Origin of the sequence: Pontibacter anaerobius (assembly GCF_026241195.1) — a bacterium.
GTDB lineage: Bacteria > Bacteroidota > Bacteroidia > Cytophagales > Hymenobacteraceae > Pontibacter > Pontibacter anaerobius.
The window spans coordinates 1-115,343 of sequence record NZ_JAPFQO010000008.1 but is presented as its reverse complement, the minus strand read 5'-3'; the positions used below and the strand labels follow the sequence as shown (position 1 = coordinate 115,343).

Genomic DNA, 115,343 nt, shown 5'->3' with positions numbered 1-115,343 from the left:
ACATTTTCCGCTTTGAGGACGGTAAAATTGTGGAACACTGGGACAACCTGCAGGAAACGCAGCCTTCCAACCCAAGCGGCCATACCATGATAGACGGCCCGATCCAGGTGAAAGACCTTGATAAAACAAAGGAGAATAAAGCGCTGGTAAGTAGCTTCGTGGATGATATTCTGGTGAACGGCAGAATGGAGAAACTCACCGGTTACTTTGAAGGTGATCACTATGTCCAGCATAACCCATACATAGGAGATGGTCTGTTTAATTTAGGAAAAGCGCTAGAGGAGTGGGCAAAGCAAGGCATTACGATGAAGTATGACAAAGTACATATGGTGCTTGGGGAAGGCAACTTCGTCCTTGTAGTGAGTGAAGGCCAGCTGGGTGGTCAGCATACCGCTTTCTATGATCTCTTCAGAGTGAAAAATGGCAAAATTGCAGAACATTGGGATACACTGGAAACGATACCTTCAAAAGACCAGTGGAAGAACAACAACGGTAAGTTCTGAATAGGGGCACAGTATCTGAATAAAACAAGAGCAAAGATGCAAGCAAAAATGAAAATAGAGATTTGGTCAGACATAGTTTGCCCATTCTGCTACATCGGCAAGCGTAAGTTTGAGACTGCATTGGAACAATTCAGCTATAGAGACGATGTGGAGGTTGTTTGGCATAGCTATCAAATGTTTCCGGATTATAAGCAGCAAACAGGCGCTGATTTTTATGAGACTGTGGGCAGACTGAAAGGTATTAGCAGAACACGGAGTGAGCAAATGCATAACCAGATAGCGCAATATGCAGAAGAGGTAGGATTAGATTACAACTTTGAAAAGATCCTACTCCCCAACACATTTGATGCGCACCGTTTCTCTCTTTATGCCAAAACCAAAGGGCTTCAAAACGAGGCAGAAGAAAAGCTGTTCTACGCATATTTCACAGAAGGTCGTAACATAGGCGACATAGAAGTGCTTGTTCAATTAGGCAAGGAGTTAGGGCTGAATGGCGATGAAGTGAATGAAGCCCTGAGCAGTAAACAGTTTGCCACTGAGGTTAGGGATGACATTGCTGAAGCTCAAAGAATAGGGGTGTCTGGCGTTCCATTCTTCCTGATAAATGGCAAGCTGGCTGTTGCTGGAGCGCAAGACCCGCAGGCTTTTCTAGATATTATAGTTCGTGCATGGCAGGAGTGGAGTAAGGAAAACACAAGGCCGGCAATCGAGATTCTGAAAGGTGATTCTTGTGATATGCAAGGAAGTTGTAGCTAACAATTGTACATGCAAAAGGGGATTGCTGAAAAGTAGTCCTCTTTTGCAGTTCATCTCAAAGGCTGGTTTACAAGAAAGTTCGATAAGTCTAACCAAAGAGGAAATTTATCGAACAAAAAAACCCGCTCCATGTAATGTGGAGCGGGTTTTTTAATGTAGTAGCCCGTAGGGGAATCGAACCCCTGTTACCAGAATGAAAATCTGGCGTCCTAACCCCTAGACGAACGGGCCGTTCTGTCTAATTGTGGTGCAAATATAGCGGGTGTTTTAAATTTTGCAAAAACTTAGGGAGAATATTTTTTAACTTTATGCGTAAAACATTAGAGATCAGTAGAGAAAAAAATATTGGTTTTACACTATACGAAGTCGTAACTTCGCATCATTATCAAACTCTCAATAACTAGATACCATGTCTAAAATTAAAGTTGCAATCAACGGCTTCGGCCGAATCGGCAGACTTACTTTTAAGGCTCTGCTTCAGAAAGAGAATGTGGAGGTGGTTGCCATCAACGACCTGACAGATACTAAAACACTGGCACACCTGCTGAAGTATGACTCTGTACACGGCAGATTTAACGGAACGGTTGAGGCCTCTGAAGGCGGAATAATCGTGAACGGCAAAGAAATTAAGATTACGGCTGAGCGTGAGCCGAAAAACCTGCCTTGGGGCAAACTGGGCGTAGATGTGGTGCTGGAGTCTACTGGCCGCTTCGTGGATGACGTAAGCGCTGGTGGCCACCTGGAGGCTGGTGCCAGAAAGGTAGTTATCTCTGCTCCTGCCAAAGGCGACGTGAAAACTGTTGTACTTGGCGTGAACGAGGAAGTACTGACAGGCGAGGAGAAGATCGTTTCTAACGCTTCTTGCACTACCAACTGCCTCGCGCCAATGGCGAAAGTTCTGGACGATACTTTCGGTATTGAGAAAGGATATATCACTACGGTACACGCTTACACTGCTGACCAGAACCTGCAGGATGCGCCGCACAAAGACTTGCGCCGTGCCCGTGCAGCTGCTTACTCTATTGTGCCTACCTCTACAGGTGCCGCTAAGGCCGTAGGTCTGGTACTTCCTCACCTGAAAGGCAAACTGGATGGTGTAGCAATGCGCGTTCCAATTCCGGATGGCTCTCTGACTGACTTAACTGTTATCCTGAAGAAGCCTGCTACGAAGGAGGAGATCAACGCTGCCATGAAGAAGGCTGCTGAGAACGAGCTGAAAGGTATTCTGGAGTACACAGAAGATCCGATCGTTTCTATCGACATCGTAGGTAACACACACTCTTGCATCTTCGACGCTGAGATGACTTCTGCTAACGAGACGTTAGTGAAAGTGGTAGGCTGGTACGACAACGAGGCTGGTTATTCTAACCGCGCCGCCGACCTGATCACACGCATCGGCTAAGCAAGCAGTTCGATCTAAAGTATAAAAGAAGGTCCACCCTACAGCAGGGTGGACCTTCTTTTTTGCCCCTCCCGAACAACATTTACGGCAACAGAGTATAAAATGACGAAGATCATAGTTTATATTAGCCAAACGCTATACTTTTATGCCTGAAGTATGGTTCTGCGCTTATCTTCAGTTCTTTAGGGCTGATGCAACAGTACAGAAGCATAGTTTAAATGTTGTATATAAGAACTTCCACTTAAACCGCACAAAACATGAGAAGGATTCTAGTTCCCACTGATTTTTCGGATGAGGCCCGTAACGCCTATGAGGTAGCCATTTCCATCGCGCGCCGCACGGGTGCCGCCATAAAGCTGCTGCACGTGGTCGAAACACCATACTATACCTCAAACTTTAGTGCCACCGGCGATGTAATGGTTGGCTCTGACGGCATGGAGCAGGTCTACATGTTGCGCCTGCTCGAGAACACAAAAATGCAGATGAGCGAACTGCTGCGGACAGTGCCGCACGAGGGGGTGGAAGTAGTGCACGAGGTGGATGTGGACCGGCCGATCAACAAGATCAAAAGAACGATAAAAGAGGATGAAGTAGACCTGGTGGTGATGGGCTCCAAGGGATCAAGCGGGTTGGATGAGTTCCTGATCGGCTCCAACACCGAGAAGGTTGTACGCGCTGCCGATTGCCCCGTGCTTACAGTTAAGCACCGTATCCCTGACTTTGATGTGCGTGAGATTGTGCTGGCATCTGACTTTAAGCGAGAGATACGTGGTGCCATGGATCGCTTCAAGGAGTTTCAGCAGCTGTTTGGGGCACGTATTCACCTGGTGTACATTAACACGCCGGGGGCATTCGAGTCTAGCAACAATGTGCGGCAGAAGCTGCAGTATACCGCTGAAAAGTATGGTCTGCGGAACTATACTATAAATGTGTATAACGATGTGATGGAGGAGGACGGCATCCTGCACTTCGCCAACGATATACGTGCTGACATGATCATGATGGCCACGCATGGCAGAACCGGTTTTGCGCATCTGCTCAGCGGAAGTATAGCCGAAGACCTGGTAAACCATACCAGCATCCCGGTTCTTACCGTTCACCTGAAGTAGAAGTATAAAAATGTACCTGAAGCCTGATGCCCTCCAGCGTCAGGCTTTTTTTATCCCACCTGAAAAAGGTAATTTTGTTCTCCGGTAACCGCCTAACCTATGAGCAAACGTACCAGAATCCGCTTTATCATCAACCCTACCTCCGGCACCAACAGTCGTGTAGATGTGGCTGCCCGTATTCGGGAGCACCTTGACGAACGTAAGTATGTGCATGACATTATGTATACCACACATGCCGGTCACGCTCCTGAGCTGGCGCATCAAGCAGCCAACGAGGGCATTGAAGTGGTGGTGGCTGTGGGGGGCGATGGCACGGTAAACGAGGTAGCCCGCGGGTTGCTTAAGACCGAAACGGCACTGGCTATACTTCCGAAAGGCTCCGGCAATGGGTTGGCGCGTCACCTGAAGATCCCGATGGCGTTGGAGGGAGCCATGCGCGTAATCAACCAACGTAACGTTATCACCATAGATAGCGGAGAGATAAACCAGCACCCTTTCTTTACCACAGCAGGCATTGGCTTTGATGCCTACATCAGTTCTGTGTTTGCCGGCAATAAAAAGCGTGGCCTGCAGACGTATGTGGAGCTTGTGATGAAGGAGGTGCTTAGCTACAAGCATTTGCCCGTAAAAGCAAGTATAAATGGCAAAAGCTTGGAAACCGATTGCTACGTGATGGCCTTTGCCAATGCCGCGCAGTATGGCAACAACGCCTACATAGCCCCCACAGCCGATATTCAGGATGGCCTGCTGGATGTGTGCCTGGTGCGTAGGCTGGATTTGGTGAAAGCCCTGAACCTGAGCTACTGCATGTTAACCAAGCAACTGGCTAACCCCGACAGCGCCGAGTATTTTAAAACGGAGCGCGTAACGGTGCAGACGGAGGAGGACATTATGTATCATGCCGACGGGGAATACCTGGGCAAGGCAAGGGAGTTTGAAGTAAAGATGGTGCCGCTGTCGCTGAAGGTGCTGGTGCCTTAGTATAAGTACGAATGAATAGAGAGTAATTAGTAATGAGTTATGAATGTGCTGTTTAACGGCATAAAATCCAATTAACCATTGTTCATTACTGATCATTAATTAAAATAACGATGAGCGATAAAAATAAAAAAGGCCGCCAAGGCGTGGTTTACTCTACCAACCAGGACTTTAATTACGAGTATGAGCAGGAGCACGCGCAGGAGACGCTTCCGCCGCAGCAGCAGAACCTGAAGGTGATGCTGGATAAAAAAGCACGTGGCGGCAAGCAGGTAACACTGATTACCGGTTTTGTTGGCACTGAAGATGACCTGAAGGATTTGGGCAAGCTGCTGAAGAGCAAGTGTGGCGTGGGCGGCTCAGCTAAAGATGGTGAGATCCTCATCCAGGGCGACTTCCGCGATAAAGCAGTGCAAGTACTGCAGGCTACCGGCTACAAAGCTAAGAAGGCGGGAGGTTGATTTAAAAGATAGAAAGTCGGGAAGTTCGTGAGCCTTGAGGACCCTTTACTGCCGCAAGTTCTCAACTCGTGGCTCAGCATGAGTTGGAACTTAACTGGGCTCGAAGAGGCCAAGCTCTCTACTGCAGAACATCCCTGCAAAAACAACCAATGCATCATTTTCCTGCTCCGCAGAAAGCAAGTTGAAAACTTGCCTGATGAGTAGCCACAAGTTATGCTTCGCTAAACTTGCGGCGGTAAGTCGTTTATTCTGCTCTCTAAGCTTCTAACTTCCCGATAAACTTCTTCGGCCCCTCCAGGAGCCAGAAGTTGGCGGTTTGCTGCACAAATACGTTGCCGGCAAGGGCGGAGGCTTTGGGAGGGGTCGGTTTGTATACTTGCCGCGGCTGCTTTTTGCTATCTGCTTTCACAAACCCAACATCCTCCAGGCGCTGCTGCAGCTGCTTGGGGCTATACTTCTTTACAGGTACACGCACTTCGGTTCGGCGGTACAGCACCAGCATCGTAATTATGAAAAGCACCGAAAACACAGCCGCATTAAAGCCAATCTCCTGGATAAGTATCATGCTTTCTCCCTCAGAAAACTTCCCACTCAGGCCATACCAGATCGCCGTTAGCACGCTATACATGGCGAAGAAGTATGAATTCAGCCTTACGAAACGCATCAACGTATAATTCCGCATTTTAAAGTATACTTATAGGTGCTGAATAGCTCGCTCCAGGTCCTCCGGTGTGTCGATGCCGATGGTTTCGTGGTGGGTGAGGGCAGTAGTGATGCGGAAGCCATTCTCCAGCCAGCGCAGCTGCTCCAGCGACTCGGCTAGTTCCAGTGCAGAAGGTGGCAGCTGCGTGATCTGCTCCAGAATATCGGCACGGTAGCCGTAGATGCCAATGTGCTTGTAATACGTATGCTGCTTGTGCCAGATATCGTTGGGTACGTTGCGGCAGTAGGGTATGGGTTGGCGGCTAAAGTATAAAGCTTCCTTTGCCTGGTTTAGCACCACCTTTGGAGAATTCACATTGAACAGCTCCTCCGCCGTCTCCACTTTTTTCACGAGCGTTGCCAGCTGCGTTTGGGGTCTGTCAAAGCAACGGGCGACCAGGTCTATCTGCTCCGGGTGGATAAAAGGTTCATCGCCCTGTATGTTGATGATATACTCGTACGGCTGGTTGTTGAGCTTGTAGGCCTCAAAGCAGCGGTCGGTGCCGCTCTGGTGCTGGCTGCCCGTCATCACGGCCCTGCCTCCGAAGCCTTGCACGTGCTCGAGAATGCGCTGGTCGTCCGTCGCCACAACTACCTCCGCCAGGCTCGATTTCTTTGCCTGCTCGTACACGCGCTGGATCATACTTTTGCCTTTGATGTCGGTGAGGGGTTTGCCGGGGAAACGGGTGCTGGCGTATCGTGCCGGGATAATGCCGAGTACTTCCATAAATTTAAAGTATTGGGATGAGATTCAAAGGTACGCAAGAGCCGCCACTAATCCAGCGGCAAAAGCTTAGCAGCGGGCTGTTTTCTTTTTGCGCCGGGGCCGTTGCGCCGCTTTCTCGATGTAAGCGAGTGCCTCAGGTACTTTGCAGGCTGTTCCGCCCATATCCACCTGCACTTTCCCTACTTGCCTGGCTACGGCTTTTGCCTGCTCTGCCAACTGTGGTACAAAGGTGGCAGAGGCGATCACAAAACCGTTCATGGTGTAACGCACCCGGTTAGGCTGCTGCTGCAATGTGTCAGCCACGCGGCTTAATAGCAGCTGCAGGTGGGGCATGTCCAGTTCCTCATCTGGTTTTATACTTAGCAAGTGGATGATCGTGGCCCATCCGGCACTGGCTATACGTTCCTCCTGGGATTCGATCCACTGCAGGGCCAGCTCCCATCCGTAAGCCGACTCTGCGGCCACCTGTGCCACGGTGTACTCGCTCAGGTAGTACCAGTAGGCCTGCTGCACCCATTCCTGCAGGTCTTCTTTGGTGATGGCTTTCTCATCGGCGATGAGGCCGGCCAGGTACATGGCATCGGAGTTACCGGTGCTGTAGAGCGCTTTGCTGAGGTCGTAGTTCTTCTTTATCTTCTTTTGCAGCGGCTTCAGGTCGCCAACCTTTACCCCAAAGAAGGGCTCGCGGGCGCCGTGTTTCAGGAGCGTATTTTTGGTGGTGCTGTTTCCGAGGGCTTCCAGCTGCTGCATTACTTCTGCCAGTATCATGGGCTTACGTTATCTAGATTCCTTTTCAAGATAGCACATCCTGGCAGTTTGAGCAATAAGGTAGCTATTATTCCTTTTGCTGGTTGCGTGAGGTGATCAGTAAAAGGTTAGAAAGTATGGAAAGGCTGAGGTGGAAGTACTTTTTCATAGTTTGGATGTAAGGGCTATACCTTACAGATCCTGTTGTGCCTTAAATGGTTGCAAGGCTTTTAAAATTTATAATGCCTCCACCTGCAGCACCTGTATGGCTGGCATTATGCGTGGCTGTGGCAGCATGCCGCAGCGGCGGTCTATCGGCTCGGGCAGCGCTTTATAGGTTAGTTGTACATGGCTGCTGTCTCTCTCTTTATACCTATCAGGTATGGCAGCCTCGTTCTCGGGCAGGTAGCGTTCCCCGTCTATCTCTATTTCAAAGCCACAGCCGTCGGCGGCAATCTCGCCGGTCCAGTGTAGGGTGGCTGTGGTCGTTTGGTTCCCCTCTTCTTGTGGCGTGGTGGAGTTCTGGCAGGAGGCAAAGACAAAAATCAGTAGGACTAGGAGTGCTCTCATAAGTATGTTACCTGGCGTTACAAGCTGATGTCGTTACCGTTCTCTCAACTCCACGATTTTAATGGTATTGATCTCTACGTCGGCCTGGCAGTACCGCTGCGTTTTGTGGTAGTTGATGATCTTGGCCTCTACCTCCGTTGGAGAGTTTTCTTTGTAGGAGCTGCTGATATCATTTTCATTTGTGGGCTTATGATAGGTGTCGCCGATCTGCAGCATAAATCCACAGCCATCTACTGCGTAACTTCCCGTCCAGACAAGGGTGGCGTCCACGGTTTCTACAGAAGTATTGGTGTCTTCATCCGGATTACAGCATGAGCCGAGGATAACCATACTTGCCAGCAGGGAAAGGGGCAGGAGTGTGCGTATCATACGTTGTCTCTTTTATAGGAAGAGTCAAATTTGGTTGCTAGGGTTGCAGAGGAGCACATAATATGTAAAGAAACTTTGGGAGAAGCACTAAGCTCAATCCTCAACAACCGGTGGTGTATATCTAACCGTAGCCCTAACTGGTGGCGGTGGAGGAGGAAGCCCGGGGGCGGGAGATATATTATCCGGGAGATAAAGCTTATCATGAATAATTTTTAGAAAGTGTTTCCCTTGAGTTGTTGAGGCATCAGTTACAGGTTGGCCATCAGACAATTCCCACAAACGATAATCCATAGAACTGTATAGACCCTCAAGTTCCTCTTGAAGCTTAGAAGGTGTGAAACCAATTGTATATTCGGTCTCATTCTCCTTTAGTATTTGGAAGAACAGGCTGGGGCCACAGTATAAGGGGCCCATTTCGTTTGAGTTTTCCCAATCATGATAATAAAACTGATCTGCCTCCACCTCTGAAAGAAAAGGTAAAGCTGTAGCTAAAGCAGTTTTGGTAGCATCCCCATACGGATGAAAGGAAATAGAATCATAATGGAAGCCGTACCATACTTCCATTCGCCCGCTGTTCGGCTCCAAGGCAGTATAGTCTACCATTTTCGGCTTAGGCTCCAATAAGTCGCTTTCTATGTTGCTGTAATCATCTATGGAATCCTCTGGAAAGTAGTATCTGAACTGCACCAGGTGGACCTACCTGATGCCGTGACTTTTGATCACCTCCTCCTGCGGCTGGCATCCGGCAAATATGGCTACGGCTATGAGTACAAAGTATAGCTGCTTCATACTATTGGCTCGACTTTCTTCACCCGCAGGGCGAAGGTGCTCTGGTCTATTACCTGCACGGTGTCGCCTTTCTCTATAAATCCGTCTCGGGCCTGGGCGTCGTAAAGGGTGTCGTCGATCATCACGCGGCCGGAGGGAGCCATGCGGGTGTGGGCAATGCCGGTTTTACCTACCAGGTGCTCGGCGGTGTTGGCCGAGCGGTAACCCTCCTTGCTGTGGAAGGTGCTGTTCAGTACCACATGCTGCATAGAGCGGCTATTGAGCAGGCGGTTCCAGGTGAGGGCAATGACGACTGCCGCACCCACCATTCCCGCCACCACCGAAATCATACTTTTCATCAGGTTCTCAGAAGGCACAAAGGTAAAGTCGAACATCTGGTTGTTCACCATCACCAGCACCAGCGATACCACCGTGAGCGCAATACCGCTAATGCCCGCTATCCCAAAGCCCGGAATCACAAACACCTCCAGCAGTATAAGTATAATACCGGCCACAAACATCAGTATCTCCCAGTTCTCGGCCAACCCGTTGAGGTAGTAAGGCACCAGGTACAGCACACCTGCCACTACAGCAGCCATCAGCGGAAATCCCACGCCCGGCGTCTGTAACTCAAAGTATAAACCGCCTACTATTATAAGCAAAAGTATACCGCTGATAAACGGGTTAAGAAAGAAAGAGATGATGCGGTTAGTGGAGCTTAGCTCATAGCGTATAACCTCGGCATCCTGCAGGTTCAGTTCATCCAGCACTCCCTCCACATTGGTGGCCACGCCTTCGCAAAAGCCGTACTTTATAGCCTCCGAGGTCGTGAGCGTAAGCACTTGCCCGGCCGAGAGGGTGCTGTCTACGCTAGCCTCTACCATTGCCTCTGCAAGATGCGGATTCCTGCCGTTGGCCTCGGCCGTGGAGCGCATGATAGAGCGCATGTAGCTCTGGTATTTGCCTGGGGCTGCCTGTCCGTCGGCACCCACTACGGTAGCGGCCCCGATGTTGGCACCGGGGGCCATATAAATGCTGTCGCAGGCCAGCGAGATAAGGGCACCTGCCGAGGCGGCGTTTTTGTTGATGAACACATACACCGGCTTTGGGTACTCCAGCAGGCGTGTCCGGATCTCGTCTGCATCGTTCAGGGCACCTCCAAAAGTATCCAGCACAAGCAGCACATGGTCTGCCTCTACAGCGGTGGCCTCCTCCAGCGCTAGCTCTATGTAGCGGTTGGTGCGCGGGTCTATCTCTGACTTTACCTCCATCAGCAGCACCTTGGGCTTGCCTTGTTGGGCAGTGTCTTCTTGCTGTGCCTTTACAAAAGAGGGCAGGAGCAGGCAAAGCAACAGGACGAGTAGGTGCAGATGCCGGAGTTTTGGGTATATTTCCATAAATTTGTACCAGAATAAGAATCGGATTCAGCAGATAATATACTAAAATCCCTACGCATATCATACCTCTTCTCTATTCATACGATTTTAAGGCTCCTGTGTGGCGCATCCGGCTCGACAGCCGCACTGCTTGCCTTGCCCTGGAGGTACGCGACCCGGATCTGCTGCTCACCCGGTTTTATGTGTTGGATACTGACGGCCATACATTACAGCAGCTAGATATGCCGCAGGCAAAGGCGTGGTGGCAGGGGTTGGAGGAGGCGGAGCATGGGCTGCTCTACCTGCACGGCTACGGCAACAGGCAACTGGGGCAGCACAAGGGGATTATGGCTTACAGCGAGGCAAACGGATCTAACGTGTGGGAGGTTAAGGAGTTAGCCTTTTATGGTATAGCTAAAGCAGGCGTTGTAGCCTATGATCCACAGCAGCCAGAGGCACCGCTACAGGTGCTCTCACCGCAAACCGGGCAGCCTTCGGGCGTAACTTTAAGCCAGCAACAGGCTGCGGAAGAGGTGGCACGCTACGACCAGGCCCGCTTTCGGGACTGCTTGTACCCGGCTCTTTACCGGGAGGGAGAGCCATACTTTGAGCAGGTGCAAGCCTTTCTGTGGGAGCAGTTGGAGGTACAGGCTGTGCAGGCAGTGGAGTATGCCGAAACTGAAACTTGCCTGGTGGTGAGTTTCTACCAGGCCGATACGGCCGGTAAACTGCAGAATGAGCTGGCTGTTTTTGACCTGGAAGGAAAATTGTACCAAAAGGTGAAAATTGGGGGCGACTTAAGTGGTATTGGTTCGGATACTTTTTTTATCTTTAAGCACAATTTATATTTCATCCTGAATAAAGACATTCTACAGGTTTTTCGACTTTTAGCCTAGCCAATTATGTTACGATCTTTATTACTTTCCCTTGTAGCAGTACCTGTACTTTCTTTTTCGGCTAATGCCCTGGACCTCACGGCTGTCCGTGATTCGGTGGGGGTGGAGCGTAAGAGTGGTAAACTCTTTGTACAGCACAAAGTAGAACCTAAAGAGACGTTGTATGCGCTCTCCCGGAAATATGGAGTACCGGTCACACAGATCGTGGAGGCCAACCCAAGCGTGCAAACGACTATAAAAATTGGCGAGATCGTGCTGATTCCGCGCGGCTTTGTATCGATGGCGGCTACACCTGCCAAGAGCAATACTGCACCAGCAGCCAGTAACCGCACCTATACGGTAAACAGCATCGGTAATAAACTGCATACGGTAGAGCCAAAGCAGACGCTTTATTCCGTGTCCCGCCTGTATAACGTGTCTGTAGAAAACCTGAGGTTCTGGAACAGGCTACCGGGCAACACCATCGAGATTGGCCAGGAACTGATTGTGGGAATAGGGGAGCCGACACCAACCCAGAAGCCTGTGTACATGCCAGAGCCGGATGATGAGATGACAAAGGCGGCAGACTCAAATGCTGTAGCCTCTGCCGGGCCAGCCACACCTACACCTGTTACCCCCACGCCAGTTGCCGTGGCCACTAAAGCGCATGCAGAGGAAGAAGAGCCGGAGGCAGATGCTTCAACTGCGGGTGTGAATAAAATGATCGAGTCGGGGATGGCTGAAATGATCGACCCGAAAACGAATGATACGAATAAATACCTGGCACTGCACAAAACGGCCCCTGTGGGTACTATCATGCAGGTTAAAAACGCCATGAACGGACAGGTGGTATATGTGCGCGTAATCGGTAAACTGCCGGCAACCGGCGAGAACGATAGAGTGGTAGTTCGTCTGTCTAAAAAAGCGTACCAAAAACTTGGCGCCGTGGACCCACGCTTCAGAGTTGAATTGTCTTACATGCCATAAACTAGAGATTTTCAGAAGCAAAGAAAGGGAGTTGGTTAAAGCCAGCTTCCTTTTTTTGTTTTAGATGGGCTACACTTAAGCTATTGCAGCATATAAACACATTTTACAGTAGGGTTCTGTACCAGTGAGGCAGAAGTTAAAGCGTTTGAGCTATTCAGAAATATCTCCCTTGCTGAGTGCCTTTTCGCTTTTGCCTTCCGGGGTATAGGTTTTATAGCTGTCGGTATTGCGCGGCCTGTCTCTACAGGTGTAACCCACCCCTTTAGAGCTTCGCTCGCTATTTTCTAACTCGCGTTCTTGGTAGTCTAAGGAGAGGAGTTCTCAGTTGGCGATTAACCCACCCCTAACCCCTCCCGAGAGGGGAATTCGGTAACGATTACATCCCCCTGCCCCTTTTTTGTTGAGGGCCTCTACCCACGAGGACTTGGTATAAGTGCATTAGCAGGATCATCCAACCACCCCTAGCCCCTCCTTATCCAAGGAGGGGAGTTCTGCTCAAACTCCGTCAGCTTTGGCTATCGAACCAATCCCAGTCTTCCCGTTGAACGCCTTGTGAGATCCGGTGCCGCGAGAGCGGCAGCGCCCTGGCGCAGGAGGGAACACCGCGCGATACGGGAAGACGAGCCCTCCCGGGCTGGAGGGAGCCAAGGCTGGAGGTGAAACGGTAGGTGTGTAGGACTGAGGATGAGCAGTAGCTAGTAAGGATAGCTTAGTTCAGGCTGAGGGAAGCCGAGGCAATGGAAGAATAAAGTACGGATTGCGCGGATTTGGAAATCCGCGGCAGAAAGGTTCCGGACAGGGATGTCCGGAACAGCAACAGTAAGAAAGTATAGCCCAAGTATAAAGTATGGCTACAGTTGCGTTACAAACGCAACACCATTAAAGGACACAGGTCTGAAAAGACTTGAGCCAGAAGAACCTTTGAGGGTACTGAGCCGGATTACGTATAAAGTATAAACAGCAAAGGCGGCTCTTTACCAGGGCCGCCTTTGCTGTTTATACTTTGGAAATCTACTTCGGATCGTAAGCCCACTTCAGGTAGATGGCACCCCAGGTAAAGCCACCTCCAAAGGCAGCTAGAATCAGGTTATCACCTTTCTTCAATTGTTTCTCATACTCCCACAGGCAAAGCGGAATGGTGCCGCTGGTAGTGTTGCCATACTTGTGGATGTTCAGCATCACCTTGTCGTTGCTGAGGCCCATACGGTTGGCTGTAGCCTCAATTATACGCTTGTTGGCCTGGTGCGGTACCAGCCAGGCTACGTCATCACCTGTCAGGTGGTTACGCTCCATGATCTCAGCAGACACGTCTGCCATACCTTTCACAGCGAATTTAAACACCTGCTGCCCCTCCTGAAAGGCATAGTGCTCCCGGTTCTGCACTGTCTCGATGGTAGCAGGTCTGCGGCTGCCACCGGCCTTCATGAACAGGAATTGCGCACCCGTGCCATCCGACTTCAGGATCGAATCCTGGATACCCAGACCCTCGGTATTTGGCTCCAGCATAATGGCACCGCCGCCGTCACCGAAGATAATGCAGGTGGCCCGGTCGGTGTAGTCTACAATGGAAGACATTTTATCGGCACCCACCACAATCACTTTCTTGTACTGGCCAGACTCTATAAACTTAGAGGCAGTTGCCAGCGCGAAAAGGAAGCCGGAGCAGGCTGCCTGCAGGTCGTAACCAAAGGCATTTACCGCACCCACCTCAGCCGTAATCAGGTTAGCCGTGGCCGGGAAAACCATATCCGGGGTGGTGGTGGCGCAGATAAGCAGGTCTACTTCCTCTGGCTTTGTATTCGTTTTTTTGAGCAGATCCTTAACCGCTGGCACTGCAATGTGCGACGTACCTTTGTTTTCACCCTTCAGGATGCGCCTCTCTTTGATACCCGTTCGTGAAGTGATCCACTCATCATTGGTATCAACCATCGTCTCAAGCTCCTTGTTGGTGAGCACGTATTCTGGTACATAGCCACTTACACCGGTAATGGCGGCAGTAATCTTACTCATTTGTTAATTCTGTTAAGGTGATAAAGATTAAGAGAGGCAATTTAATAAAAAAAACTTGGCATAACCTGTCAGTTTCTTTAAAAAGAATCTTTTAACAGGCTATGCCAAGTATAAAGTGCGTTTGTAGGCTTGCGCCCCGCAGCTATCTATTCGCTGTAGTGCTTCTTAATGCGCTCCCAAACTTTAGAAGAGACCATTTTCTGGGCCTGCAGCACCATGTTCTTCACGGCTGTAGGGCTAGATACACCATGGCCGATCACTACGTTGCCGTTTACGCCTAAGATAGGACTTCCGCCTTCCGCCTCGTAGTTAAACTTATCGAAGAAGGGGTCGCTGATGCCTTTCTCATGCATAACATCGTAGAGAGACTCTGCCATTTTCAGGATAATGTTGCCGGTATAACCGTCGCACACAATCACATCGGCTTTATCGTTGAAGAGGTCGCGGCCTTCTATGTTACCGATAAAGTTAATGTTAGGGTTGGCCTTCAGGCGCTGGTGCGCAGCCTGAACAACCACGGTGCCCTTGCCTTCTTCCTCGCCCAGGTTCATTAAACCAACCTTGGGTTTCTGGATGTCCAGCACGTATTTGGCGTAAATGGAGCCAAGCTCGCCGAACTGCTCCAGCACTTCAGGCTTGCATTCGGCATTTGCGCCTACGTCCAGTATTACACCGTATCCGCCGCGCAGCTTAGGAACAAAGTTCGCGATGGATGGCCTCAGGATTCCCTCAATAGCTTTTACGCTGAACATGGCTCCCACCAACATAGCGCCGGTATTGCCGGCGCTGCAGAAGGCATCCGCTTTCTGCATTTTAAGTAAGCCGAAGCCTATAGCTATGCTGGAGTCGGTTTTCTGGGTCAGGGCCTTGGTAGGGTGTTCGCCCATTTCAATTACCTGGCTGGCATTTACAACGGCTATGTTGTTACCCGTATAACCATATTCCTTGAGCAGACCTGTAACCACATCCTCTTTGCCTATCAGCATTATGGATGTGCCTTCGTCTATCTCCTGAGCAGCCATAATAGCACCCTTCACAATTGCTTCGGGTGCAAAATCACCGCCCATGGCGTCTAAAGCGATTCTCATTTAAAGGGGGTGTTAAAATTATACAGTACTAAAACTAGAGCAGGCTATAATGCTTACTGGGCGTTAGTTGTATAATTTTTGATAGCCAGTTTGCCTTTGTGGTACAGGTCGCCGTCAACCACGTAAGCATGGTGGAACAGGTGTGGCGTATCTGTAGTTGGGCAAATTGCAATGGCTTTTTCAGAGAGACCCTGATGTGTTCTTCTCTTATCTCTTCTGGTCTTCGAAATCTTACGTTTTGGATGTGCCATTTTTAGTTAATGATTTACTTACGTTTATACTTTATACTTCTGAAATTCTTTTAGTTCAGGTTTCGGAGGGCGTCCCAGCGCGGGTCCGTATCATCCTCGTCGTCCTCATCCTCGTCTGTGTCAGCGTCGGAGCGGGAACTGTAGATCAGGATATCCCGATCGTCCTCATCCTCCTCTTCTTCCTCCACAAAACGTGGGTGCAGTTTCTTCATCGGCAGCGCCAACCCGATATAATCGTAGAGGTGCTGCGCAATGTTGATCGACTGCGTGTTCGGCGTTATCTGCCACAGGTCGTCGTCCAGCTCCAAGTTCTCGTCACCATACTTGATGCGGAACGCGGCCTGAATGTCCAACGGATAGTCAAACTCTTCCAGGCTTCTGTCGCAGGTAAGGCGCACATGGCCCTTTATATCGAAGTGGAAGGTAAGCAGCGACTCTGTCTTATCCAGTTCCACATCGGCCTTCAGGTTGCCGCCAAGTATGATATCCTTCCCGAACTCCTCAAAAAAGTCGTTGTCCAGCAGAAACTCATACTTGTGTTTCCTGTTACTAAGCTTGGCAATGCCGATTTCGTAATCTCTTAGCTTCTTCACACCAATCGACTCTTTATTGCAAGGTTGCAAAATTAGAATATAATTCTGATAAATAAAATACTCTGCACTAATTATACTGCAGGATTTGCCTCCAGCTGGCGTTTGCGGATGATGTCGCAGGCAAGGAACAGTGCTTCGCGGAAAGAGGTTTCATTGGCAATGTGCTTTGCTGCAATATCATAGGCGGTGCCGTGGTCGGGCGAGGTACGCACGATTGGGAGCCCTGCCGTGTAGTTCACGCCACTTTCGAAGGCCAGCGTTTTAAACGGAATCAGCCCTTGATCGTGGTACATGGCCAGAACGGCGTCCACCTGGCGGTACTGCTGCATGCCAAAAAAGCCATCGGCAGGGTAGGGGCCAAATACCAAATGCCCGCGCTCCTTCATCTGCATGATGGTCGGGCGGATGATCTCCACGTCCTCGGTGCCCAGCAGTCCCTGCTCGCCGGCATGTGGGTTCAGGCCCAGCACGGCCACGCGCGGCTTCAGTATCCCGAAGTCGTTGCGAAGCGAGTTTAAAAGTATGGTCAGCTTGCGGATCAGTAGTTGCTCGGTAATCTTACCCGATACATCTTTCAGTGGCAAATGGCCGGTTACAGTAGCCACGCGCAGGTCGCCGCTCACGAGCAGCATCAGGCTCTCAGGTGCATCAAAGTACGAGGTTAGAAACTCGGTGTGGCCGGGAAATTTAAACTCCTCGGCCTGTATGTTATCCTTATTAATAGGGGCCGTTACCAGGCCATCCAAAAAACCGGCTTTCAGGTCTCTGGAGGCTGCCAGCAGCGAGTCCAGTGATGCTTTGCCAGATTCCGGGGTTGGCGTGCCTGGGTTCATCTCCAGATCGTTGTCCCAGCAGGTGATCAGGTTTACTTTGCGTGGCGCCAGGGCCTGAGCAGAGTCTGCCTGCTGGTAGTTAAAGTGCTCCGAGTGCAACGCCTTGCGCACCTTGTTAAGAATGGCCGCCGAGCCGTATATCACCGGCGTGCAGTAGTTGAGAATGCGGTTATCAGAAAGCGTTTTTACGATCACCTCCGGGCCAATGCCGTTGGTGTCGCCTATGCTGATGCCTAGTTTTATTTTATACTTGTTGTCCATGTCTGGTTATCGTGCCAAAGCGCTAAGGTAGTTGTAAATAAGGCGCACGCAGGTGCCGGTGCCCATTTTGCCGCGGTAAGAGTCCTCGCCCTGCAGGTAAGCCGTACCGGCGATGTCGAAATGCACCCACGGGTAGCTGGTGAACACCTCCAGGAACTTGCCCGCCGTGATGGCGCCGGCATCGGCTCCTCCTAAATTTTTAATGTCCGCCACGTCCGATTCGATCTGCTTTTTATACTCGTCCCAAAGCGGAAACTCCACCAGGCGCTCGTGCACCTCTTCGCCAGCTTTTTTCAGGTCACCCATGATTTCGTCGCCTGCCGTGCCCATGGCCACGGAGGCCTCTTTCCCGATGGCGCGCATGGCGGATCCGGTCAGGGTCGCGAAATCCAGCACCAGCTCCGGGTTATACTTCTTAGCGAAGCTAAGCGCATCGGCAAGTATAAGGCGGCCTTCTGCGTCGGTGTTCATTACCTCCACGGTCATGCCGTTAAACATCGTGATCACGTCGCCGGGGGCTACAGCCTGTCCACCAGGGCGGTTGTCGGTGGCGGGTATCAGGCCGATCACGTGCAGGGGCAGCTTGTTTTTGGCAGCGGCATAAAGTATACCAGCCACTGCCGCAGCACCTGCCATGTCAGACTTCATGAAATCCATGGAGTTCGGCGTTGGCTTCAGGCTTAATCCGCCCGTGTCGTACACCACGCCTTTGCCTACCAGCACGTATGGCTTGCTGTTTTTGGCGTTCTCCGGCTTCCACTCCATAATGGTAAAGGTGGCCGGTTCCTCACTGCCCTGGTTCACGGCCAGCAGACCGCCCATCTTCAGCGACTGTATCTGCAGCTCGTCAAGCACTTCGGTTTTAAAGCCTGCTTTATCTCCCAGTTCCTCCAGTTGCATGCTAAACTGCGTGGCCGATTGGTGGCTGTGCGGCTCGTTCACCAAATCACGTGTCTCTAGCACAGCCTCCAGCACGTTAGCCAGTTCCTGCACCTGCTGCTCTGCCACCTGCTCATCGGCCAGGGTTATACTTTGCAGCGGGCTGGGTTTGGCGTCCTTGGTTTTGTGCTTGCTATACGTATAGTTGCTCAGGTAAATGCCCTCGGCCAGGTATAAACCCGCTCCGGTTCCTGTTTTATCAAGTATAGAGATGTTCTCTACCTTATCCGGCTTCAGTTGCTTCAGCAAAGTATGGCCGGCCTGTCGGATGGCTTCTTTGCGGGCGTTCTCGTTTTTGGCGTCCGGGGCTACCACCACATATACGCGGTGCGTAAAGCGGTTCAGGGAGATGAGTTTGGACTCCTGCTCCACCTGGCGCTGCACATACTGTTGCTCCTCGGGCTGCAGTTCGGAGAGCTGCGCCACCTGATCGGCTGCTACTATAAGGGCCAGATCGGTATTTTTCGTTAAGCTTGTATCGTATTTAAGTTGTGTTGGCATCTGTCGTTCGTATCTTTGAGTGCGCAATATAGTAAGTATAATACGTAATGTGAAAACCGGCGCCGCCGCGGCTTTTGCTGGAAATCGCGTACAATTAAAGTATAACGGGTTTGGGCGGAAAAGTATACTTTGCGCCTGCAAAACCATAAGCAACACAACGTGAGCAACGTAAGACCCAAGAAGCACCTGGGCCAGCATTTCCTGGTAGACCAGAACATTGCGATTAAGATAGTGGAGCAACTCACGCTGCCCGGCGGCGTTCAGGACGTGCTGGAGATTGGCCCCGGAATGGGTGTGCTCACGCAGTATCTGTTGCAGCATAAAGAATACCGTACCACGGTGGTGGACATAGACCGTGAGTCTATTGCCTACCTACAGCAGCACTTCCCGCAGCTCGGCGAACGCATCATTTCCGCCGATTTCCTGAAAACGGACCTAAGTACGCTGTTTCCGGGCAGGTTCGCCATCATCGGTAACTTCCCTTACAACATCTCAAGCCAGATATTTTTTAAAGTGCTGGAGCACCGCGATGTGGTGCCGGAGGTGGTGTGCATGATTCAGAAGGAGGTGGCCGAGCGGCTGGCATCGCCTCCGGGATCCAAGGCGTATGGTATTCTGAGCGTGCTGCTGCAGGCGTTTTATACTATAGACTACAAGTTTACGGTGAGCGAGCATGTGTTCAACCCGCCGCCCAAGGTGAAGTCGGCGGTTATTAGTTTGGTGCGCAACAACGTGGAGAAGCTGGACTGCGACGAGAAGCTTTTCCATAAAGTGGTGAAATTAAGTTTCGGAACCCGGCGCAAGACGCTGCGTAACTCCCTCCGAAGTTATAACTTGCCACCCGAAGTGCAGGCATTGCCTGTTTTCGACAAGCGCGCCGAGCAGCTTTCGGTGCAGGATTTCGTAGAACTGACACAACTTGTAGAGCAGAATTTAAAGGAATAGTATGCAGGTAGAGATCACACGTGAGTATATTGAGCAGGTAGAGGAAGCCATTGAACGCCAGGACCGGGATTTTCTCCTGAGTACCATGGCCGAGATGCACCCCGCCGACATTACCACGGTGCTCTATGAGCTCGACCCGAACGAGTCGCGCTATGTGCTGGACCAATTGCCGCCGGAAGTGGGTGCCGAGATCCTGAGCGACCTGGACGACGACATCCGCAATGAGTTTCTAGACAAGTTCACAAGCGAGGAGATTGCCCGCTATGTAAACCTGATGCACTCCGACGACGCCGTGGATATCCTGAACGAGCAGTCGGTGCAGACGCGGGAGGAAGTCATCGCACATATAGATAATGACGAGAAAGCTGCTGCCATTCTGGACCTCCTGCACTACGAGGAGGATTGCGCCGGCGGTCTGATGGCAAAGGAGCTCATAAAAGTAAATCTGAACTGGCGTGTAAGGCAGTGTATTGAAGAGGTGCGGCGACAGGCCGAGCGGGTGGCCCGCATCTACACCGTGTATGTGGTAGACGACCGCGATAAGCTGCTGGGCCGCGTCAGTGTAAAGCGCCTGCTGCTTTCTAAAGATGATACCCAGGTAAAGGATATCTACAGCGAGGACGTGATCTCGATAGAGTCTTACAAAGACGAGAGCGAGGTAGTGAGCGTAATGCAGCGTTACGACCTGGAGGCCATTCCCGTGGTGAATATTCAGGGCCGCCTGCTGGGGCGTATCACCATCGACGACGTAGTGGACGTGATGCAGGAGCAGGCCGAGCTCAGCCGCCAGCTCATGACAGGTATCTCCGAGAATGTAGAAGAGGACGACAGCGTGCTGCGCATCTCCCGCGCCCGACTGCCCTGGCTCATCATTGGTATGGTGGGCGGATTGCTGGCGGCGCACTTCATGGGCTTCTACGAAGATGACATTGCGCTGCTGCCGGCCATTGCGCTTTTCGTACCGCTGATCACGGCAACGGGCGGTAACGTGGGCATACAGTCCTCTTCCATCATCATCCAAACACTTTCCTCCAACGAGGTGATGTTTGATAATATTACGCAGCGTTTGATTAAGGTGATACTGGTGGCGCTACTTAACGCGCTGATTATTTCCATACTTGTTTTCTCGGCTACATACCTTTTCAAGCAGGACTTTACGCTGGCCATGGTAGTATCGGTGGCGCTGTTCTCGGTGGTCATGCTGGCCTCGCTGATGGGCACTATCACCCCCATGATACTTGATAAAGTAGGCATTAACCCTGCCGTGGCTGCCGGCCCGTTCATTACCACCGCTAACGATCTGTTGGGCCTGACCATCTACTTTGGTATAGCGCATGTGCTGTATAACCTGTAGCGGTAGCTTGCCTGGCAAAGCTGTTTTTTCGTAGTTTAGGGTTTCGAAGGCCGCAATGGCTCATCGGGGCAGTGGTTGCCAAGGCAAAAGTATATCCCGGCAGAATTTTGTAAAGTATAAAATCCCTTTAAGCGGTTGTTTATACTTTTAATTTTTCCTCACCTTATACTTTCCCTTTGCCTGCCGCCCCACCAAGGCTGGTTTATACTTGCTGCCACTACAAATGAACAGAAAAACCGAACCGCAACACTACCTCAACCACCATCAACCCGTGTCTACACAAAAAAACACCTCCACAGTTCTTATCATCGATGAAATTCACCCAAGCATCTTCCCGATGTTGAAAAGTATAGGCGTGGAGGCAGATTACCGGCCTGACATAAAGCCAGAAGATGTACAAGAGGCGCTGCAAAGCTACGAGGGGCTGGTGGTACGAAGCAAAATGCGTATCACGGCAGAAACGCTGGAACTGGCTGATAACCTTAAGTATGTGGCCCGTGCCGGCGCAGGCGTGGATAATATAGACCAACAGGCCTTGCAGGAGCGAGGTATACAACTGTTGGCCGCCAACGAGGGGAACAGTCAGGCGGTTGGGGAGTTTTCTGTGGGTGTACTGCTGTCGCTGCTCCGTAACATTTCGCGCAGCCACAGCCAGGTGCAGCAAAAAGTATGGCTGCGCGAGGAGAACAGGGGAGAGGAGATCAGCGGCAAAACGGTAGGAATCATCGGCTTCGGCAATATGGGGCAGAGCTTTGCCCGCCTGCTCACCGGTTTTGGCTGCCGCATGCTGGCCTACGACCGATTCGCGCCTGAGAAAATCAACTTGCCAGTGGCCCGCGTGCCGTTGGAGCAGATTCAGGCCGAGGCAGACATTGTGAGCCTGCACATACCCTTTATACAGGAGAACCTGTTCTTTGCCAATGATGCCTTCTTTAGCGGCTTTAGCAAGCCGTTCTGGTTCCTGAACACCTCGCGCGGCGATGTGGTGGATCAGCAGGCACTGGTGCGGCACCTGAGGGTAGGAAGTATAAAAGGCGCCGCCCTGGATGTGCTGGAGAACGAGAAACTACATACCCTGACCGAGCAACAGCAGCAGGACTTCGAATTTCTAGCCTCAGCACCAAACGTTATTTTAACTCCCCACATCGCCGGCTGGACGCATGAGTCTTACGTAAAGATAAATGAGGTGCTGGTGCGCAAAATTCAGCAGCTGCTGGTAAGGTAATGCATCCTTTTTTATACTTCCTGCGTTGCTGAGATTAGCGCCGGAGTCGTTTTTTGGAAGGAAAAATTTTAAGCGCGATATCATAAATATTTTTATCTTTGCTTTATACATACGCTGCGGGGGAGGAGCTCTCTGGCGATCAGAAATGCAAAAAGTCAGGCTTATGCTAAACTTGGCGGCAGTTGTTATTTTACCTGCCTCCGCACTGGAAAAGAATTAAATTATTTTACATATTTGGCAAAAAGAACGGTTATGCAGGCCATAACCGTTCTTTTTGTTTTTGTGTTTAAAACGTGAAAACCTAATTATGAGCAAGATCAATTATTACACTGCTGAGGGGCTGCAAAAGCTGAAAGACGAGTTAGCAGAGCTCAAAACGAAAGGCCGTGCCGAAGTGGCGCGCCAACTGGCTGAGGCACGCGACAAAGGAGACCTTAGTGAGAACGCTGAGTATGATGCAGCCAAAGATGCACAGGGGCACCTGGAGCTGAAAATAGCCAAGATGGAAGAGGTTATGGGCAACGCCCGCCTGATCGACGAGTCGAACCTGGATTCGAGCAAGGCGCTGATCTTATCGAAGGTGAAGCTCAAAAACCTGAAGAACAACATGGTCGTTGATTATACTTTGGTTGCCGAGGAGGAAGCAGACCTGGCCTCCGGCAAAATCTCTGTAAAGTCGCCGATCGGAAAGGGCCTGCTGGGCAAGTCGGTGGGCGATGTGGCCGAGATTACCATACCGGCCGGTAAAATTGAGTTCGAGATACTGGAAATAAGCCGATAAACTATGGAAGCTTCGATTTTCACTAAGATTGTAAACGGAGAAATACCTGCCTACAAAATAGCAGAGGATGACCGCTACCTTGCCTTTCTGGATGTGTTCCCAACTGCCAAAGGCCACACCTTAGTAATACCGAAGCAGCAGATAGACTACCTCTTCGACCTGGACGATGAGCTGTACCTGGGCCTGATGGCTTTCGCCAAAAAAGTGGCTGCAGCCATAGAGAAAGCTGTGCCCTGCAAGCGCATCGGTGTGGCAGTGGTGGGCATAGAGGTGCCACACGCGCACGTGCACCTCATTCCGCTCAACAGCATGCAGGATATGAACTTTGCCAACAAAAAGCAGTTCAGCAAAGAGGAGTTCGAAGAGGTTGCCGCTAAGATCAAAGAAGCCTACAACGCTTCGTAAATAACATCTGGAGAAAGAAATATCAGGGAGCCGGTACTGCAGAAGTACCGGCTCTTTTGGTTTTTGCAGCAGGTGAGGAACAAGTGCAATTGCCCTTGTTCATTACTAAAAAAGGATTTGAGTTTAGTAAAAGGAGGGGAGTGTGTTTCCTGTTGGGTCTGCAGCAGTATCCAACCACCCCTGCCCCTCCTTGACTAAGGAGGGGAGCCTGTAACTGCTTTGGCTGAAGTATAAATTTCATAGCTGCGGGTATAGCACGGACAGGGCATGACTTGTCCCTACAAGTGTAAACCCACCCCTGCCCCTCCCGAGAGGGGAATTTACCTCACCCCAGCCCTCTCCTAAAAAAGGGAGTCCGGTCCCAGTGGTATAGCGATGGCTATCGAAAACTGATCCCAGTCTTTCCGTTGAGCGCCTTGTGAGATCCGGTGCCGCGAGAGCGGCAGCGCCCTGGCGCAGGAGGGAACACCGCTCGATGCGGGAAGACGAGCCCTCCCGGGCCTGAGGGAGCCAAAGCAGGAGGTGCAACTTTAGGTTCGTAAGACTGAGGATGAACGGCAGCTAGTAAGGATAGCTTGCTTCAAGCTAAAGGAAGCAGCGGCTATGGAAGTATAAGTATGCGGACTAGGAAGTCCGCGGGAGAAAGGTTCCGGACTAGGATATCCGGAACAGCGGGAAAGGCAAGTATAAAAGTATAGGTAAAGTATAAGGTATGGCTCTCCGAGCCAGTTGAGTTACAAACTCAACACCATTGTAGGACACAAGTCTGAAGACTTGCGCCAGGAGGAGTAAGTATAAACTGGCAAGTATAAGTTGGCGAATTAGGAAATCTGTGCCAGGTGGGGGAAATGCCCCTCTTTAAGTTCGGGATCGAGACGTCCGGAATAACGGGAAATGAGCGGGAAAGGCAAGTATAAAAGTATAAACCATTACTTACTCGCCAGTCTATCTGGATTATCCGTGAGAAAACTCTTCCAGGACTTGCCGCCCTGCTTGGCATTATTGCCTTTCTGGTAATGGTGGCAGAGCGCCACGCCGAGTGCATCGGTGGCGTCAAGCAGTTTCGGAACCTCCTGTATCTTCAGGATTTGCATCAGCATGCTGGCCACCTGCTCTTTTGAGGCGTTTCCATTGCCGGTGATGGACTGCTTTATCTTCTTGGGGGCATACTCCACGTAAGGTATGTCGCGGGAGAGGGCAGCGGCGATGGCTACACCCTGCGCACGGCCCAACTTTAGCATACTTTGCACGTTGGTGCCGTAAAAAGGAGACTCAATGGCCAGCTCGTCGGGCAGGTACTCGTCGATGAGCTGTATCATCCGGTCAAAAATTTTCTTTAACTTGATGGCGTGGTTACTGTAGCTTTTCAGGTGGATAACGCCGAACTGCAGCACCTGCACCTTAGAACCAGTCACTTCGATCAAGCCATAGCCCATAACTTGTGTGCCGGGGTCGATACCAAGGATGAGTTTATTGGGTGGTAGTGCAGTAGAGTAAGCCATAGGGTGCAAAAATAAGACATTATCTTGAACATCAAGCTTCATAAAAAATTCCTTTTGGTGCTGGTTAAGGCGCTGGTGGTGGTGCTAACACTGTTCCTGCTCTACCAGGCCATCTTTACGGCGCCGGATACTTTTCTGAGCTGGGGCGACATCCTGAGGAAAGCGTTGCAGAGCCCGCTAAGAGCACTGTTTATACTTACAGCCGTACTTATACCTGTAAACTGGGGCTTTGAGGCACGCAAGTGGCAGCTGCTGGGTCAAAAGCTGGAGCCTATTTCGTATTGGCGGGCATACCGTGCCGTTATGGTAGGGCTCACGCTGGGCTTTATTACCCCGAACCGCCTCGGCGACTATGCCGGCCGTGTGCTGGAACTGAAAAGCCGGCAGCGCCTGGAGGCCATCGGAGCCATTTTTATTGGCCGGTTCTGCCAACTGGTGGCTACGGTGCTGGCTGGCTCTGTAGGCTTGTTATACTTTATACTTGCCTTTGGGTGGCAGGCTTACCCGGGCGTTTCGCTGAGTGTGTTTATACTGCTGCTGGCGCTCTGTATTGCCATGCTCCTGTTGCTCTATAACGCAAAAGCGATGGTGGCGGTAGTGGCTGCCATTAAACCACTACGTGCGTTTGTGCCTTACCTGTCTAGTATGGGAGCCTATACTTCTGTGGAGATGACGCGACTACTGTGGCTTTCGCTGGGACGCTATGCAGTGTTTCTCGGGCAGTTTATACTTCTGCTCATACTTTTTGAGGTGCGCCTGAGCCCGCTGCAGTACCTAAGCGGCGTATCGGGTGCTTTCTTCCTGAAATCAGTGGTGCCGTCGGTGAGTCTTCTGTCAGACCTTGGCGTGCGGGAGTTGTCGGCCATGTACCTGTTTGGCCTGCTTGGGCAGGAGCGACTGCAGGTGCTCAGTGCCAGCCTTAGCCTGTGGCTGCTCAATATAGCGGTGCCTAGCGTGGTAGGGCTGGCCTTTGTGCTGCGCCTTCGGTTGAAGAAGAAAGGGGTGGCGGCATGATGTGGTTACTCCTGCTGTCGATGGTTTGGTATAGTTGGATTATTCTGAGCAGGTGGCGGGCCTGGAAAGTCATGCCTGCAGTTGCTGCGCCTGCCGCCTTTCATCCTGCTACGCGCATCACGGTCATCGTGCCCGCCCGCAACGAGGCCGAAAACATACTGCACCTGCTACAGGATGTAGCACAACAAAACTACCCCCTCGAGCTGCTGGAGGTACTGGTGGTGGACGACCATTCCGAGGATATGACACCCGCCCTGGTGGAGAAGTTTATACTTGCAACCGACCTTCCGGTTAAATGTCTTCAGTTAGAGAGTTATGTTAAGTATGGAGGAAAAAAGGCAGCCGTGCAGGTGGGGGTGGAGCAGGCGCAGGGAGAACTGCTGGTGTTCACTGATGGTGACTGCCGGGTGGGGCCGGAGTGGCTGCGCAGCTATGCCTACCTTTACGAAACAGAGCAGCCATACTTCATCAGCGGGCCGGTGAGTTTTCACCATACCCATTCTCATTTTGAGCGAATGCAACTCGTGGAGTTTGCCAGCCTGATCGGGATTGGGGGAGCCTCCATCGGGATGGGCCAACCGAACATGTGCAACGGCGCTAACCTGGCTTACAGCAAATATATCTTCGAGAGAGTGGGGGGCTTTGCCGGAAACGAAAATGTGGCCAGTGGCGACGATGAGTTCCTGCTCCACAAAGTGGATAAAGCCTTTCCGGGACGGGTTAAATTCCTGAAAAACCATGAAGCTATAGTTTATACTTCGGCACGTAAAACACTGAATTCTTTTATGCAACAGCGTGTGAGGTGGGCCAGCAAGTGGAAAGCCTATCAGAACCTGCAGGTGCAGCTGGTGGCGCTAAGCGTTTTCCTGATAAACCTGCTGCTTTTTCTGGCAATACCGCTGGTGTTGTGGGGTAAGCTTGCCGGGTGGGTCTTTTTATCCGGCTACCTTACCAAATTTGCCGTCGATTTCTTATTTTTAAGATTGATAACGGGTTTTCTGCAGGTGCGTAGCTACCTTTGGTACATGCTGCCTCTGCAGTTCGTTTACATCCCATACGTGCTGATTACAGCTGTTCTGGGCCTTTTAGGGCGCTACAGCTGGAAAGGACGAACCATCAGAACTTATGAGCAACAACGAGTTTGACATACTGGACGAGCTATACTTTGTTACCTCGTACCCCAATCTTAAAAGCACCCTTTCTTTAACTGATCAGGAGCTTTGCGCTGCTTTACAGTCACTTATACGGCAAGGGTATGTGAAAATTTTCTACCCTGACCCGGATACGGAGCATGAGTACGACGAAAAAGCCTTTGGAAAGCACTGCCATGAGTACTCTTTTCTGGCAACCAAGGCCGGACTTGTGGTGCACAACTCCATCTGATTCTCAAAACATCCAAAGCCATAATATGTTGTGGGTCTACATGCCTATAATGGCAAAGCAGCTTTAGGTAAAAGCCTCACCGCCTTTAAGGAATTTTAAGGTTTAAGTAATTTTTTTTAATCGACTCTAAAGTATCTAATAAATAGTATATTAAGGCTGTGTTTCTGGTGATTTTGGTTGGAGAGGTATACTTTCAGGGGGTGAAAAGCAGTTACATAGCAGGGGCATATTCTGGTAATTCCTCTTTCAGAAGATTAAAATTTAGCAGAGGCTAATTAGGTGCTGGAGGTGTTATACTTAACCTTTTTTTTCGACTACTGCACCCCAACACGTGGGGCATGCGCTGCGTTATTGCCACATGCCCACGGGGTACCCGGTATATTTTGCCAATTACTTTTTTCAAGCTTTGCGATGTTGTAACTCGGAAGGTTTTTTATAGAGACAGGGCAGAGGTTTTAAGTGAGTAGCTGCCAAAGCTGGGCTTTTTTTTATATTTTTACCATGCACAAGCGTCCGCCACGCATGAAAGTTTGGTGAATGCTTACGAGTTAAAATTCCGATTTCGAATGTCCAATACATCTGTACAGAAACCACAGCAGGAGCTTAACCTGAAAAAGCTGGAGTTATCGGCGCTGCTTGAAATCACGCAGTCGATTAACGCTAACCTGCCCGAGGCTGCGCTGTACAAGATATACCGTTTTACCCTGCTGGCCCAGCTGAATATTGCCCGCCTCTCACTGTTTGTGCACGACGAGCAATGGCGTTGTAAGATCTGCGCCGGCACCGAGCAGGACTTTACCAAACTGCCCCTGCCGGAGGAGATACAGAAGGTGAAGGAGATCACCAAGATGTCTAAACTGCAGGTGGAGAAGAAGTGGCGCTGCTTTGATATCCTGATTCCGATTTTGCACAATGGCAAGGTGCTTGCCTTCGTGATGATCGGCAAGATTGAGAAATACTCCAGCAGCCTGGATGCCCTTAACTTCATCCAGACCATCAGTAATATCATGCTGGTAGCCATCGAAAATCACCGCATGGCCCGCCAGCGTCTGGCGCAGGAGTCGATCCGACGTGAGATTGAGATTGCGCGGGAAGTGCAGTCGATGCTGTTCCCGAAGAGCCTTCCCAACGACAAAGACGTAGCCATACATGCCAGCTACATTCCGCACTCCTCCATTGGCGGCGACTACTACGACTTTATTGAAATTGATGCGGATCAGTTCCTGTTCTGTGTGGCCGATGTATCCGGGAAAGGTGTGCCGGCTTCGTTGCTGATGTCTAACTTCCAGGCAGGGTTGCGTACCATTCTGCGCCAGACCTCAGACCTGAACAAGGTGGTGTCGGAGCTGAATCACCTGATCTACCGCAATGCGATCGCCGAGAAGTTCATTACCACTTTTGTGGCCATTTACAACCGCAGCACCCGTGAGCTAAGCTATGTGAACGCAGGCCACAACGCGCCTATACTTCTGTACGAGGACAACACGCATACACTCTTGAATGATGGTTGCACCATGCTGGGTGTTTTCGATGTGTTGCCTTTTATGAACGTGGGTAAAGTGCACGTGCCGGAGAAGTCTATCGTGCTGGCCTACACGGATGGCCTGACCGAGGTTTTTGATGAAGAGGAGGCAGAGTTCGGCGTGGAAGGCACGATCGATTTCCTGATCGGGCACCGCTTTCTGAGCTCCAAGATGCTGCACCTGCAACTCTTAAGCGAGATAAACCTCTACAACGAAGACGCCAACTTTAACGATGACATCACCCTGCTCTCGTGCCGTTTTAAGTAGAATCTGAATGTGTGAGTTGTTGATTTACGAGTATAAGATTAAGGGTTTACGCTAATCCTGACTAAGAATTAACAGCAAATAAGATATAGCCCTCTCTTGTTCCGCCTCTACAAAACGCCCTGGTTGCTGAAAAAGCTGATGCCCGCCTATACCTGGCACCGCGACGTGCAGGGCAAGGTGCTATACCTGACTTTTGACGACGGTCCGATTCCGGAGGTGACGCCCTGGGTACTGGAGCAGCTGGCAAAGTATGGGGCAAAGGCTACCTTTTTCTGTGTGGGAGAGAACGTGGCAAAGCACCCGGAGGTGGCGCGGCAAGTGCTGGCCGAGGGGCACCGGCTGGCAAACCACACCCATAACCACCTGAAAGGCTGGCAAACACCATTGCCGGAGTATGTACAGAATACCGAAGAATGCCAGCAGGAGTTGGAGCGGCTGCAGCCCGTCTCCGTCAAACTTTTCCGTCCGCCTTATGGGCGCATCACCGGAAAGCAGGCCCGTAAGCTCCTCGGAAAGTATGAACTGGTGATGTGGGACGTGCTCACCAACGACTATGACCAGGGCCTTGCACCAGAGGAGTGCCTGCGGCAAAGTATAAAAAGCACCCAAAGCGGCAGTATTATCGTATTCCACGACAGCCTGAAGGCCCAAAGAAATATGATGTACGCCCTGCCACGCTACCTGGCGCATTTCACAAAACTCGGCTATACTTTCGAAACGTTATGATCGTATCGGTAGCCTATTTTATACTTTATTTCTCCCTTTTTCTGGTGCTGCTGGCACTGCTAGCGTTCAACCGCAAGCGTAACACTTTAGAGTTGCAGAAGCAGCCCCGCATCAGCATCCTAATCGCCGCCCGAAACGAGGAATTCAACATTCTGCGCTGCCTGCACGCCATTGAGGCCCTGGACTACCCCAAAAACAAAATTGAGGTGCTCATAGGCGATGATGCCTCCACGGACAATACCCGCGCCGTTGTTGAGAAGTTTATTCACGATAAGCCGCACTATACCTGTATCTCCATCACCCATACTTTGGGCAAGGCCAAAGGCAAGGCCAATGTGCTGGCCCACCTTGCCAAGGTTGCTACATCCGATTTCTTTTTCTACACCGATGCTGACATAGAGGTGCCGAAAGCGTGGGTGCAGGCCATGCTCTCCGAGATGAAGGAAGATGTAGGCGTGGTTACCGGCATTACTACCATAGAAGGCAACAGCTTTTTTGCCCGGCTGCAGGCCATGGATTGGCTCTATGCGCTGGGGCTGATGCAGGTGGTGTCGGACCTGGGGCTGCGGGTAACCACCATGGGCAACAACATGCTGCTGCGGCGGCAGGCGTACGAGGAAGTAGGAGGCTTTGAAAGTATAGATTTCTCGATCACGGAGGACATCGCTATCTTTAACGAGGTGCTGAAGCGTGGCTGGGGTTTCCGGAATATCTACAGCGCACACGTGCTGGCGCTCTCCACACCGGCCCCCTCTTTTTACGACTACCTGCAGCAGCGCCGCCGCTGGATGCGCGGCTCTATGCACCTGCCGCTCTACATGGCCATCATCTTTATACTTCACTCGACCTACTACCCGGTGCTGCTGCCCTTCTTCGCCTATACTTCGGTAGGCGTGATGTTAGCGATATTTACCTTTAAACTGTTGCTGCAAAGCCTGTACCTGCACCTCTGCCTACGCCGGCTTGGCCGCAGCGCCCGCTGGCACATGTACATTTTCTTCGAGTTATACTTAGTGATTTCATCTATTATCCTCATCGTGTACTTTTTTCTGCCGCTCAAGATTCGGTGGAAGGGGAGGAAGTATTAGAAGTTGGGGAGTTAGAAATTTTAGGAGTTAGAGAGTCAAATGGTTAGCTCTAGAGCAAGTCCCCTCCTTGAGGGGGTGGGTTTAGTGACAGTTTAGTAATGCAGCCATTTAACCATTAAACCTGCCAACAACTATAAAATCCCTAACTTGCAGGTATAAATCAGAAGTAGCACCTACATTGATTGCTGATCAATGTTAATTGATTATTGAAAGATGAATTTAGTTGATTCGCACGCACATATTTATTCAGAGAAGTTTGATGCCGATCGGGCTGAGGCCATGGAGCGGGCGCAGCAGGAGGGGGTAAGCAAGATTTACATGCCCAACATCGACCATACTTCCATAGACGCCATGCTGGAGGCGGAGGAGAAGTATAAAGGTGCCTGCATCCCGATGATGGGACTGCACCCGACCTCGGTGGACAAGGATTTTGAGCGGGAGCTGTACCTGGTGGAGGAGTGGCTGAGCAAGCGCCCTTTTGCAGCGGTGGGCGAGTGCGGCATCGACCTGTACTGGGACAAGACCTTTCTGCCGCAGCAGCAGGAGGCCCTGAAGGTGCAGGTGGAGCTGGCCAAAAAGTATAAACTGCCTATCGTGCTGCACAACCGCGACTCTTTTAACGAGACCTACGAGATTATAAGCGCTGCACAGGACGGAACTTTGACAGGAATTTTCCATTGCTTTAGTGGCACTTTAGAGGAGGCTGAGAAAGTGAAGGAGCTTGGCTTTATAATGGGTATAGGAGGTGTGGCCACCTTCAAGAACGGTGGACTGGACAAAGTGCTGCCGCACGTGCAGCTCGAGGACCTGGTGCTGGAAACCGATTGCCCGTACCTGGCCCCAACCCCGCACCGCGGCAAGCGCAACGAGCCTGTTTACCTGCCCCTGATCGCACAGCGCGTAGCTGAACTGTTGCAAAAACCTGTGGAAGAGGTGGCTGAGAAAACAACCGCCAATTCTCTTAATTTATTCAAACTCTAGTATGCAGGTTGTAAAAGTAGACATAGACACCGCTGCGCCGCTGCACCCGGAGGCATCCATACTTATTGTTTACACCGGCGGTACAGTAGGGATGGTGTTTGACGAAAAGGAGCAGCACCTGGTGCCGTTTAACTTCTCCCAAATAGTGGACCAGGTGCCTGAGTTGCGCCAGTTTAACTACCTGCTCACGGTGCTAAGTATAGAACCAGCCATCGATTCGTCCAACGTGTCGGTGCAGGACTGGCTGATGCTGGCAAGCCTGATTGAGGAGAACTACGAAAAGTATGATGGCTTTGTAGTGCTGCATGGCACCGATACCATGGCTTACTCTGCTTCGGCTTTAAGCTATTTGCTGGAGAACCTGCAGAAGCCCGTGATATTTACCGGGGCGCAGGTGCCGATCGGCCGTATCCGCACCGATGCCCGCGAAAACCTGATCACCGCCCTGCAGATTGCCGCCACCAAAAAAGAGGGCAGGAGCATCGTGCCGGAAGTGTGCATCTATTTCCGAAACCTGCTGCTGCGCGGCAACCGTGCTAAGAAGGTAGAGAGCAGCCACTTCGATGCCTTTAAATCGGATAACTATCCGCCGCTGGCCGAAACCGGGATCGATATAGAGTATAGCTTTGACAACATTCTGCCGCACCCGCAGCAGCCATTTAAGGTTCACCATGCCTTAAACGATAACGTGGCCATTCTGAAGCTGTTTCCGGGTATTACGCCACAGGTAGTGAAAAGTATACTGCAGGCGCCTGGGCTGCAGGGAGTGGTGCTGGAAACCTTCGGCTCTGGCAACGCGCCAACCATGCCTTGGTTCCTGGAACTGCTCCACGACACCCTGGACCGTGGCATACTGGTGCTTAACGTATCGCAGTGTGATGAGGGCCGCGTGGACCAGGGGCGCTACGAGACAAGCAAGTATTTACTGAATATGGGCGTAGTTGGGGGAGACGACATTACGACAGAGGCGGCAATCTCAAAATTGATGTATGTGCTGGCGCAAGAGCAACTTAGCGACCAACAGCGTGTAGCTTTGGTGCAGCAGAACCTGCGCGGTGAGATAAGTCTTTAAAAGTATAAAGAAACTATACTTGCAGATGTGCTGTCTGTTGGCGTATATTTGCAACACCATTTAGAGAGTTGTCCGAGTGGTCGAAGGAGCACGCCTGGAAAGTGTGTATACCCCAAAAGGGTATCGAGGGTTCGAATCCCTCACTCTCTGCTGATAGTAATCGCAATTTAAAAAACGCCCGTAAATCTTGATTTACGGGCGTTTTTCGTTTCTGCCCCCGCTAAACCATGCAGTTTTTCTTCATCCCCGGGTATACCAATCCGGATACCAAAAGCAACCTAAAACTTGGTATCCGGATTGGAGGTTTTACCTAGTGTAATTGATTTTGAAAACCTGTTTAATGGAAGAACATGTAAGCGATAAAGATAGCGGCTATTACTCCTGCTAAATCTGCCAGCAGGCCACAGGTTAGGGCGTACCTGGACTTTCGGACGCCCACAGAGCCAAAGTATACCGCCAGTATGTAAAACGTAGTTTCTGTGGAGCCCTGGAAAACAGATGCCATACGCCCTACAAAGGAGTCTGCCCCGTAGTTGGTCATGGCCTCGACCATCAATCCTCTGGCACCACTGCCGCTCAAAGGTTTCATAAAGGCAACAGGCAGGGCCGGCACAAAATCAGTGTTCACTCCTGCTAACCCGATTAAGTATGCAATACCACTCACCAGCATATCCAGCGCGCCGGAGGTTCTGAACACACCAATGGCCACCAGTATGGCTACTAAGTATGGAATGATGGTAACGGCCACTGTAAAGCCTTCTTTAGCCCCTTCTATAAACGCCTCATACACATTTACTTTACGTGCCAGCGCCAACCCGATAAAGGAGATGATAATGGAGAAAAGGATCACGTTACTGGCCACTGTAGAGATAACGCTTACCTGCTCCTGCGGTATGATGGAGAAATAGTAGATCAAACCGCCGATCAGTAGGAGTAAAGAACCCAGGTATGCCATGATCACCTTATCGAAAAGATTGATGCGCTGGTAAAGCGCCACGGCAATTAAACCCACCACTGTGGCGAAGAAGGTTGCCAGAAGTATAGGGATGAAGATATCGGAGGGGTCGGCGGCACCCAGCTGCGCCCGGAACACCATAATGCTGATCGGGATGATGGTGAGGCCGGAGGTATTTAGCACCAGGAACATGATCTGGGCATTGGAGGCGGTATCCTTGTCCGGGTTCAGCTCCTGCATCTCCTTCATGGCTTTGAGCCCGAGCGGGGTGGCGGCATTGTCCAGGCCCAGCATGTTTGCAGAGAAGTTCATCAGAATAGAACCGAATACCGGGTGGTTATTCGGAATCTCCGGGAATAGGCGATGAAAGAACGGACCAACCAGGCGGGCAAGTATAGCCACCACGCCGCCTTTTTCACCCACCTTCATCAGGCCCAGCCAGAGCGTCATCACGCCAGTAAGGCCAAGCGAGATCTCGAAGCCAAGTTTGGCATTATCAAAAGTACTGGCAACAAGTTTCTGGAATATTTCAGTATCCTGGAAAAAGATAAGCTGGAACAGAGCAATAGCAAAGGCAACCAGGAAAAAGATTGCCCACAGGTAGTTTAAAACCATTGGTTAAAAGGTTGGATTGGTTCAGATTAGCCTGTAAGTTACAAAGCCCTAATAAGAAAAACCATTGCCCCCTGCCCGGAGCCAACTGTTTTTTCAGAAGATTTCCGACAAATAAAGAAGTTTCGCCTACAGTACCAGCCCATGAAACAGTTCAGGAAAATCACCACTCAAATCATATACAAACCCGTTCACGATAGCGTAGCGCACGTTCCTGTTTTCATCCTGTAGCGTGAAGTTGGCACTGGTATCCATACTTAGCTCATGGTTTACCTTAGCGGATGTGGTGATGATGTTGAGTGGTAGCAGCTGCGGGTTTATACTTTCTGATTCACCAGGGAGGGACTCTACCTGTACGGTGGTGTACCCGCTGGACAGCAGACTTTTAAAGTTATGCGCATTCAGGTCGTTTATACTTTTAAACGGCTTTTCGTATACCTTGCCCGGCACCAGGGTAAGCCCGGCTCCATCCACTTCCTCATACCCGTGGAAAACGCTCAGGTCCCCGATCTGGTCCACAACGCTACGGTGGTAAAAACCTTTGCCTACAGGTGAATCCACCTCTTCCCGGAAAATGCCCACATCTAGCAGCACATCCTGCCCATACTTGTTATAGCGCACGTTCCGCAGCAGCAGGTCGTAGAGGTTGCGCTCGTTTTCCGGTATTTTGTAGTAGTCCTCCAACTCGTAGGCGGTGTAGTGGTTCCCGGAGATCAGGTGCAGGGCCGATACTATAGAGGCGAAGTTAAGCTGGCGTATGTACTGCTTTTCCGTGTCGTTGTGGTACCCGCCAGACTCGATCAGGATAACGCTGGTGCCCCACTTTTGTATGTTATCACCGAAAGCCCTTGGCTCAAATTCATCGGAGAACTTGGCTACATGGCCCGGAATCAGTTGCTGCAGTGCTTCGTTCATGCCCACGATGGTGCGCATGGCGCGGTCGCGTACAGGGTTAACCGTTTTTCCGTGATCGAAGGCCGGGGCGAGGAAAGAAATAGTGGCTGGCTTTGGGGTGGCGCCCACGGTGTAGTAACGGCTCTGGTCGTGTAGGTTAAAGCCGAACTCAGGGTTCAGGCTGTCGCGCAGGCTCTTAAGCAGGCGGGCCTCCGGGCTCTGCAGGCGCAGGGCATCGCGGTTCAGGTCTATCTCCAGGGCGTTGTGGCGGGTGTACCTTTCCGCACCATCTGGGTTAAGCATTGGCACGAAGTAAAGTGTAACCTGCTCCAGGATCTGCTTCCGAATCGGGTCTAACTCATCTGATAGCTGCAGAAAATTGAACAGGTCGAACAAGGCCATCGTGGCCGTAGGCTCATCGCCATGCATCTGCGACCAAAGCATCACCCTGGTTTTTCCGGTGCCCGCTTTTACCAGGTAAATATCACGCTGCTCCACGGATTTACCCGCCACCTGCACATCAAACAGCGGGTTGTGGCGTAGCTGCTCCAGCAGCGGAACGATGTCCTGATGCCTAAAACGCCGTTTTTGCAGGGACGGCTCCTTATACTTAGGGTGTTGGTTATAGGCCTGCTGCACTACCTCGGTTATTGGCTGGGCCTGCGCTTGAAATAAACTCATAAATGGTAACAGATAAATGACGGTGCACACATTGCTCCTGAGGGTACAGGTAGTGTCGGTTTATGCTTCTTTAAAAAACCAAGTTTTAAGAACACTTATAATTTCGAGATTAAAGTATAAAGTATAACGCTGCAAAGAAAGTATAAAGTTGCTATCAAGTTGCGTTTAGCAAGTCAAAAATGGACCGGGGTGCTGTAAAAATTGCCGACACCTACGGAACGCATACTTAATCAGGTGGTTATACTTCGGTGCTTTTTGAGGTTTATGATTGTTCCCTTCACGCCAGTTATATTTGTTTCATCTTTTACCCGCCTCAACTATTAGCCACAAACGGGCAGGTGGCATTCCCGTACAAGAGTAAATCATCAGGACGAAATGACGATTAATATTTATGGAGAGAAGAAAACCAAACCCAGAAACATATACACTGGCAGGCGATCTGACCGTGAACAGAATGGGCTACGGGGCCATGCGGATTACCGGGGAGGGTGTCTGGGGGCCGCCGAAAGACAAGGCAGAAGCTCTTGCCGTGCTCAAACGAGCCGTTGAACTTGGTATAAACTTTATTGATACGGCAGATAGCTATGGGCCCAATGTGTCGGAGGAGCTAATTGCTGAGGCCCTTTATCCTTACCCGAAAGACCTCGTGATTGCGACAAAGGGGGGCTTTACCCGAACCGGCCCCGGCGAGTGGCACGTAAACTCCCACCCTGACCACCTCAGAGAGGCACTGGAGGGAAGCTTGGAACGCCTGAAACTTGACAGGATTGACCTGTACCAGTTGCACCGCGTGGACCCGGATGTGCCCTACGAGGAAACACTCGAGTTTCTGCAAAAGGTGCAGGAGGAGGGACTGGTGAAGCACATCGGTTTATCTGAGGTAAGTGTGGAGCAGATAAAGAAAGCCCAGGAGTATGTAAAGGTGGTATCGGTGCAGAACAAGTACAGCGTAGACTATCGCGTGTGGGAGGAGGAGCTGGAATACTGCCTTCAAAACGATATGGCCTTTATCCCCTGGAACCCCATGAATGCCAACAACGAGGAGTCGATGGCGAAGCTGGAGCAAATGGCCCGAAAGCATGATTCCACACCGCACCAGGTGGCCTTGAGCTGGCTGCTGCACCGGGCTCCCAACATTCTGCTCATTCCGGGAACCTCCAAGGTGAAGCACCTGGAAGAGAACTATAAAGCTGCCTCTATCTCGCTCTCTGACGAGGATATGCAGGAACTGGAAAGTATAAAACCGTTCAAACCGGGCTATTGATCTTATACTTTGCGATAGGGTACAACTACGTATACTTTATTCCGGAGGCCACTACAGTAATCGGATAGCAGCAAAAAAGGGCCGCTCCGCCAGAATTCAATTTCTGGCGGAGCGGCCTCTTCTTAAAATAGCAGGTTCAAACCACTCTAATCTTTTCCGACTTTTCTGTGGCTGTTGCTGCGCTTCCTTCCAGCAAGAGCTACTGCTGCTGCGCCAGCGGCTGCCACTACGGCTCCCGTAATTACCGGGTGCAAAGAGGCGCGGGTGTAAAGGCTCGTTTTCATGACGTGGCCCTTATGGTTGCCATGTACGTTCCCATCGGTTCCGGGCTGGTGCAGGGATCCCTCTTTGTGATGCGCCGGCTGATCGGTTACCTGCAGGTTGGTCATAAACTTTTTGTTTACCCAATCTACCAGGCTTGGTGCATACTTGTTCAGGCTACTCATCATTTTGGAGCCACTGCCGATGTAAATATCGCGTTCAGGATGTTCAGCCGCATAAAGTATAGCATTGGCCACTTCCTCTGGCTCATACACAGGCGGCGGCAGGGTAAGCTCGTATTCGGTATAGTTCCTGGCGTGTTCAGGGTAAGGGGTATTGATACCGGCCGGCTTAATCAGGGTAACGGATACTGGAGCCTCGTCTTCCTCGAGTTCCATGCGCAGGGCATCCGTAAAACCCTTAACGGCATGCTTGCTGGCTGAGTACATCCCCTGCAAAGGTATAGCCACATCGGAGAGCTCGCTACCCAGGTTAATGATGGCGCCGCCCTGGTTGCGCAGGTAATTAGCTGCTATTAGCGAACCAGACACCACGCCCCAAAAGTTGGTGTCGAATAAGCGGCGGCTGTCTTCATCGCTGACATCTGCCAGCTTTCCGTAGATAGACACGCCTGCATTGTTTATCCAGGTATCGAAACCGCCAAATTTCTCGATTGCCGCATCCGCTATACGCTGCACATCCTCTCGGTTACCCACATCCGCTACTACATGAGTCGCCTGTGCGCCTTCTAACATTAACTGCTCCTCTATAATGGCCAGGCGCTCCTGGTTACGAGATGCCAGCACCAGCCGGGCACCTTTCCTGGCAGCAGCGCGTGCTGTTGCCAGGCCGATTCCGCTGGAGGCACCGGTAATCACGATTACCTGATCGCGGAGGGGTTTAAGTGAAATTGCCATAGTCTTAAGTTTGTTTTATGAAGTTCAAAAAGTACTCCTCTCTGTCATACCTTATTTTCTCCTTAACAGTTGTTTCAACCTGCTTATTCCATGGGGCAGAACTTGGTGCAGGCAGGATTAATTGAGATGGAGGGGCAGGAGGAATGGCTTATGGCTATGAACTTTCAGTACAGAATGGTGATGGCGGCCAGATGGTTTGGGTGTAGGTGTAACAACAGCCTGTGTCATACTTAGCAGGCTTAAGCGCTGATATTTTTACAGTGTAAGTAAGCGTCCTGGAAGTTCTTTTTAATGTGGAGCAAGGAGTTGAGCCCGGCCACATTGATCTGGTTGGCATGTGCTGCACTAACCTGGTACAGCACCAGGTTTATGCCGGCCTTTTCGGCTTCAGAGGTTCTGCTAAGCAGGCAGCTGAGAAGAGAGGAGTTAAGTACTGTGATGTGTTTGCAGTCTAGGAGGATATGCCTGGCCTTGCGCTGGATTTCCTCCTGGCATCTTTTTCCGAGCTCCTGCACTACCACGTGGCTACACTCGCCATTCAGGCTTATCACTGCAACATCTCCCATCCGCTGTACTGTAATCCCATGCCTCATCAGGTCATCTACTCAATTTAGAGTGTTAGCTCATAAAAGTACATTTAATAAAGCTGATTTTTTAGGTGGTAAGTACTGAATGTATAGTGTGGCAACTACTTAAATGTAATATGTAACGTGTTGTGTATGTGATGATAATGTGATGTGGTGACACGAGCTACAAAGTATAGGCAGGCTTTAGTCATAGCCTGTTTACATAAAATTATTAGTATATTTAGTTCTGAATTCAGCACCTTCTATAAGTATAATGACAGAAAACAGCACCATCAGGTTGATTGTAACAGACGACCACAAGATTGTCCGGGAAGGAATTAGATCTTTGCTGGAGCAGGACGACCAAATTGAAGTAGTAGGGGAGGCCGCTAACGGTCAGGAACTGCTGCAGCTACTGGAGTACACAGATGCTGACGTAGTTCTGATGGATGTGAAAATGCCTGTAATGGACGGCTTTGAGGCTATAAACTCTATCAAAGCGAACTACCCTGACATAAAGGTAATTGTGCTGACCATGCTGGAAGATGCGGACACACTGCACCGGCTGATGAAAAGCGGTGCTACAGGTTATCTTCTGAAAGATACAGGCAGAGATGAGCTTTGCACGGCCATTAAGCTAACGTCTAAAGGCACTCCGTTTATATGCTCTGGCATGTCTATTAAAATGTTGCAGAAAGCCATGCGCCTCCCAGAGCAAAACGGGGCAGACGTTGCAGATAGCAAGATACTGTCGAAGCGGGAGTTAGAAGTGCTTTTGCTTATTTCGGAAGGCTTTACGAATGCTGAGATCGCCGAAAAGCTTTTCACCAGCAAGCGCACCATCGAAACGCACCGTCAGAACATCCTGGAGAAAACCCAGACCAGGAACACACCGAACCTGATTAAATATGCCATACAGCACAACCTGATAGAGTTGGATTCTTAACGGCCTTGCTGATTGCTGGCAAAGTAGTAACGCCCGTTGTGGCTATTCTTCCTTTATACTTTACCAGGCTGCGTTAAATACGCACCTGCTTGCGCAAATCCCGTAATTTGGACCGGCAAAGTGGTATATAGCTTCTTCTGGATGCCCTTCCTGCCCCTTGTTCCGTAATACTTTTTACTGCTTTGGGTGCGCCGCAATGGCGTTGAACTTTGTGCGCCCCTGGCATGTCACAGAAATGGGAGTGACCATACCTACTCTGGGTGCTGAGGATGGTCCTCCTTTTTTCTTTTACAGGCTCCGCTGAGTAGAGGCCTTGAACAGTTGATTTTTAATGGAGCTATGTCAGCAAAAAGATATCCGAGAAAGATAACCGTAGTCAAAACCGAAGTAAGTACCTCAAACTTATACTTGCGCAGAAAGTCGGGCGAAGCAGATAATAATGCGGTGGCGAACAGCGGCTGTATGCGGGGCAACGATACCTATGGTAAAAATGGCAGCGGCTCCGTTGGTGTTATCCCTCTGGAGGAGGAGAAGGACCCCAGGCAGATGACCTACAATGAATTTATACATCATAACTACGGCCCTGTATCGCAGCGCCAGTACCCTTAGCCTGCAGATATCTAAAAGCTCCCGCTAAGTATAAGGTTAACCTCATGGCCTGTACATTACCTCTCCACAGGCGGCCGAGTAGCCTTGGCAAGGCTAAAAAGATAAGTTTATACTTTGAGCGACGCCTGTTCTACAGTTTCCTTTTTAAGTATACCCGGAAGGTTGTGCCTTTGCCTACCTCGCTTTCCACCTCTACGCTGCCGCCGGCGTTGTCCAATATCTTTTTTACAATGTACAGGCCAATGCCGGACCCCTCCACATGGTCGTGTAGGCGCTTGAACATGGAGAACATCTTCTGCACCTCATTTGTGTTTATGCCCAGGCCATTATCGGCCACCACAAGTATAAGGTGCTCCGGAGTTGTCTCTGTAGAAATGCTTATGTGGGGATTCCTGTCAGGCGATCTATACTTTATGGCGTTACTGATCAGGTTGTACACCACGCTCCTCAGGTTCTTTGCCGAGAATTGAATAACAGCATCCGGCGAAACACGGGTTTCTATGATAGCGCTTGAAGCGGCAATTGTCGGTTTAAAATCCAGCAGAACTTCGGCTACAAAATCGTCTAATCTGATCGTTGACACATCTTCGCCGGCCTCGCGCTGTACTTTGGCAACCTGCGTTAGGTCTGTTACCACCTTCTTAAACCTATTGATGGAGCTGTGGATGTGCTTGGACAACTGCTGCACCTCAACCGAAGAAGAACCCTCCTGCGGCAGGTACTCCACCAGCGCACTCACCAGCCCTTCGATGTTATAAATGGGCGCCTTCAGGTCGTGCGAGGCGGAGTAAACGAAATTATCGAGGTCGGCGTTGGTAGCTAGTAGCTCTTTGTTTATGGACTCGATTTTTTGCCTTGCTTTCACCTGTTCGCTTATGTCGATCGCCACGGCTATGACGCCGGTCACGAAACCCTGGTCATCACGAAGGGGGTGGTACACAAAATTAAGGTAAACCGTTTCTTGCTTCCCGTTCCGCTCCAGCACCAAAGGCGATTCATACGCCACGAACGGTACGCCGGTGGTCATCACCCTGTCTAGTAAGTCTTTAAAGCCCTGCTCTATTGCCTCCGGAATTACCTCAAGTATAGGTTTTCCCAGCGCCTCTTCCGGTTTCACCCGCCATATTTCACAAACACCCGGGTTGGCAATATCTATAATGTACTGTGAACCCCTGAGCATGGTAATGCCCACGGGTGCCTGCTGGAAGATATCGTTCAGATACTCTTGCCGCTTCAGAATTTCCTGCCTGGACTGAACACTGGAGATAGAAGTGGCCAGCTGGCTGGTAAGCAAACTATGGAACCCCTGGTATGCCTCGTTATATTCTTGTCTGGCGCTTATCCCGGATACAAAGAATCCTATTACCTGGTCCTGCCCGGGCTTTAAGATAGGAAGTATAACGGCGAGGTTAGCTGCTTCTGTGGAGTAGTTGCCGGGTTGCAACTTATGCAGGTCCAGCACTATGCTTTGGCGTTTCTGCTGTACCTGGTCAAAAGGCCAGACTGCCATCGGCAGCCTGAGGTTGATCAGTTCGGGCGCCAGCTCACCTGCTATTGCTCCGGACTTGCCTGTTAACCGTGCTTCGGAACCTATGCCGTTTGACAGGTAGATCAGGCTGAAGGGTAGATCACTTTGGTTTTCATTTAGTATGGCAGATGCCATGGTGCCTAACTTTTCCAGTGTTTGTACCTGTGAGAGCGCATCGGAAATATCTTTCAGAGTCTTTAACCTACGCTGCCCCATTACAAAGCTGGTTTCTTCGTTGCAGGCGCAAAATATGCCCTCCACTTCTCCTGCATCGTTAAAAGCCGGGCTGTACGAAAAGGTCCAATACGTTTCTTCTGCAAACCCCTTGCGCTCCAGGAACATCAGCAGGTTTTCGGCATAAAAGTCATCGCCATGCGCCAGTATGTTCTCGGCAATATCCCCGATCTGCTCCCAAATCTCGACCCACATCTCTCTCGCCGAGGCGCCTAAGGCCTTTGGGTGCTTCTTGCCTAAAGCCGGCAGGTAAGCATCGTTATGAAACATGTACAGGTCCTTCGTCCACCAGATGAACATGGGGAAGCGGGAGTTCAGCATAAGCCTGATGTTGGTTTTCAGGCTCTCCGGCCAGTGTTGCGGGTTACCCAATGGGTGCGACTCCCAGTCGTAGGCCCGCATCATGGCACCCATTTCACCGCCGCCACGAAAAACATTCAGATACTCATTGTGATTGGTAGTGGTGTTGGTATAGCGCATCGGGTTGTGCTTGATGTAAGCGTTGCTTGAATGTTTAATTTAATACTAATTTCGGGAATAAGCTATAAACAACCGGGTATGACAGGTGGTTTAAAATTTAAGGTAGAAGTATAAAATAGTGCAATCCTGTACTGAAACATAATTATTATAACTTAATATAGATTTGAATGGCTTTAGAGTAAGATTTTGCCCAAAAATCCATGTATATTAGAGCTTTATAACGTATTACAGGTGCTTTCAGCGGCAGAGAACATTAGTTAAAGTCTCAGGTTTTATACTTGATCGTGTTTTCTAACAGGCCACAGCTTTGGGAGGCATTTTATAAAGCTGTGGCATCTTGGGAGATACATGTGTGGTGCAGTTATGAACTACACACGGGGTCCAGGTAGAAAGCTTATATTAGAACATGCTCTTGCCGAGTAAAACTATACAATTAGTATATGGAAAACCAGACAGCACCAGTTAATGTAACTATTGAAAAAAATTACGATTCAGAGTTCTGCGGAAGTATCCCGCTTCATTTGGTTAATCTTATCCAGCCACACGGAGTGCTGCTGGTGCTGGATAAAAAAGACCTGCGCATTCTCCAGGCAAGCGAGAATGTACAGGATTATTTAACGGTTACAGCTGATTACCTGCTGGAAAAGTCACTTGCAGGTTTTTTGCCTGAAGGCCAGTACAAGGATATTATTGGCAAGATCAACACGCAGGTCACACAGGAGAAAATCCCTTTTACTCTCAATTTCAAGATACAGGAAAAGGAAGTTTCATTCTCCGCACTCATCCTGCCGCAGCAGGAGTATGTGCTGGTAGAGCTGGAAGAAAGTAAAGCCACGCCGGAGGAGTCTTTTGTAAAACTGTATCAGCACATCAAGTATATCACTTCGCTTCTGAAACAGGCCGGTACCTGCCAGGAGATTGCACAGCGAACCGCCGAAGAGCTAAAGCAGTTCAGTGGGTTTGACAGGGTACTGGTGTATCAGTTTGACCCGCAATGGAACGGCATCGTGATTGGGCAGTCGAAGGAAGAGGACATGACCGATTACCTGGGCCTTCGCTTTCCTGCTTCGGACGTGCCGAAACAGGCCCGCGACCTATACTTCAAAAACCCATACCGCCTGATTCCTACCCGCGACTACACACCTGTTCGTTTGGTGCCGGTGGTTAACCCGCTCACACAGCGTTTCACTGATCTATCGGAGAGTAATTTGCGCAGTGTGGCCAAGGTGCATTTAGAGTACCTGGGTAACATGAACATTACGGCTTCCATGTCGCTTCCTATCATTATCGAGGATAAACTATGGGGCCTGATTTCCTGCCATCACAAAACAGCAAGATACCCTGGCTACGAGATGCGCTCGGCAATGGAATTACTCTCTGGTATACTTTCTGCACAGTTGGAGGCAAAGCAGCGCGAGGAGCGCATGGCGCTCAGAGTGCAGCTGCGCAGTATGCACGTTAAGCTAATGGAGCAGCTGTACGCCACGGGGCATTTTGCGGACGGACTTTTAGATGGACCCACCAGTGTGCAGGATCTGCTATCGCTTACAGGTGCTGCGGTTGTTTACGAAGGCAACATCTGGACAAGCGGCAATACGCCAACTAAGCAGGAGATAAAAGAGCTTGCTTCCTGGTTACGCCGAAACCAAAACAATGGACTGTACGCTACAGATACCCTTCCGCAAAGTTACCCCCACAGTAAGGCATACAAGAACGTTGTCAGCGGTTTAATCTCTATGCCCATCAACGCGGAGCAGGGGGAGTTTATACTTGGTTTCAGGCCTGAGGTAACGCAAACCATAAACTGGGGAGGAAACCCGGATAATGCCATACAAATGGAGCCGGACGGAAAGGCGTATCACCCCCGCAATTCTTTCGCTACCTACCAGGAAACGGTTCAGAGTACATCACTGCCGTGGCATGAAGAAGAACTGGGAGCTGCCGAAACACTCCGGAACGCCGTGCTTGAGAAGATAATCAAGGAAAGGTACTAACACTTTTACACGAAGTATAAGATCGATTATCAGGAAGAGTTAAGGCAACAGGAATACGAATAGTTTACATGATATCATCAAAATCAGCCCCTAAAAAGGAAAATGCAAAGCCCGCCACAGACCATTACCTGGTGGGCATAGGAGCCTCTGCAGGCGGCCTGGAGGCTATTCATAAGCTGTTCGACCATTTTCCGAATAACTCAACCTTTTCTTTTGTCATTATACAGCACCTTTCGCCAGACCACAAGAGCCTGATGGCCGAGCTGCTGTCTAAACATACCCAGATGCAGGTACGGGAAGCGGAGGACAATATGTTTACCCGGCCAAACTGTGTGTACGTGCTGCCAAGTGGTAAGCAGCTAACCATAGAGCATGGCCGCCTGCGCCTGGAAGATAAAATGCGTAGCAGGGAGCCTAATTTCGCCATCGACCTTTTCTTTGAATCCATGGCGAAGAACCGGGGCAAGTATGCCATTGGCGTAGTTCTGTCAGGCACCGGCACCGATGGTACAAAAGGGGCGAAGGCCATAAAGAAAGCCGGTGGCATGGTGGTAGTGCAAAAACCCGAGACAGCGAAGTTCGACGGCATGCCCCGCAGCGCCATTGATAGCGGTTCGGTTGATTATGTGCTGGCCCCGGAGCATATGCCCGAAGAGATCATAGAATATACCCGTAAAATTCCGCTAGTGAGAAGCGTTATTGAACAAAATGAGCAGGAAAAGGATGAGGCTGTGCTGAAAGAGATCCTGGACCTGGTATGCATGCACACCCAAACTGATTTCTCGAATTACAAAGAGCCAACCATAAACAGAAGGGTGCGCAAACGCATGGATCACCTGAAGCTGAAGGACATGGGGGCATACCTTGACTACCTACACGAGAACCCTGCCGAGATAAAAGTACTTTGCCAGGAGTTCTTTATAAACGTCACCAACTTTTTTCGCGACCCGGAAGCCTTTGAGGTGCTGGAGCAGGAGGTAATCCCACACATACTTGAAGAAAAGGGCGAGAACGGGTCAGTGAAAGTATGGGTGGCCGCCTGCAGCACCGGCGAGGAAGTATACTCGTTGGCTATACTTTTTAAGGAGGCTTACGATAAACTGGGGCGTGAGCCGAATGTAAAACTGTTTGCTACCGATATCGATCAGCAGGCCATCACACAGGCATCCAGGGGGAGTTACCCTGCAGCTATTGCCAAGCATGTGTCAGCTGAGCGCCTGGAGCGTTTTTTCCTTCAGAAAGGCAACCGCTACCTGGTGAAGGAAGACATCCGGAAAATGGTTGTGTTTGCCCAGCATGACCTGCAGAAAGACCCACCTTACAGCCGCATTGATCTAGTGTCGTGCCGCAACATGCTCATTTACCTAAACCAGGATCTGCAGAACAAGGTGATGTCGCTGTTTCCGTATGCGCTGAACCTGGGCGGCTACCTGTTCCTGGGCTCTAGTGAGCACATCGGTGAAATGAAACCATACTTTTCGGAGGAGAACCGCAAGTGGAAGATCTTCCGGAAGATAAAAGAAGGCAGGGGCATAAGGCAAAGCTACGGTATCACAGACTATACAAGCAATAATAATAACTACTCCGGCCCCACCGCCAAGTATAACCACACTCCCGAAAGCCGGTACAACGGCTCCTTCATGGATGCTGTTTCCGAGGATTTTAAGGTAACCGCCCTTTATGTGGACGAACAGTACCAACTGCTGCACGGCATCGGAGACATTAACCGTTTTCTGAAATTCCCGGACAAGCGCCTGCACTTTAACCTGATCAAGATGGTGCCTGAGGAATTGGCCGTGACCTTGAGCGTCGGCATCCGGAAGGCGCTGAAGCAGGACCGGAAGGTAGTGGCGAGGCAGGTGGCTGTAAAGCTGGATAAAAAAGAGCAGATGGTCCATGTTTCCATCCGACCTCTTACCCTGGATAAGGGCCAGTCTAAAGTTATCCTGGTTATGCTGCAGGAGATGGGGGAGGTAACGCCCCTGCCAAAGGTTTCGGATCTTTCTTTTGTCTCTGACTCAGATTACTACCAGCAGTTAACAGCCCTGGAAATGGAGCTGAAGGAGGCGCGGGAGGGACTGCAGCTTACCGTTCAGGATCTAAGTACAGCCAATGAGGAGCTGCAGAGCACAAACGAGGAACTCATGTCTTCTAACGAGGAGCTGCAGAGCTCTAACGAGGAGATGCAGTCGCTGAACGAGGAGCTGCATACTGTAAACTCAGAACACCAGCTGAAGATAAAGGAGCTGCAGGAACTGAACGAAGACCTGGACAATTATATACGCAGCTCCAACATCGGGCAGCTTTTTGTAGATCATCACCTGGTTATCAGGAAGTTTACGCCTTCCGTTGAAGGACTCATTAACATTATCGATAGCGATATAGGCAGGCCGATCCACCACCTGTCGCATAACCTGAAATACACACGCCTGCTTGAGGATATCCAACAGGTGAATAATACTTCCGAAGAGATTGAGCAGGAGGTAGAGGCAGCAGGTGGCAAATTTTACCTGATGCGCATCATCCCATACCTCAAACATGACGGAAATAAGGATGGAGTAGTAATCAGCTTTGTGGATGTAACTACCCTGAAAACACTCAGCAATGTGGTGCAGGGGGTGCTGAACAGCTCCCTAAATAATATCATGGCTTTCCGGACTGTCAGAAACGAGAAAGAAGAGATAACTGATTTTGCCTGGACGCTGCTCAACAAAAAGACTGAAGAGCTGATCGGGAACTCGCAGGCGGGGCTGCTGCAAACAAGCGTGCTCTCTAGTATGCCATTCCTGAGGAAAAGCGGCTTATTCCGGAAGTTTGTTCAGGTGGTTGAGTCGGGACAGGCTATACATATTGAGCAGCAGCTGGATGTAAACGGAGAGAAAACCTGGTACGAGATAGCAGCAGTAAAAATGGGCGACGGTGTAACCGTGACCATGGCCGATATCACCGAGAAGAAGAACAGCGAAGATAGGGTGCTGATGGCTTACGAGGAGCTGAAGCTGGCTGAAGAAGACCTTATCAAACTGAATAATGAGCTGGAGAAGAGGGTTATAGAGCGCACAAGGGAGCTCTCTTCCAGCGAAGAGCGCTTTAGGATGGTGTCGATGGCAACCAATGACGTTATCTGGGACTGGGACGTAGTGAATAATGAAGTATGGTGGAGCGACAGCTTACAAAACATGCTTGGCTACGATGCAGAAGAGATGGGCAAAGGCGTGGATGCCTGGTTTAAACTGGTGCACCCAGGCGATAGGGAAGAGGTAGAGAAGAGTATTAACCAGGCGATAAATGCAGGCAAGGAACAGTGGACCGGGGAGTACAGGCTGAAGAAGAAGGATGGAACGTACGCTTATGTCTCTAACCGGGCACACATCATGCACAACGAGTACCAGATGCCGTACCGTGTGCTGGGCTCCTTCATCGACCTGACTGACCTGAAACTGACGCAGGAGAAACTGCAGGAAACAAATGAGCACCTGCTTCGCGTGATAGAGGATCTGGATACCTTTGTGTACACGGCCTCCCACGATTTGAAAGCACCGATAGGCAACATAGAAGGCCTGATGCTGTTGCTGGAGGATCAGATTGCCTCGGCGGGTCCTATACCCGGTGAGCCGATACAGCCCGTTTTTGAAATGATGAAAGGGGCGATCAGCCGCTTCAATAACGTGATCAAAGACCTGACCGATATTGTAAAGGTGCAGCGCGACGTGGACGGGGAGCCAGAGCAGGTGGAGGTGCAGGAGGTTTTTGAGGAGGTGAAAGTAAACATGCAGGAGCTGATCGAAACCGAACATGCTCAGTTTGAGGTGAACTTTGAGAATGCGCCCTGCATTAATTTTTCTAAAAAGAACCTGTATAGCGTGCTTTACAACCTTGTGAGCAACGCTATCAAGTATAAAGCAAAGGGCAGGACTCCGACAATAGTTCTGAAGACTGAGCGGGTAGATGGCCATGTGCTTTTAACCGTAACAGACAATGGCTTAGGTATAAGTGAGGAAAATATTGCCAAGCTTTTTACCCTGTTCAAGCGCTTCCACTCTCATGTAGACGGCACCGGCATGGGCTTATACATTGTAAAGCGACTTGTAGAGAATGCCAATGGCTTTATACAGGTAAACAGTGAGGAAGGCGAGGGCACGACCTTCAAGCTATACTTTAAAGCTTAAGTTGGGGAAATTATACTTTCATCTTAGCCTTCCTGGAAAATAGGCATAACCCTCCGGACTTTTCTTGGTTAGTTAGGGTAACAGTTTTATGGGGGATAGGTGTTGTACCTCAGGACAAAGTATAAAAGATTGAACTATGGAAACAGCAACATTTGGCAACGGTTGCTTCTGGTGCACAGAAGCCGTTTTTCAGGAGTTAAAAGGAGTTGAGAAGGTTATGCCGGGTTACGCTGGCGGGCATGTGGAGAACCCTACCTATAAGCAGGTCTGCTCTGCCACCACAGGGCACGCGGAGGTGCTTCAGGTGACGTATGACCCGCAGCAAATCAGTTACCAGGAACTTCTGGAAGTTTTCTGGAGTACCCACGACCCTACTACCCTGAACCGACAGGGCAATGACATCGGCCCGCAATACCGCTCGATTATCTTCTACCACAACGAGGAGCAAAAACAGCTTGCAGAAAAGTATAAGCAGGAACTGGATGCTTCCGGTGCTTTTAACGATTCGATCGTAACGGCAATAGAACCATTAGAGAAGTTTTATCCCGCCGAAGACTATCATCAGAATTACTACAGCACACACGGCCACGAGCCTTACTGCAGTTTTGTCATCCGACCTAAACTGGATAAGTTCCGCAAGGTTTTCAAGGAGAAATTAAAGGTTAGCTAAAATAATTAAGTACCAGTATTTTGCGTATTGGCCGCTAGGGCGTATCTTAACATGTTTGAATAAAAGAGCAAAAGCCCTGTAGGGGGGAACTACAGGGCTTGCCTAATCTAAACACAAACAACCAACAAAATCTATTAAAATTAAAGGGTAATAGGGGTTCTGGTAATTAAAGCTGTTAGTAACGAATAAATGGGGTTATACTAACAGATTCATAGTTATCAGCAAGGCCAACAAAGTAGTCTCCGATGAAGATACCTGCTCCGTTGCTTACCGCGCTTGAACCTGCGTGGTAGGTAACCACATTGCCGTCTATGGTAGCATAGCCAACTGGTTCATCGGTCTGCAGGTAAGCCTTTGTAGTAGTACTACAGGGCAGAAGCGCCGCCTTTACCAGGCAGGGTTCAGCCAATTTCTTGGGTGAAGGGTTTAATGTCGAATTCATGTGACGATGGGGTTTTGGGTTCTAACACGCTACAAGTATAAGCATGCCACCTCTGTAGAAACAGGAATATTAATTCGCAAAAGTAACATGGGTATTTCGGTGGGTAAACGTGTAGTATAGAGGAGTAGATATACCTTTGTGCTGTTCTAAGTAGGGAATTTTTAGACCATTAGTGAATTAATATACCCATTTATTTACTTGTAATACAGTCGTTTGTAAGGCTTTTCGGAGTTCTGCAATAAAACTATTTTAAAGCAGCGGTAATACTAAGTTAGGTGTGTAGGGTTGATGGAATAAAGGAAAAAGTAACATGTTATTGGCCGTTTCTGGAGCCAAATATCTGCGAGAAATAGTGACTGCAGGTATAAAGTGCCAGTACGGTAAGGCTGAGAAAGCCTCCGGGGAAGGCAACCAACCACCATGCCGAGGTGTTGCCTCTGATGCTCGAGATAGTGCGGCCCCAGCTCACAAGTGTTGTCGGCACGCCAATGTTGAGGAAGGATAGCGTAGACTCCAGCGCCAGCAGGCCGCCCAGGCCAAACGAAAAAGCTATCAAAACCGGACCGCCCAGATTCGGCAGCGCATGTCTCCAGATAAGTTGTTGTGGACTGTTGCCTATACTTCGTGCGACTTCGAAGTATGGTAATTGCTTTATACGTAACATTTCTGCCCGTGAGAGTCGTGCAGCGGCAGGCCACAGCGTAAAGATAAGCAACAGGGAGAGCAGTGGCAGAGAGGGTGGAATGAAGGATGCCAGTACCAGTATCAGCACAAAGCGAGGAATACTGGTCAGCGCCTCAATTAACCGCATCACCACTTTATCTATAGGTATGGCAACCAAGCGCTGCCACAGTAAGAATCTCCTCAGCAGCACGCTAGTTAAAAGCCACAAAAGCAGAAGGGTAAATAGCAGCAGGCCGATAGGCATAACTAGTGTCTTCATCCCCATATTTAACTGGTGAAGCTTTAAGGGCAGGTATAAGCCATAGTATAGAAAAGCCAGGAACCCCAAGGCCCAACGTAACACATTGTGCAGCGGCTTACGGAAAGCGTAGTCACCAAAATACCCGGCAGTGGTGCCCAGTGCTACTCCGATAAAAGTAGCCAACAACATGACCGGCAAACTGATCAGGAAAGCCGTGCGTGCGCCAAAAAGAAGGTTCGCCATCACATCGCGGCCCAAACCGTCGGTGCCCAGGGGGTGCCCTGCCGCCATACCCTTTGCCGTGAAAGGAGCAAGGAAGGGATGCTGCAGGTCCAGGAAGTTCGGGGCGTAAGGCAATGGCAGCAAAGGCAGCGCCAGTACCAGCGCTAGTAGAAGCAGCAGGTACGTTGAAGCTATCCGGAAGCCCCATTTGTTTCTCCACAGGCTCTTTATAATTTGCCAGATATGCCTCATGCCAGTTTCTGTTTAATGCGCGGGTCAGCCCATGCATAGGCTGTGTCAGCCAGCGCATAGGCAGCCATTCTGACAACCAGCACCACAAGTATAATTGTCACCAGTACCGGGTAATCCCTGGATAAAACAGAGTCTATCAGCAGCCGGCCTATGCCGGGTATGGCGTAAATCGTTTCTATAAGTATGGAACCACTGACAAGAGCCGGGAGGAAATCTGAAACAATGGTAATTATTGGCAGCAGGGCGTTTCGTAGCGCATGCCTCCGGATGATAAGATGCTCTGGTAACCCCTTTGCCTTGGCGGTGCGTGTGTAATCGGATTGCAGCGATGCCAGCAGCGAATTGTAGACCTGGTTGGTAATGTAAGGTAGGTTGACAAGTACAAGCGCCAGCACAGGCAAAGCCATGTACTGCAGTCGCTGCCCCAACTCTTGCCAGATACTCAGGTGCCCCGGAACATAATAGCCCATTCCGTACACCGGAAACACCTGCAGAAAATCAGGGTTAGCCAACAGCACCAGAAGCAGAAGGGAGAGTACCAGCATAGGAATACTGTCGATAATAAAGAGCGCGGGCAGTACCAGGCGCCGTAACCACTGCATTCGCTTTTTGGCCATACTTATACTTAGCTCTAAAGCTACTGCAAGCGTAATAAGCATACTTGCTGACAATAACCAGAGTGTATTGCCAATATTTTCCCACAGCATCTCCAGAGCTGGCCTGCCGGTGCGGTAAGAGGTGCCGAAATCTCCGGTAAGTATGCCTGCTAGCCACGTGTGATATTGATTGTGTGTGCCGTGCCAGCTGAACTTGGGCAGGAGGTATGAGTAAGACTGTTGTAGTTGCTCTTGCACTGCTTCAGGTAGGTCAGGCCCTGTCTCCGGTATAGCAGCAGAGGAGACGCTGAAGTAGAAGATAGGAAGATGCTGCCCTGTTCGCTGCTGATACTCCCGGTATGCTTCCTCGCGGCTGCTCTGGCTGTTCTTGTTGTAAAAGCTTGCCTCCGCGTTCAGGAAACGTTCTTCAGCGAAAGAGCCCGGAATCATCCTGCTCAGTAGAAACACCAGTGTGCCAAGCAACCAAAGCGCAGGTAAAGCCAGCAGAATTCTCCTGAGCAAGTATACAAGCATAAAGCTTACTCTTCTTCTTTTAAGGTAAAGGCACTAACGTCGTAATTAGGCTTAAGGCCGGAAACCTTAGTGTTGGAAAACCGGCGGTGGATAGCGATGCGTTCTTTAATGTAGTACATCGAAATGAAAGCCGCTTCCTCGTACATGATTTCCTGAAGGCGTTTCAATAGCTTTGCCATTTCTTGGCGAGAGTTCACGGTATTACTGATCCTGTCCAGGATCTGGTCGCTCTCCGCTGTACCGAAGCCCGTATAGTTCAGGCCACCTTGTTCGGCATAATCTGTGTGTAGCAGCGGCTTAAAATTGAAGGCAAAAGGATTGCCACCCAACGAGCGGAAGAACATATCAAACTCATGCTGTTTTGACCTCTGGGCTAGCAGGCTACTCTCAACCCCCTGCACCTGCACAGGAATGCCTATTTTCCCCGCGTTCTGCTGCAGTATCATAGCCGCATTCTCATAAGATGTGCTGCCAGCGCGATACATAACATTAATGCTTAATTTTTCTTTTTTACCATTGATGGTCTTGTGCCATCCATCCTGCTCTTTAACCCATCCGGAAGCTTTAAGGAGGCTGGCAGCTTTTTCAGCATTAAAACTGTAGGGGGTGAGACCTGTGTTATAGAAGCTCGAAACAGAGGGAGGGATTGGGCCAACAGTAGGTGTGGCGTAGTTTTGTTGCGAAACCTTAATCACGCTCTCAATATCTAAGAGGTGCGCAATTGCCTGACGGGTGCGCTTGTCTGAGAATTTAGGTTTGCGTGTGTTAATGCCTGCATACACAAATTCGTAAGCATCGGGTGTGTGCAAGGCATAATCATTTAGAAACGACTCCTGTTGCTGCAGTTGTTCAAACTCAGCTGCCGGTATACCTTCCAATACATCCAACTGCCGGTTCTTTAGAGCCAGAAGGGCAGTGGTGATGTCTGGTATAACCTGAAAGCTGACGCGCTGTGGAATGGCTGTCAGATGTTGTGTGTTAGATGTGTTATTCCCCCACCAGTCTTTTTTGCGCGTCAGCGTCAGGTATTGTCCGTTTTCCCAGTTCTCCAACGTATAGCCGCCACTGCCTTGCAACAGTTTCGGGTCACGCCCAAAATCTGGCGAGTTATACTTGGCTGCGAATGCTTTTAGTTTCTCATCGTTTTCCAGCTCGGAAAGATCTCCGCTCAGGTCTGCTACATCAATGTGATGAAGCAGGTTCTCAGGGTCGTACAGATAAGCCGGCAGTATGAAGAAGTCGCCGGTGAGCAACTCCATCTCAGGCGCATAGCCGCTGCACACAAACGTGAAGCGACGCGGGTTATCGGCAGCCATCCTGATGTCCTGGATGAACTCCAACTGCGATTTCAGGCTCTCGTTGTTTAACAACGGAGCTTTGGCCACCTTCAGCGTGAAAGCTACATCTTCGGCTGTTATAGGGCTTCCATTCGTCCATTCCGCCTCCTTCCTTATAGTATAGGTAAAAAGCGTGATGGAGTCCTGTCGCTCGACCGTAGGCATGCTCTCAGCCAAGAAAGGCTTAATCTCATTGGTGCCCAGGTCCGTGCTAAGCAGGCTCTGAAACAGCAGGTTAATGATCTGTAGTGCTCCGGCATTGCTGTAGCTTACAGGGCTCAGCGTTTCCGGATCAATAGCTACCCGCACCCGCACCTCCTCAGGCGCACGTTCTGGCTGACTACAGAATGTAAATAGCAGTAAAAAGAAGCAGGTTAATGCTGTATTAATTTTCCTCATGTACTTACCCTTTGGCTAAAAGCTTGTAAGGGCAAGTTAGGAAAAAAAGGAAGAGTATGTTACTTATCTATCCAAGTTCCAGTGCCACCAAAAGTAGAGATAACATCTGTTGAAGACGTTTGTTTGCTGTCTTTATCAGCAACTGAATCAGTGTTTGCTGGAACAGTAGGATTCGTAAGTGCAATAAGCAGTGTAATTAGTAGCTCGATCATGATTTTTGGTTTTTAATTATATGCAAAGGTTCATCAATTAAAGATATCCTGAAAGGAATATTTGCTATTTAAAGTAACTATAATTCAATTGTAAAATATTATCATTTATGGGCTTCTGTGCCATAATCTTAAAAAGTACATGCTTTTATTAGATGTTATTAGTAAACGTAAATTACTAGAAAGTAACTATCTTATTGCTCAATGACTATATAGTATAGGAAATATAGTTAAGTTTTCTTTACTTGAGAAGTAGAGATTGATCAATAAAGTAACTATTATATTTTGACTAAATAATATAACTTTGGAAGAGCTTGTCCAGTTGATTGAAGTCCTTAGGAAAAGTGAAACTAAGGATAATATCATTAAAAAAGCACGTAAAGATAGTAAAGAATATAAGCTTATATCATTGATTTATAGTGGTGTACCTATAAATGATGAATGGGCTGCAAAGCAATTATATTCTGCATCTGCAAGTGACTTCAGATACAAAATGCTTAAACATAGGGTTAAGACTAAGTTATATGATCTTCTACTTTTATACGAATATGAAGATAATGAAACAAACTTAGTTTACATCAAAGAGCAACAATGCCAGCAAATTTTATTGAAATCGAATGTCTTGTTTCGTAATCATAAGTTTTTACTAGCAGCAGGGCTGGCAAATAAAGCTTTGACAATATCAGATGAATACTCTTTTACTAATCAAAAGATATTAGCTTATGAAATAATCCTAGCTTCTTTGGCATTTACTGGTAAACAAAATACTTATGAAACGCACCTTAAGTCTTACAATGATCTGCTGCTGAGGAAACTTGCAGAGCGTGAAGCTCAAAACATATATCAATCAGTTAGGGTTTCAATTTTCAAAAGTGTAAAAAAAAGAAAACATATAGTTGCTAGCCTAAATTCTAAGGTTGAAGATGTTAGGCAACTGTGGAACCGCGCTGGAACATATGAAGCATTTAACTCTTTCTATAAGTTGTCGATGCTTTACTATGAGTTGGTAGGTGATTTTGACAGAACCTTACAGCTAACTATAGACTCGGAAAAGCTTATTGAAGATGGTTTAGTAAATCAGTATAGATTTGATAGTCTTTACAATAAGTTTATCTTGGTGTATGCTCATCTTCGACTTAAAAAGTATAACTCAGGCTTGGAGTATGCTAAAGACTATATCAAATTATTTGATGAGAAGAGCATAAACTGGTTTTCATTTCAGGAAAATTTCTTTTTACTGGCAGTGCATAGTAAAAATTATGATTTAGCAGAAGTCTTACTACACCAAGTATTTAATAATAGTTTTATAGAAAAAATCTCTGTTTCAGCAAAGGAGAGATGGAGAATTTATAAAGCCTATCAGGTGATGCTTAATCATGAGGTTACTACAAACTCTATCAATCCTTTTTTACTTTCACTACCAGAATATAGTAAAGATAAACAGGGCTTTAACGTGGCCATACTTATACTACAGTTTATCTATTATTTGCAAAAGCAAGATTCTGAGGCGCTGTTATATCGTATTGAAAGTCTTAAAAAGTATATTTTAACTCATCTAAAGGATGCGTTTAGTCTGCGTAGTAAAATATTTTTGAAGCTGTTAATTTTAATTGTAACAGAAGACTATGATGTAACTGCCTGTAGAAGAAAGGGTCATAAGTTGTATCAAAAGCTATTAGAAACGCCAACACCAGGGGACGCTTTTGCTGAAATTGAGATAGTGCCTTATGAGCACCTTTGGGAGCATATTCTCTCGACACTAGAAAATAAGTATCAATAGAGCTGCTTCATTAATGAAGGAATTACAAAGACTTGTGAGGATTATTGACAAGTTTAGTCATAAATCTAATCCTCTCATCAACTTTCAAGATAACTCTAAACTTGAAACGAAACTTTTTTACCTGTTAACCAAGGATTCAGTACAATCAGATGAAGCTGTAGCGGAGGAGTTGTACGGAGACAAAAGTTTAACCGGAAGTTACAGAACCCTTAAGTCTCGTTTTAGAAAAAAGCTTTACAATCATTTACACTTTTTAAATTGGGGGCCAGTCGGAAGTAAAAATGTGCATGAAGCAAACTGTGTGTGCTTATCTCTGTTAACAGAAGCTCAGACTCTTTTAGTTTACTCTGAGCAAAAGCTTGCGCTTAAGGTTTTTGACCAAGTGTTGGAAATTGCCAACGCTTATGGGCTTAATGAGATGAAAATTAAGGCACTTGAAGGTACAAAGAAAATATTTCTAAACTTAACAAAAGAAAAGGAATTCTCTACCATTGTAAAAGTCCTTGCGAACTGTTATGAAATACAGGTCATGGAGAGAAGTGCGATGTCTCTTTACGATCATACAATGATGACTCTTCGGGGTCCTATCAGTCAGAAATCTAAATATCTGCAAAGTTTGCCATCAGTCCTTGATGAGCTCGAAGAATTATTTAACAAGTCTAATTCTTCGCTTATTTTTTATCATCGCCATATTTTAAATATAGCTTATTTAGAACAGTCTGGTAGATATTTCGACATAGTTAATACAATAGCTCATGCTGAAAAAATGGTATTGTCTAAAAATGTGTTAGAAAGTTGGTTCGATAAAAAATACAATAGTTTTACAGAAGTTTACGCCCTACTGCAAAGCCGACAGTATGATAAAGGGTTAAAGATAGCTGGAGAGAATATTCAGCTTTTTGCGAAGTACTCTACTAATTGGTTTGCATTTATGGAGAACTATGTGCTGTTGGCTATACATAGCAGACAATTTGAGGTGGCAGGGGTATTGCTAAATGAAGCTACAGAAAACGAACACATCAAGAAGTTAGCATACAATAGTATCGAACGGTGGGAGCTGTACAGGAAGTATTTTATTTTCCTAGTAAGTCATAGTACAAACGGTTGGCAAGAGAATTTACCATCCGAAATCGCGTCCGAACTCCTCATCCTTCCCAAAGACAAATCTGGCTTTAACCTGGCGCTGCTGGTGCTGGACGTGCTGGAGAAACTCTCAGAGGGCGAAGCGGATGAGTTGGAGGGGCAGGCCGAGCGGTTGCGCAAGTACACGCAGAAGTACCTGAAGGGGGAGAAGGCCGAGCGGCCGCGGCTGTTTTTGCGCCTGCTGCTGCTGGCCTTGATGAAACGAAACGCCGCAGATGCACGGGCACAGGGTCAGAAGCTGCTGGAAAAGCTGCAGGCAACACCCTTGCCCGGCGACGCCTTCACGGAGGTGGAGATCGTGCCCTATGAACACCTGTGGGAGCTGGCGCTGCAATTGCTGGAGCGGCGGCAGGTATAGGAAGTGTAGCTTGACGGGAATGAGGGCTATGTTGGCTATAGTTATTTTTAGTACTTTACGGGATGGAAAAGAACAACCCTACCGTTACCCGGGCCTGGTGTTTTTATGATTGGGCCAACTCCGTTTATTCGCTGGTTATCACGTCTACTATCTTCCCGATATACTTCAGCGCGGTAGCCAGAAAGCCGGATGGGACCTCGGTGGTAAACTTCTTGAGTTTGACCTTGGATAGTTCGGTTTTGTTCACTTATGCCATCTCGGCCGCTTTCCTTATTATCGCATTTTTGAGCCCTTTTTTAACGGCCATAGCCGATTACAGCGGCCGCAAAAAGATGTTCCTGCAGCTGTTTTGCTACCTGGGCTCACTATCTTGTGCGGGTTTATACTTCTTTACAGCCGAAACATTTTCATTGTCTGTTGTACTTTTTGTGCTGGCTACCATTGGTTTTAGCGGAAGTATTGTGTTCTATAACGCATACTTGCCGGAGATAGCTACCGAGGACCAATACGACCGTTTGAGTGCACGAGGCTTCTCGATGGGGTACATTGGCAGTGTGATTCTGCTTGTCTTTAATCTTATGATGATCATGAAGCCGGAGTGGTTTGGTATTGCCGCTGATAACACGTCGCTGCCGCCGCGCATAGCCTTCCTGAGCACGGGCATCTGGTGGCTTGGTTTTGCACAGTATACATTCTACCACCTGCCGGGCAACGTGTACCAGCGTAAGCCTAAGGGCAGTTGGATTCTGAACGGTTTTAAGGAGCTGAAAAAGGTGCTGGATCAGGTAAAGGGCCTGCCCTTGCTCAAGCGCTTCCTGCTGGCCTACTTTTTCTATAACATGGGCGTGCAAACGGTGATGTACCTCGCGGCCATATTCGGTGAGGTGGAGCTGCGCCTGCCAAGCGAGGTGCTGATCATTACCATCCTGATCATACAACTCGTAGCCATCGCAGGTGCCTATGCCTTCGCAAAGCTGTCGGAGAAGTATGGCAACGTGCGGGCACTGATTTTGGCTGTTATGATCTGGATAGGAATCTGTGTGGGGGCCTACTTTACACACGGGGAGCTACAGTTCTATGCATTGGCGGCTGTAGTGGGCTCTGTGATGGGGGGAATTCAGTCACTGTCGCGCTCCACTTACTCGAAGCTGATTCCAGAAAGCACGCTAGACCACGCATCCTACTTCAGCTTTTATGATGTTACCGAAAAGGTTTCCATAGTGCTGGGTACCTTGGCTTATGGCCTGATTACGCAGCTGACGGGCTCAATGCGAAACAGCATCCTGGCGCTGATTACGTTTTTTTTACTGGGGCTGCTTTTCCTGTTCCTGATGCGGGGCAAAAGGATTCTGAGGGCACAGCCGGAAAGCACACACGCCCTTAGTGGCAATCAGTAGATTTTATACTTATACTTGCCCGTTAAGCAAAAAGTCCGCTGAAGTGTAAACTCCAGCGGACTTTTTGCTTGTTAAAGTAAAAGCATTCCTAAACTCTTAACTTAACAAGCTATTTCTTGTACACCAGCTTTCCATTCAGGTAGGTGCGCAGCACCTGTGCTTCGCGCATCTGGGTTGGCTCCACCGTCATCAGGTCGCGGTCTACAAGTATAAAATCGGCGAATTTACCGGGCTCTATACTTCCCTTCTCGCTCTCCTCAAAGTTAGACCTGGCAGCCCAAATCGTCATGCCTCGCAGGGCTTCTTCGCGACTCAGGGCGTTTTCCATCTGGAAACCTCCTTCAGGCCAGTCCTTAGCATCTTGTCTGGCTACAGCCGAGTGGAAGGTATAGAACGGATTTATACTTTCTACCGGAAAATCGGTGCCTAATGGAATGTAGCCGTTCTGCTCCAGCAGCTCCTTAAACGGGTAGGCGTGCCTGATGCGCTCCTTGCCCAGTCTGTCGCCTGCCCAATACATATCCGAGGTGGCATGCGTTGGCTGAACGGAAGGAACGATGCTATACTTGCCAAACTTGTTCATATCGGCCGGGTTGATGATCTGGGAGTGTTCAATGCGCCAGCGCTTGTCGTTTTCTCCACCCAATACCTCGCCGTAAATGTCCAGGAGCAGGCGGTTGGCTGAGTCGCCGATGGCGTGGGTGTTCATCTGAAAGCCGTGCTCATTCAACTTCGCAGCAATATCCCGGAACTCCTGCTCTGAGGCCAGCAGAAAACCGTAATGATTATGCTTATCGGCATAAGGCTTCAGCAAACTGGCTCCCCTTGATCCCAATGCACCATCAGAATATATCTTAAAGGAGCGTACATTCAACCTGTCGGTTTTGTAGGGACCGTTCTTAAAGTAGTAGTCCTGGTTCTCCTGCGAAGGGTTCAGCATGGCGTACACGCGCATCTGCAACTCGCCTTTCTGATGCATGTTATCAATCAGATCCACAGTCGATTTATCCAGGCCGGCATCATCCACAGTAGTTAAACCCACTGCAAACGTATTCGCCTCGGCGTTTTTCAGAGCCTCACGGCTTTCAGCTTCGGATGGGGCTGGTACCTTGCTGGAAACCATATCGATGGCATTATCTACAAGTATACCGGTCATTTTGCCGTTCTCCACTTCTACCAGGCCTCCCACCATCTTGGTCTGAGGGGTTATGCCAGCTAAGTCTAGCGCCTTCTGGTTAGCCAGGGCCGCATGCCCGTCGATACGGGTAAGTATAACCGGGGTGTCGGGGAAGAGGAGGTCCAGCGTATCCTTGGTCGGGAACTCCTTCACCGCCCAGTCGTTCTGGTCCCAGCCGCGGCCGGTTATCCACTCCGTGTCAGGGTATTTCTCGCGCTGCTCCGTTACCTTTTGCACCACCTCTTTAAACGACTCGGTGTCTACCAGGTCAGCCGAAACCAGCGAAAGGCCATAGCGGTAGAAGTGCGCGTGGGCATCTATAAAACCCGGGTAAATAGTCTTGCCCTCGGCATCGAGTTCCTCAGTAGCTTTATACTTGCCCCGAATCTCTTCTGAGGTGCCAACAGCCTCAATTTTGCCATCTTTCACGGCAAATGCCTCGGCTTTGTCGAAGCTGTCGTTTACCGTGTACACGTTACCGTTATACACGATCAGGTCGGCAGCATCGGAGTTGGTTTTGGTGCCGGTACAGCTGCCGAGCAGCGCGCCGCCAAGTAGCAGGGAGGCGGCAAGGGTACGGAGTTTAGTTGTCATGGTATGGTTTATTCGAAGCGCATGTGTTTTACAGAATCTCCCGTGTTAATCAGCTCCAGCAGCGAGTCGATGCCAATGCTCAGGTGCTTCTCCACGTAGTTGGATGTTACCAGTTTATCGCTTTCAGAAGTCTTCACACCCTCCGGGATCATCGGGTTATCCGACACCAGCAGCAGGGCGCCGTGCGGAATTTCATTGATAAAGCCCACGGTAAAGATGGTTGCCGTTTCCATGTCGATGCCCATGGCGCGGATCTGGCGCAGGTAGTCCTTAAAATCCTCGTCGTGCTCCCACACGCGGCGGTTGGTCGTATACACCGTGCCGGTCCAGTAATCCATCTCGTGCTTCTTGATCATGGAGGAAACGGCGCGCTGCAGGCGGAAGGATGGCAGGGCCGGGATTTCCGGTGGCAAATAGTCGTCTGAGGTACCCTCGCCGCGAATGGCTGCGATCGGAAGGATCAGGTCGCCGATCTGCGTCTTGCGCTTCAGGCCTCCGCATTTGCCCAGGAACAAGGCTGCCTTTGGCTTAGTTGCTGATAAAAGGTCCATTACCGTGGCTGCCATGGCGCTGCCCATTCCGAAGTTGATGATAGTGATGTTGTTGGCCGTGGCTGTCTGCATCGGCTTGTCCATCCCTCTTATCTCCACGCCGAAACGGTCGGCGAACATGCGCACATAGTTGATAAAGTTTGTGAGCAGGATATATTCTCCAAATTCATCGAGTGGCACGCCGGTGTAACGGGGCAACCAGTCGTTTACTATTTCTTCTTTCGTTTTCATGGGTTATTTTGATTAGTAAGGTATAAAAAAACCGCCTTGGCAGCAGGGGCTACTGGGGCGGAAGCGTGGGAAAATGGCTAAATTGCAGCATGGAAGCACTCAACTTACCACCTTTTGATTACAAAGTTACGAAATCTGACGCTAATTATCTGATTTTCGACATACTTCGGCGTAAAAACGTGGTCCTGACGCCGGAGGAGTGGGTGCGCCAGCATTTTGTGCATTACCTCATCCAAACGCTAGGCTACCCCAAAAGCCTGATCAGCATTGAGCGAGGCACCAGCTACAACAAACTCCAAAAACGTACCGATTTGTGCATTTATAACTCCCAAGGAAAGCCGCACCTGCTGCTGGAGTGTAAAGCCGCCCATGTACCCATAACGCAGGAGGTGGTAAAACAGGTATCTACTTACAACCAAACGATTCAGGCAAAGTATGTGGTGATATCCAACGGACTACAGCACTACTGCTGGCAGGTCGATTTCGAGACCCGAAAGTATGAGCCGCTGGCGGAGGTGCCAAAGTATAATTTTGAATAAACGAATGATTGAACCGGTGAATGAGTAGAAAAGTTTAAATCATCAGGTTTACTCATTCCAAAAGTATAGCCTGTTGCCCACCATGCCGTTTCTGAAGTACTGCACCTGCGCCTTTAGCAGTTGGCCAGCCTGTGGGGCAGGGGAGGCTGCCGGGGCAAGATCAGGGAAAGTATAAAAGGAAAGCTGGTCGTCCTGCTTCAACTCGGTTACCACCTCCGGCTGAACCAGCACATAGGCGCTGCCGTTAAAGAACACCGCCCTACCCATACTTGCGGTGTCCAGCAGTGAGTGGCCGAAAGGCAGCAGTTTATCTGTTGCTAGGTTGAGGTAATCCACCACGGTGGCCGGTATGTCGGCATGCTGGGCTACTTTTGATTCGTTTATACTCTGGAAGTCCTTGCCTGGGTGAAAAAGCAGTAGCGGCACCCGGAAATGCCCCAGCTCGTTCTGGTAGGCGGGGTTTATACTCTTCTGCGTGTGGTCGGCGGTAAGTATAAACAGCGTGTTCTCGTACCACGGTTGCTGCGAGGCTGATTTAAAGAACTGCCGCAACGCATGATCGGAATAGCCAATCGACTCATGTATCTCCAACTCTCCTTTCTGGAAACGGCCTTTATACTTGGCCGGTATGGTATAAGGCTGGTGCGAGCTCAGCGTGAACAGGGTTGCCATAAACGGCTGTTGAAACTCCGTCAGTTCCCTGGAAACATACTGCAGGTAGGGCTCGTCAAAAATACCCCACTGTCCGTCAAAGTCCTGCTTGCGGAGCGCATCCGGGTATTCATCCAGGCCAAAGTATTCCTGCACACCTGCCCGTGAGGCAAAGTTGTTAAAGCCCATCGAACCGTTAGCTGCCCCATGGAACATGGCTGTCTGGTAGCCAGCTTGCTGCAGCAATGTGCCTAAGCCATACAGGTTGTTGGAAAGGTAAGGAGATGTGATGAACGGTTCAGGCATTAGCGAGGGTACCCCGGCAAGTATGGAGGACAACGACTCTATGGATTTTCGCCCGTTGGCAAAGGCGTGCCGGAACATTATTCCTTCCGATGCCAGCGAGTCCAGGAAAGGAGTATAGCCCTGGCCGGTATTCAGTGCGCCCACATATTCGGCGGCAAAACTCTCCAGAATGATGATCACCACGTTCTCTTTAACCGGTGATCCATTTGGTTTGGTATACTTCTGCGGGTTAAACTGCAGCGCCGCCAGTAACTCTTTGTCTGAATTGAAGTAGTGTTTCTCTTCCAGCGCTGTCTTGCCGATTCCTTTGATGAAAGTGAAGGGGCTGTTGAGAGTGAGATGGCCCAAAGCGGCAGGCTCAAGTATAAAGGCATGGTTAGGCCGCAGCGGCTTTAGCTGCAGTCCGCCACGGATGCCCAGCACCACAAAACCCGCCACCAGCAGCAGGCGTAAGCTGCGTACCCACACTTTACCGGCGGGGGCGGGTAAGGCAGGGGCCTTGGGGAAAGCCTTAGCCAGGCCAACTAGAAGTAAAAGGAAGCCGAGTGCCAGGTACCAGTAGTACCCCAGCAGCTGCACCAACTGATCGGTAATGTCGCCGGTAATGGAAAGCAGCTCGTTGCTGGTGCGGCGGCCAATGAATTTAAAGAACTCAACGTCCACCATGGCCAGCGCTATAAAAGGGGCATTGCCAAGTATAAATACCCATTTCAGCACGCGCTGGTAGCCGGGGTGCAGTGTTTTTCCGGCTGGAAGAAGCGAGAGCAGGATAAAGAGCCCGTTTATGGCAAGTATAGCCGCCAGGTCGAAGCGTAGGCCATGCGCAAAGGCGAACAGCATCTGGCCTGCACCAGCCTCGGCAAACTCCGGGTAATTAAATATAAGAAACAACAGACGCAGCAGCGTGTAGAGCACAAGCAACAGGCCCAACCGGCGCAGCATCAGCTTAAATGTTGTATCGAACATTATTGTTTTTCTTAAGGCAAAAGTATAAAACAGCTCCGGACTATACTGTGTTAGTCGCTTACTGCAGGGCAAAAATAAGGGCGCCTTTCTGACAATGTCAAAAAGGCGCCCTTATTTATATGATAGCGGCTGTTACAGCACGTTTTCAGCAGGCACGAATTCCAGGCCAAACGCCTCTGCCACACCCTGGTAAACTACCTTGCCCTGCACCACGTTCAGGCCTTTCAGCAGCTCGGCGTTGTCGGCACAAGCTTTCTTCCAGCCTTTGTTGGCGATCTGGATAGCGTAAGGGAGCGTAGCGTTAGTAAGCGCCAGTGTAGAAGTATAAGGAACGGCACCCGGCATGTTAGCCACGCAGTAATGTACCACATCATCAATGATGTAAGTTGGGTCCTGGTGAGTTGTCGGCTTGCAGGTTTCAATACAGCCACCCTGGTCTACGGCTACGTCAACCAGCACAGTGCCCGGACGCATTTCCTTCAGCATGTCTCTGGTGATCAGGTGCGGCGCCTTGGCACCCGGGATCAGCACGGCACCGATGATCAGGTCATGCGTTGATAGCAGCTCGCGGATGTTGTACTCATTTGACATGAAGGTGTTCACGTTGGCTGGCATGATATCATCCAGGTAACGCAGGCGCTGCAGGTTGTTGTCCAGAATGGTCACGTCGGCACCCATGCCGGCAGCCATCTTGGCCGCGTTGGTACCTACCACACCGCCACCCAGGATCATCACCTTGGCAGGACGCACACCCGGTACGCCGCCCAGCAGAATGCCACGGCCTTTCAGGGGCTTCTCCAGGTACTTGGCACCTTCCTGCACCGACATACGGCCGGCCACCTCAGACATAGGCACCAGCAAAGGCAGGCTTCTGTCTGCTTTCTCCACCGTCTCATAAGCAAGGCAAACAGCCTTCTGCTTGATCATAGCGTGGGTAAGTGGCTCGTAAGAGGCGAAGTGGAAGTATGTGAACAGCAACTGGTCTTCCTTGATCAGGCTATACTCAGACTCAATTGGCTCTTTAACTTTGATGATCATCTCAGCGATGCCATAAACCTCCTCAATGCTAGGTAGGATTGTAGCACCGGCACCCGTATAATCATCATCCATAAAGCCGCTGCCCTCACCGGCAGTAGACTGTACGTAAACGGTGTGGCCATTGCGCACCAATTCAATCACACCGGCAGGCGTTACACCCACGCGGTTTTCGTTATTCTTGATCTCCTTCGGAACACCAATTATCATGTCGCGATCAGTTTAAAAAGTAACAAGTTTTATGTTTAGCTGCGCAAAGATACCATTAGTTTACAGAAATAAAATACTTCTGCGCTTCTGTGGCGTAAGGGTTTGAGTAAGAGGATGTAAATGTAACGAAACCATGCAACAGCCGACGCCGTTGTCACCATAAAACGGAAAGGTATAAAATGAAAAAAGGCAGCGATAAAATCACTGCCATTAGTACAAAATAAAACTATGAAAAAAACTATCTGAAAGGTGTCGGCTGTGCGCCTTCCTTTACCATATCTTTAGTTGCTTTGGCCTCCGTTACTTTCGCCTTTAACGTAAGTCTGAGGTTTGGCATGATCAAATCATTCGATAAAACGGTTACTACTTCGTTTTGCTCTCCTAACAACGCTGGAATATACCTTAGTTCCAAAGTCGCTACCTCGCCGGGTTTTATTTCCGCTTTAGAGGTGCGGTAAATTACGCAGTTGCACGCGCTGTCCACACCCTTTATCACCAGCGGCTTTCGGCCGGTGTTGCGAATCAGGAACTTGGCCACAGCTTTTTGTCCTTTTTCAAGTTTTCCGAAGTCGTGGCTTGTACTTCCGACTGCCAAACGCGGCGACAAGGCTTTTTGTTCCGGGGTGAGTCCGGAAATTAAATCTTTTGGGCCAACCTCCCCTTTAATGTATAAAACATGCGTCGGCTTCTCCGAATTGTTCGAGAGAACGGTAATACTTTTATGGAACGGGCCCGGCCGGCCTGTTGAATTGTATATAGCTGTAATCGTGCCAGTTTTACCCGGCATTATCGGCTCCTTGGTCCAGGTAGGGGTGGTGCAGCCGCAGGAGGCCTGTACACCTGGTATAACCACCGGCTCGTTTCCCTCGTTTTTCACCTTAAAAACGTAGGTGGCCTGTGTGCCCTCTGCTATGGTACCAAAATCATGGGTTTCCTTTTCAAATATCAGTTTCCCTTGTGCCTTAGCTGTATAGCTCACAAATATAAAACACAGCAATGTTAATAGGAATAGCTTTCTTCTCATAAAATAAAGGAAACAGAAATTTGCACTCAAATTCGGTTAATTTCTGTGCAAAACAAATATACTAATTTCTTTTTTCAAACATATAGTTACCCTTGTTCAGTTGTTGCTGCAGAAGGCCGCCAAATTTGAATTTAGGGGAATCTTATGTACTTTTGATTGGAAAAATCACTTTTGGTTTAATCGAGACAACATGCAAACCGCTGAAGCATCTATAACTCAGAGACTAACCTCCGAAGAAATATTAAATGACTACCGTATTGCCTGGGAAAGCCGCCAGGCCAGCCTTGCCGGACGCAAGGAAGTGTTTATGGGAAAGGCCAAGTTTGGTATTTTCGGGGATGGCAAGGAAGTGGCGCAGCTGGCCATGGCAAAGTTCTTTCAGAACGGCGACTTCCGCTCCGGCTATTACCGCGACCAGACCTTCATGTTTGCCATCGGGGAGCTGACGCTGCAGCAGTACTTTGCCCAGTTATATGCCCACACCGATGTAGAGGCTGAGCCTTCAACCGCCGGCCGCGCCATGAACGGGCACTTCGGTACCCGCTCGCTGGATGATGAGGGAAACTGGAAAAACCTGATGGAGCAGAAGAACTCCAGTTCCGATATATCGCCTACTGCTGCCCAGATGCCACGCCTGGTAGGTCTGGCCTATGCCTCCAAGTTGTACCGCCAGAACCCTGCGCTTCAAAGCTTTAAGAACTTCTCAGTAAACGGCAACGAGGTAGCTTTCGGCACGATCGGAAATGCTTCCACCTCAGAAGGTATGTTCTTCGAGGCCATCAATGCCGGTGGCGTACTGCAAATACCAATGCTGGTTTCTGTTTGGGACGATGCCTACGGTATCTCAGTGCCAGCCGAGTACCAGACTACCAAGGGCAGTATCTCGGAGATTCTGGCCGGTTTCCAACGCAATGCCGAAGGGGAGCAAGGGTATGAGGTATTTAAAGTAAAGGGTTGGGATTATGCCGCCCTTTGCGAGACATATGAGGCCGCCGTCCGTGTATGCCGCGAGCAGCATGTGCCGGTACTGGTGCACGTAGAGGAACTGACGCAGCCACAGGGGCACTCCACTTCGGGTTCGCACGAGCGCTACAAATCTAAGGAGCGCCTGGAGTGGGAGGCTGACTATGACTGCCTTAAGAAGATGCGTGAGTGGATACTGGACAATGAAATTACAACTGTTGAGCAACTGGATCAGATCGAGGCGGAGGCAAAAGATGCTGTGAAAGCAGCCCGCGGCAATGCCTGGTCTGCTTTTGCCACAGCTATAAAAGCAGACCACGAGGAGGCGCTGAACCTGCTGGATGGCCTTGCCAAAGCAAGCGAGCATATTACGGAAGTAGCCACCATTGCCGAGGAACTGCGCAAAACGCTTAACCCGATCCGTAGTGACTCTGTTAGAGCCGTGCGAAAGGCCTTGCGCTACGTGCGTGACGAGAACAACCAGGCCAAGCGTGAACTGGTAGGTTGGCTGGAACAGACCTTAGGTGAGAACGCCGACCGCTACAATTCATACTTATATAGCCAGTCTGATGAAGCGGCGCTGCTGGTAGAGGAAATAAAGCCTGAGTTTGATGAGAACTCCCCGGTAGTAGATGGCCGTGAGGTGCTTCAAGCCTGCTTCGATGCCATACTTTCCCGCGACCCGCGTGTGTTTGCCATTGGCGAGGACGTAGGATTTATAGGTGACGTAAATCAGGCTTTTGCCGGCCTGCAGGAGAAGCACGGTGAGTTGCGTGTTACCGACACCGGTATTCGTGAGTGTACCATCGTTGGGCAGGGGATTGGTGCTGCATTGCGCGGCCTTCGCCCGATCACCGAGATTCAGTACCTGGACTACCTGCTCTATGCCATCCAAATCTTGTCGGATGACGTGGCTTGCCTGCAGTACCGCACCAAAGGAGGCCAGAAAGCCCCATTGATTGTGCGTACGCGTGGCCACCGCCTGGAGGGTATCTGGCACTCAGGTTCGCCAATTGGCATGATCCTGCACAGCATTCGCGGTATGCATGTGCTTGTGCCACGTGACATGACACAGGCGGCAGGTTTCTACAATACCTTATTAAAAGCTGATGAGCCGGCTTTAATAATAGAGTGCCTCAACGGTTATCGCCTGAAGGAGCGTATCCCGAACAACATTGGTGAGTTTACGGTGCCGCTTGGCAAGCCAGAGATACTGAAAGAAGGTACTGACATTACCATCGTTACATATGGATCTATGTGCCGTATCGTGCTGGAAGCTGCAAAGCAACTGGAGCAGTTCGGTATCTCTGCCGAGGTAATAGACGTGCAAACGCTGCTGCCATTCGACGTGGACCACATGATCACGGACTCCATCCGGAAAACAAACCGTGTGTTGTTTGCTGATGAGGACGTGCCGGGCGGAGCATCAGCTTACATGATGCAGCAGGTGGTGGACGAACAGGGGGCCTGGAGATGGTTGGATTCTAAGCCGCAGTGTCTGTCGGCGCAGGCGCATCGTCCTCCGTATGGCTCGGATGGCGATTATTTCTCCAAACCTAACCCGGAGGATGTGTTCGATACGGTTTACGAGATCATGCACGAGGCGGACCCGAAAGCTTATCCAACAATTTATTAAGTATAAAATATACTTACATAAAAAATCCCCGGTAGCCGAAACTACCGGGGATTTTCTTTTAGCTTATCAGGTCAGTTTAGCGCCCTTGTCCCTGGTATACCACAATGTCATCTGTGTACACCACATTGCTCTTGTTAAGGGCACGGTCATAAATATATACTTCTAAACGAATGGTATCTCCGGGCGGGAAAGCATCTGTTGAAAAGTTAGTGATGGTATAACGTATCTCACCCTCCAACGTCTCAGCGTCTTCACCGGAAGAGAGCCTCGGGAAACGGCCGTTAAAGTTAACGGGAGTATCCTCATAGGTGTCCCCACGCTTTATCTGCAAGTTGGCCACAAAGTTGTCGAAATACTGCGAGCCTTGGTTAAAGGGTGGCTCAAAATCAGGCCCGGTCTGTGTGCCATCCGGGGCGGAACGGGCAAGGCCCAGGTCTCCGTCTCCATCCTGAAAATCGATGGCAACGACCAGGGAGTCCGAAATAATATTGTTCTTCGTGAAGGTATACTGCTCCACTCTGTCAAACGTAATGGCAGGTACGTCGCTGTAGCTTGGTTCTTCGCGGCAACTGTTAAAGGCAAAAGCCAGCACCAGCAGCAGAGGGCTATACTTTAGCATGTTTTTCATGTGGAGTATCAGAAAATGAAGCTAAATTTACTAAATCAAACGCAGGAAATATAGCAATTGTTGTATTCAATGGATTTTAAAACCCACCACGCCAGCATACTGTGTCAGCAGGAGCCTTTTGAATTTAATTCTACGGCTTTGGCACTGTTCCGTTTCCAGGCCCAGCACAATCCGGTGTACCGGCAGTACCTGGAGTACCTGCGCATTAACCCGGAGCAGGTGCAGGCGCTGGAGCAGGTTCCGTTTTTGCCCATAGAGTTCTTTAAAGAGCAGCAGGTGATGAGCGGAGAGTTTAAAGCGGAGGCCGTTTTCTACAGCAGCGGCACTACCCAGCAAGCTCGAAGCCGCCATTTTGTATCCAACCTGGAACTTTACCATCAGGTGTCGGAGCGTATTTTCGAGAGATATTACGGGGCTTTGCAGGATTACGTCATACTTGCGCTGCTTCCTTCCTACCTGGAGCAGGGCGGTTCGTCGCTGGTAGCTATGGTGGACCATTTTATAAAGAAGACCGGGCAAACTGAAAAAGGTTTTTACCTGCACGACCATGGCCAACTGTTGCAGGGGCTGCGGCAGGCGAGGGAAAGGGGTAAGAAAGTGTTGCTGATCGGCGTATCCTACGCTTTGCTGGACCTGGCCGCCGAGCTTCGGGGGCAGGAGGATTTTACAGGTGTAACCGTGATGGAGACTGGTGGTATGAAGGGGCGCCGCCGAGAAATGATACGGGAAGAGTTGCATGCACAGCTGAAGCAGAGGCTTGGCGTTCAGAGCATCCATTCAGAGTATGGCATGACCGAGCTACTCTCACAGGGGTACTCCAAAGGAGAGGGCATTTTCTGGCCTGGCTATACAATGCGCATTCTCCTGCGCGACCTGAATGATCCTTTTGATATGAACAGCCAGGTGCGCAGCGGTGGCATCAACGTTATCGACCTGGCCAATGTGGACTCCTGTGCTTTTATCGAGACGAAAGACATAGGCCGCCTGCACCCAGACGGAAGCTTTGAGGTGCTGGGCCGCTTCGATAATTCTGATATTCGGGGCTGCAACCTGCTGGTAAGCTAGCATCTTTCTTTTTGCAACTGCGTTTAAGGTGCCCATGGGATACATCGCATTCATACTTTTTGTAGCTGTTATTGGCTTCGTTTTTTACCGTTGGGCCACCAGGCAGAAGAGGCATCGCAGGCAGGTGCTGGCAGCGGAGTTCCCGGCAGAGTGGCGTAAGATCCTACAGGACAGGGTGGGGTTTTACCATACTTTAAAGACAGACGAAGACAAGCGGCGTTACGAAAAAATGCTGCAGCTTTTCCTTTCGGAGAAGCGCATTACCGGCGTTGATGTGGAGATCGATGACCTGACCAAGGTATTGGTGGCCTCCAGCGCCATTATCCCCATCTTCGGCTTCCGGGAATGGGAGTACCGTAATTTGGGTGAGGTGTTGGTTTTCCCGGGAAGTATAAAAAGGTATAAAAACGAGAAAAGTGAGGCCGTCAGCGAGGTGCTGGGTCGGGTAAATCCGTTTCAGAACGACCACTACGTAACGCTCTCCAAGCCTGCACTTGAGCGTGGCTTCAACGACATGGCCGACCGCAAAAACGTGGGCATACATGAGTTTGCGCACATGCTGGACCAGGCGGACGGTGAGATAGACGGAACACCCGCAGCCTACTTGCCCGAGGAGTTGGTGCAGCCATGGCAGGAGCTGATGTACCGTAAAATAAAGAAGATTGAGCAGGGCAAGTCTGACATTGATAACTACGGCGCCACGAGTGAGGCAGAATTTTTTGCCGTTGTAACGGAGTACTTTTTTGAGAAACCGGATCAACTGGCCGAGAAACACCCGAAGCTCTACGAACTACTCACTCAAATTTTTGACCAGAACCCCAAACGCCGTTTCCGCATCAATTTTAAGGAGCTTCTAAACCCTTACGGTAAGCGCATCGGCCGCAATGAGCTATGCCCCTGCGGAAGTGGCAAGAAGTATAAGCATTGCTGCCGACTGAAAAGAAAGCAAGGCTAAACCAACGATATGACTTGCAAAAGCAAAGAGCTGGCAAAAATATAACCAGGTATAAAAAAGTCATCCTGAAAGGATCCTGCACAAGTATAAATCATACTTTTATAACAGGATCCTTTCAGGATGGCAATCCACCTTTATACTTATAAACGGGCATCATCAGGTGTACTGACTCCCATTTTATACTTTTACCTTATGCTACCACCGGGCGGGCAAAAGCTTTGGCGTCCTCGGCAGTTATTTCCGGTCCGCTCATAATCACGAGGCGCTCCACCACGTTTCGCAGTTCCCGCACATTACCTCGCCAGTCCAGACCTTTCAGGTATTCCAGTGCATCTGGCGTGATGGTTTTTGGCTTGTTGCCGTAATCATTGGCAATATCGTTCAGAAACTTCTGCACCAGGTCTGGGATATCCTCGCGGCGGTCGTTTAGCGGTGGCACATGTATCAGGATAACTCCCAAACGGTGGTAAAGGTCCTCCCGGAAGTTCTTGTGCTCTATCTCCTCCAGCAGGTTTTTATTCGTGGCAGCCACCACGCGTACGTCCACTTGTATGTCCTTGTCGCCACCTACGCGCGTAATTTTATGCTCCTGTAGCGCGCGCAGTACCTTAGCTTGTGCTGATAGACTCATGTCGCCCACCTCATCCAGAAACAAAGTGCCTCCGTTGGCTTGCTCAAACTTGCCGATGCGCTGTTTTACGGCTGATGTAAAGGAGCCTTTTTCATGGCCGAAGAGCTCACTCTCGATTAGCTCACTTGGTATGGCGGCGCAGTTTACCTCCACCAGCGGACCAGTGGCGCGGTTGCTGTGCTCATGTATGGCACGTGCCACAAGCTCCTTACCAGAGCCGTTTGGTCCGGTGACCAGGACGCGCGCATCGGTCGGGGCCACTTTTTCAATGGCTTGCTTCACACGGCTCAGCGCAGGGGAGGAGCCGACCATCTCATAGGTCTTAGAGATCTTCTTCTTCAGAATCTTCGTCTCCGTTACCAGGTGTGATTTGTCGAGGGCATTACGCACGGTTACCAGCAGGCGGTTAAGGTCTGGTGGCTTCTGCAGAAAATCGTAGGCTCCTTTTTTGGTGGCCTCCACGGCGGTATCAATGGTGCCATGGGCCGAAATCATGATAAACGGCGAATCAGGGCTGATCTCCATGGCTTTCTCCAGCACCTCGATGCCGTCCATGCCAGGCATCTTAATGTCGCAGAGCACTACATCATACTTGGATTTGCCAAGCAGTTGCAGGCCTTTTTCCCCGTCCTCGGCCTCGTCTACGGTATAGTTCTCAAACTCCAGGATCTCCTTCAGGGTGCTTCGGATGGCCCTTTCGTCGTCTATGATCAGAATTTTGGGCATAGTTTTATTTAAATGTCTTGTTAAGTATAGCTAAATATGAGCCGCTTGTCAAGGCGGCTGCTGCACTTTTACGCAAATATCGGTAACTGGGTAAAGCCTTATACTTTTAGCCCTGGTCTGCAGAAGCTGTACCTGTTTTGCTAAAGTGTAGCAATACAGGTCAGACACGTGCGGCTTTGAGGCCACTGCCTAGCACCAGGGCATCTTCCAGCACCCCTAGCACAGGGTCTGCAATAGTGGTTTTATCGCTGAGTGTTTTGCGTAGGAAGAAGCTGGCATATGTGGCTGCAACAGCCGCCACTGCACCAACTGCTGCTCCGCTTGCAAGGCTTTTATGGTTGCCCGCATAAATTGCAGCACCTACCGCCGCGCCGGAAGCAGCCCGTACAAGCAGCGAAGGTAATTCAATCCGGTCGGGTACGCCAGGCCATTTGTCTCCCAGCAGCTCTGTGGCTGCTAGCCCCGTCAGGGTATTGGCCACATACTTGTTTTGCAGGTATTTGAGAGGAGTGCCGGACAAGGCCTTGTTTTTATGCTCCTGGAGGGCTCTGCTCAACAGTGCGGGTGCCGACATGCTTCTCATTCCTGCCAGAGCGCCCATGGCCAGTGCTTTGTAGAAGGACTTTTTCATCATCTTTGTTTACGTTCTGTTTTATACTTTACCCATGCATGTACGGGCATTGCATCCATCAGGCTGTGCCAATTGCTGCCGCCAAACACCAGTGGCTTAGGTGTACTAATACTTAAATATGGTGCTGCGAAGAGTATCCTATACATAATAGTATAAATATTAAACAAGCTTGAGTTAAACACAGTTTGATGCTAAAGGCGTATAGGTATAACCGCAACTGAACAAAGGAAATTTTATTAGGTTTAACCTATATATTAATTACTAATTTAGCTGTTCGTATCTTACTAGTGGTTCACCACAGAAAATCTGAAGAAAGACTCTGAATGGGATTAAAAGATAATAAGGCAGACACGGGAAGAAAACGGAAGTACTTGGTTTCTCGCAGGATAGACCGGATCTTCCTGGAGCTGTACAAGGTCTATGCTTTCCATGTCCGCTTTTTTAAAGAGGTTTTTGTGCCACCTTATGAGTTTAAGGAAGTCATAAGGCAATGTTATGAGGTGGGGGTGCGGTCGCTGCCGCTCATCTCGCTCACCGGTTTTATCATAGGCATCGTGTTTACCAATCAGTCGCGGCCCTCGCTGGCGGAGTTCGGGGCTACTTCCTGGCTTCCCTCGCTGGTATCCATTGCCATTGTCCGGGCGCTGGCTCCACTGGTAACAGCCATTATCGCGGCAGGCCGTGTGGGCTCCAACATTGGGGCTGAGTTAGGCTCGATGCGGGTAACGGAACAGATTGATGCTATGGAGGTTTCTGCTACCAACCCCTTCAACTTCCTGGTGGTAACCCGGGTACTAGCTACCACTTTTATGGTGCCGGTGCTGGCCATGTACACCATTTTTGTGGCCCTGATGGGAGCTTATCTTAACGTGAGCCAAAACGAGTTGACAAGCTTTACCACCTATATCACGCAGGTGTTCGATGCTATTACTTTCCTGGATATCTTCTCGTCCATCATTAAGACCTTTATTTTCGGTTTTACAATTGGCATGGTGGGAAGCTATAAGGGGTACAACTCATCTAAGGGTACAGAGGGTGTGGGCAAAGCAGCCAACTCTTCGGTGGTAACGGCCATGTTTCTGGTGTTTATCGAGGAACTGCTGGCGTTGCAGGTCATCAACCTGTTCCGGGCCATGTAAACAGACTATATGAAGAAGATCAATCCAAACATAAACAGAGAAAACAAGGTAATTGAGATCAGGGGGCTCAGAAAAGCCTTTGATGATTTTGAGGTGCTGAAGGGCGTTGACCTGGACCTCTACCAGGGAGAGAACCTGGTGGTGCTGGGACGCTCGGGCACAGGTAAATCCGTGCTGATCAAGATTATATCCGGGCTTCTGAGTCCGGATGAGGGTATGGTGAGGGTGCTGGGGAAAGAGGTGGACAAGTTAAAGCCTAAAGAGTTGGATTTACTGCGCCTGAAGGTAGGGTTTTCGTTCCAGAACAGTGCCTTGTACGATAGCATGACGGTGTACGAGAACCTGGAGTTCCCGCTGATACGCCATGCAAAGGAAATGGGCCGTGCTGAGCGCGATAAGGTGATACATTTTGTGCTGGAGGCTGTTGGGCTGCTGCAGACTATAAACCAGATGCCCTCTGAACTATCGGGGGGGCAGCGAAAGCGCATCGGCATTGCCCGTACACTTATACTGAAGCCCAAGATCATGCTCTACGATGAGCCCACCGCTGGCCTAGACCCCATTACAAGTATAGAGATTAACGCGCTGATCAATGATGTGCAGGCGCGCTTTAACACATCCGCTATCATCATTACGCACGACCTTACCTGCGCCCGCTCCGTGGGCGACAGGATGGTTATGCTGCTTGACGGGCAGTTTCAGCGGCAGGGTTCATTTGAAGAGGTGTTTAACACCGACGATGAGCGGGTAAAGATGTTTTATGACTACAACTTTGTAAACTAAAGTATGAATACGGCAGAAAATAAGCGTTCTATCATGGTCGGGGTTTTTGTCCTGGTCGCCATCGTGATTTTTGTGATCGGTATCCTGACGCTGGGTGGCCAGCAGAAGCGGTTTATCGAGAGCATTACGGTGAATACTGTATTTGGCGATGTAGAAGGCCTGAAGGTTGGCAACAACGTATGGTTCTCGGGCGTGAAAATTGGTACGGTGAAGCAAATTAGCCTGCACGGGGAGTCGCAGGTGCAGGTGGTAATGAGCATTGAAGAATCGGCGCGGAAGTTTATACGCGAGAACTCTAAGGCGCGCATCAGCTCCGAAAGCCTTATCGGCAACAAAATCATCGAGATATTCGGGGGCACTCCTGCCGCAGGGCCGGTAGAGGATGGGGACGTGCTGGCATCGGAAGCTAACCTGAACACCGACGATATCATGAAAACGCTGCAGGAGAACAACAAAAACCTGGCGACTATCACGGGCAACTTCAGCGAGATCAGTAACCGGCTGGTACGCGGCGAAGGCACTGTGGGCACCCTGCTAACCGACTCTACTTTGGCGAAGGATTTTAAAAGTATGGTGGCGAGCCTGGAGAGCACTTCGCAAAATGCCGTGCGCGCCTCCCGTGACTTAAGCCGCTTCACGAGCAAATTGGGCACCCAAGGTAGCCTTGCAAACGAGTTGCTGACTGATACTACTGTTTTCAATAAACTGGAGCAGTCTATGGCGCAACTAGAGGAGGCCACACAGTCGGCCACCAAGATGGCGCAGAACCTGGAGCAGGCAAGCGGCCGGTTTAACAACGAGAACAATGCGGTAGGCGTGTTGCTAAACGATCAGACGTTTGCAAACCAGCTGCAGCGCACCATGCAGAACCTTGAAACAAGCTCCCAAAAGTTTGATGAGAACATGGAGGCGCTACAGAGCAATATCCTGTTCAGGGGATTCTTCAGGAAGAGGGAGAAAGAGGAGCAGAAGGCTGCCGAGGAGGCCCGGGAGCAACAGGAACAACAGCAGCAGGAACAGCAGCCTGTTAAGGAGGACAATCAATAAATACAGAAAGCCGGCAATAGCTGGCTTTCATACTTTTAAGTCAGGGCGGATAAGCTATTCTCTACTTTTCAACTTGCTAACAATTTATGTCTCCTTACGAAGCACAGGCACTGTATGAGCTACGGCGGTGGCAGCATGAGATGCTGCGTAACCCGGGTATGTTCAATGCGCTGGCCCATAAGGCACAGGTAAAACTCAATAGTTATATCCCGGAAAGGGTGCACCAGGCCATCACTACGGCGATAAAGCAGATGATCAGGGGGGTGTTGTTTGGGGCAGGGTACATTTCCGCGAAGCCCGTTGACGGTTTGCCCCTGGAAATGCGCGAAACCATGGTACGGGAGCGGGTCAGGTATTACCAGCAGGCGGCGGCTGCCGAGGGAGGCGTAACGGGGGCAGGAGGTATACTGCTTGGGCTTGTGGATTTTCCGCTGTTACTGGGCCTTAAACTAAAGCTGCTCTATGATATTTCGGCTGTTTATGGGTATGATGTGAAGGATTACCGGGAGCGTGTTTACCTGCTGCATATCTTTGAACTGGCGTTCAGCTCGCATGAGCACCGGCGTAAGGTGTATCGGCACATCGCTGATTGGGAGGCGCAGCAGGTGCTGTTGCCGGAGGATATCAATGCCTTTGACTGGCGCAGCCTGCAACAGGAGTACCGCGACTATATTGACCTTGCCAAAATGGCCCAGATGATTCCGGTGATCGGTGCGCCTATCGGGGCGGTGGTAAATTACCGCCTCATCACAAAGCTCGGCGAAACGGCGATGAATGCCTACCGTATGCGTTGGCGGGAGCAGGGGCTGCTGCAGGAGTAAGTACTACAGTTTAACCTAAAAAGTGAGGGCCGGCATACTTTGCCGGCCCTCACTTTTATACTTGCTGCTTGTTAGCGCACATAGAGCTTAAACGTAAGCAGTCCACGGTCGGTGTGCAGGTGGAGCAAGTAAATGCCACTCTGAGGTTTTGGCAGCTGCACCTGCAGCGCATCCGGGCGAGGCGCTGTTATACTTTGCTCCAGCACCAGTTGCCCCAGGCTGCTGTATACCTGCAGCCGTCGCGCCTCAAAGTCGGCTCTGTGCAGGTCAAGTTTAAAGCTGCCGTCGCTTGGGTTGGGGGAGATAATTACAGATTCGGCCAGTGTCAGGTCTTCCACTACAAAATCCTGTGCACTGAGTGCTGCACCGCCCACCCCTTTAATCTCTACCTTACCGGTACTAACGCCGCGCGGAACCTGTACTTTTAACAAATCAGGGTTTGCATTTAGTACAACGGCTTTTATCCCGTTAAAGCTGACGGTGTCCTGCTTATTGGAAGTGAGGAAGTGTTGCCCGCGCAATTCCACTACTGTGCCCATGCTGCCCTGCGCCGGCTGCATCTGCACCAGGACTGGGGCGGGAATGAGTTCAAATGTCTGATCGCTTAAGGTCTCTCCGCCCGGTGTAACAACTTTTACCTTACCAGTACCAGCAGTTAATGGAATTGCAACCAAAAGGGAACTTACGGTTGCTTGCAGCACTGAAGCCTCAGCCTGGCCAAAGTATACTTTATTGCGTGCTGTCTGCTCCGCGAAGTTTACCCCGGTTATCCTGAGTTCGCTGCCTGCGCGGTCTGTGCGTTTGTTCAGGGCCGTAATACCTGGCTGCTGCCATACCCTGTACGTTTGTGAGCTCTGCACTTCTCCGCCCTCGGTGCTGATCCTGAAAACTCCAGTTGTAGCGCCGGCAGGAACAAGCACCTGAAGCTCACCGGAACCGGCCATACTTACTTCGCATTGCTGCTTGCCCAGGTAAACTTCGGGTAACTGGTTTATACTTAGGTGCTGGCCCTTCAGGGTTACGGTTTGGCCTACCAGACCCTCTGCCGGGCTAAAGGAGTTGAGCACAGGTGGTTGGTATACTTCAAAATTATCTGTTGCCGTCACGCCACCGTCCGGGGTTATGATTTTAAGGACACCTGTTGTAGCACCTTCCGGCACCAGCACGCGCAGCTCGGAGGCTGTGGCGCTGACCACCGTGGCAGCTTTCCCGTTCAGGTATACTTTGTTTCCGGTGGCAACAGTGGCAAAGCGTTTGCCAGTGATGGTGATCTCTGTCCCGAACTTGCCTGCTGCAGGCGCAAAAGCAGCGATGTCTGGTGAGGCCAGTATATCCTCCAGGTCCACCCGTACTTCCTCGTCCACCACCGACGGCATGTTAAAGATGCGGTTTAGGGTGATGTTGGTGCGGACAGGGGAGTTGTAGTCGAAGAAAATGTCTGCGAAATTCTCCACGGCGGTCTTCTCCGGCAGGTCTGCCTTTGGTTTGATGCTGAACTGGATGTAGCCGTGGCTTCCCGGTTCGTTGGCGTTGCTGTCGGGCAGCATGATATTGTCAAAGGTCCAGGTAAGCACCGGGCGGCCCTTGCCGCTCACCTCAAAGCGGTGGGCATGCGAGGCGGACCCCACCTGCAGCGTGCTCAGGTCCAGGTGCTCGGAGAGGGTATCTACCACCACCACGCGATAGGCCACGTCGGTACCTGTGTTCTGGAAGCGTATTTTATACTTCAGCTCGGTGTTGGTAGGAGTGTAAAGCTCGTCGGTTCTTCCCAACGGCGTCACCAGCTTGTCGTTCGGGTCGTAGGAGTCGGTGATTGGCATACACTCTTCCGACTTTTCGGCCTCCTCGTCATCTGTCGGCATGAGATTTACAAGACCAGAACTCACGGTTATGCCTGAATTCGCGTCGGTACAGGCCTCAATGGTTACGCTGGCCAGTTTGTTGTCGCCGTTGCCTTCCGGCTGGTCCGCCTCCAGTCGCCAGGTATAGCCCATGGAAGGTACCAGCAGCACCATGCTGTCGCCGGCAGCCAGCTGGAACTGCTCTTTAGAGGACAGCCTGCCGTCCCTGAACTTGCGAAATATTTCGTGCTGCTCCATGTCAGCTGTTCCAGTATTCCGGATCACAAAGCGGATCATACCTGTTTCGGAGTTGCAGCGGCCCGTGATGGAGATGGTAGGCACTGGCTGGGCGGGTGCGTTGTTAGAAGGCGTAATCCAGGCGCGGGTGCAGACGGTGCGGCCGCGCACACTCTCGTCTCCGCAGGTAACTTTGTCCTGTATAGTGATGATGCCTGATTGCCCGGCTGACAGGTCGCCCACGGCAAACGCATACGTGCCGTCGGGTAGGCGAGTATAGGTCTTGTCTGCAGAAAGCAATTCCACCTCGGCCGGCAGCTTCACATATACCTTGGCATCCGATGCGGGGGCAAAGCCGGAGTTTACGTATCGTACGGTTGTGGTGCTCTCGAAGCAGCGGCGGCGGCGCGTGGAATTTACACTGACAATAAGGTGTGCAGGGGCATAGACAAAATTGCCGAAATTAATGTTCTGGATAAGCTGCCCTGGATCAGTAATTTTAACAAGATTCCCCTTCTCTTGTGTGGGGCATGTTGCTGTGATCGTTCTGCCCTCTTGATAAGGAATTGTGGTATGCAATGTGTATTCGGCGGGAGTTACAGCTAAAGTATAACCTCCATTAACATCGGTTATGGCATAGTAAGGTCCTGGGTTTGTCATTACCACGATACCTGAAAGTGTTCTTTCTCCTTCATTAAGAATACAATCATTATTGGCGTCATTGTACACAATACCTTTTATCACACTTTGTGGGTTTTCGTATGCGTTGGCGGTGTAAAGGGAGTAGCCATCAGCTTGGTCGTCATCGAGCACAAGGTTGGTGCCAAGCTGATCTATTGCAATGTGATTTACCTTGCTATCCAGTGCTTCATAAAGTAAATCACCTTTTGAGCTAAAAATAAAGTAGCGCCTTTGGCCCAGGTTAGAAGCAACGTGAATATTCCCCTTGCTGTCTAAGGCCATGTCACTGTTCGATTCAATTGAACCTTCATCTTTACTAAATTTGCCAAATTGACGGATGAAGTTTCCTTTAGAGTCAAACTGTTGTATTCTGCCACCGTTATAGTCTAGTACATGGATAATGCCAGCCTTATCGATTGTGATGGCTACAGGCATCCAAAGCTCTCCTGGTCCAAAGCCAAGACTACCGATTGTCCCTAAATGTATACCGCTTGAGTTAAGTTTGTGTATGAGGCCTCCAGTTAAATCTGCCACATACATGTTACCAGCTGGATCTACTGCCAGGTCTGTATATGTACTTGTTTCTGTATTAGGACCAAGGTCGGCAAATATGGATAAAAGCTTCCCTTCTTTATCGAGCTTATAAATGGCCGTCGTGTCATTGGCTAATCCTGGGTTACTTAGGGCATAAAGGTTGTTAAATAGGTCTGATGTGATTGCCTTAGGAGCTTTGATGACTAGGTTTGGTAAACCAGCTCTAAATGTGCCTTTCTCACCGTATGTCATGACAAATTCGCCATGAGAATTGAACTTGGTGATGGTTCCAGATACATCCAACATGTACACGGTACCGGCTTCATCAATAGTTAGATCAACATTTTGCCACCGATTACCCCAAGTGTAATTACCCGTATGCCCTTTATCATAGGATGATATCTGTCCACCACTTAGAAGGCCTTTATCCGCTAAAATTATATCGCCATAGGGCGTGACGGCAATGCTGTTTTTATTTCCTATTGAATGTTGATAATTGTATACCCATTTCAGAGAGTATCTCACACCTCCATTCAAAGTGTAAACATTGAAAGATTTTAAATTTTCGTCAGAAACATAAATCTCACCCTCGACTTTATCGATTGCAAGTTTCCAGGGAGTGTCAAGTCTTACTGAATCGTATGGCTCATTTCCAAACTCAAGAAGCTTTTGGCCCGTTGGGGAATACTTAACTATTTTGTTTTCAGGGTTGTGTAAAAGATAAAGGTTGTCACTATTGTCAAAGTCTATACTCAAGGGAGCTTCGAAATAGTTACCCGTGGTTGGGTCTAACGGGATTATTTGCAATAACCTTCCTGTTTTATCAAACCGCTGGATTCGCTCGTTGCCACTATCAGCCACATAGATCTCATCTTTTGAATTGACAGCTATTCCTTCAGGAAACCTAAACTGCCCGGGGGCATCACCTTCTACTCCAAACACAAGCAATAACTTGCCTTCTGGGCTGAATTTTGCCACTTTTGAATAAGTATAACTTACTACAAAAAGATTATCATATTGGTCGAGGGCAATATCATAAGTACCGTAGTTTTCTCTGTTAAGCCCTTCAGGTGCGAAGGTCAGGTCTTCCGTTCCTAAAAACTCATGGTAACGAAACTTCTTAACTGTTCCATCCACGAAATAGATATTCCCTTGGCTATCTACTGCCACATCTTCTGGCTCGCTTACCTGAATGCCAACTCTGTTATTTAAAACAAAGCCAGGTATAAGGCTTTGGGCATAAATGTTATCAAAGGATAAAAATAAGGAAACAATCAAAAGTAAAGCTGTTCTCATAGGCTAAAATTGGACGTTGGATTATTAAGTATAGGTTGTTCAGTAACAGGGACTAAAGGTATACATTTACATCTAAATATATTCATTTACCAGTTTTCTCCTGCACAAAATTTTTCTCTATTTGAGGGTTGGCTGGCTCTCTGGAAATGGAATGTCACACAAAAGCAGCGGGCTTTGTACTTTTGTATCCCAAGTAAAAAGCCCGCTGCCAAAGTATAAATTCTGATTTTTTTTAATGGTTATCCTCTGCAAACCACTCGGCAAAGGAATTTTGGGTTTCCCAGAGTTTGAGGTGGTGCAGCTGCACGTGGTCGGGGAGGATGCGTTGCAGGCGGTGCTGGAAGTCGATGAGCATGTTTTCGCAGGTGGGTTGGTAGGGGGTGAGCACCAGGTTGTGCTCATACTTGCGCAACGGCTCCAGCAAGTCGTCCGGCGTGCCCTGGGACAGCACCAGCGCATGGTCGAACTGCCGGATGATGTGCTCCTGCACCAGCTGCTTCAGATCTCCGAAATCCATCACCATGCCGTTTTTAGGATGCTCCTCCTCCACCAGAGGCGTGCCCATAACCGTTACTTCCAGCTTGTAAGAGTGCCCGTGTATGCGGCGGCAGGGGCCATCGTAGTTCAAAAGTGCATGGGCGGTTTCGAAAGTAAATAAACGCGTAAGCCTGATCCTGGTCATTAAAGTATAAATCCGGTGGATATAAAGTATACGTGCAAGTTAGGCCGGTAGTGGCAAGGATAAAATGACGCAGGTCATTGCGCGGCAGCGGCAAACAAACAGTCCAGCTTGCGGGGCTGGCCTGTTTGAGCAAGTATGGGTTTAGGAATTAAGGTTCAGGTACAAGCGCTTTGCTTCTGCTACTGGCATGCCATTAAAGCAAGCGTATGTTTGCGAGTGTAGATAACTGTGCTTTTACTGTTGGTTTACGCGCGGTATCAGCAGCAGCTCTTGCTGTTTGCCATCGATGTAGTAAACCTCTTTGGGTGTGAACACTGCCTGTTCTTCCAGCATCACCCGGATTTCTTTGTTGTTCCATTCGGGCAGGGTTACCTTGGCGTTTAGCTCTATGGCGTAGGCGGTGTTGTAGCGTAGGGGGTAATCGCCGGTGCCTGGCACATCCTGTTGCTGGTCCCACATGCCAATGGCCGGCCCTGCGCCGTGGCCGTGGTAGCCGATGGGGTGGGAGTAAATAGTGGCGTTAATGTTTTCCTGTTTTGCCTTTGCCAGTGCCTCTTTCAGAACCTGGTTCCCGGTTTTACCCTCCCTGAACGCGGAAGTCAGGATATCCTGCAACCTGTTGCCAGTGGCCAGCGCTTTTCTGAGGTAGGGTGGTGCCTGTGTTTCTCCAGGCTTTAGCATATAGGCCAGTTGCTGTACGTCTGTATTCAGGCCGAGGTAGGTAATGCCCAGGTCCACGTGCAGCAGGTCGCCGGGCTGTATCACTTCCTGGGCCGGGCGTTCGGAGAAAGGGCGTTGCGAATCCCCGGCGCCAGGGTTAGCACGCTGTATATCCACGGTCGGGTGAAACCAGGCAGTAAGTTTGCGTTCCGCGATGCGCTCCCGAAACCACCACACCACATCTTCGGTAGTAGTTTTGCCGGGCACCACGGCTTTTTCCGAGAAGCCCTCCGCAATAATGTCATGGCCCAGGCGGCTGATCTGTTCGTACAACTCTAGCTCGTGTGGGGTGCGGGTCTGCAGCCAGTCTACGGCCAGGCGCTCTGCCGACACAACCTTCTGTTTTTGAGCGGCAGGCAGGTAATGCAGCAGGCTGTCATACTCTGCCTTGGTCAGTCCGTCGGCGTGGGCGAAAGTAGGGGAATAGTTAAGACCTATATTTTTGGGATTACGATCTGCGATAAGGGTCGCCAGACGCTTCCATTGGTTTGGCTCCTGCTCGGGTTCCCAGGCCGCTTTCAGCAGGCTGCCGATATCGTAGCGGGCCACGGCCAGCTTTTCAACGCCTTTCCCCTGGCCCAAATCCGTAAACAGCAGGATGGTGCGGCGGCGTGCCGCCAGCCAGGTAGCGGGCAGCATGGTGCTGGCCACAGGGTCCTCGTTATACTCCCTCGCAACGATCAGCCACATCGCAATTCCATTACGCCGCATAAGGTCGGGGAGCAGTTTCTCCAGGCGTTCCTGTAGCAGGGCATCCTCCAAAACGGCCCTGTCACGAAGCGGAAGGATATCGGGTGTCTGTTGTGCAGTGGCCGTGGCCATATAGAGCAAAAGCAGCGTCAGAAGCGGTAAAAGTTTTTTCATATAAGGGTGTGGGTATGAAAGCCATATCTGTAACAAAGTAAGCATTATACCTGACTTTAACTATGAGGGAAGGGACGGTAGCTTAAGCCGAACAGAGACTACCCATCAGCAAACCTGTTATATCGAAACCTGAACGCCTATTCTGTTAGCGCCAGTTCAGCATAAAGTGGGAAGTGGTCTGAGCCAAATTTTGGGAGCCTTTGCAGGTTTACCACCTTGAACGCATTGGATACATAAATATGGTCCAAGGGCCACCTCATGATAAAAGAAGTGGCATCGAAGGTACTGTACAGGCCGCGCCCGATGCGTATGTCCCCGAGTTTGCTTTCGATGCCAAACAAGCGGGATGTTTTAGACCAGGCGACATCGTTCAGATCGCCAGCTACTACCGTCGGCAACTGGCTTTGCTGTACCATTTTGCCTACCTTAAGCAACTCCTCTTCTTCCTCACCTACATTATCAGGGTGCTTGCTGGGCTTGGGTGGCACGGGGTGCATGGCATGTAGCACAAAATACGCGTTGCCTGATAATTTTACCTCCGTGTGTATGGAAGGCACCTTTTCCTTTTTAAGGAATTTTATCTGTATGTTCTGCAGCGGCAGTTTGGAGTACAGCGCCATACCATAGGTGTTATCCAGGGGGTAAACAACCTTGTGCGGAAAAGCTTCCTGAAGAGGCGAGAGCTGTTCTATCCACCAGCTGTTTGTCTCCATGGCCAGCACGATATCAGGATCTGTGTCATAAACGATTTGCAGGAAGTCATCCACATGCTCATTTTTCATCCAGACATTAGCCACCAACAGGCTAAAGGTTCTGCTGTCATCAGCTAAAGCAGGAGGCAAGGTTTCTACTGCTTCAGAGGCGAATATGGTATAAGGTAACACAAAACGCGCTTGTATCGCGATAGAGCAGATCATGCCAACTACAATGGAGTAAGACGGGAACTTCCATTGGTCTTTAGCCCCCGTAAACAGAATGAGGGTGAGAAGCAGGCCGATCAGCACCTGCACCCTGGGGAAATCCAGCGCTTTCAGAAACCAGAACCGGACATCGTAAATCAGGGACAGTAGGGTGATCAGTATCAACAGCGTACCTGCCACTAATGATAAATAAAAGCTAAGTTTTTTTGCTGTTGACATGATATATATCCATACGCATATAAGGTAGTCCTAAGCTATGATTGCTGTAGGTGATTGCCTGTAGAATTAGTCTTGGCATACGGCTTCATAGCTGGTAACGGTTACCTGGCTGTAGATTTTCTTTTCGTTATTCGGACAGTAACGTCCAATAAACTTACCTGTTGGCAGTCATAAAATGGAGCGGTTCATATTGTGGTGCAGGGCCAAAATAAAAAGGCTGACCCGTTGGGCCAGCCTTTCTTATACTTACACAAGTAGCGGAATTAGCGCTTCTCAACCGGAACGTAATCACGCTCAGTGGCACCAGTGTAAACCTGGCGCGGACGGCCGATAGGCTCCTTGTTCTCGCGCATCTCTTTCCACTGTGCGATCCAGCCTGGCAGACGGCCAAGGGCGAACATCACAGTGAACATGTCAGTCGGGATGCCGATGGCGCGGTAGATGATGCCTGAGTAGAAGTCCACGTTCGGGTACAGCTTGCGCTCCACGAAATACGGATCGTTCAGGGCAGCCTCTTCCAGCTCTTTGGCAATGTCCAGGATCGGGTCGTTGATACCAAGGGCGCTCATAACCTCGTCGGCAGCCTTCTTGATGATTTTGGCACGCGGGTCGAAGTTCTTGTACACTCTGTGGCCAAAGCCCATCAGGCGGAAAGGATCATCCTTGTCCTTCGCTTTCTCAATAAATTTCTTAGAATCGCCGCCGTCTGCTTTGATCTGCTCCAGCATCTCGATAACAGCCTGGTTGGCGCCACCGTGCAGCGGGCCCCACAGGGCGCTGATACCGGCAGAAACAGAAGAGTACAGGCTGGCGTTAGCAGAACCCACCAGACGTACCGTAGAGGTAGAGCAGTTCTGCTCGTGATCTGCGTGCAGGATCAGCAGCTTATTCAGCGCATCTACTACCACCGGGTTAATCTCGTAATCCTCGGTTGGGTAGGCAAACATCATGTGAAGGAAGTTGGAGCAGTAGTCCAGCTTGTTCTTAGGATAGTTTACCGGGTGGCCGATAGAGTTTTTGTAAGACCAGGCAGCGATAGTAGAGATCTTAGCCATCAAACGGATGATAGACAGGTCCAGCTCCTCTTTTGTCTGGTTCGGGTTAAGCGACTCTGGATAGAAAGCCGTAAGCGAGCTAACCAGGGCAGACAGGATACCCATTGGGTGTGCTGCTGAAGGGAAGCCATCCAGGATTTTGCGCATATCCTCGTTTACCAAAGTATGCAGTCTGATCTTGTTGCTGAAGTCGCTCAGCTCATCTGCGGTTGGCAGTGCGCCGTAAATCAGCAGGTACGCTACCTCAATAAAGTTAGACTTCTCCGCCAGCTGCTCAATAGGGTAGCCTCTGTAGTGCAGAATGCCTTTTTCACCATCCAGAAAGGTGATGGCGCTGGTAGTAGCACCGGTGTTTTTATAGCCTGAGTCCAGGGTAATATAGCCTGACTGAGCGCGAAGAGAAGAAATGTCTATAGCTTTTTCATTCTCAGTACCCTCTACAACAGGCATTTGGTAGGTTTTACCCTCTAAAATTATTTCAGCAAATTCTGACATGTGTATTAGCTTTTGTTTGCGTAGTTGTGTCTCTTAATGAAGCGAAATTAGGTAAAATTGTTCTAAAATGAAACGCGGCCTTTGCATTATATCTTAATTTGACAATGTATGACCGGCTTACCTTAAATTACCCCATCTCTTAAAGTAAGAACGCACCAAAATGTTTCATTTTTCTTAAATCATTTGTCAGATTAGTTATACTTCTGGCAGTTAGGAAGGGGAGGTATACTTGTTTTATGATAGATCCTGCAGGAAACGAATACCAAAACACGCTGGAGCCCGGTAGCAGACCGACCGGGTAAAGTATAGCAAGGCAGCAAGGTGTAGCATTAGAGCCGTAAAGTGGCTAATTTTGCAGCATGTATACCCGTGAGCAGGCATCTCAGATCAGGCAGCAGTTCTGGACCGTTTTCGGCCAGTACCTTTCTCCGCAGCTCTCCGCCGATGGCTGGAAGGTTAACTGGCTCAACTATAAGACCGGAGTGAAGGATATTTATTTCCGGATGAACGCCGACAACAAGCGCGGGTATATCGCCATTGAACTCTCGCACCCCGATACCGAATTACAGGAGCTGGTTTTTGATCAGTTTATGGAGCATAAGACCATGCTGCATGAGGCACTGGGGGAGGAGTGGGAGTGGCTGCTGCATACCTCCGACGAGTCGGGGCGGGTAGTTAGCCGGATCTACAGGGAAATAGCGTCGGTAAACGTATTCAATAAGGATGACTGGCCGGCTCTTATCTCCTTTCTGAAGCCCCGCATCATTGCCCTGGATGAGTTTTGGAGCATGGCAAAGTATAGCTTTGAGGGGTAAACAGGTTACCAGGAGGTGTCCTGATCGGGGTTGGTGAAACCAATGCCGGGGCGGTAGCGGGAGCCTCTGCCGTGCAGGTGGTCCCACATGGCAGCCTCCATTTTAAGCTTGTCCAACCGGATAAACTCCTCCCAGCGCTCTTTGTCCTCCTCACCGAACTCTGCCACAAGCTGCTGCAAATGTAAGGTGCTGCTCTCCTGCTGTTGTGCCAGCAGGTTCGGGTTGGTTTGCAGCATTTGCTCTATTTTGATACGGAAGTAGGTGTTCAGCTCCTTATAACGTGCTTCATCCCAGTTCTCCAGATTCGGATTTTCCATAGTATGTAGGTGATAAGCTCCTTTTAGTATACCCTGATTGAGGTGCTAAGTTATAAGGCCTTGCGCACTTTGCCGGAAAACAGCAAATGCACGGCCAGCGCCAGCGATGAAAAAAATAGGCCTACCAGTACCACGCCGCTCCAGCGCCATAGCTGCCAGGCCTGGGTGGCAAGTATGGTTCCGGTTGCGCCTCCCATAAAATACGTAAACATGTAAACCGTGTTCAGGCGGTTGCGGGCTGCCGGGTCCAGCGAGAAGATAAGCGTTTGGTTCGAGATATGCGAGCCCTGCAGGCCCAGGTCCAGCAGTATAACGCCAACCACCAGCATCAGGATGCTGTAGCTAAAGGAACCGAAGACCACATAAGCCAGGATAATCATAACCAAAGTTGCCATCTGGATGTAACGCGTGTCAAACCTGTCGCTGAGCCTGCCCATAACGGAGGCCATGATGGCTCCGCCGGCGCCCACCAATCCGAACGCGCCGGCCACATCACTGCCTTTGAAAAACGGAGGCCCCTCCAGCAGAAAAACCAGCGTGGTCCAGAAGCCGCCGAAGCAGGCAAAAGACAGGGCCCCGCGGGCGGAGGCAAGGCGCAACACCGGCTCCGTCCGGAACAGGTGCAGCAGCGACTTCATGAGGCTTTTGTAATTGCCCTTGAATTCCGGGTGTATCTCCGGCAACAGGAAATAAAGCGCTACCCACAGCACCAGCATCAACCCGGCCGCTATTAAAAACATGGCGCGCCAGCCCAGGTGCTCGCCCACAAAGCCGCTGAGCGTGCGGGAGAACAGTATACCTACGAGCAGCCCGCTCATAACCGTGCCCACGGCTTTGCCGCGCTCCTCGGGTTTGGCCAGGTGCGCAGCCATTGGTACGAAAAGCTGCGGCACCACGCAGGTAGCCCCAATCAGCAGACTGGCCGCCATCAACGTATAAATGTTGGGTGCATAAGCCGCCAGGAGCAGAGAAAGTATGATCAGCACAAAGTCAATCAGGATCAGGCGCTTGCGCCGCAGCATATCGCCCAGCGGAATGATGAACAGCAGGCCAATGGCATACCCCACCTGCGACAGCATGGCCACTATACCTGCCTGCGCCTCGGGCACCTGGAACGTATCCGCTATTTTTACCAGAAGCGGCTGGTTATAGTAGTTGTTGGCTACCACCATGCCAGCGGCAATGGTCATCAGCCAGAGGGTGGAGCGGGTAAGCTGAGGCGCTGCGGGCCTGGTGTTCGTTTTCGTCATTGCTGCGGTAATCGGGTCCTGCGAAGGTGTAGGCTAAGACAGGAGCAACAAAGTATGGAAGCAGAAGTTTTAAAACTTACGCAAGTATGAAAGGCTTTTAATCGGTTAGCGTTTGGAAACAAAAGGGTGAGTTTCGGGCTTATACCGCCAAAGTACGGGCAACGGCAGGGTATATACGTTGGTTGTACTTTAAAGGAGACGGGCAAGCCTTAAAACGCATCATCCTGCTTGCTGGCCCCGGGCGGGTTAAAAAGCTCCCACTCATCCCACACATAATTCCAGGGGTCGAAGCCGGAGATCCACTTCACAAAATGCTGCCTGTACTCTTCTATGGCATGGCGCAAGAGTGGGAGATAGGTGGTGTCCTCAAAACCGTACATCTCCAGGGCGGTGCAGTTGGTGAGCAGGTCGCGGGCCGCCTTGCGTATGAGCACGGCATTCTCCATCTGTATGTCATAGAGGTCCCCACTGTAAGCGCCGGCCACCTTTGCCGTCAACATGGCCGCATCCAGTAGCATCATCTCCCGCAGGTGCTGCAGCAGGTCGTCCTCCTCGGGCACCAACTCCACAATAAGGGAGGTGAGGTGGTAGATCTCCTCTCCCTTGCGGTAAATAGGCAGGTTTTTATACTCTTGCATAGGTCCCCACGAAAAAAATATACTGATGATGACTAGGGCGACAAGCCCAAGCGTTTAGTCGTTAAAGTGGTACAGGAAGGTGATGATGCCCGTGTAAGCCGGCTTTTTGCTGTCCTCTATCTCCAGGGTAACCTCCAGGCGTGCCTTGGCAATGCCGCGCAGGTTCTTCACCGAGAGTAGTTTGGCTCTGAGACGCACGCGGCTGTTTACGGTCACGGCCTGATTAAACCGCAGACTCTCTATCTCATAGTTCACCTGCATTTTCAGGTTGTGGATAGCCGTGATCTGCGACCAGAGGTAAGGCAGCAGCGACACCGTGAGGTAGCCGTGCGCGATGGTGGCCCCGAACGGCGTCTCGTTTTTGGCGCGCTCCGCATCCAGGTGAATCCACTGGTGGTCCATGGTGGCGTCGGCAAACTTGTTTATCTGCTCCTGCGTGATAGTATGGAAATCGGATACACCCATTTCGGTGCCTTCATACTTTGTCAGTTCTTCAAGAGAGTTAATCACTAACTGGCTCATATTGTCAGGTTGTTTAGGTTAGGTGGCTGTTGCTATGGTGATGTTAAATACGAAACTACGATATTTAGTTAAATTAATATACCTGCGCAGCCGCTTTTAATTGCGTTTTTATCCCGCTTTCCCTACCGTAGCAGGCCCTTTCTTTTAAGATCACGCACCTTCCGGGTTTATACTTGCCAAACTCTGGAAACTATCTGTTTTGCTTTGCGCTATAATGAATTTGAGATGATATATGAACTTGTTGTTATAAAGTATAAGCAATTTTGAATCTTAAGTATAAAAAAGATGTTCCATTGGTAACCACCCACGTGTAGCGGCAGGCTACATTAGTTTTCAAATCAGGTGGCAAAGATTTTTTATTTACGTATTCAGTAACATGGGGTGTAGGTGGCTGCCAGTAATTACCCGCAACCCAGGTTCACCAGTTTTAAGCTGGGAAAAGAATTGCAGGAAGCCATCATATACTTTCAACCTCTTAGCCAAAACTCCTGCGCGTCTTTCCACTTGTATTAATATAAAAGTATAAACAGGCAGTTCGCTTGCCAGCTCATGAAGCAAGTACAGCACAGTAAAGGAACCGCCTCTTGTTAGTAAGGCAAAACATAAACCATAGAAAAACTCATACCCTATGATCAGAAGTTAGCTTAGCAGTACCCCGGCCTCCGGAAACTTAGCGAGATACTGCTTGGTGCTCTTTATAAAGATGATTCTGAACATGTTATAACAAACACCCGATATGAACATTTTAGAAAAGATCAAGACCAATTACAGTGCCTCCATGAACGAGATGACAGTAGCTGCCTATCTTGAGGAGTGTAAGACGGACCCGAAGGCATATGCCAAGCCTGCAGAAAGGATTCTGGATGCCATCGGGGAGCCTGAAGTGCTGGACACGCGCCAGGACCCGGTGCTAAGCAGGATCTTCTCGAATAAGAAGATCAAGATATATCCTGCCTTTAAGGACTTCTATGGTATGGAAAGTACCATAGAGCAGATCGTTTCGTACTTCCGACACTCGGCGCAGGGCCTGGAGGAGAAGAAGCAGATCCTGTACCTGATGGGCCCTGTGGGAGGCGGCAAAAGCTCCCTGGCCGAAAAGCTGAAGCACCTGATGCAGCAGAACCCCATCTATGTATTGAAGGCCGGTGATGAGGTAAGCCCCGTGTTCGAGAGCCCGCTGGGCTTGTTTGCCGATTATACCGATGAACTGGAGGAGGAGTATGGCATACCGGCGCGCTACGTGCCGAGCTGTATGAGCCCCTGGGCATCCAAGCGCCTGCGCGAGTTCGACGGCGACATCAACCGCTTCAAGGTGATCCGGCTGTTCCCTTCCATTCAGGAGCAGATCGCCATTTCCAAAACTGAGCCAGGCGATGAGAACAACCAGGATATCTCCACGCTGGTGGGTAAGGTAGACATCCGCAAACTGGCCGAGTACCAGCAAAGCGACCCCGATGCCTATTCCTACACCGGCGGCCTCTGCCTGGCCAACCAGGGCCTGTTGGAGTTCGTGGAGATGTTTAAGGCACCGATCAAGGTGCTGAACCCGCTGCTTACCGCCACCCAGGAGAAGAACTACAAAGGCACCGAGCCAATCGGGGCCATCCCTTTCGATGGCATCATCCTGGCGCACTCCAACGAGAGCGAGTGGGCGAAATTCCTGAACGATAAGAAGAACGAGGCCTTCCTGGACCGTATTTACAAGGTACAGGTGCCGTACTGCCTGCGCGTGAGCGAGGAGATCAAGATCTACGAGAAACTGATCCGCGAAAGCTCCCTGAGAGAAGCTCCCTGCGCTCCAAAGACCATTGAGCTGCTAGCGGAATTCTCTGTAATGTCCAGGCTGAAGGAGCCAGAGAACTCCAGCATCTACTCTAAAATGCGGGTGTATAATGGCGAAACGCTGCGCGAAACCGATCCTAATGCCAAATCTATCCAGGAGTATCGCGACGATGCCGGTATAAACGAAGGTATGCAGGGCATTTCTACCCGCTTCGCCTTCAAGATCCTGTCTAAGGTGTTCAACTTCGATAGTGAGGAGATCGCGGCCAACCCGGTGCATTTGCTCTATGTGCTGGAGCAGGAGGTGATCAAGATGATGCTGCCGCCGGAAACGGAGACCAAGTACCTGCACCTGATCAAGTCGTTGCTCGCCAGCAAGTATGCCGAGTTCATCTCCGACGAGATCCAGAAAGCTTACATTGAGTCTTATAGCTCTTACGGCCAGAACATCTTCGAGAAGTATGTGATCTATGCCGACCACTGGATGCAGAACAACGATTACCGCGACCCGGACTCAGGCGAGATCTTCGATAGAAGTATACTGAACGAGGAGCTGGAGAAGATCGAAAAGCCGGCGGGCATTGCCAATCCGAAGGATTTCCGGGCCGAGGTGACCAACTTCTTCCTGCGCTACAAGGCCCACCATGCCGGTAAGAGCCCACGCTGGGATTCGTATGAGAAGATCAAGAACGTGATCGAGAAGAAGATCTTTACCAACACCGAAGACTTGCTGCCGGTGGTTTCCTTTAATGTGAAGAGCAACGAGGAGGACGAGAAAAAGCACCGGGACTTTACCAGGAGAATGCGTGAGCGCGGCTACACCGACAAGCAGATCCGCATCCTGGTAGACTGGTTTATGCGGGTAAGAAAAACAATGGCGTAGATTGTATCACGTATCACGACACACGTAGCACGGTAGTGGTATGGAAAGGAAATCGTGATACATGATACGTGATACCTAATACGAGGAATAATCATGAGCCATATTATTGACAGACGGAAGAACGATAAGGGGAAATCTACCGGCAACCGGCAGAAGTTCCTGAAGCGGGTGGAAAACCAGATCAAAAAGGCCATTCCGGACATTATTAGCCAGGAGAGCATCAAGGACAGTAAATCCGGCGGCAGCGTAAAGGTGCCGGTGCGCGGACTGGACGAGCCTCATTTCCGGCATGACCCCAATACAGGCAAAAAGCAGATCGTGAAGCCCGGCAACGACCGTTTCAGCGAGGGTGACCGCGTGCCCAAACCCAAAGGTGGCGAAGGAAGCGGCAGGGGCAAAGGCTCAAATGACCCTACCGTAACAGAAGATGAGTTTACGGTGGTGCTGTCGCGGGAGGAGTTTCTGAAGTATTTTTTTGACGATCTGGAGTTGCCTAATATGGTGAAGAAGCTGATGGATAGTACCGAAAGCTTCAAGATGAAACGGGCAGGTTATACCCGCGACAGTGTACCCTCCCGGCTCAATATCAAAACCAGTTTCCAGCAGTCGCTGGGGCGGCAGCTGGCCCTGAAAGGCGTGTTTGACAAAAAGCTGCAGAAGCTGGAGGAGCAATTGGCCGGAACCCGCAAGAAAGCCGACAAAGAGGCACTGGCGCTGGAACTGGAGAAAGTAAGGCGGCAGGCCAGCACCATCCCTTTTTTCGAGGACATAGACCTTCGCTACAATAACTTTGAGCGCGTACCGGTGCCGGTAACTTCTGCTGTCATGTTCTGCATCATGGACGTGTCGGCTTCTATGGGCCAGCACGAAAAGGACATCGCCAAGCGGTTTTTCACGCTGCTTTACATCTTCCTGACAAGGCAGTACAAGAACGTGGAGCTAGTATTTATCCGCCACCACACCGAGGCCAAGGAGGTAAGCGAAGAGGAGTTCTTTAACTCCCGGGAGAGCGGGGGCACGGTGGTAGCCCCATCGCTGAAGCTGATGGACCAGATCATGCGCGAACGCTACGATGAGAGCTGGAACGTGTACTGCTGCCAGGCCTCAGATGGCGATGTGTGGTCGAAGCAGGATGCGCTGGAGTGTAAGAACCTGGTGCTGGAAACCATACTTCCGAACATACAATACATGGCCTATATCGAGATCAACGATAAAAGCAGGGAAAGCGACCTCTGGAAAGCCTACAACCGCATCAGCAATGACGAGGATTTTTCCATCCGGCATGTGTACGAACCCTACGAGATCTGGCCGGTGTTCCAGGGCTTGTTCCGGAAGCGGAGTGAGGTAACAGCCTAAACTACTGTAATTTTAAACTGTCCCTCGCTAGTGCGAGCTTGTAGCTCGTACTGCTTAACACCTGAGTCGCTTGGAAGCACGAGCTGCAAGCTCGCGGCAGCGCAATAGGGGAAATGTGCTCTTTCGGATTTGCAATCCGAAAGTATATAACCTGCGGATTTTTAATCCGCTTAGCAAAGGCAGTGGCAATTGGCAGGCAAGCGGATTGCAGATCCGAATCAACAGTTGAGGAATGCTGCAGACCTCGTGCTAAGTGATACGCAAAAACACCCTAGAAATGACAGATAAAGAGAAATACAGAGCGATGTTTTGTAACCCCAACTGGGATTATGAAACGCTGGAGGCGGCAGATGAGGTGATCAGCAGGATAGGGCAGGAGTACCTGAAGCTGAAAACCTACCCCAACCAGATCGAGATCGTGACCTCGGAGCAGATGCTGGATGCCTATGCCCTGACCGGTCTGCCTACGTCTTACCCGCACTGGAAATTCGGCAAGGATTTCGTGCTGAACCAGAACAACTATACCAAAGGGCGCATGGGGCTTTCTTACGAGTTGGTGATCAACTCCAACCCCTGCATTAGCTACAACATGGAGAACAACTCCACCTGTATGATGCTGCTCGTGATTGCCCATGCCTGCCAGGGCCACAACGCCTTTTTCGCCAACAACTATATGTTCCTGGACTGGACCTCCGCGGAATCCATCGTGGATTATATGGCCTTTGCCCGTGAGTACATCCTGAAGTGTGAGGAGGAGTACGGAGAGGAGGAGGTGGAGTTGGTGCTGGATGCCGCCCATGCCCTGATGCACCACGGGGTAGACAAGTATAGAAAGCCGTCCAAAGTATCCGCAAAAGAAGAGAACGAAAGGCTGAAAAAGCTGACTCACATTAAAAGGGAGAACTACAACGAGTTATGGCGAACCCTGCCAACTGCGCCCAATATGCCGGAGGTAAATACAGGGGAGGAGCATCGGTTCCCGAAGGAGCCGGAGGAGAACATTTTATACTTTATAGAGAAGTATGCGCCGGCGCTGCCGCAGTGGAAGCGAGAGATCATCCGGATCGTGCGGAAGGTATCGCAGTACTTTTACCCGCAGGGTGCCACCAAGGTGATGAACGAGGGCTTTGCCACTTTTACGCATTACCACATCATCAACAAGATGTTTGAGGAAGGCTACGTGAACGACGGTTTTATGCTGGAGTTCCTGAAAAGCCACAGCGGCGTGCTGTACCAGCCGGAGTACAACAGCAAATTCTACTCGGGCCTCAACCCCTATACCCTGGGTTTTAACATCTTCATGGACATCAAGCGCATCTGCCAGGAGCCTACCGCAGAAGACAGGGCCTGGTTTCCGGACCTGATTGGCAAAAACTGGCTGGAGCAGGTGCATTACGTAATGGAGAACTTCCGCGATGATAGTTTTATACTGCAGTACCTCTCCCCGAAAGTTATCCGCGACATGAAGTTGTTCACCATCGTGGACGACGAGCAGGAGGAGGAGTATGAGATCGGGGCCATCCATAACGAGCGCGGCTACCGCAAAGTGCGGGAGCAGCTCAGCCAGCAGTACGACCGTGCTTCCTTTGTGCCCAACATACAGGTAACCAAAGTAGATCTGCATAAAACTAGCAAACTATACCTGACGCACTACATCCAGAAAGACCGCCGCCTGGACGCCAGTAGTGCCAAAGATACCCTGGAGCATATCCGGTACCTGTGGGGTTTCCCGGTAGAGCTGCACTCCAAAAACAAGCTGGGCATTAACGAGTGTACTTTTGAGATGAAGTAACTGGCGCAGGTGCTCACAGGTCTGAAAGAGGCCATGGTAGCTATTTTCTTTTCCGGTGATAGCAAGCACAAAACCTTGCCTGGCCATGCTTTTAGGCAACCATCCATACTTTCAGGAGTTATGTATACATTAGAGCATAACAATGTAGCACCATGAAGTATAAATCCCTCGGAAAATCAGACTTAAGTATAAGTGAAGTAAGCTTTGGCTGCATGTCGCTGGGTGATGACCATGCGGCCAACAAAGAGCTGCTGCACCAGGCGCTGGACCAAGGCATAAACTTCTTTGACACCGCTGACCTGTACCAGCAGGGGCAGAACGAGGAAACGGTGGGCAAGGCCTTCAGCGGGATGCGCGACAAAGTGATACTGGCTACGAAAGTGGGTAACCAGTGGCGGGCTGATGGCAGCGGCTGGGACTGGAATCCTTCTAAAGCCTATATTCTGCTGGCGGTAGAGGCCAGCCTGAAGCGCCTGCAAACAGACTACATCGACCTGTACCAGCTGCACGGCGGCACCATTGATGACCCCATAGACGAAACCATCGAAGCCTTTGAACTGCTCAGGCAACAGGGCAAGATCCGGCATTACGGCATCTCCTCCATCCGCCCCAACGTGATACGGGAGTATGTGCGCCGCTCCAGCCTTAGCAGCGTTATGCTGCAGTACAGCCTGCTGGACCGCCGCCCGGAGGAGGAGGTGCTGGAACTACTGCGGCAGCAGGGGATAGGCGTACTGGCGCGGGGCAGCCTGGCGCAGGGGCTTTTGGCCGGAAAGCCAGCAAAGCCATACTTAACTCATACTTTAGAAGAAGTGCAGAAAGCCGCCGAAGCGGTACAAGCTGTAGCAGCGGGGCAAAACGGAAATGCCGCCGCAATTGCCGTGCGGTATGTGTTGCAGCACCCCGCCATCACCTCTGCCGTGCTAGGCATACGCACCGCTCAACAGCTGGAAGACGCAACAGTGGCAGCAAGTGCCGCTCCACTGAAAGCAGGGGAGGTGCAGGCGCTAGAGGCGGTGCTGCCGGCCAGCAAGTATGAGCAGCATCGCTGATCTTACTTTAAAGTTTGCCGCCGGATGTGGGCGCATGTGCACGAACACGGCGACTTAGTTCTTCCCCGATCTCCATTAAAGCTTTCTGTTCCTCTTCCGTAAAGTCGTAAGGAACAGGTTTGGCAATACCCAGAGTGCCATAGAGTTCGCCATCCAGGAGCATCGGAGCAGCCAGGGAGCCTTCTACTTTCGTTTCCTTTGCTGCGGGGCGTGCCACCCCCGAATTATCTGTCTGCAGGTTACACATCTCAACCGGCTTTCTGCGCTCGGCAGCTATGCCAGCCATCCCTTTTCCTATAGGAATCTCCTGCATTTTAGGAAGTAAGAAGGGCGGTATACCCTGCTGCGCCTGCAGCTTTAGCAGGTTCGTGTCAGGGTCTAGTAAGTGTATGGTGCCGGTAGTGCAATCAAAAGCGGCGATGATATCTGTAAGGAGTTGTCGCCAGTCCAGCGGGGCAGTATGGTTCCGGATAGCAGCGAGAATGGATGAAGAGGTAGATGCCATTTTTCTTTTATGTGCTCAGTCGTTTTGTTTAAAGCAACAACGGCTTCTGCTCTCCCGGGTTTAAAGCCGAAAGTGCAGAAGCCGGATTGCCTGTTGTTACTTAATCGTAGCTATTCTTTTTCTTTTCCAGCTTAGCGGCTTTCTTTTCCTTATTGGTTTTAGCCGGCTTCTTCTTTACGTCCTTTTTAGCGTCTTGTGACTTTGCCATAGGTTTAAGGTTTTAAGTGTACCTAAAGATACGATTTTTTTAGATTTATACTTATGTGCCTGTACGCCTACTTTATACTTTCAGATCCTCACCAGGTATAAAGCTCCCCGAACCACAAAGGGTAGAGTTAAACCACAGGAGAGGGTGAGTTTATACTTAGCCTTTACGCAGGGAAGCATAGATTTTCCGGGTGGCCTGCTTCCCGTGATTTTAAAAAACTGTTTCCCCAAAGCTTCCCCGCTACGTAAGTATAAATTAACCTTCTTTAGTCTGTAAGTGAATGGATTAACGTTCGGGTTACTGCCTTAAAAAATCAATTGCTAAAGCTATGGACAAGAAAAAATTTATATGCAAGTGGGGAGATTGGGATGACCACGGCATCAGCTCCTATGAACCCCGGGAAGAAGAAGTTTCGGAGAGTTTCTTTTCAAAAAGCAATGGGTACGAAGAAGAAGATATCAATGCGATCGATATGCTGGAGATCGGCGAGCAGTACGATATTACATCCGGTAACCAGATCGTGGAGAGGATAAAGTAAGTACGGCCTGGGCAATTTTAGGCTACTCCCAGCGCAGGTTAGAGTAGTGCACCTCCAACTCATCGGCCTCCAGGCCCAGGGCTATCCCGCGCTTCAGAATGAGACTGTTCGGGTGGGTGGGGTCGCTTAGTTCTTTCTCTATATCGCTGATGGTGGTCTTCAGCGGGTCGCCGCTGAAGAAGCGGAACCATACCTGCCTGCCAGTTTCCTCCTCCTCTTCCGCCTGCACCTGAAGCTCCATTTCACGCAACCGTTCTATTAAGGTGTCCAGGTCTATCTGGCCATCCAGGTAAAGGTTAAAGGCTGCTTTGGCTATGGGGATATATTGCGGTTGCTCGGTCATGGGGTATACAGGTAAGAGTAGGCTGCAAGTTAAGAAGTATAAATCTCACATCTCTGCAGCCGCCCCTTAAAATTAGTATGCCACGGGATAGTTTTATGGCACTGTCGCCACACGTGCAGCGAGCTCCAGGTTCCTTGCCAATGTCTATTTTAGCAATGCCTGCAGCCAGGTATCAAGATTTGTAAAAAAACAGGAGAATGTGTTTTGTAGGTTGATTATGAGTTGTTTGTGCGTATATACTAGTGTGTAGTAATGTCTGTTGTGGATTTTTTACCAATTATACGTAGTGCAATGGATACAACTAACAACCGCGTGAATGGCTTCAACCCCGAAGACATCACAGCAACCATCAATGCCTTAAAAGAAAATCCCGCCCTTGCCAGTTTTGAGTGGCGTGCGCACAACAAGTGGATAAACGGGGGGCACAACAGGAGCACGATACAGGGCTTTTACGGCGGCGGCAAAGAAGACACCTCCCGCGAGAAGCCATTTATAGTTGACAACGCCGAACCACCTATCCTGTTGGGAAACAACGAAGGCCCAAACCCAGTGGAGTTTATTCTTCATGGCCTGGCCGGATGCATGACCACCACCATGGTGTTACACGCTGCCGCCCACCGCATCCCGATCGACAGTGTGGAGACCAAACTCACAGGCGACTGGGACGCGCAGGGCTTCCTGGGGCTCGACCCAACCGTGCGGAACGGCTATAAACAGATTCATATTGACTTTAAAATTGAGGGCGACCTAACCGACGAGCAGAAGGAGCAGCTTATCTCCTTTGCCAAAAAATCACCGGTATACGACATCGTTACGCACGGGGTGCCGGTAGAGGTGGGCATGCAGGAACCGGAGGCAGTTGTCTGAGCAACAATGTGATTCATGACAACCATGCGTGATTGAATGGTTGCCTGTATGCGCCCAAGAAGTATAAACTATAGATCTCTGTAACCGCCTTTAAACACTTCATTTACATGCCAGATGGTGAACTCAGGATCGGGGTAAAAAGCTTTCTTCTGAGGAGGCTGTATGGACTTGCCGTGGTGCTGCAGCAGCCATTCGTTTGCGCCTAGGCCATTTACTTCGTCTGAAACCAGCATTCTCAGATCATGATTGATGGTAAATGCCCCCAGGTCGAACAGCTTATGGTGTGTGGCGCAGAGGGCGAGGCCGTTTACTTCCACATCAGGCCCACCAGCCTGGTGCCACATGATGTGCGCCGCTTCAAGGGCTAAGATTTTGTGTTTAAGCCGCACACCGAAGCCACAGACAGCGCATTTGTACTCATAGGCTTTCAGTATACTTTCCCGGAAGAGCGGGTCTCTTTTCCGGCTCTGTTTAGTTTTAGCAGCAGGTTCTGCAGTAATATCCAATCCTACAGCATCCAGGATATCCTGATGGAGTGTGTCCGGGAAATTCTGCTCTAGTATACTTTCTGCCACACTTTTTAAAAGCTCCGGGTTTTGCTTAAGCTGCTGCGTTACGGCATCCGGAAACTTACCTTGCAGGTCGTGGTCGCGAAGAAACTTCGACGTATAATCCTGCCTCGTATCCAGTAGCTCCGGCTTGTTGAACTGCCACAGGTTATCATTCGCCAGCTTAGTGAAGGGGAAGTTAGGGTAAAGCGTTTTCCGTTGCGGCCCAAAGTCAAGCAACAGGTCCTTTAGCCTCGGCTCTATACTGGTATAAGGTATAAAACCAGTGTTCCCTCTCTGGATCTCGCCCAACGCCAGCAGCATGAGCAGCGGCTTGTGCGGTGCTCTGGTGCCTTTGCTTTTCCAGGTGTTGATGTTTTGGAAGTGGGAGAGGAGGTCGGGGTTTGACATTCGTATTTTATAAATAAGCCACAAAAGCTCAATTAAATTCAGTCATTGCGCCTGTTATTTCGAATCCAAAACTTGTAGAGATATCAGGTGGGTAAACTTTCAATGAAAACGATTTTGAAGAATACGGCTTAATATATTCATATAAAACATACTGCTCCTCTTTTATTACTGATTCTGTTTTAGAATAATAGTAGACATTAACAATTACATCTTTGTAAGTAGCAAGAGCAGCCTCGTTCTTGATCGTGCCTTTGAGCAAAGCTCCATCATCTTCATATTTTGCAGACCTGAAAAGACTCGCTTCACGAATCTTTTTTCTCTGAGGCGACATTGTTACAGCGGAATCCTGAAGGTATACTGTTGGATTTAGTAGTTCCTCCGTCCTGAGTGCAGCTCTAATTTCTTCAGGAGATTTTGGCCTTTCAGTTGAGCAGCTTGAAATTGTAAAAATTAGAAGTAGTACCAGGGAGCTCCATAATAAACTTGTTTTCATTAGCACGCTTTAAAATATTTTATTAGTCTAATATATGAAAAAATATATGAATCAGTCTTGTTTATGCACATTACTATAAACGAAAGGGTTGTGGTCTACAATGAATGATAGTTTCTGTAATAGAATATTAGTTTCATGGCGTTATAGTGGTTCTGATCTTTTTTAGAGAAGCAGACTGTCTATCTTACAATTCTTCTGTTTCTAGTTCTCAGGCACAGGTTCATTCCTTCTATGTGTTTGGTAAATGCTATGCCACTAACATGCTTTTCTCGGGGCAATACCTTGGTGAAAGCTGGCCAGTCATCGGTGCAGAAGCAGTCTATTTCAAGTTTCTCCAGCTGCCGGTAGAGCCATCTGACCGTGTGCCGGCTGCGGTTGCCCCAGCTCCAGGCCAGCACCTCGCCCGTTTCCGGTGCGTAGGCGTAGAAGAGCCACCTTTTGCGTCTTTTCCGCTCTCTCACAAACGTCCATACCTCGTCTATCTGCACCGAGGTGTAGCTTTGCTGGCGGCGCCTGAAACGACAGGATTCGGCCTATTGGTTGAGCCACCGCAGCACGGTCTGCCGGTGCATGCCCGTCACCTCTTCGATGTCGCGGATGCCGGAGTTCCGCACCAGTATACCCAAGACCAGCTGTTTTACCCGGGAGCGGCACCCGGCCTTTTCATTTGCATACTGAAACTGCTTCCCACATGCTCGGCACAGGAAGTTCTGCTCGCCCGTGCGCTTTACGCCATTTTTCACTACTTTCACACTGTGGCAGTAGGGGCAATCTATCTGGATAGTTATCTCGCACATAACTTCCTGTAAACACCCTTACTGCATATTTATTCCCCCATCATACATTCTAGACCACTACCGAAAATTGTATAATGTTAAGCTGAAAATATATAAATTTTGAATATTTCGGCTCTCAGCCCCTGTAAGTGCAGGCAACAATGTACCCACTCAGTAAACCTGACCCCTCACCCCCTAAACCCCATTACCTCTTTTACGTTGCCTTATATAATTCAATTTAAGTAAAGAAAAAGCTAATGGATCAGAAAGATTTGTTTTACTCGATTTCACAGCAGGATTGGCTGGATAAGGCTGGAGATACACTACAGCCTGCTGTCAAGAAGACCTTTGAAGCAGGAGGGGAGGCCGGTAAAAGTATAAAGAACGCGCTGCACGGCACCTGGCTCGGGCACCCGCTGCACCCTGCCATCACGGATGTGCCAATCGGGGCCTGGACCACCGCCACCGTGCTGGACGGGCTGGAGCTGTTCGGCGAGAAAAAATACGCTCCCGGGGCGGATGCTGCTGTGGCAGTCGGGCTTGTGGGTGCGGTGGGAGCGGCAGTGACCGGCCTCACCGACTGGTCGGGCACCACCAAGGAAAGGCGCAAGATAGGGATGTTGCACGGCATGCTGAATGTTGGGGCTACGGCGCTTTATGCCGCTTCCCTTTTCCTGCGCGGGCGCAAGGAGTCGCGCGGGGCGGCTATCGGCCTTTCGATGCTGGGCTACGGCGTAGCGAGTGCAGGGGCCTACCTGGGGGGCCACCTGGTGTTTGGCAAGCAGGTGGGCGTAGACCACACAGCTACCTCGGCGGTGTACCCGGAGGATTTCGTGGCTGTGCTGCCGGAAAGTGAGTTGAAGGAAAACCAGATGCGCTGCGTAAAAGCTGGCGAAGTGCCGGTGCTGCTGGTCCGGGAGAAAGGGGAGGTTTATGCCCTCGCCCATACCTGTTCGCACCTGGGCGGCCCGCTCTCAGAAGGTGACCTGCTCGACGGCGGCCGCGTGCGCTGTCCGTGGCACGGCTCAGTTTTCTCTTTAGAAGATGGCAGCGTGGTAGATGGCCCGGCAACAGAGCCGCAGCCCCGGTTTGAAGTACGGGTAAAAGATGGCCAGATCGAGGTCCGGACTCCCAAATCAGAAAACAAATAAAGGAGTGTCACGGATGGGCAGGCAAGGGCCTGTCCGTGCTACCTGGCCCAGGAAACGGTTTAGGCTGCTTTTCCGGGCACACCCCGATTTTGCGCACGCTACTAGACTTGGTAAAAGCCTGTTTATCATTGCATAGCAGGGGTATAAGCCGTATATTCAAGTTTGCTGTAGATTAACCCTTTGTAACTATGAGAAAACTGTACATCCTTCTTCTTGCTGTGCTACCCCTCACCACCCACGCCCAAACCATTACCCGGCTCGACGGAAGCAAGATTACCGCTGCTGCCCTGGACCAAAAGGTACAGCAGCTGATGGCGGATGCACAGGTACAGGGCCTGGCCGTTACGGTCTTTAACCACAACCAGCCGGTTTATAAAAAAGCGTTTGGCTACAAGAACTACAAAACAAAGGAGCCTCTCAAAACCAGTACCAACCTGTATGGCGCCTCCCTGAGCAAGGCGGTTTTTGCAGTGCTGGTGATGAAACTGGTGGAAGAAGGCGTGCTGGACCTGGACAAACCGCTGCAGGGGTATCTGCCCAAGCCCATTTATACATATGAGCCCCAGGCCAAATGGCACGATAACTACAGCGATCTCAAAGAAGACAGCCTCTACCAAAAGATAACAGCCAGGATGGCGCTGGCGCATACATCCGGATTCCCCAACTGGCGGTTTTTTGAAGAGGATAAGAAGCTGCGGGTAAAGTATGAGCCCGGCTCCAGGTATAGCTACTCCGGCGAGGGGCTGGTGTATCTGCAGGTGGTGCTGGAGAAAATGACCGGAAAACCGCTGGAGGAACTGATGCAGGTAAAGGTATTTAAGCCGATGGGCATGAAGCAATCGTCGTATACCTGGCAGCCGCGCTTTGAAAAGGATTTTGCGCTGGGGCATAAAGCAACAGGGGAGCTCTATAAAAAGGATAAGGACAACGAAGCCCGCTCGGCCAGCACCCTCGAAACCAGCCTGGATGATTATACTTTGTTCACAGAAGGAGTGCTGCAGCACCAGCTCCTCAAGCCAGCCACCACCAAAGAAATGTTCTCTCCCCAGATCCGGATACGTTCCGTAAAACAGTTCGGTCCCCTGAGCCAGCGCGACACAACCGCCAACGACGCCATCGCCCTGAGCTACGGCCTTGGCTGGGGGTTGCTGCAATCGCCGTACGGCACAGGGGCTTTTAAGGAAGGCCACGGCGACGGCTTTCAGCATTACTCCATCATCTTCCCCGAGGCTGGCACAGGCATTATCATACTCAGCAACAGCGACAACGCCGAGGGTATTTTTAAAGAGCTTCTCGAAACGGCTATAGCAGACACGTATACACCCTGGTACTGGGAGAACTACATCCCTTACCATCAAGCTTCATCTCAACCAGAAAAAGACTAGCTTGTAAAACTGCCCAAAAGTGAACAGGATTGTCCCGGAATGGACATTGTGCAGGTGTGTAAAAAAGATGATTTGTTTGAAATTTGCTGATTTTTGATGTTTTGTAAAGTTGGTATATAAATTGGCTATATAGGTGCATAAGACAAAATAAACCTATGAAAAACATTGCCATGAAACCATTCCAATCCATGCTGCTGGCAGGACTATGTTTGTCAGCTGTAGCTTTCTCCTCCTGCGACAGAGAGGACGTTATACCTGCCAAGCCTGCTACAGGTACTCCGCCTCCTGCCAAACCAACCACACCTAATACGCCGCCTCCAACCAACACCCCGCCGCCGGTTACGAATAACAGCTTACTAAAGCAGTTTGATACCAGGATTTATACTTATGATACACAAAGCAGGCTGGTGGAATTAAGCTATACCAACCAGGCAGACATAGGGTACAAAGTAGTGTATGAAGGGGATAGGCCGGTAAGACTCGACTTTAAAAATGGCGAGTACCTGCTGTATACTTATAAAGGAGATAAAGTAGATAAGGCTGTTGTTTACAGCACCAACAACCAAAAGAGGCTTGCCTTTACCTTTGCCTATAGTGGGGATAAACTGGTGAAGGAAACACTTGTTATGACGCTGGGACCAGGATGGGAGAAGACAAGCATCTCAGATTTTAAGTATGACGCAAATGGTAACCTGACGGAGAGCGTAGTGTTCTGGTGGCTAAGTGATAGTCCGGATGTGATGCGAGGCCCCAGCATTGTGAAGTGGGGTAACTACGACAACAAGCCAAACCCTTCGCCCCACGCTGAATTTTTCTATTACTTACCTGGCGTAAAGATGTTTAACAACAATCCTGGCTTCAGGGATCCGGGAATAAACAAGGAGCTTTATACGTATACCTACCACGCTTCCGGAATGCCTAAGCAACGCACCGTACAGTTAGAAAACCACCCGGAGTTGCCGCCTTATACCGAAAGTTATACTTATTGATACAGCCTACCCATAGCTCCTGACGAAAAGCTGGAGCCCGATCATACATAAACCAGAACAACCGCTATACTTACAGGTATGCGGTTGTCCTGCTTCTGGCCCATCCTTGCTGAAGTTGGTAAGGGGAGGAGGTTAGATGTGGCTGATCTTGCTTCCCATTCTGTCGGCAAAGTCTGCCTCTGTGGTGGTGCCGGTCAGCTCCATGGCCTTCAGTGACAACCTGGCGCAGGCATCGGCATCGGAGGCGGCCCGGTGGTGCAGGAAATTGATGCGGTGCATGTTGCAGAGCGTCTTCAGGTCGTACTTGTGCATGCCTTTCCAGATGTTCTTCGAGAATTTGAGGCTGCAGGCATAGCGGGCCTCCGGCAGCGGGATGTTATAGGTAGCCAGCGTTTTGCGTAGCACGCTCATATCAAAACTGGCGTTGTGCGCGATCAGGAACTCCCCCTCCAGGTAGGGTTGCAGCACCGGCCACAGTTCCCGGAAATCCGGCTGGTCTTTCACGTCAGAAGGCAGTATGTCATGCACTGCCACATTAAACGAGTTGAAGTGCGGGTAATACAGCGGCTTTATCAGCCAGGAGCGGGTTTCCACGATTTGCTTGTCCCGAACCACTGTTATACCAATCTCACAAGGGCTGTCTCGCTGCGGTGTGGCTGTCTCGAAGTCTAGGGCTATAAAATCCATGGGGCAAAGGTAAAGATTTATACTTGTAGGGTTTTCTTAATTTGCATGGCTGGGGCTGTTTGCCTCTTTTTTCCCGCTCCCCGAATAGCCAGGCAACTATGGCAGGAAGTCCTGCTGAAACCGGTGCTAACGGAGAAACAGGAACGCCATTAGCTAAAGATGGCACTTCATTTTTAAAGGATAATTTTTGCTGTTAAGAAGAACTTTTATAGAACTTTAGTAAGATGTGGTTTAATGTTACGTTTTTTAGCTCTGATTATCAGTAATATATAACTTGGTTTGCAGCGTGTGCCGTTTTTGACAAGAATTGAGTATGAAAACCTGCTATATAAGAAGGCACGTATATTGCCCGTTTACTACCAAACAAACAAATACCGATTATGATGAAGAAGTTTTTCTTTGCAGTTGCCCTGGCCTTTGGCACGTTTACAGCTGCGCAGGCGCAGGCAACATTTGGCGTAAGGGGAGGAGCAAACCTGACAAACCTGTCCGGCGATCTGCAGAACGAGGAGAGGTTTGAGAACAAGGTGTCCTTCCATGGAGGTGTTACCCTGAACTTTCCGGTGGTAGAGGATTTCTTCTCTATTCAGCCGGAGCTGCTTTACTCCAGAAAAGGCTTTAAGAACAACAGCGAGGAGTATACCAACCTGCTGCTGCAGAAAAGAAGGCGCGAAGGCAGCGTAGATTACAACTACCTGGACTTGCCTATTCTGGGCCACTTCAATGCCGGACCGGTATACTTCGAGATGGGACCGCAACTGGGCTACCTGCTGAGTGTGAATAACAAAACCGAGATCTACGACGGTGACGGCACCCGCATCTCCAGCGAGAAAGATGCTAAGAGTAAGGATGGATTGTCTGAGTTTGAGATGGGTTACGCGGCAGGTGTTGGTTTTAATGCCAGCAACGGCATCAGCCTTGGTATCCGCTACAACGGCGCTTTCTCCGACTTCGTGAAAGAGGATGTGAACTTTGAGGGCGACTTGACAAACGCCCGCCACTCCGTGTTTATGCTGACGCTGGGCCTGCGTTTCCCGTCAGGTAACTAAGTATAAAGTATAAACTATGGAAGCTGCCAGCCTTGCCTTTTGGGCAGGGCTGGTATTTTTGTATGCTCTCTTTCATTGGCTTTGTGCTGGTATTTCCGGTGCAGGTGTTTCAATTGTGGCTTCTCCATTATGGCCAATTATGGCTCATTATGGCTCAAGTATTTATACTTGAGTCCTTTTATGGTGTTGAGTTTGTAACTCAACTGGCTCGGAGAGCCATACTTTATACTTTGGCTATACTTCATACTTGTCGATTTATACATTAGTGGCTGCTGCTTCCTATAACTTGAGCTAAGCTACCCGCTGTTCCGGACATCCCTGTCCGGGACTTCTCTGCCGCGGACTTCCTAGTCCGCGCAATCCGTACTTTATACTTCCATAGCCGCTGCTTTTGTAGTTTGATACAAGCTATCTTTTCTAGCTACCGCTCATCCTCAGTCTTGCATACCTATCGTTTCACTTCAGGCTTTGGCGCCCTCCAGCCCGGGAGGGCTCGTATTCCCGCATCGCGCTGGGACCTTTTCCTTTGCTCCTGCGTCGCAATGCCCTCACGGGCACCGGAAAAACTCCAAAGGCGCTCTTTGTCGAGGGCCCCTACCCCCACGGAAAGACTGGGAACATTTTCCAATAGCCACCGCTGACGGAGCTTGAGCAGAACTCCCCTCCTTGGACAAGGAGGGGCTAGGGGTGGTTGGATGATCCTGCTGATGAAAACAGGAACTAAGTCCTCCTTGTGGGTAGAGGCCCTAAACAAAGAAGGGGGCAGGGGGATGAAATCGCCTGCTGAATATTCCCCTCTCGGGAGGGGCCAGGGGTGGGTTAACACTTTTGCTGATGACAGCCATCCCCAACGATGAAACTTACACTTCAACATCAGTAACCACCCCTGCCCCTCCTCTAGACTAACCAAAACGTGATTTTTGAGCTGGCGAGCGTAGCTCTCAAGGGGTGGGTTTACACTTTTGCACAGACAGATCGCGAGCTGGCCGCTCTACACCAGCAGCTATAAAACTTATCCCATATTGTCTGCAACCATAACGCTAATGGTATGTTATACTTTCAGTACCTCCGCCTCTTTAGGTGCTAGCAACCCTCGCTAAAAGCAGAGGGCAAGGGGGAATTAATAGCGCTTCATCTACCCACCGCCAATCCACGTATAGAAAAGTATAAATGCATCTTGTCAGATAAATAGTACAATCATATATGTTATTCTTTTGGATTTTCGTTATAGGGGCAGTGCTGGGCTACGTGTTCGGGCATTACGTAAAACCCAACCGGAAACTGCACAAAGCTATTCAGCAGGCCCGCCTGGCAGGGCAGTCCATGCTGGAGGAAGGAAACCAGGGCGTGTACCGCACCATCGTAACAGACCATAACCAGACATCTGAACTAGTAGTGGAGGTAAAGGAGCTGGCAGTAACCAGGGCCGGGCAGGTGAAGGTGGAGTATCTCAGCGCCTACTATAAAAACCCGGAATTCCGGACCAGGAAAGGGGAGGCCCTGATGCGCGAAGTGCGTGAGCTGCTGGGCGATTACCTGCCCTTAAACGACGTTGAATGGTATGAAAATACGGAGCGGCACGAGCAGGCCCTTAAACACCTGGATACACTGGATAAGCTACAAAAACAACATATCGGATCTTAAAGGCCATGGAAAAAACCAACATCGCGATTACTGAAAACAAGGAGCTGCTACAGCAGAAAGCACAGGACTTTTCTAAAACAATTGACCCTGAAAAGCCCGAATCCCTGACCAACTTTGGCGTAGAGACGCAGCGCAAGCTTGGCCACTACTCCAACGAGCTCCTGGCGAAGGTAAAAGCAAAAGACTCCGGAGACGCCGGCACCGCCATAAACGAGCTGCTGGCCCAGATCAACATGATCAAGATTGATGAGCAGGAGAAGCGGGGTTTCCTGTCCCGGCTCCCGTTCGGTAAGAAGCTGCAGGACCGCTCTAAAAAGCTGGCCATTCAGTACAACACCATTTCGGAAAACGTGGATGACGTGGTGATCAAGCTGGAAAAAACAAGGCAGAGCGTTCTGAAAGACTCCACCAGCCTGGAAGTGATGTTTAAGCAGGCTGTGGAGTATATACAGGAGGTGCGCGCCGTGATTGCAGCCGGCAAGATGAAGATTGAGGAGATTGAGAATGAGTTGATCCCGAAACTGCAGGAAGAGGTGGAGACAAGTAACCAGGATGAGCTGGTGGTGCAGCGCCTCAGCGACATGATCGCCTTTAAAGACCGCCTGGAGAAAAAGGTGCACGACCTCACCCTCTCTCATACTATCGCGACGCAGTCAATGCCGCAGATCCGCATGATTCAAACCACCAACGATGTGCTGGCCCAGAAAATACAGAACTCCATTGTAACGGTTATCCCGGTGTGGCGCCAGCAGGTGGCCATCGCCCTCGGGCTGGAGAAGCAGCGCAAGGCCCTGGAGATACAGAAAAAAGTAACCGACACCACCAATGAGATGCTCCTGAAGAACTCGCAGCTGCTCAAAACCAATGTAGTGAACGCTGCCAAGGAGAACGAGCGTGGCATAGTGGATGTGGAGACGCTGAAAAAGGTAAACCGCGACATGGTAGAGACACTGGATGCCGTGGTGAAGATTTCGGAGGAAGGCAGTAAAAAGCGCGCTGAAGCCGTGAAAGAGCTTGCCAGCGTGCAGGAAGAGCTTAACAACAAGATCATTGGCACCTTCGGCAAGTCTAAGAAAATTGAGACAGAGTAATGGCTGCGGATAAAGAACTGAAAAATACCGGAAACCACTTCCTGACGCAGGAGCAGGAGGCGCTGCTGGACTTATACCTTCAGAGACTGGATACTATTTTTGAGGAAATGAAAGCTTCGGAAAAAGTGCAGGTGGAGATAGAAACGCAGCATTTAAAAAAGATACTTCATAGATGATAAAGCTTTTGCGCACCCTTTTCGGGCTGGGCGGGGTAACCGGCAACAGGAAAGTAGTCGGCAGCCCTGAAAGTATAGACGTGAAGGATGTGCCCTACATTGAAGAGTCGAACCAACGCTTGGCGGCGCTGCAGGAGCTGTACAACAGGTATAAAAGTACTCCTTACGCCCAGCAGCTGAAGGCAGCCTATGAGAAAACGAAGCGCATCCATACTTACCTGGTGGCCAGAAGCCGTGGGCAAGAGCTGGAGGTTTTTCACCTGCAGCATACGGATCATTTTCTGAACACCTTCACCGTTATCCTCCATGCACACCAGCAGCAACTGGAACAGGAAAAGATACCGGCCCCACAAAAGCCGCAGCCAGTCAGGAAGCAGGATATAATGGGGCGTACGTTGGTGATCGGCCCCTTCCGGAGCGACAGGAAAGAGGTAAAGGCCGCGCGCATGCAGAACCGCGAAACCAGCCAGCGGGTTTTTGTGGACATTCAGGAGGCCAATACCGACGTTCCCCGTCTTGCTTTGCCCGAGATCTCCATCAACACCTACTCTAAAATCGTGTATCTGCGCGAGGATGTGTCTGACGGGTTGACCACCAATGAGATCGGTTTCACCGCCACGCCGGAGGAGAAGGAGACCTTTGTGAACTATATTTCGTCGCGGCTGGGCCTGCACGATATAACCTACGCCGGAAACGCGATGGTATACCTGCCTACCCACGATAGCAACCACCCTGCCGAGATGCTGCCCGTAATACATTGGCACGGCTGCCCATATGTGCTCAACATGGAGGAGTTCCGCCTCTACCCGGTGCGCACCTACAGAAAGCGGTGGTAATAGGTTTTGCGGGAGAACTTCTAAAGTATAAACAAGCACATAACAGACAGGCCCCGGAATAGCATCCGGGGCCTGTCTGTTATGTATAAAGTGTAGCCAGTACTATTGGGTAACCGGCATTTTCTTCAGGTCCTCCTGAAACTTCTTCAGCTGCTTATCGATCACTTTTTTATCTCCCACCACTACCAGTGTCATATCTTTGGGGCGCAGGTATTCCTTGGTTGTTTCCTGCACCTCGGCCGGTGTAATGGCATGTATATTCTCTACCTGGTTTGTAAGGAACGAGTCGGGGAGGTTGTGCAGGTCCAGGAAGTTGAGTTGGCTGATGATGCCTCCCGGCGTAGAGTTGCGTAGCACAAAAAGACCAGCCTCATAGTTTTGTATGCCTTTGAGTTCCTCTTCTGTAGGCGGCTCCTTTCTAAGCCTGTCAATCTCGTATACTATTTCTTTCAACGAGTTGCCGGTGTGTTCGGTGGTTACGTCAGCCTGCTCCGACCAGTCGCCTACTCTATACTTGGCAGACACGGAGCTGGAAGGGGAGTAAGTATAGCCTTTGTCTTCGCGGATGTTGCGGGTGATGCGGGAGCCGAATGAGCCGCCCAACAAGGAGTTCGTTACGCGCAGCGCCATGTAGTCAGGGTGAGATGGATCAACTACAGGCAAGCCCAGCAGTAGGGTTGACTGCGGCGCTCCGGGTCTGTCCACTACGATCATGTCACCCTTTGTGACTGGCTTGGCAACCGGGATTTCACGGGCCGGGCCTTCCCTCCAATCAGACAGAGAAGACGAAATAGCCTCTTTCATGGCAGCTTCATCAAACTTGCCGGCCACGTAGACATTCGTGCGCTTGGCTCCAAACTGCTTCTGGTAAAAGTCCTTTACCTGCTCCAAAGTATAGGCGTCAATCTCTTTATCCGTTGGTATGCCCCTGCCATAAGGGTGATCGCCGTAAAGGGCTTTGTTAAATTTATTATAGGCCTGCATGCCCGGCTGCGCCCGCTGCAGGTTCATGCGGCGCTTAAAGTCGTTCTTTATCCGCTCCAGCTCCGACTCCGGGAAACCAGGCTCCTGCAGTACCTCCGCCATCAGCCTTACCAGCTCCGGGCCATACTCCGACAGCGCATCGGCGTTAATATAAGTTTGAGTCTGGCCGATACTGATGTTCAGCGAGCCGCCCATACGTGCCACTTCTTCGGCAATCTGCGTGGCAGATCGGGAGGTGGTGCCTTCCTGCATTAGGTGGCCTGCAATATCGGCCAATCCGTTCTCAGACGGCTGTTCATGTACGTTACCGGCCTGCACGATTATACTTACCGTTACCTTTGGTACTTCTCCATAGGGCACCATGGTTGCCTCCAAGCCGTTCGGTAAGGTAAATTCCTGTTTCGGAGGCAAGTTAAAGTTTCTTGGTTCTCCGCCTTCCGGTGGTGTCTGCTTTTGTGCCAGGGCAAGACCTGTGTTCATTGCCAAAAGCACGCTTATCGTTAATGAAAGTATATTTCTCATATCGTTGCCTTAAATCTGTGCCTGTGGATTTACTACTAAAATGGTGCGGTTTGTTGGCCGGAGGTACTCTTTAATGGTTTGCTGCATCACTTCCGGCGTTACTTTTTTAAACTCTTCTTCCAGCTCGTTGATGCGGGAAGGGTTATCATCGAACAAAGCAAATGTGGCCAGCAGGTCTGCCTTGCCAAATCCATACATTTGGCTTACCTGGTCGTAGAGGGAGGAGCGCATCTTTACTAGCGCCAGATCAAGCTGCTCCTGCGTTATTCCGTTCTGCTGCAGTTTTGCTATCTCCTGGTCCAGCACATTGATGATGGAGTCTGCCGACACTTCTTTGTCGTGTACCAAGTCGCCCATCCAGAGCATAGGCCCGTTGTAGTTAAACATGTTGCCCAGGTAATTAATGCCGCCGCTTACAGAGCCGGTGTAGCCTTTGTCCTGCACCAGCGCCTGGTGCAGGCGGCTGTCATCGCCCTGCAGCAGTATCTGGTCGAGCAGACCCATGGCATAATATTCCGGAGTGTTGCGCTCTGGCATGTGGTAGGCAAAGGCGATGGCAGGCTTGTTAGCCAATTTATCGTCTTTAGTAAAGCGCTGCTCTTTCTCCTGGCGCGGCTCGGTCAGGTTTGCCTTTTCAGGAAGTGGGGCAGACGGAATATCTCCGAAATACTGCTGCACCCACTCTTTGGCCTGGGCAGGGTCAAAATCGCCCACTACTACGAGAGCAGCATTGTTGGTAGCATAGTACGTTTTGAAAAAAGACTGTACGTCTTCCAGGCTGGCAGCGTCCAGGTCTTCCAGGTCGCCGTAAAAATTGTGCGCGTTATACCAGTTCTTGTTCGCGTACTGGGGCATGTCCAGCCACGGGAAACCACCGTAGGGCTGGTTCAGCACGTTTACCTTCACCTCGTTCTTTACCACACCCTGCTGGTTCGTCAGGTTCTCCTGGGTAATGTTGAGGCCCTTCATCCGATCTGCCTCCGCCCAGAGCATTGTCTCCAGCTTATGCGCCGGCACAATCTCGAAATAATTTGTAAAGTCGAACCGCGTACTGCCGTTTAACACACCGCCGTTCTTCTGCACCAGCTGTATAAACTCCATTTTGCCCAAGTTATCAGAGCCCTGGAACATCATGTGCTCAAACAAGTGCGCAAAGCCGGTGCGGTCTTTCGGCTCGATCCTGAACCCGATGTTGTAGTAAGCGGCTACCGTAACAATAGGAGCCGTTTTGTCGGGCGATAAGATTACTTTCAAGCCATTATCCAGCGTGTAGTACTCCACGGGCACCTCAAATTCGGATGCAGTGTCAGCCTCTACAGTCTCTGTTGTTGCAGTGGCTACAGAGGTATCAGCCGTGTGCGAAGTTGTTTTCTGGCTACAGGAAGCCAGTGCCAAACCCACCCCAATCACCAGCGGCAGTAGCCGGTAATTTCGAATGCTTAATTTTTTTGAAGTAACATGCATATTTATAGTTAGTTATGGGTTAACAAGAGGATGTTCTATAAATATAGCATTATACGATTATTTATCGCATATATACAACTAAATATAACTTTATTTTGGATTTTTATACCTGTGATGGATTTGATGTTGAAGCATCTTCTTTTTGTGCCATGCGGAAAGCTGCCTTCAGCTAGGTGTGGTAACCTGAAAAAGCTCCAGAATATGGAGTAAGGAGTTATTTGAATTTAAGTTGTGATTTATAAGTATAAAAAATGGAATCAGCGGTCTGTTTTTTCGGGGGAGGTCAACCGTTGCGCCTGAATGGTGAAGGATTGGCTGGAAAGGAGGTATGGGTTTTCCTGAGCAGCACCCTTACCGGAAACGCGTTGACCGGTGCACACAGGCTGCGGAAGCTTTGGAACTGTTGTAAGACAGGTATAAAAAAATCCCCTCAGAAAGTGCTGAAGGGATTTTTTTATTAGTGGAAGTTATACGTTATACTTGCTTTTTCTGCTTTTCTTCAGCATCGGTTTTAGAGGCTGGTATGCTACAGCCACTGGCACCACAGCAGCCGCTGTTGGTTAAAGCCTGAAAAAGGAAAAGGCCGGCAATGGCGCCATAGAAGATTTCGCCTGCCTCGATAGCTTGCACCGCCAGCACAATGCCCAGAACCAACCTGATCCAGCGGGCCAGGTGCCAGCCTGTTAACAGCTGCCGTTTTATACTTTGGATCATTTTATACCTGCTCAACTTGTGTATGCATTTCCTTGGCAGCCAGGTATCGCTCGGCGTCGAGGGCGGCCATGCAGCCCGAGCCCGCCGCCGTGACGGCCTGGCGGTACGTGAAGTCCTGCACGTCGCCGCAGGCGAAAACCCCGTCGATGTTGGTCTTGGCCGTGCCGGGGATGGTGCGGATGTAGCCGTTCTCGTCCAGGTTCAGGTACTCCTTGAAGATACCGGAGTTTGGCTCATGGCCGATGGCCACGAAGAA

At 50.1% G+C, this 115,343-nt stretch carries 104 protein-coding genes, 2 tRNA genes and 2 pseudogenes (1 of these 108 running past the window's edge); 55 read left to right on the top strand and 53 right to left on the bottom strand.

Annotation, left to right across the window (positions count from 1 at the left end):
• Together OO017_RS12750 and OO017_RS12745 are read left to right on the top strand one after the other, a co-directional pair.
• A protein-coding gene (locus OO017_RS12750) for a nuclear transport factor 2 family protein (RefSeq protein ID WP_266052885.1) crosses the window boundary here: on the top strand, nucleotides 1-503 show its 3' portion. The gene continues 364 nt to the left of window position 1, outside the view; only the last 503 of its 867 coding nucleotides appear in the window; its start codon lies off the left edge, out of view; it ends in the stop codon at nucleotides 501-503.
• A gap of 36 nt (nucleotides 504-539) precedes the next feature.
• Nucleotides 540-1,259, top strand: coding sequence for a DsbA family oxidoreductase (locus OO017_RS12745; protein ID WP_266052884.1), 720 nt, complete (start codon nucleotides 540-542; stop codon nucleotides 1,257-1,259).
• Nucleotides 1,260-1,418: 159 nt separating this feature from the next.
• On the opposite strand, the gene OO017_RS12740 is transcribed toward OO017_RS12745, so the two are convergent.
• Nucleotides 1,419-1,490, bottom strand: a tRNA-Glu gene (locus tag OO017_RS12740).
• A gap of 178 nt (nucleotides 1,491-1,668) precedes the next feature.
• Here OO017_RS12740 and gap point away from each other — a divergent pair.
• The 4 genes from gap to OO017_RS12720 all read left to right on the top strand — a co-directional run bounded on the left by gap (nucleotide 1,669) and on the right by OO017_RS12720 (nucleotide 5,209).
• On the top strand, nucleotides 1,669-2,661 hold the full coding sequence (gene gap, locus OO017_RS12735) for a type I glyceraldehyde-3-phosphate dehydrogenase (protein WP_266052883.1): 993 nt from the start codon (nucleotides 1,669-1,671) through the stop codon (nucleotides 2,659-2,661).
• Nucleotides 2,662-2,918: 257 nt separating this feature from the next.
• Nucleotides 2,919-3,770 (top strand): universal stress protein, encoded by an 852-nt coding sequence (locus tag OO017_RS12730; RefSeq protein ID WP_266052882.1) that lies wholly within the window; start codon nucleotides 2,919-2,921, stop codon nucleotides 3,768-3,770.
• Nucleotides 3,771-3,869: 99 nt separating this feature from the next.
• Complete coding sequence (locus OO017_RS12725; RefSeq protein WP_266052881.1) at nucleotides 3,870-4,751, top strand: diacylglycerol/lipid kinase family protein; 882 nt, start codon at nucleotides 3,870-3,872, stop codon at nucleotides 4,749-4,751.
• A 110-nt stretch (nucleotides 4,752-4,861) separates the two neighbouring features.
• Nucleotides 4,862-5,209, top strand: coding sequence for a translation initiation factor (locus OO017_RS12720; protein WP_266052880.1), 348 nt, complete (start codon nucleotides 4,862-4,864; stop codon nucleotides 5,207-5,209).
• Between the two features lie 256 nt (nucleotides 5,210-5,465).
• Here OO017_RS12720 and OO017_RS12715 read toward each other — a convergent pair whose 3' ends face one another.
• From OO017_RS12715 to OO017_RS12685, 7 genes are all read right to left on the bottom strand, one after another.
• A complete protein-coding gene (locus tag OO017_RS12715) occupies nucleotides 5,466-5,891 on the bottom strand; it encodes a hypothetical protein (RefSeq protein ID WP_266052879.1) in 426 nt (141 codons plus the stop codon).
• A gap of 12 nt (nucleotides 5,892-5,903) precedes the next feature.
• The gene (gene kdsB / locus OO017_RS12710; RefSeq protein ID WP_266052878.1) at nucleotides 5,904-6,638 is read right to left on the bottom strand and encodes a 3-deoxy-manno-octulosonate cytidylyltransferase; all 735 of its coding nucleotides are present in this window, start codon (nucleotides 6,636-6,638) and stop codon (nucleotides 5,904-5,906) included.
• 66 nt (nucleotides 6,639-6,704) lie between these two features.
• On the bottom strand, nucleotides 6,705-7,406 hold the full coding sequence (locus tag OO017_RS12705; RefSeq protein ID WP_266052877.1) for a DNA alkylation repair protein: 702 nt from the start codon (nucleotides 7,404-7,406) through the stop codon (nucleotides 6,705-6,707).
• Between the two features lie 216 nt (nucleotides 7,407-7,622).
• Nucleotides 7,623-7,955 carry a hypothetical protein gene (locus OO017_RS12700; RefSeq protein ID WP_266052876.1) on the bottom strand — a complete coding sequence of 111 codons (333 nt, stop codon included), beginning with the start codon at nucleotides 7,953-7,955 and terminating at the stop codon, nucleotides 7,623-7,625.
• Between the two features lie 33 nt (nucleotides 7,956-7,988).
• Nucleotides 7,989-8,324: a hypothetical protein gene (locus OO017_RS12695; protein ID WP_266052874.1), complete on the bottom strand. Its 336-nt coding sequence runs from the start codon at nucleotides 8,322-8,324 to the stop codon at nucleotides 7,989-7,991.
• A 93-nt stretch (nucleotides 8,325-8,417) separates the two neighbouring features.
• Entirely contained in the window at nucleotides 8,418-9,011 is a 594-nt protein-coding gene (locus OO017_RS12690; RefSeq protein ID WP_266052873.1) for a hypothetical protein, read from the bottom strand.
• Nucleotides 9,012-9,109: 98 nt separating this feature from the next.
• Complete coding sequence (locus tag OO017_RS12685; RefSeq protein ID WP_266052872.1) at nucleotides 9,110-10,489, bottom strand: NfeD family protein; 1,380 nt, start codon at nucleotides 10,487-10,489, stop codon at nucleotides 9,110-9,112.
• Between the two features lie 98 nt (nucleotides 10,490-10,587).
• Here OO017_RS12685 and OO017_RS12680 point away from each other — a divergent pair, with 98 nt between their 5' ends.
• Nucleotides 10,588-11,364 (top strand): DUF4905 domain-containing protein, encoded by a 777-nt coding sequence (locus OO017_RS12680; RefSeq protein WP_266052871.1) that lies wholly within the window; start codon nucleotides 10,588-10,590, stop codon nucleotides 11,362-11,364.
• Between the two features lie 6 nt (nucleotides 11,365-11,370).
• The gene (locus OO017_RS12675) at nucleotides 11,371-12,330 is read left to right on the top strand and encodes a septal ring lytic transglycosylase RlpA family protein (protein WP_266052870.1); all 960 of its coding nucleotides are present in this window, start codon (nucleotides 11,371-11,373) and stop codon (nucleotides 12,328-12,330) included.
• Nucleotides 12,331-13,341: 1,011 nt separating this feature from the next.
• Here OO017_RS12675 and OO017_RS12670 read toward each other — a convergent pair.
• The 6 genes from OO017_RS12670 to OO017_RS12645 form a co-directional block, all read right to left on the bottom strand.
• The gene (locus tag OO017_RS12670) at nucleotides 13,342-14,340 is read right to left on the bottom strand and encodes a beta-ketoacyl-ACP synthase III (RefSeq protein WP_266052869.1); all 999 of its coding nucleotides are present in this window, start codon (nucleotides 14,338-14,340) and stop codon (nucleotides 13,342-13,344) included.
• A 146-nt stretch (nucleotides 14,341-14,486) separates the two neighbouring features.
• On the bottom strand, nucleotides 14,487-15,428 hold the full coding sequence (plsX, locus tag OO017_RS12665) for a phosphate acyltransferase PlsX (protein ID WP_266052868.1): 942 nt from the start codon (nucleotides 15,426-15,428) through the stop codon (nucleotides 14,487-14,489).
• 53 nt (nucleotides 15,429-15,481) lie between these two features.
• A complete protein-coding gene (rpmF, locus tag OO017_RS12660; RefSeq protein ID WP_073854612.1) occupies nucleotides 15,482-15,679 on the bottom strand; it encodes a 50S ribosomal protein L32 in 198 nt (65 codons plus the stop codon).
• A 50-nt stretch (nucleotides 15,680-15,729) separates the two neighbouring features.
• Entirely contained in the window at nucleotides 15,730-16,272 is a 543-nt protein-coding gene (locus OO017_RS12655; RefSeq protein ID WP_266052867.1) for a YceD family protein, read from the bottom strand.
• A gap of 71 nt (nucleotides 16,273-16,343) precedes the next feature.
• The gene (pdxA, locus tag OO017_RS12650) at nucleotides 16,344-17,366 is read right to left on the bottom strand and encodes a 4-hydroxythreonine-4-phosphate dehydrogenase PdxA (protein WP_266052866.1); all 1,023 of its coding nucleotides are present in this window, start codon (nucleotides 17,364-17,366) and stop codon (nucleotides 16,344-16,346) included.
• Nucleotides 17,367-17,372: 6 nt separating this feature from the next.
• Nucleotides 17,373-18,806, bottom strand: a complete 1,434-nt coding sequence (locus OO017_RS12645) for a leucyl aminopeptidase family protein (protein ID WP_266052865.1) — start codon at nucleotides 18,804-18,806, stop codon at nucleotides 17,373-17,375.
• Nucleotides 18,807-18,965: 159 nt separating this feature from the next.
• On the opposite strand from OO017_RS12645, the gene rsmA reads away from it, so the two are divergent.
• The 5 genes from rsmA (at nucleotide 18,966) to OO017_RS12620 (ending at nucleotide 23,516) form a co-directional block, all read left to right on the top strand.
• Nucleotides 18,966-19,751 (top strand): 16S rRNA (adenine(1518)-N(6)/adenine(1519)-N(6))-dimethyltransferase RsmA, encoded by a 786-nt coding sequence (gene rsmA / locus OO017_RS12640; RefSeq protein ID WP_266052864.1) that lies wholly within the window; start codon nucleotides 18,966-18,968, stop codon nucleotides 19,749-19,751.
• A 1-nt stretch (nucleotide 19,752) separates the two neighbouring features.
• Complete coding sequence (mgtE, locus tag OO017_RS12635; RefSeq protein WP_266052863.1) at nucleotides 19,753-21,105, top strand: magnesium transporter; 1,353 nt, start codon at nucleotides 19,753-19,755, stop codon at nucleotides 21,103-21,105.
• A 223-nt stretch (nucleotides 21,106-21,328) separates the two neighbouring features.
• Entirely contained in the window at nucleotides 21,329-22,330 is a 1,002-nt protein-coding gene (locus OO017_RS12630; protein ID WP_266052862.1) for an NAD(P)-dependent oxidoreductase, read from the top strand.
• Between the two features lie 307 nt (nucleotides 22,331-22,637).
• Entirely contained in the window at nucleotides 22,638-23,111 is a 474-nt protein-coding gene (greA, locus tag OO017_RS12625; protein ID WP_266052861.1) for a transcription elongation factor GreA, read from the top strand.
• A gap of 3 nt (nucleotides 23,112-23,114) precedes the next feature.
• Nucleotides 23,115-23,516: an HIT family protein gene (locus tag OO017_RS12620; RefSeq protein ID WP_266052860.1), complete on the top strand. Its 402-nt coding sequence runs from the start codon at nucleotides 23,115-23,117 to the stop codon at nucleotides 23,514-23,516.
• A gap of 929 nt (nucleotides 23,517-24,445) precedes the next feature.
• Here OO017_RS12620 and ruvC read toward each other — a convergent pair.
• Nucleotides 24,446-25,018, bottom strand: a complete 573-nt coding sequence (gene ruvC / locus OO017_RS12615; protein WP_266052859.1) for a crossover junction endodeoxyribonuclease RuvC — start codon at nucleotides 25,016-25,018, stop codon at nucleotides 24,446-24,448.
• Between the two features lie 24 nt (nucleotides 25,019-25,042).
• Between ruvC and OO017_RS12610 the strand changes: the two genes are divergently transcribed.
• The 9 genes from OO017_RS12610 to OO017_RS12570 all read left to right on the top strand — a co-directional run bounded on the left by OO017_RS12610 (nucleotide 25,043) and on the right by OO017_RS12570 (nucleotide 33,222).
• Entirely contained in the window at nucleotides 25,043-26,032 is a 990-nt protein-coding gene (locus tag OO017_RS12610; protein WP_266052858.1) for a lysylphosphatidylglycerol synthase domain-containing protein, read from the top strand.
• A complete protein-coding gene (locus OO017_RS12605; protein ID WP_266052857.1) occupies nucleotides 26,029-27,177 on the top strand; it encodes a glycosyltransferase family 2 protein in 1,149 nt (382 codons plus the stop codon). The genes OO017_RS12610 and OO017_RS12605 overlap by 4 nt, the downstream gene beginning before the upstream one ends.
• Nucleotides 27,158-27,415, top strand: coding sequence for a hypothetical protein (locus tag OO017_RS12600; RefSeq protein ID WP_266052856.1), 258 nt, complete (start codon nucleotides 27,158-27,160; stop codon nucleotides 27,413-27,415). Before OO017_RS12605 ends, OO017_RS12600 begins: the two co-directional genes overlap by 20 nt.
• Nucleotides 27,416-27,981: 566 nt before the next feature.
• Nucleotides 27,982-29,205 (top strand): PP2C family protein-serine/threonine phosphatase, encoded by a 1,224-nt coding sequence (locus tag OO017_RS12595; RefSeq protein ID WP_266052855.1) that lies wholly within the window; start codon nucleotides 27,982-27,984, stop codon nucleotides 29,203-29,205.
• A 96-nt stretch (nucleotides 29,206-29,301) separates the two neighbouring features.
• A complete protein-coding gene (locus tag OO017_RS12590) occupies nucleotides 29,302-29,931 on the top strand; it encodes a polysaccharide deacetylase family protein (RefSeq protein WP_266052854.1) in 630 nt (209 codons plus the stop codon).
• Nucleotides 29,928-31,019, top strand: a complete 1,092-nt coding sequence (locus tag OO017_RS12585; protein ID WP_266052853.1) for a glycosyltransferase — start codon at nucleotides 29,928-29,930, stop codon at nucleotides 31,017-31,019. Before OO017_RS12590 ends, OO017_RS12585 begins: the two co-directional genes overlap by 4 nt.
• A gap of 213 nt (nucleotides 31,020-31,232) precedes the next feature.
• Nucleotides 31,233-32,000, top strand: coding sequence for a TatD family hydrolase (locus tag OO017_RS12580; RefSeq protein ID WP_266052852.1), 768 nt, complete (start codon nucleotides 31,233-31,235; stop codon nucleotides 31,998-32,000).
• Between the two features lies 1 nt (nucleotide 32,001).
• Complete coding sequence (locus OO017_RS12575) at nucleotides 32,002-33,072, top strand: asparaginase (protein WP_266052851.1); 1,071 nt, start codon at nucleotides 32,002-32,004, stop codon at nucleotides 33,070-33,072.
• Between the two features lie 62 nt (nucleotides 33,073-33,134).
• Nucleotides 33,135-33,222, top strand: a tRNA-Ser gene (locus OO017_RS12570).
• 187 nt (nucleotides 33,223-33,409) lie between these two features.
• Here the strand turns inward: OO017_RS12570 and OO017_RS12565 are convergent.
• Both OO017_RS12565 and OO017_RS12560 read right to left on the bottom strand, forming a co-directional pair.
• The gene (locus tag OO017_RS12565) at nucleotides 33,410-34,642 is read right to left on the bottom strand and encodes a nucleoside recognition domain-containing protein (protein WP_266052850.1); all 1,233 of its coding nucleotides are present in this window, start codon (nucleotides 34,640-34,642) and stop codon (nucleotides 33,410-33,412) included.
• A 126-nt stretch (nucleotides 34,643-34,768) separates the two neighbouring features.
• The gene (locus tag OO017_RS12560) at nucleotides 34,769-36,214 is read right to left on the bottom strand and encodes a M14 family metallopeptidase (RefSeq protein ID WP_266052849.1); all 1,446 of its coding nucleotides are present in this window, start codon (nucleotides 36,212-36,214) and stop codon (nucleotides 34,769-34,771) included.
• Between the two features lie 391 nt (nucleotides 36,215-36,605).
• Between OO017_RS12560 and OO017_RS12555 the strand changes: the two genes are divergently transcribed.
• Nucleotides 36,606-37,478, top strand: a complete 873-nt coding sequence (locus OO017_RS12555) for an aldo/keto reductase (protein WP_266052848.1) — start codon at nucleotides 36,606-36,608, stop codon at nucleotides 37,476-37,478.
• 146 nt (nucleotides 37,479-37,624) lie between these two features.
• On the opposite strand, the gene OO017_RS12550 is transcribed toward OO017_RS12555, so the two are convergent.
• Both OO017_RS12550 and OO017_RS12545 read right to left on the bottom strand, forming a co-directional pair.
• The gene (locus OO017_RS12550) at nucleotides 37,625-38,656 is read right to left on the bottom strand and encodes an SDR family oxidoreductase (RefSeq protein ID WP_266052847.1); all 1,032 of its coding nucleotides are present in this window, start codon (nucleotides 38,654-38,656) and stop codon (nucleotides 37,625-37,627) included.
• A 239-nt stretch (nucleotides 38,657-38,895) separates the two neighbouring features.
• Entirely contained in the window at nucleotides 38,896-39,222 is a 327-nt protein-coding gene (locus OO017_RS12545) for an STAS domain-containing protein (protein WP_266052846.1), read from the bottom strand.
• A 274-nt stretch (nucleotides 39,223-39,496) separates the two neighbouring features.
• Between OO017_RS12545 and OO017_RS12540 the strand changes: the two genes are divergently transcribed.
• Both OO017_RS12540 and OO017_RS12535 read left to right on the top strand, forming a co-directional pair.
• The gene (locus OO017_RS12540) at nucleotides 39,497-40,168 is read left to right on the top strand and encodes a response regulator transcription factor (protein WP_266052845.1); all 672 of its coding nucleotides are present in this window, start codon (nucleotides 39,497-39,499) and stop codon (nucleotides 40,166-40,168) included.
• A 408-nt stretch (nucleotides 40,169-40,576) separates the two neighbouring features.
• Nucleotides 40,577-40,777: a hypothetical protein gene (locus tag OO017_RS12535; RefSeq protein WP_266052844.1), complete on the top strand. Its 201-nt coding sequence runs from the start codon at nucleotides 40,577-40,579 to the stop codon at nucleotides 40,775-40,777.
• Between the two features lie 130 nt (nucleotides 40,778-40,907).
• Here the strand turns inward: OO017_RS12535 and OO017_RS12530 are convergent, their stop codons facing one another.
• Nucleotides 40,908-43,019: a sensor histidine kinase gene (locus OO017_RS12530; protein WP_266052843.1), complete on the bottom strand. Its 2,112-nt coding sequence runs from the start codon at nucleotides 43,017-43,019 to the stop codon at nucleotides 40,908-40,910.
• A gap of 440 nt (nucleotides 43,020-43,459) precedes the next feature.
• On the opposite strand from OO017_RS12530, the gene OO017_RS12525 reads away from it, so the two are divergent.
• The 3 genes from OO017_RS12525 to msrA all read left to right on the top strand — a co-directional run bounded on the left by OO017_RS12525 (nucleotide 43,460) and on the right by msrA (nucleotide 49,852).
• Complete coding sequence (locus OO017_RS12525; RefSeq protein WP_266052842.1) at nucleotides 43,460-45,013, top strand: GAF domain-containing protein; 1,554 nt, start codon at nucleotides 43,460-43,462, stop codon at nucleotides 45,011-45,013.
• Nucleotides 45,014-45,081: 68 nt separating this feature from the next.
• A complete protein-coding gene (locus OO017_RS12520) occupies nucleotides 45,082-49,182 on the top strand; it encodes a chemotaxis protein CheB (protein ID WP_266052841.1) in 4,101 nt (1,366 codons plus the stop codon).
• Between the two features lie 136 nt (nucleotides 49,183-49,318).
• Complete coding sequence (gene msrA, locus OO017_RS12515; protein WP_266052840.1) at nucleotides 49,319-49,852, top strand: peptide-methionine (S)-S-oxide reductase MsrA; 534 nt, start codon at nucleotides 49,319-49,321, stop codon at nucleotides 49,850-49,852.
• Between the two features lie 175 nt (nucleotides 49,853-50,027).
• On the opposite strand, the gene OO017_RS12510 is transcribed toward msrA, so the two are convergent.
• From OO017_RS12510 to OO017_RS12490, 5 genes are all read right to left on the bottom strand, one after another.
• Nucleotides 50,028-50,294, bottom strand: coding sequence for a hypothetical protein (locus tag OO017_RS12510; RefSeq protein WP_266052839.1), 267 nt, complete (start codon nucleotides 50,292-50,294; stop codon nucleotides 50,028-50,030).
• Between the two features lie 313 nt (nucleotides 50,295-50,607).
• Nucleotides 50,608-51,693 (bottom strand): ABC transporter permease, encoded by a 1,086-nt coding sequence (locus tag OO017_RS12505; protein WP_266052838.1) that lies wholly within the window; start codon nucleotides 51,691-51,693, stop codon nucleotides 50,608-50,610.
• Entirely contained in the window at nucleotides 51,690-52,823 is a 1,134-nt protein-coding gene (locus OO017_RS12500) for an ABC transporter permease (RefSeq protein ID WP_266052837.1), read from the bottom strand. Before OO017_RS12500 ends, OO017_RS12505 begins: the two co-directional genes overlap by 4 nt.
• A 5-nt stretch (nucleotides 52,824-52,828) precedes the next feature.
• Nucleotides 52,829-54,559: an ABC transporter substrate-binding protein gene (locus OO017_RS12495; protein WP_266052836.1), complete on the bottom strand. Its 1,731-nt coding sequence runs from the start codon at nucleotides 54,557-54,559 to the stop codon at nucleotides 52,829-52,831.
• Nucleotides 54,560-54,618: 59 nt separating this feature from the next.
• Nucleotides 54,619-54,771 (bottom strand): hypothetical protein, encoded by a 153-nt coding sequence (locus OO017_RS12490; protein WP_266052835.1) that lies wholly within the window; start codon nucleotides 54,769-54,771, stop codon nucleotides 54,619-54,621.
• Between the two features lie 301 nt (nucleotides 54,772-55,072).
• Here OO017_RS12490 and OO017_RS12485 point away from each other — a divergent pair, with 301 nt between their 5' ends.
• The 3 genes from OO017_RS12485 to OO017_RS12475 all read left to right on the top strand — a co-directional run bounded on the left by OO017_RS12485 (nucleotide 55,073) and on the right by OO017_RS12475 (nucleotide 59,446).
• Nucleotides 55,073-56,548 (top strand): hypothetical protein, encoded by a 1,476-nt coding sequence (locus OO017_RS12485; RefSeq protein ID WP_266052834.1) that lies wholly within the window; start codon nucleotides 55,073-55,075, stop codon nucleotides 56,546-56,548.
• Nucleotides 56,549-56,561: 13 nt separating this feature from the next.
• On the top strand, nucleotides 56,562-58,049 hold the full coding sequence (locus tag OO017_RS12480) for a hypothetical protein (RefSeq protein WP_266052833.1): 1,488 nt from the start codon (nucleotides 56,562-56,564) through the stop codon (nucleotides 58,047-58,049).
• A gap of 62 nt (nucleotides 58,050-58,111) precedes the next feature.
• On the top strand, nucleotides 58,112-59,446 hold the full coding sequence (locus OO017_RS12475) for an MFS transporter (protein WP_266052832.1): 1,335 nt from the start codon (nucleotides 58,112-58,114) through the stop codon (nucleotides 59,444-59,446).
• 109 nt (nucleotides 59,447-59,555) lie between these two features.
• Here OO017_RS12475 and OO017_RS12470 read toward each other — a convergent pair whose 3' ends face one another.
• Together OO017_RS12470 and OO017_RS12465 are read right to left on the bottom strand one after the other, a co-directional pair.
• Nucleotides 59,556-61,217, bottom strand: coding sequence for an amidohydrolase (locus OO017_RS12470; RefSeq protein WP_266052831.1), 1,662 nt, complete (start codon nucleotides 61,215-61,217; stop codon nucleotides 59,556-59,558).
• A gap of 8 nt (nucleotides 61,218-61,225) precedes the next feature.
• Entirely contained in the window at nucleotides 61,226-61,999 is a 774-nt protein-coding gene (locus OO017_RS12465; protein WP_266052830.1) for an AMP nucleosidase, read from the bottom strand.
• Between the two features lie 89 nt (nucleotides 62,000-62,088).
• Here OO017_RS12465 and OO017_RS12460 point away from each other — a divergent pair, with 89 nt between their 5' ends.
• Entirely contained in the window at nucleotides 62,089-62,538 is a 450-nt protein-coding gene (locus OO017_RS12460) for a type I restriction enzyme HsdR N-terminal domain-containing protein (protein ID WP_266052829.1), read from the top strand.
• A gap of 48 nt (nucleotides 62,539-62,586) precedes the next feature.
• Here the strand turns inward: OO017_RS12460 and OO017_RS12455 are convergent, their stop codons facing one another.
• From OO017_RS12455 to OO017_RS12445, 3 genes are all read right to left on the bottom strand, one after another.
• Nucleotides 62,587-64,461, bottom strand: a complete 1,875-nt coding sequence (locus OO017_RS12455) for an LTA synthase family protein (protein ID WP_266052828.1) — start codon at nucleotides 64,459-64,461, stop codon at nucleotides 62,587-62,589.
• Between the two features lie 132 nt (nucleotides 64,462-64,593).
• The gene (gene ald, locus OO017_RS12450; RefSeq protein ID WP_266052827.1) at nucleotides 64,594-65,706 is read right to left on the bottom strand and encodes an alanine dehydrogenase; all 1,113 of its coding nucleotides are present in this window, start codon (nucleotides 65,704-65,706) and stop codon (nucleotides 64,594-64,596) included.
• Nucleotides 65,707-65,944: 238 nt separating this feature from the next.
• On the bottom strand, nucleotides 65,945-66,685 hold the full coding sequence (locus tag OO017_RS12445) for a DUF1573 domain-containing protein (protein WP_266052826.1): 741 nt from the start codon (nucleotides 66,683-66,685) through the stop codon (nucleotides 65,945-65,947).
• Nucleotides 66,686-66,920: 235 nt separating this feature from the next.
• Between OO017_RS12445 and OO017_RS12440 the strand changes: the two genes are divergently transcribed.
• Complete coding sequence (locus OO017_RS12440) at nucleotides 66,921-69,329, top strand: alpha-ketoacid dehydrogenase subunit alpha/beta (protein ID WP_266052825.1); 2,409 nt, start codon at nucleotides 66,921-66,923, stop codon at nucleotides 69,327-69,329.
• Nucleotides 69,330-69,405: 76 nt separating this feature from the next.
• Here the strand turns inward: OO017_RS12440 and OO017_RS12435 are convergent, their stop codons facing one another.
• On the bottom strand, nucleotides 69,406-69,957 hold the full coding sequence (locus OO017_RS12435) for a hypothetical protein (protein WP_266052824.1): 552 nt from the start codon (nucleotides 69,955-69,957) through the stop codon (nucleotides 69,406-69,408).
• A 69-nt stretch (nucleotides 69,958-70,026) separates the two neighbouring features.
• Between OO017_RS12435 and OO017_RS12430 the strand changes: the two genes are divergently transcribed.
• A complete protein-coding gene (locus OO017_RS12430) occupies nucleotides 70,027-71,022 on the top strand; it encodes an acyl-CoA synthetase family protein (RefSeq protein WP_266052823.1) in 996 nt (331 codons plus the stop codon).
• Between the two features lie 34 nt (nucleotides 71,023-71,056).
• Nucleotides 71,057-71,977: a zinc-dependent peptidase gene (locus tag OO017_RS12425; RefSeq protein ID WP_266052822.1), complete on the top strand. Its 921-nt coding sequence runs from the start codon at nucleotides 71,057-71,059 to the stop codon at nucleotides 71,975-71,977.
• A gap of 190 nt (nucleotides 71,978-72,167) precedes the next feature.
• Here the strand turns inward: OO017_RS12425 and OO017_RS12420 are convergent, their stop codons facing one another.
• Both OO017_RS12420 and OO017_RS12415 read right to left on the bottom strand, forming a co-directional pair.
• The gene (locus OO017_RS12420; RefSeq protein WP_266052821.1) at nucleotides 72,168-73,334 is read right to left on the bottom strand and encodes a sigma-54-dependent transcriptional regulator; all 1,167 of its coding nucleotides are present in this window, start codon (nucleotides 73,332-73,334) and stop codon (nucleotides 72,168-72,170) included.
• A 160-nt stretch (nucleotides 73,335-73,494) separates the two neighbouring features.
• Nucleotides 73,495-73,968 carry a DUF4126 family protein gene (locus OO017_RS12415; protein WP_266052820.1) on the bottom strand — a complete coding sequence of 158 codons (474 nt, stop codon included), beginning with the start codon at nucleotides 73,966-73,968 and terminating at the stop codon, nucleotides 73,495-73,497.
• Between the two features lie 320 nt (nucleotides 73,969-74,288).
• Between OO017_RS12415 and OO017_RS12410 the strand changes: the two genes are divergently transcribed.
• The 4 genes from OO017_RS12410 (at nucleotide 74,289) to OO017_RS12395 (ending at nucleotide 77,755) form a co-directional block, all read left to right on the top strand.
• Complete coding sequence (locus OO017_RS12410; protein WP_266052819.1) at nucleotides 74,289-75,104, top strand: MlaE family ABC transporter permease; 816 nt, start codon at nucleotides 74,289-74,291, stop codon at nucleotides 75,102-75,104.
• A 9-nt stretch (nucleotides 75,105-75,113) separates the two neighbouring features.
• Entirely contained in the window at nucleotides 75,114-75,887 is a 774-nt protein-coding gene (locus OO017_RS12405) for an ABC transporter ATP-binding protein (protein ID WP_266052818.1), read from the top strand.
• A gap of 3 nt (nucleotides 75,888-75,890) precedes the next feature.
• Nucleotides 75,891-76,934, top strand: coding sequence for an MlaD family protein (locus OO017_RS12400; protein ID WP_266052817.1), 1,044 nt, complete (start codon nucleotides 75,891-75,893; stop codon nucleotides 76,932-76,934).
• 86 nt (nucleotides 76,935-77,020) lie between these two features.
• Entirely contained in the window at nucleotides 77,021-77,755 is a 735-nt protein-coding gene (locus OO017_RS12395; RefSeq protein ID WP_266052816.1) for an EcsC family protein, read from the top strand.
• 71 nt (nucleotides 77,756-77,826) lie between these two features.
• Here OO017_RS12395 and OO017_RS12390 read toward each other — a convergent pair whose 3' ends face one another.
• From OO017_RS12390 to OO017_RS12370, 6 genes and pseudogenes are all read right to left on the bottom strand, one after another.
• Nucleotides 77,827-81,354: a DUF7619 domain-containing protein gene (locus OO017_RS12390; RefSeq protein ID WP_266052815.1), complete on the bottom strand. Its 3,528-nt coding sequence runs from the start codon at nucleotides 81,352-81,354 to the stop codon at nucleotides 77,827-77,829.
• 531 nt (nucleotides 81,355-81,885) lie between these two features.
• Nucleotides 81,886-81,990, bottom strand: a pseudogene (locus OO017_RS20050) (hypothetical protein); the annotation flags it as partial.
• 586 nt (nucleotides 81,991-82,576) lie between these two features.
• Nucleotides 82,577-83,026 (bottom strand): 6-pyruvoyl trahydropterin synthase family protein, encoded by a 450-nt coding sequence (locus OO017_RS12385; protein ID WP_266052814.1) that lies wholly within the window; start codon nucleotides 83,024-83,026, stop codon nucleotides 82,577-82,579.
• A gap of 234 nt (nucleotides 83,027-83,260) precedes the next feature.
• Nucleotides 83,261-84,610 carry a M24 family metallopeptidase gene (locus OO017_RS12380; RefSeq protein WP_266052813.1) on the bottom strand — a complete coding sequence of 450 codons (1,350 nt, stop codon included), beginning with the start codon at nucleotides 84,608-84,610 and terminating at the stop codon, nucleotides 83,261-83,263.
• A gap of 137 nt (nucleotides 84,611-84,747) precedes the next feature.
• The gene (locus tag OO017_RS12375) at nucleotides 84,748-85,749 is read right to left on the bottom strand and encodes an endonuclease/exonuclease/phosphatase family protein (protein WP_266052812.1); all 1,002 of its coding nucleotides are present in this window, start codon (nucleotides 85,747-85,749) and stop codon (nucleotides 84,748-84,750) included.
• 263 nt (nucleotides 85,750-86,012) lie between these two features.
• Nucleotides 86,013-87,299 (bottom strand): citrate synthase, encoded by a 1,287-nt coding sequence (locus OO017_RS12370; RefSeq protein WP_266052811.1) that lies wholly within the window; start codon nucleotides 87,297-87,299, stop codon nucleotides 86,013-86,015.
• A 359-nt stretch (nucleotides 87,300-87,658) separates the two neighbouring features.
• Between OO017_RS12370 and OO017_RS12365 the strand changes: the two genes are divergently transcribed.
• Nucleotides 87,659-88,114: a DUF4268 domain-containing protein gene (locus OO017_RS12365; RefSeq protein WP_266052810.1), complete on the top strand. Its 456-nt coding sequence runs from the start codon at nucleotides 87,659-87,661 to the stop codon at nucleotides 88,112-88,114.
• 5 nt (nucleotides 88,115-88,119) lie between these two features.
• On the opposite strand, the gene OO017_RS12360 is transcribed toward OO017_RS12365, so the two are convergent.
• From OO017_RS12360 to OO017_RS12345, 4 genes are all read right to left on the bottom strand, one after another.
• On the bottom strand, nucleotides 88,120-88,431 hold the full coding sequence (locus OO017_RS12360; protein ID WP_266052809.1) for a hypothetical protein: 312 nt from the start codon (nucleotides 88,429-88,431) through the stop codon (nucleotides 88,120-88,122).
• A gap of 50 nt (nucleotides 88,432-88,481) precedes the next feature.
• Nucleotides 88,482-89,681 (bottom strand): MFS transporter, encoded by a 1,200-nt coding sequence (locus OO017_RS12355; protein WP_266052808.1) that lies wholly within the window; start codon nucleotides 89,679-89,681, stop codon nucleotides 88,482-88,484.
• A 209-nt stretch (nucleotides 89,682-89,890) separates the two neighbouring features.
• Nucleotides 89,891-90,319, bottom strand: a complete 429-nt coding sequence (locus tag OO017_RS12350) for a hypothetical protein (RefSeq protein WP_266052807.1) — start codon at nucleotides 90,317-90,319, stop codon at nucleotides 89,891-89,893.
• 54 nt (nucleotides 90,320-90,373) lie between these two features.
• Nucleotides 90,374-90,841: a MaoC family dehydratase gene (locus OO017_RS12345; protein WP_266052806.1), complete on the bottom strand. Its 468-nt coding sequence runs from the start codon at nucleotides 90,839-90,841 to the stop codon at nucleotides 90,374-90,376.
• Between the two features lie 736 nt (nucleotides 90,842-91,577).
• Between OO017_RS12345 and OO017_RS12340 the strand changes: the two genes are divergently transcribed.
• From OO017_RS12340 to OO017_RS12325, 4 genes are all read left to right on the top strand, one after another.
• A complete protein-coding gene (locus tag OO017_RS12340; protein WP_266052805.1) occupies nucleotides 91,578-93,506 on the top strand; it encodes a PrkA family serine protein kinase in 1,929 nt (642 codons plus the stop codon).
• Nucleotides 93,507-93,599: 93 nt separating this feature from the next.
• Complete coding sequence (locus tag OO017_RS12335; RefSeq protein ID WP_266052804.1) at nucleotides 93,600-94,862, top strand: YeaH/YhbH family protein; 1,263 nt, start codon at nucleotides 93,600-93,602, stop codon at nucleotides 94,860-94,862.
• A gap of 277 nt (nucleotides 94,863-95,139) precedes the next feature.
• Entirely contained in the window at nucleotides 95,140-96,654 is a 1,515-nt protein-coding gene (locus OO017_RS12330) for a SpoVR family protein (protein ID WP_266052803.1), read from the top strand.
• 152 nt (nucleotides 96,655-96,806) lie between these two features.
• Nucleotides 96,807-97,706: an aldo/keto reductase gene (locus OO017_RS12325; RefSeq protein ID WP_266052802.1), complete on the top strand. Its 900-nt coding sequence runs from the start codon at nucleotides 96,807-96,809 to the stop codon at nucleotides 97,704-97,706.
• Between the two features lie 7 nt (nucleotides 97,707-97,713).
• Here OO017_RS12325 and OO017_RS12320 read toward each other — a convergent pair whose 3' ends face one another.
• Nucleotides 97,714-98,211 (bottom strand): GAF domain-containing protein, encoded by a 498-nt coding sequence (locus OO017_RS12320; RefSeq protein WP_266052801.1) that lies wholly within the window; start codon nucleotides 98,209-98,211, stop codon nucleotides 97,714-97,716.
• A gap of 536 nt (nucleotides 98,212-98,747) precedes the next feature.
• Between OO017_RS12320 and OO017_RS12315 the strand changes: the two genes are divergently transcribed.
• Nucleotides 98,748-98,957 carry a hypothetical protein gene (locus tag OO017_RS12315; protein WP_266052800.1) on the top strand — a complete coding sequence of 70 codons (210 nt, stop codon included), beginning with the start codon at nucleotides 98,748-98,750 and terminating at the stop codon, nucleotides 98,955-98,957.
• Between the two features lie 22 nt (nucleotides 98,958-98,979).
• Here the strand turns inward: OO017_RS12315 and OO017_RS12310 are convergent, their stop codons facing one another.
• Nucleotides 98,980-99,300 carry a hypothetical protein gene (locus tag OO017_RS12310; RefSeq protein ID WP_266052799.1) on the bottom strand — a complete coding sequence of 107 codons (321 nt, stop codon included), beginning with the start codon at nucleotides 99,298-99,300 and terminating at the stop codon, nucleotides 98,980-98,982.
• Nucleotides 99,301-99,591: 291 nt separating this feature from the next.
• Here OO017_RS12310 and OO017_RS12305 point away from each other — a divergent pair, with 291 nt between their 5' ends.
• Nucleotides 99,592-100,167 (top strand): OsmC family protein, encoded by a 576-nt coding sequence (locus OO017_RS12305; protein ID WP_266052798.1) that lies wholly within the window; start codon nucleotides 99,592-99,594, stop codon nucleotides 100,165-100,167.
• Nucleotides 100,168-100,235: 68 nt separating this feature from the next.
• Here the strand turns inward: OO017_RS12305 and OO017_RS12300 are convergent, their stop codons facing one another.
• From OO017_RS12300 to OO017_RS20085, 3 genes and pseudogenes are all read right to left on the bottom strand, one after another.
• The gene (locus OO017_RS12300) at nucleotides 100,236-101,126 is read right to left on the bottom strand and encodes a phosphorothioated DNA-binding restriction endonuclease (RefSeq protein ID WP_266052797.1); all 891 of its coding nucleotides are present in this window, start codon (nucleotides 101,124-101,126) and stop codon (nucleotides 100,236-100,238) included.
• Between the two features lie 28 nt (nucleotides 101,127-101,154).
• Nucleotides 101,155-101,619 (bottom strand): hypothetical protein, encoded by a 465-nt coding sequence (locus OO017_RS12295; RefSeq protein WP_266052796.1) that lies wholly within the window; start codon nucleotides 101,617-101,619, stop codon nucleotides 101,155-101,157.
• A gap of 95 nt (nucleotides 101,620-101,714) precedes the next feature.
• Nucleotides 101,715-102,416, bottom strand: a pseudogene (locus OO017_RS20085) (IS1 family transposase).
• Nucleotides 102,417-102,652: 236 nt separating this feature from the next.
• Here OO017_RS20085 and OO017_RS12280 point away from each other — a divergent pair.
• From OO017_RS12280 to OO017_RS12270, 3 genes are all read left to right on the top strand, one after another.
• Entirely contained in the window at nucleotides 102,653-103,546 is an 894-nt protein-coding gene (locus OO017_RS12280; RefSeq protein WP_266052794.1) for a Rieske (2Fe-2S) protein, read from the top strand.
• A 188-nt stretch (nucleotides 103,547-103,734) separates the two neighbouring features.
• Nucleotides 103,735-104,931, top strand: coding sequence for a serine hydrolase domain-containing protein (locus OO017_RS12275; protein WP_266052793.1), 1,197 nt, complete (start codon nucleotides 103,735-103,737; stop codon nucleotides 104,929-104,931).
• Between the two features lie 155 nt (nucleotides 104,932-105,086).
• Nucleotides 105,087-105,920: a hypothetical protein gene (locus OO017_RS12270; protein ID WP_266052792.1), complete on the top strand. Its 834-nt coding sequence runs from the start codon at nucleotides 105,087-105,089 to the stop codon at nucleotides 105,918-105,920.
• Nucleotides 105,921-106,052: 132 nt separating this feature from the next.
• Here the strand turns inward: OO017_RS12270 and OO017_RS12265 are convergent, their stop codons facing one another.
• Entirely contained in the window at nucleotides 106,053-106,607 is a 555-nt protein-coding gene (locus OO017_RS12265; RefSeq protein WP_266052791.1) for a 3'-5' exonuclease, read from the bottom strand.
• 380 nt (nucleotides 106,608-106,987) lie between these two features.
• Between OO017_RS12265 and OO017_RS12260 the strand changes: the two genes are divergently transcribed.
• From OO017_RS12260 to OO017_RS12235, 6 genes are all read left to right on the top strand, one after another.
• Nucleotides 106,988-107,656, top strand: a complete 669-nt coding sequence (locus OO017_RS12260; protein WP_266052790.1) for a porin family protein — start codon at nucleotides 106,988-106,990, stop codon at nucleotides 107,654-107,656.
• 16 nt (nucleotides 107,657-107,672) lie between these two features.
• The gene (locus OO017_RS12255) at nucleotides 107,673-107,828 is read left to right on the top strand and encodes a hypothetical protein (protein WP_266052789.1); all 156 of its coding nucleotides are present in this window, start codon (nucleotides 107,673-107,675) and stop codon (nucleotides 107,826-107,828) included.
• A 1,031-nt stretch (nucleotides 107,829-108,859) separates the two neighbouring features.
• Entirely contained in the window at nucleotides 108,860-109,300 is a 441-nt protein-coding gene (locus OO017_RS12250; protein WP_266052788.1) for a hypothetical protein, read from the top strand.
• A gap of 5 nt (nucleotides 109,301-109,305) precedes the next feature.
• Nucleotides 109,306-110,391, top strand: a complete 1,086-nt coding sequence (locus OO017_RS12245) for a toxic anion resistance protein (RefSeq protein WP_266052787.1) — start codon at nucleotides 109,306-109,308, stop codon at nucleotides 110,389-110,391.
• Entirely contained in the window at nucleotides 110,391-110,567 is a 177-nt protein-coding gene (locus OO017_RS12240) for a hypothetical protein (RefSeq protein ID WP_266052786.1), read from the top strand. The genes OO017_RS12245 and OO017_RS12240 overlap by 1 nt, the downstream gene beginning before the upstream one ends.
• Complete coding sequence (locus OO017_RS12235; protein ID WP_266052785.1) at nucleotides 110,564-111,403, top strand: hypothetical protein; 840 nt, start codon at nucleotides 110,564-110,566, stop codon at nucleotides 111,401-111,403. Before OO017_RS12240 ends, OO017_RS12235 begins: the two co-directional genes overlap by 4 nt.
• Before the next feature lie 102 nt (nucleotides 111,404-111,505).
• Here the strand turns inward: OO017_RS12235 and OO017_RS12230 are convergent, their stop codons facing one another.
• The 4 genes from OO017_RS12230 to OO017_RS12215 all read right to left on the bottom strand — a co-directional run.
• Entirely contained in the window at nucleotides 111,506-112,909 is a 1,404-nt protein-coding gene (locus OO017_RS12230) for a M16 family metallopeptidase (RefSeq protein WP_266052784.1), read from the bottom strand.
• 9 nt (nucleotides 112,910-112,918) lie between these two features.
• The gene (locus OO017_RS12225) at nucleotides 112,919-114,373 is read right to left on the bottom strand and encodes a M16 family metallopeptidase (RefSeq protein ID WP_266052783.1); all 1,455 of its coding nucleotides are present in this window, start codon (nucleotides 114,371-114,373) and stop codon (nucleotides 112,919-112,921) included.
• Nucleotides 114,374-114,847: 474 nt separating this feature from the next.
• Nucleotides 114,848-115,102 carry a hypothetical protein gene (locus OO017_RS12220; RefSeq protein ID WP_266052782.1) on the bottom strand — a complete coding sequence of 85 codons (255 nt, stop codon included), beginning with the start codon at nucleotides 115,100-115,102 and terminating at the stop codon, nucleotides 114,848-114,850.
• A partial coding sequence (locus tag OO017_RS12215; protein ID WP_266052781.1) for an FAD-dependent oxidoreductase occupies nucleotides 115,089-115,343 on the bottom strand: 255 nt, incomplete at its 5' end. The genes OO017_RS12215 and OO017_RS12220, both read right to left, overlap by 14 nt.

Coding starts and splice junctions, on each gene's coding strand:
- OO017_RS12715 (WP_266052879.1), bottom strand. CDS start 5,891: ATGCGGAATTATACGTTGATGCGTTTCGTAAGGCTGAATTCATACTTC.
- OO017_RS12240 (WP_266052786.1), top strand. CDS start 110,391: ATGGCTGCGGATAAAGAACTGAAAAATACCGGAAACCACTTCCTGACG.
- OO017_RS12575 (WP_266052851.1), top strand. CDS start 32,002: ATGCAGGTTGTAAAAGTAGACATAGACACCGCTGCGCCGCTGCACCCG.
- OO017_RS12400 (WP_266052817.1), top strand. CDS start 75,891: ATGAATACGGCAGAAAATAAGCGTTCTATCATGGTCGGGGTTTTTGTC.
- gap (WP_266052883.1), top strand. CDS start 1,669: ATGTCTAAAATTAAAGTTGCAATCAACGGCTTCGGCCGAATCGGCAGA.
- OO017_RS12525 (WP_266052842.1), top strand. CDS start 43,460: ATGGAAAACCAGACAGCACCAGTTAATGTAACTATTGAAAAAAATTAC.
- OO017_RS12545 (WP_266052846.1), bottom strand. CDS start 39,222: ATGGGAGATGTTGCAGTGATAAGCCTGAATGGCGAGTGTAGCCACGTG.
- OO017_RS12330 (WP_266052803.1), top strand. CDS start 95,140: ATGACAGATAAAGAGAAATACAGAGCGATGTTTTGTAACCCCAACTGG.
- OO017_RS12540 (WP_266052845.1), top strand. CDS start 39,497: ATGACAGAAAACAGCACCATCAGGTTGATTGTAACAGACGACCACAAG.
- msrA (WP_266052840.1), top strand. CDS start 49,319: ATGGAAACAGCAACATTTGGCAACGGTTGCTTCTGGTGCACAGAAGCC.
- OO017_RS12390 (WP_266052815.1), bottom strand. CDS start 81,354: ATGTTGGATGTATCTGGAACCATCACCAAGTTCAATTCTCATGGCGAA.
- ruvC (WP_266052859.1), bottom strand. CDS start 25,018: ATGGCTTACTCTACTGCACTACCACCCAATAAACTCATCCTTGGTATC.
- ald (WP_266052827.1), bottom strand. CDS start 65,706: ATGATAATTGGTGTTCCGAAGGAGATCAAGAATAACGAAAACCGCGTG.
- OO017_RS12325 (WP_266052802.1), top strand. CDS start 96,807: ATGAAGTATAAATCCCTCGGAAAATCAGACTTAAGTATAAGTGAAGTA.
- OO017_RS12435 (WP_266052824.1), bottom strand. CDS start 69,957: ATGAAAAACATGCTAAAGTATAGCCCTCTGCTGCTGGTGCTGGCTTTT.
- OO017_RS12470 (WP_266052831.1), bottom strand. CDS start 61,217: ATGACAACTAAACTCCGTACCCTTGCCGCCTCCCTGCTACTTGGCGGC.
- OO017_RS12695 (WP_266052874.1), bottom strand. CDS start 8,324: ATGATACGCACACTCCTGCCCCTTTCCCTGCTGGCAAGTATGGTTATC.
- OO017_RS12375 (WP_266052812.1), bottom strand. CDS start 85,749: ATGTCAACAGCAAAAAAACTTAGCTTTTATTTATCATTAGTGGCAGGT.
- OO017_RS12235 (WP_266052785.1), top strand. CDS start 110,564: ATGATAAAGCTTTTGCGCACCCTTTTCGGGCTGGGCGGGGTAACCGGC.
- OO017_RS12550 (WP_266052847.1), bottom strand. CDS start 38,656: ATGGCAATTTCACTTAAACCCCTCCGCGATCAGGTAATCGTGATTACC.
- plsX (WP_266052868.1), bottom strand. CDS start 15,428: ATGAGAATCGCTTTAGACGCCATGGGCGGTGATTTTGCACCCGAAGCA.
- OO017_RS12620 (WP_266052860.1), top strand. CDS start 23,115: ATGGAAGCTTCGATTTTCACTAAGATTGTAAACGGAGAAATACCTGCC.
- OO017_RS12475 (WP_266052832.1), top strand. CDS start 58,112: ATGGAAAAGAACAACCCTACCGTTACCCGGGCCTGGTGTTTTTATGAT.
- greA (WP_266052861.1), top strand. CDS start 22,638: ATGAGCAAGATCAATTATTACACTGCTGAGGGGCTGCAAAAGCTGAAA.
- OO017_RS12725 (WP_266052881.1), top strand. CDS start 3,870: ATGAGCAAACGTACCAGAATCCGCTTTATCATCAACCCTACCTCCGGC.
- OO017_RS12730 (WP_266052882.1), top strand. CDS start 2,919: ATGAGAAGGATTCTAGTTCCCACTGATTTTTCGGATGAGGCCCGTAAC.
- pdxA (WP_266052866.1), bottom strand. CDS start 17,366: ATGGACAACAAGTATAAAATAAAACTAGGCATCAGCATAGGCGACACC.
- OO017_RS12295 (WP_266052796.1), bottom strand. CDS start 101,619: ATGAAAACAAGTTTATTATGGAGCTCCCTGGTACTACTTCTAATTTTT.
- OO017_RS12270 (WP_266052792.1), top strand. CDS start 105,087: ATGAAAAACATTGCCATGAAACCATTCCAATCCATGCTGCTGGCAGGA.
- OO017_RS12260 (WP_266052790.1), top strand. CDS start 106,988: ATGATGAAGAAGTTTTTCTTTGCAGTTGCCCTGGCCTTTGGCACGTTT.
- OO017_RS12410 (WP_266052819.1), top strand. CDS start 74,289: ATGGGATTAAAAGATAATAAGGCAGACACGGGAAGAAAACGGAAGTAC.
- OO017_RS12705 (WP_266052877.1), bottom strand. CDS start 7,406: ATGATACTGGCAGAAGTAATGCAGCAGCTGGAAGCCCTCGGAAACAGC.
- OO017_RS12275 (WP_266052793.1), top strand. CDS start 103,735: ATGAGAAAACTGTACATCCTTCTTCTTGCTGTGCTACCCCTCACCACC.
- OO017_RS12405 (WP_266052818.1), top strand. CDS start 75,114: ATGAAGAAGATCAATCCAAACATAAACAGAGAAAACAAGGTAATTGAG.
- OO017_RS12430 (WP_266052823.1), top strand. CDS start 70,027: ATGGATTTTAAAACCCACCACGCCAGCATACTGTGTCAGCAGGAGCCT.
- OO017_RS12670 (WP_266052869.1), bottom strand. CDS start 14,340: ATGAGTAAGATTACTGCCGCCATTACCGGTGTAAGTGGCTATGTACCA.
- OO017_RS12385 (WP_266052814.1), bottom strand. CDS start 83,026: ATGACCAGGATCAGGCTTACGCGTTTATTTACTTTCGAAACCGCCCAT.
- OO017_RS12350 (WP_266052807.1), bottom strand. CDS start 90,319: ATGCAAGAGTATAAAAACCTGCCTATTTACCGCAAGGGAGAGGAGATC.
- OO017_RS12250 (WP_266052788.1), top strand. CDS start 108,860: ATGTTATTCTTTTGGATTTTCGTTATAGGGGCAGTGCTGGGCTACGTG.
- OO017_RS12600 (WP_266052856.1), top strand. CDS start 27,158: ATGAGCAACAACGAGTTTGACATACTGGACGAGCTATACTTTGTTACC.
- OO017_RS12365 (WP_266052810.1), top strand. CDS start 87,659: ATGTATACCCGTGAGCAGGCATCTCAGATCAGGCAGCAGTTCTGGACC.
- OO017_RS12555 (WP_266052848.1), top strand. CDS start 36,606: ATGGAGAGAAGAAAACCAAACCCAGAAACATATACACTGGCAGGCGAT.
- OO017_RS12560 (WP_266052849.1), bottom strand. CDS start 36,214: ATGAGTTTATTTCAAGCGCAGGCCCAGCCAATAACCGAGGTAGTGCAG.
- OO017_RS12685 (WP_266052872.1), bottom strand. CDS start 10,489: ATGGAAATATACCCAAAACTCCGGCATCTGCACCTACTCGTCCTGTTG.
- OO017_RS12645 (WP_266052865.1), bottom strand. CDS start 18,806: ATGCCAACACAACTTAAATACGATACAAGCTTAACGAAAAATACCGAT.
- OO017_RS12230 (WP_266052784.1), bottom strand. CDS start 112,909: ATGAGAAATATACTTTCATTAACGATAAGCGTGCTTTTGGCAATGAAC.
- OO017_RS12355 (WP_266052808.1), bottom strand. CDS start 89,681: ATGACGAAAACGAACACCAGGCCCGCAGCGCCTCAGCTTACCCGCTCC.
- OO017_RS12380 (WP_266052813.1), bottom strand. CDS start 84,610: ATGAAAAAACTTTTACCGCTTCTGACGCTGCTTTTGCTCTATATGGCC.
- OO017_RS12675 (WP_266052870.1), top strand. CDS start 11,371: ATGTTACGATCTTTATTACTTTCCCTTGTAGCAGTACCTGTACTTTCT.
- OO017_RS12225 (WP_266052783.1), bottom strand. CDS start 114,373: ATGCATGTTACTTCAAAAAAATTAAGCATTCGAAATTACCGGCTACTG.
- OO017_RS12480 (WP_266052833.1), top strand. CDS start 56,562: ATGAAGGAATTACAAAGACTTGTGAGGATTATTGACAAGTTTAGTCAT.
- OO017_RS12425 (WP_266052822.1), top strand. CDS start 71,057: ATGGGATACATCGCATTCATACTTTTTGTAGCTGTTATTGGCTTCGTT.
- kdsB (WP_266052878.1), bottom strand. CDS start 6,638: ATGGAAGTACTCGGCATTATCCCGGCACGATACGCCAGCACCCGTTTC.
- OO017_RS12395 (WP_266052816.1), top strand. CDS start 77,021: ATGTCTCCTTACGAAGCACAGGCACTGTATGAGCTACGGCGGTGGCAG.
- mgtE (WP_266052863.1), top strand. CDS start 19,753: ATGCAGGTAGAGATCACACGTGAGTATATTGAGCAGGTAGAGGAAGCC.
- OO017_RS12530 (WP_266052843.1), bottom strand. CDS start 43,019: ATGCGCTATACCAACACCACTACCAATCACAATGAGTATCTGAATGTT.
- OO017_RS12630 (WP_266052862.1), top strand. CDS start 21,329: ATGAACAGAAAAACCGAACCGCAACACTACCTCAACCACCATCAACCC.
- OO017_RS12500 (WP_266052837.1), bottom strand. CDS start 52,823: ATGCTTGTATACTTGCTCAGGAGAATTCTGCTGGCTTTACCTGCGCTT.
- OO017_RS12320 (WP_266052801.1), bottom strand. CDS start 98,211: ATGGCATCTACCTCTTCATCCATTCTCGCTGCTATCCGGAACCATACT.
- OO017_RS12305 (WP_266052798.1), top strand. CDS start 99,592: ATGGATACAACTAACAACCGCGTGAATGGCTTCAACCCCGAAGACATC.
- OO017_RS12565 (WP_266052850.1), bottom strand. CDS start 34,642: ATGGTTTTAAACTACCTGTGGGCAATCTTTTTCCTGGTTGCCTTTGCT.
- OO017_RS12455 (WP_266052828.1), bottom strand. CDS start 64,461: ATGTTCGATACAACATTTAAGCTGATGCTGCGCCGGTTGGGCCTGTTG.
- rpmF (WP_073854612.1), bottom strand. CDS start 15,679: ATGGCACATCCAAAACGTAAGATTTCGAAGACCAGAAGAGATAAGAGA.
- OO017_RS12595 (WP_266052855.1), top strand. CDS start 27,982: ATGTCCAATACATCTGTACAGAAACCACAGCAGGAGCTTAACCTGAAA.
- OO017_RS12700 (WP_266052876.1), bottom strand. CDS start 7,955: ATGAGAGCACTCCTAGTCCTACTGATTTTTGTCTTTGCCTCCTGCCAG.
- OO017_RS12340 (WP_266052805.1), top strand. CDS start 91,578: ATGAACATTTTAGAAAAGATCAAGACCAATTACAGTGCCTCCATGAAC.
- OO017_RS12585 (WP_266052853.1), top strand. CDS start 29,928: ATGATCGTATCGGTAGCCTATTTTATACTTTATTTCTCCCTTTTTCTG.
- OO017_RS12605 (WP_266052857.1), top strand. CDS start 26,029: ATGATGTGGTTACTCCTGCTGTCGATGGTTTGGTATAGTTGGATTATT.
- OO017_RS12420 (WP_266052821.1), bottom strand. CDS start 73,334: ATGCCCAAAATTCTGATCATAGACGACGAAAGGGCCATCCGAAGCACC.
- OO017_RS12245 (WP_266052787.1), top strand. CDS start 109,306: ATGGAAAAAACCAACATCGCGATTACTGAAAACAAGGAGCTGCTACAG.
- OO017_RS12745 (WP_266052884.1), top strand. CDS start 540: ATGCAAGCAAAAATGAAAATAGAGATTTGGTCAGACATAGTTTGCCCA.
- OO017_RS12460 (WP_266052829.1), top strand. CDS start 62,089: ATGGAAGCACTCAACTTACCACCTTTTGATTACAAAGTTACGAAATCT.
- OO017_RS12510 (WP_266052839.1), bottom strand. CDS start 50,294: ATGAATTCGACATTAAACCCTTCACCCAAGAAATTGGCTGAACCCTGC.
- OO017_RS12440 (WP_266052825.1), top strand. CDS start 66,921: ATGCAAACCGCTGAAGCATCTATAACTCAGAGACTAACCTCCGAAGAA.
- OO017_RS12505 (WP_266052838.1), bottom strand. CDS start 51,693: ATGAGGCATATCTGGCAAATTATAAAGAGCCTGTGGAGAAACAAATGG.
- OO017_RS12370 (WP_266052811.1), bottom strand. CDS start 87,299: ATGTCAGAATTTGCTGAAATAATTTTAGAGGGTAAAACCTACCAAATG.
- OO017_RS12310 (WP_266052799.1), bottom strand. CDS start 99,300: ATGACCGAGCAACCGCAATATATCCCCATAGCCAAAGCAGCCTTTAAC.
- OO017_RS12720 (WP_266052880.1), top strand. CDS start 4,862: ATGAGCGATAAAAATAAAAAAGGCCGCCAAGGCGTGGTTTACTCTACC.
- OO017_RS12255 (WP_266052789.1), top strand. CDS start 107,673: ATGGAAGCTGCCAGCCTTGCCTTTTGGGCAGGGCTGGTATTTTTGTAT.
- OO017_RS12580 (WP_266052852.1), top strand. CDS start 31,233: ATGAATTTAGTTGATTCGCACGCACATATTTATTCAGAGAAGTTTGAT.
- OO017_RS12315 (WP_266052800.1), top strand. CDS start 98,748: ATGGACAAGAAAAAATTTATATGCAAGTGGGGAGATTGGGATGACCAC.
- OO017_RS12415 (WP_266052820.1), bottom strand. CDS start 73,968: ATGATGAAAAAGTCCTTCTACAAAGCACTGGCCATGGGCGCTCTGGCA.
- OO017_RS12465 (WP_266052830.1), bottom strand. CDS start 61,999: ATGAAAACGAAAGAAGAAATAGTAAACGACTGGTTGCCCCGTTACACC.
- OO017_RS12495 (WP_266052836.1), bottom strand. CDS start 54,559: ATGAGGAAAATTAATACAGCATTAACCTGCTTCTTTTTACTGCTATTT.
- OO017_RS12280 (WP_266052794.1), top strand. CDS start 102,653: ATGGATCAGAAAGATTTGTTTTACTCGATTTCACAGCAGGATTGGCTG.
- OO017_RS12300 (WP_266052797.1), bottom strand. CDS start 101,126: ATGTCAAACCCCGACCTCCTCTCCCACTTCCAAAACATCAACACCTGG.
- OO017_RS12265 (WP_266052791.1), bottom strand. CDS start 106,607: ATGGATTTTATAGCCCTAGACTTCGAGACAGCCACACCGCAGCGAGAC.
- OO017_RS12520 (WP_266052841.1), top strand. CDS start 45,082: ATGATATCATCAAAATCAGCCCCTAAAAAGGAAAATGCAAAGCCCGCC.
- OO017_RS12490 (WP_266052835.1), bottom strand. CDS start 54,771: ATGATCGAGCTACTAATTACACTGCTTATTGCACTTACGAATCCTACT.
- OO017_RS12335 (WP_266052804.1), top strand. CDS start 93,600: ATGAGCCATATTATTGACAGACGGAAGAACGATAAGGGGAAATCTACC.
- OO017_RS12360 (WP_266052809.1), bottom strand. CDS start 88,431: ATGGAAAATCCGAATCTGGAGAACTGGGATGAAGCACGTTATAAGGAG.
- OO017_RS12345 (WP_266052806.1), bottom strand. CDS start 90,841: ATGAGCCAGTTAGTGATTAACTCTCTTGAAGAACTGACAAAGTATGAA.